Origin of the sequence: Agromyces sp. NDB4Y10, from assembly GCF_001620055.1 — a bacterium.
Lineage (GTDB): Bacteria > Actinomycetota > Actinomycetes > Actinomycetales > Microbacteriaceae > Agromyces > Agromyces indicus.
In genome coordinates this window covers 1-82387 of sequence record NZ_LQGY01000032.1, presented here as the reverse complement: position 1 = coordinate 82387, position 82387 = coordinate 1, and the positions used below count along the sequence as shown (strand labels likewise).

Here is an 82387-nt window from a genome sequence, read left to right as displayed (position 1 = left end):
TCGGCCGGGCCGCGCGGGAGGACGTCGCGGGACGCGCGGCCGACCTCGCCTTGGCCGCGCGCGCCTCGGCGGCGGCCGCAGCCTCGTGGGAGGTGCCCGGGGTCCGCGCCTGCCGGCTCCGCGCCGCGGTCACCGCCGGGTCGGGTTCAGCGGGCGGCGAGCAGATCGCGCAGAGGCCCTCGTCGAAACCGTGGATGCATTCCTCGCCCAAGTGGTGCCTTTCGTCGCTCGGCCCGCGGGGACGGCGAGCCGCCCGACTACAGTACGCGGTCCGGCCGGGTGCCCGGCACCGGAGGAGGATTCAGGCGCGCGCCCACGGCGCGGTATCGCCGTCCGGAGCCGTGCCAGGACCCACCGCGGGCGCCCCGAGCGCGTGCGCGGCGGCCATGAGCTCGTGCAGCGCCGCCTGGACCGCGAGCGGTCCCGGCACGTCCCGCAGCACCACGGGGACGTCGTGTCCGGTCTCGAGCCGGACGTCGCCGCTGCCGAACATCCGCTGCAGCCATCCGCGGCGCACCTGCACGTCGTACCCGCGACGGTGCCATAGCTCGCGCCGCACGCGCACGAAGAGGCCCCGCCGGACGATCACGCGACGCGTGGTGATCGTGGTCCGGGCGGCGAGCCACGACAGGTACGGGATGACGCACCCCAGGAGGACGACGAGGGCGGCGACGACCACGGCGACGAGTCGCGGCCATCCGTCGTCGAGGACGGGCACGAGGTACCCGACCCCGCCGGCGACCGCGACGAGCAGCAGCGCGGGCAGCACGAGCACGCGCGCGTGTCGCCGCAACCGGGCCACGATCCGCTCCCCCGGCGGCAGGCCGGGCGTCCCGCTCGCCTCCCCCATGGCCCCCATTAATACCTCAGGTGCGTGACGTCTCCGGCTGCGACCGCCCGGATCTCGCCGTCCTGGCGGTCCCGCACCATGAGCCGCCCGTCGGGCGCCACGGCCTCGGCGACGCCCAGCAGCTCGCCACCGCCGGGGAGCTCGACCCGCACGTCCCGGCCGAGCGTGCCGCACACCGCGACCAGCCGTTCGGCGGCGCCGCTCGCCACGGCGTCGCCGCCCGCGGCGACGAAGCGGTCGACGAGGTCGAGCAGGCGGGTCAGGTAGTCGGCGAGCACCGCGTCGGGGTCGGGACGACGCCCGGTGACGAGCAGCAGCGACGTCGACGTGAGCGTGGGCAGGTCGTGCTCGTCGAGGGCGACGTTGAGTCCGGCGCCGACGACCACGGTGCCCTCGGCCACGAGCTCCGAGAGGATGCCGCACACCTTGTACCCGGAGACGAGCACGTCGTTCGGCCACTTCAGCTCGACCTCGACGCCGCCGGTGCCGTCGTCCTCGCCGCCGCGGTCGACGGATGCCGCCGCCACCGCCGCGCGCACCGTCTCCGTCATCGCGACGCCGGCCAGCAGCGGGATCCAGCCGTACGCATCGGCGGGCAGGTCGGCGCCGGGCCGGAGCAGCACGGAGATCGCGAGCGTCTTGCCCGTGGGCGCGAGCCAGGTGCGGCCGAGCCGGCCGCGGCCCTGCGTCTGGTCGTCGGTGACGATGGCGGCGCCGTGCGGCCAGGCCGCGGCATCCGCCCCGGTGGCCGCCTCGCGGGCCACGTCGTTGGTCGACCCGGTGGTGTCGAGCCACTCGAACCGCGGGACCGCCGCCCGCGAACGCACCCACTCCATGCGCGCCTCCAGATCCGTCGCCATTAGGCTAGTGTCCGGGCGACGCCGGTGGCATCATCACCACGCACCACCGGGTTTTTGTGGGAAACCGTCAACGATCCCGCCCGGAGGCAGGCCGGTAGAGTGAAGCCTCGTGACCGAAGCGACGAACGACGGCCCCGACCTCTCCACCACCGCGGGCAAGCTCGCCGACCTCAAGCAGCGGTACCACGAGGCCGTCACGGCGTCGGGCGAGGCGGCGATCGAGAAGCAGCACGCCAAGGGCAAGATGACCGCCCGCGAGCGCATCGCCGAGCTGCTCGACCCCGGCTCCTTCGTGGAGTTCGACGAGTTCGTGCGGCACCGCACGTACGCGTTCGGCATGGAGGCCAAGCGCCCCTACGGCGACGCGGTGGTCACCGGCGTCGGCACGATCCACGGCCGGCAGGTCGCGGTGTACTCGCAGGACTTCACGATCTTCGGCGGCTCGCTCGGCGAGGTCGCGGGCGAGAAGATCATCAAGGTCATGGAGCACGCGCTGAAGACCGGCGTGCCCATCATCGGCATCCTCGACTCGGGCGGCGCCCGCATCCAGGAGGGCGTCGTCGCCCTCGGCAAGTACGGCGAGATCTTCCGCCGGAACACCGCCGCATCGGGCGTCATCCCGCAGATCTCGATCGTCTGCGGCCCGGCCGCGGGCGGCGCGGTCTACTCCCCCGCCCTCACCGACTTCGTCATCATGGTCGACAAGACCAGCCAGATGTTCGTGACCGGCCCCGACGTGATCAAGACCGTCACGGGCGAGGACGTCGGCATGGAGGAGCTCGGCGGCGCGCTCACCCACAACACGGTGTCGGGCGTCGCGCACTACCTGGCGAGCGACGAGTCCGACGCGCTCGACTACGCGCGCACCCTCGTGTCGTTCCTGCCGGACAACAACATGTCGGAGGCGCCCGTCTACGACAGCGAGGCGGAGCTCGAGATCACCGACGAGGACCGCCGGCTGAACACCATCATCCCGGACTCGCCGAACCAGCCGTACGACATGCACTCGGTCATCGAGGGCATCGTCGACCACGGCGACTTCCTCGAGGTGCAGCCGCTGTTCGCCCCGAACATCGTCATCGGCTTCGCCCGCATCGAGGGGCGATCGGTGGGCATCATCGCCAACCAGCCCAGCCAGATGGCGGGCACGCTGAACATCGCGGCGGGCGAGAAGGCGTCGCGGTTCGTCCGGTTCTGCGACGCGTTCTCCATCCCGATCATCACGCTCGTCGACGTGCCCGGCTACCTGCCGGGCACCGACCAGGAGTGGACGGGCGTCATCCGCCGCGGCGCGAAGCTGCTCTACGCCTACGCCGAGGCGACCGTCCCGCTCGTCACGGTCATCACCCGCAAGGCGTACGGCGGTGCGTACATCGTGATGGGCTCCAAGCAGCTCGGCGCCGACATCAACCTCGCCTGGCCCACGGCCGAGATCGCCGTGATGGGCGGCCAGGGGGCCGTGAACATCCTCTACCGCGGTGAGATCAAGCGGGCCGAGGAGGCCGGCGAGGACGTCGCCGCCGTGCGCACGCGGCTCGCCAACGAGTACACCTACAACGTCGCGTCGCCGTTCCTCGCCGCCGAGCGCGGCGAGCTCGACGGCGTCATCGAGCCGGCCGCCACGCGCGTCTCGGTGACGAAGGCGCTGCGTGCGCTGCGCACCAAGCGCGCGAGCCTGCCGCCCAAGAAGCACGGCAACATCCCGCTGTAAGGAGCCGCCATGACCACAGCACCCGGCGAGCCCGACGGCGCCCAGTCCATCGACCTCCGATTCCTGACGCGCGACGTGTCGGCTGAGGAGGCCGCCGCCGTGACCGCGGTCCTCGTCGCGGCCGTCGACGAGGAGCAGGCCAGCCCGCCCCCGCCGGCGCGCAGCGACTGGGCGCACCCGCGCAACGCCCTGCGTCCGCCGATCGAGGTCGGCCCGGGACGCTGGACCTCGTCCCTGCGCTGAGCTCGGCTGTCCCCCGAATTCGCCGCCCGCCGGAGCGGCGTGCGGCTCGCGTCGCCCGACTGCGTCGGCGGTCGGGCTCCGAGGGGGACGCGATTGTCCCCCGAAATGCTGACTACCGCCTCCGATCCCGCGGCGTAGCATTGATGCACGCACTCCCTCTACGGAGTCGTACCGCCGACGGCTGGGTACCGCCGGCGCTTTCTGGGGGCGAGTCAGGGCGATATTCGGGTTGTCGCCGTGACTCGGGCTTGCTGGGGGGTCGGTAGGGGCCGACCCCCCGCTTCCATGTCCGGGGCTCGCCGACGTCCCACCTCGGCCTCCTGCGGCAGCGGATGCCGCGGCACCTCACTCCGCGCGAGGGATCTCCAGCCACAGCTCGACCTCGGCGTCGTCGGACTCGAGCACCTCGCCCTCTCCTCCGCCGCGCAGGCCGACCACGGTGACGGCCACGGGTGATCCCGCGGCAGCGGTGCGCGCGATCACGCGGTCGGCCCCGGAGCCGGAGATCGCCTCGGCGAGCCGCGAGAGCACGCGGTCGCGCGCATCCTCGTCGAGGTCGTCGATGCCGCCCTCATCGAGCAGCGTGACGGTCGCGCCGCGATCGCGGGCCTCCTTCACCGATCGCCGCACGCCGTCGGTGAGCAGCATCCGCCCGCGGATCTCGTCGCGGATCGCCGCCTCGAGGGTGCGGCACTCGCGTCGCTCCGCCTCGGTCAGCTCGTGGTCGCCGTCGGCGATGCGACGCAGCATGGGCGCCGCGATCCGCTGCGTCTGCGCCAGCCGCATGCGCCCCTCGAAGAGGTGCGCATCCTGTGCGGCCTGCCACGCGGCGGCCTCGCGCTCAGCCTGGACGTAGCGGCGCGTCGAGCGCGCCGCGCCCGCGAGCGCGGACGAGAGCATGTGCGCGATCGCGACCCAGACGATCGAGCCGACGACGCCGAGCTGTCCGAGGGCGAGGGGCCCGGCCCAGATGACGGTCTGGACGGCGAGCGCGATGACGCCGAGCCATGCCGCGACGAGCTGTCGCCGGGCCGCCGTGATGGTCATCAGCGTGCCGACCGCCGCGACGTACCAGGTGGCGTAGCCGTTGTCGTCGGACGCGTCGAGCTGGCTGGTGACGAGCAGCGGCAGCACGATGCTCACCCCGAGGTTCAGGGCCGCCAGCCAGTCGGGCATCCGCGCGCGGCGCGCCGGCCACAGGCTGAGGGCGGTCGCGGTCGCGTAGAGGACGAGCGCGGCGACGGCGGGCCACGGCGAGGCGGGCTTGTCCAGCGAGTAGATGCCGAGGACGACGTGATACGCGCTGAACAGCGCGCCGAGCACGAGCAGCAGCCACCTCGGGACGGAGATCACGACCCGCTCCCCTCGACGCCGGCCGGCCAGGCGAGCGTGACGACGGTGCCCCGGCCGGGCGTGGATTCGACCGTGGCCGATCCGCCCGCGTTCGCCATCCGCTCCTCGATCGACACCCGGAGGCCGATCCGGCTCATCGGCACCGCGTCGGCGTCGAAGCCGCGGCCGTCGTCGACCACGCGGATGACGCAGCCGTTCGCCCCGGCGCCGCGGATCTCGACCGACCGCTCCGTGCCGCGCCCCGGCTCGTCGGCGTGCTGCACGCTGTTGACCATCGCCTGCACGGCGGCGGAGGAGAGCGCGTCGACCGCGTCGACGGGGAGCTCGACGCCCGCGAGGCCCGTCGGTCGCACGTCGATGGGTGCGGAGAATCCGGCGACGGCGCTGCGCAGTCGCCGGACGAGCACATCGAGGCCGATCCGATCCTCGTTGCCGGGCACCTCGGCCGCCGCCTCGTCGAGCCGGCGCACCGCGTCACCGGCCATCCTCGCTGCGAGCGCCCGCTCGGCCGGCGTCCGGGCGGCGGCGGCCGACAGCAGCGTCGTGAGCACGCTGTCGTGCACGAGGGCGTCCACCTTCACCCGCTCGATCTCGTTCGCGTGCTGCCGTGCCACGAGGTCGTACCGCTGCAGCGCCGCATCCTGCGCGGCATCCACCGCCTCGGCGGCCTGCCGGAGCATCGTGATGATCACGAGCGCGACGATGCCGAGGATCATCGCGTACATCGCGTCGAGCACCGCGAGGAACGGCTGCGCCCCACCGCCCGCGGGCGTCGCTCGGATCACGCCGTAGACGACGGGGATGACGACCGTGTATGCCGCTGCGGGCATCGGCGGCACGGCGATCACGGCGGCCGTGGTCGCGACGGTGACGAGGTAGTACAGCCACGGGGTCTGCCCGGCGATGGCCTCCGGCGCAACGACGAGGTACGGCCACGCCATGAGGACGATGGCGAACAGCGCGGCGAACGTGGCCGCCGCCGCCCGGACCGCGACCCGGGCGAACGTCGCCACGGCGAGCGCGGCGAGCGACCCGTAGAGCACCGCCATGACGGCGGTGCCCGCACCTTCCGCGAGCGCCGCCGACTGCTCGATCGCCGTCGGCACGGTCTGGCCTCCGAAGACGAGGCCGAAGACGCCCAGCGCGCGTCCGGACACGGTCTCGACCTGCGCCCGGCTGACGGCAGCGCGACGCGGGACCAGCCGCGCGGCGCGCCATTCAGCGGCGGCCATCCCCGCCTTCCTGGTCGAGGCCGGGCAGGATGCCGTCCTCCACGGCTCGGCGGAGGAGGTCGACCTTCGTCGGCGCGGGACGGCCCACCTCGACGTACTTGGCGCGGATCCGGTCGAGGTACTCCCGCGCGGTGGAGTGGGCGATGCCGAGGCGCTCGGCCACGAGCTTCAACGGGAGGCCCGAGGCGTAGAGGTGCAGCACGTCGCGCTCGCGGCGTCCGAGCTGCGCCTTCGCGAACTCCTGGTCGGCCTCGATGGCGCTGGCCCACTCGACGTTGTTCAGGGCGTCGCCGCGGGCGACCGTTGCGATCGCGGAGATCACGGCGGACGTCGGCGACGACTTCGGGATGACTCCGGCCGCCCCGGCGGCGAGCGCCTCCCGCACCGCGGCGACGCGGTCGGCGATGCTGTGCACGAGCACCTTGCTGCCCGAGCCCAGCACGGCGCGCACGTTGTCGGTCACGCTCGAGCCGTCGCCGAGCGAGAGGTCGAGCAGCACCACGCGAGGCGGATCCGTCGCCGGGTCGCGGAAGCCGGCGAGCAGCGACGCCACGTCGGCCGTCTCCGCGACGACGTCGTAGCCGGCGTCGCGGCATGCGGCACGCAGTCCGAGCCGCACGGCCTCGTGGTCATCGACGATCGCGACCGTCGTGCGCGACGGCATCGTTGCGGGTTCCGCGGTCACTGGGCCCCCCTCACTCGGCTCCACGGTCGATTCACACCCTAGCGGCCAAGCGCGCGACCGCCTCGACGTGGTGGGTGTTGGGGAACAGGTCGAACGCGCGGATCGCCTCCAGCTCGTACCCCCGCTCGCGGAGGAGCCCCACGTCGCGCGCCAGCGCGACCGGGTCGCAGGCCACGTACACGAGCTGGGCCGGGGCCAGCCGCACGAGGTGGTCGACGACGTCGCGGCCGGCTCCGGACCGGGGCGGGTCGAGCACGACGGTCGCGTCGCGCAGGGCCGGTCGCGCGGCATCCGTCGTCTCGGCGAGTTCGGCGAGGTACCGGTCGACGCGTGCGGTGACGGCCCGCGCGCCGACCCAGTCGGCGAGGTTCTCGCCCGCGTGGAGCGTCGCCCGCTCGTCGGCCTCGACGGTCGTGATGCGGGTCGCCGAGCCGAAGCGGTCGCCGACGGCGGCGGCGAGGAGGCCGACCCCGCCGTAGAGGTCCTGGTTCTCGGCGGCCGGGTCGAAGCGATCGGGATCCACGAGGTCCTGCACGGCACGGGTGAGCGTCGCGGCGGCGCCCCGGTGCACCTGCCAGAACCCGTCGCGGTCGACCGCGAAGCGACGGCTGCCGACGACCTCGGAGACCACGGGGTGCTCCTCCGGCCGGGCGCGCGCTCCCGTCCGCCCGCGGTCGCGCGCGTCGTGCTCGCGGACCACGAACTCCGCCGCACCGGTCGACGGCGCGACCAGGTCGACCCAGCGAGCACCGGGGAGGGACCGGTCGAGCGGGGCGAGGTCGGCGAGTTCCGCGACGGCGAGCGGCAGGGTCGTCACGGGGACCACGGTGTGGCTCCGGGCCGCGTACGGGCCCATCGTGCCGTCGGCGGCGACGTGCAGGCGCACGCGCGTGCGCCATCCGGTGCCCGCCTCGGCGTCGACGCCCGGCGCGAGGGCGGCGTCCACCGGGTCGACCTCGACGTCCGCCTCGACCCCGCCGAAGCGGGCGAGCGCATCGCGCAGCACCTCGGCCTTGAGCTCGCGCTGGCGCGGCATGCGGATGTGGCCGAACTCGGCACCGCCGGCGCGAGCCTCGGGCGCCCGGTCGACCGAGGCCTCGGGCCAGACGTGGTCCCGTCGGTCGGGCGAGGCGCGGAGGACCTCCACCGTCTCGGCCCGCCAGAAGCGATCGCGGCCGGCATCGATCACCTGCGCCCGGACGAGCTCGCCCGGGATCGCGTCGGCGACGAACACGACCCGGCCCTCGTGGCGGGCCACCGCGACCCCGCCGTGCGCGATGCGCTCGACCTCGAGGTCGAGCACCGGTCCGGGCTCGCTCGGGCGCCGGCGCGCGGCATCCGCGGTCGTGCGGGAGGGACGTCGACGACGTGGAGCTGCCATCATCCGAGCATCCCACACGCCGTCGCGGCCGAGATGGCCCGCGGACCGGCCCTGCGGGCAGGATGGGGACCATGCGCCTCTACCTCGCCTCGACCTCCCCCGCGCGACTCCAGCTGCTCCGCCAGGCCGGCATCGAGCCGGTCCTGCTGGCGCCCGGCGTCGACGAGGAGGCGGCCGTCGCCGAGCACGAGGCGACGCACGGGCCGCTCGCACCGGAGGAGCTCGTGCACCTCCTCGCCCGCCGCAAGGCGGAGGCCATCGTCGGCCGCACCGTCGACGGCGAGGCGATCGACGGGATCATCCTCGGCGGCGACTCGGCGTTCCTCGTCGACGGCGAGCTGTTCGGCAAGCCCCACCGCCCCGAGGTGGCCCGCGAGCGATGGGCGCGGCAGAACGGGCGGGCCGGCGTCCTGTGGTCCGGGCACTGGGTCATCGACCACCGCGGCGGCGCCGTCCGCGCGGCGGTCGGGCGTGCCGCGTCGGCCGTGGTGGAGTTCGCCCGCCTCGACGACGCCGAGATCGACGCGTACATCGCCACCGGCGAACCCCTCTCGGTCGCGGGCGCGTTCACCGTCGACAGCCTGGGCGGGCCGTTCATCCGCTCGGTGACCGGCGACCCGTCGACCGTCGTGGGGCTGTCCCTCTCGACGCTCCGCGAGCTGGTCCGCGAACTCGGCGCGACGTGGACCGACCTGTGGGACCTCCGCTGATCTCGCGGGATTGTCTGCCACCGAAACACTCTCCGGTCTTTTTTGTGGACCGCACCCAAAGTCCGGCGTGCGTCCGCCAATAGGCTTGGGAGTCATGCGCCGCATCAGCAAGGTCCTCATCGCCAACCGTGGAGAGATCGCCGTCCGCGTCATCCGGGCCGCCCGCGACGCCGGGATCGGCTCGGTCGCCGTCTACGCCGACCAGGACCGCGACGCCCGTCACGTGAAGCTCGCCGACGAGGCGTACGCCCTCGACGGCACCACGAGCGCCGAGACCTACCTGGTGATCGACAAGCTGCTCTCGGTCGCGCGCCGCTCGGGCGCCGACGCGGTGCACCCGGGCTACGGCTTCCTCGCCGAGAACCCCGACTTCGCCCGCGCGGTCATCGACGCCGGCCTGATCTGGATCGGCCCCTCGCCCGAGGCCATCGAGCGCCTCGGCGACAAGGTCTCGGCACGGCACGTCGCCGAGAAGGTCGGCGCGCCGCTCGCGCCCGGCACGCTCAACCCCGTGGCGAATGCCGCCGAGGTGCTCGAGTTCGTCGACCAGCACGGTCTGCCCGTCGCCATCAAGGCGGCGTTCGGCGGCGGCGGCCGCGGCCTCAAGGTCGCCCGCACCCGCGAAGAGGTCGCCGAGCTGTTCGACTCGGCGACCCGTGAGGCCGTCGCCGCGTTCGGCCGCGGCGAGTGCTTCGTCGAGAAGTACCTCGACAAGCCCCGCCACGTCGAGACCCAGTGCCTCGCCGACGAGCACGGCAACGTCGTCGTGGTCTCGACGCGCGACTGCTCGCTGCAGCGCCGCCACCAGAAGCTCGTCGAGGAGGCGCCCGCGCCGTTCCTCACCGAGGAGCAGAACCGCCTGCTGTACGAGGCGTCGAAAGCCATCCTCAAGGAGGTCGGCTACGTCGGCGCCGGCACGTGCGAGTTCCTCATCGGCCAGGACGGCACGGTCTCCTTCCTCGAGGTGAACACGCGCCTGCAGGTCGAGCACCCGGTCTCCGAGGAGGTCACGGGCCTCGACCTCGTGCGCGAGCAGTTCCGCCTCGCCGAGGGCGGCGTGCTCGACTACCCCGACCCCGAGACGACGGGCCACTCGATCGAGTTCCGCATCAACGGCGAGGACCCGGGCCGCAACTTCCTCCCCGCGCCCGGCCCCATCCACCAGCTCCGCTTCCCGGGCGGCCCCGGCGTGCGCGTCGACTCGGGCGTCACGAGCGGTGACGAGATCTCCGGCGCGTTCGACTCGCTGCTCGCGAAGCTCATCGTGACCGGCTCCTCGCGCAAGGACGCGCTCGAGCGCGCCCGCCGCGCCCTCGACGAGTTCGAGGTCGCCGGCCTGCCGACCGTGCTGCCGTTCCACCGCGACATCGTGAACCACGAGGCGTTCGCGCCCGCCGGCGACGAGCCGTTCCGCGTGTACACGCGCTGGATCGAGACCGAGTACGACAACACGATCGAGCCGTGGACCGGCGAGCTCGAGGAGACGAAGGGCCCGGCCGCGCGCACGAGCGTCGTCGTCGAGGTCGACGGCCGCCGCGTCGAGGTGTCGCTGCCGAAGCGTCTCGCGGGTGCGCCCGCGTCGGGCGGCGCGACCGCCGGGCCGGCGCCGCGTCGGCGGGCGCTGCACCACTCGGTCGACACGTCGACCGGTGACGCGGTCAAGGCGCCCATGCAGGCCACCGTGGTCAAGGTGGCCGTCGCCGAGGGCGACAAGGTCGTCAAGGGCGACCTGGTGCTCGTGCTCGAGGCGATGAAGATGGAGCAGCCGATCGTCGCCCACAAGGACGGCATCATCGGTCTCGTCAACGCCGAGCCGGGTGTCACCGTCTCGAGCGGTCACCTCCTCCTCGCCATCACCGACGCCTGACCTGCGTTCCCGCGCATTCCGCGTCTCTGCGTGTCTGCGTCTCTGCGTCTCTGCGTCTCTGCGTCTTCTGCGTTTCTCAGGTGTTATCCGGCGGGTCGCGTCGCTGAGCGGCGTGTCGTCCTGAGAAACGCACGGTTCGGCGTCGCGCGTCCTGAGAACGGTTCGTCGTGGTGAGTCGGCGAGCGGATGCCACGGAGCGGGGGCGCCGGCGCGTCGGCTCGTCAGGTCGGGTCGGGTCGGGTCCGGTCGGCTCGTCGAGACGGTCAGTCGAGCGCGCAGAGCGCGTGGACCACCCGGAGCGCCGCCGCCCTCGGATCGGCGATGACGTCCGCCGCGGCGAGGCGAAGCGTCGGGATGCCGCGTCGGAGCAGTTCCTCGTCCCGCCGCCGATCGCGGACGAAGGCGGCACGATCGGAGTGGAACTCGTAGCCGTCCGTCTCGACGGCGAGCCGGCCCGCCACCAGGAAGTCGATGAACCCGACCCCGTCGAACGGTACCTCCTGGATGAAGGGGACGCCGAGTGCGCGGAGTTCCATCGCCAGCAGGGTCTCGACGCCGGACCCGTCGAGGCCGCCGAGCACGAGGCGCGGCATCCGCTGCGGCAGGCTCGCGTCGGCCAAGCGCTGCGCGAGGTCGAGGGTCAGCAGTCCGCGTTGCACGGCCGATTCGAAGGCCGCGGCGACGTCGGCGTGCGGACGACAGCGCGAGAGAGCCGCCAGCGCGCGGTCGAGGGGCACCCTCCAGGGCGACTCGTCGCCCCGCGCACCGAACGGGACGTCGGTCCAGTGCAGGGCGACCTCGGTGCGGGCGCGGTCGGGCGTCAGCGGCTCGTCGGTCCGCACGAGCGCCCGGTTCGTGCGGAGCCGCGCGGCGTTGGCCGGAAGGACGACGTGCGCCACCGGAGTGGCTCTCGTCCAGATGCCGTAGCTCGCGAGTGCGCTCACGCAGCCGAGCCGTCCGCCCAAGCGGACGGCGCTGACGGCATCGCGCGGCGCCTCGGGCACGGCGTAGTGCGCGCGGCGCACGCGGATCAGCTCCCCGCCCTCACAGCTCGCGAGATGTCGATCCCCTGGACGCCCGCGTCGAGGATCTCCGCACGGGTCGCGATCCCACCGCGCTGGACGACGGCGACGACGGGTGATGGGCGCACGCCGTCGAGTCTTCCGCGGCATCCGTCGCTGCCCGGCTGTCAGGCCCGATGACCACGATGGGCTCGCCGCATGCCGACGTGTGGAGGACCGGACGCACGCATCGCGGCCCCGGCGGCCGCGGCATCCGCTTCGTCACCCGTCGCCGGTCATCCATCGCACGCGCTTCCCAGGACGCCCGGCCCGATCGGAGCCCTTCTCAGGATGACACGCCGTGTTCGAGCACGACCCGCCGGATAACTCCTGAAAACCGGAGGCCCCACGCGGACGACGCGACGGAAACGGAGGCCCCACGCGGACGACGCACCCGAAAGGGAGGCCCGCGCGCACGACGCGCCCGAACGCGCGCCCGCGGTCAGCGGACGACGTGCATGGCGCGCGCGGCGTCGGTGAGCGACCCGGTGAGCGACGGGTACACGGGGAACGCCTCGGCGAACTGGTCGACCGTGAGCCGGTGCTCGACGGCGAGCGCGAGCGGGAAGATCAACTCGGACGCCTTCGGCGCGACGATGACGCCGCCGATGATCGCTCCCGACCCGGCCGACGCGAACAGCTTCACGAAGCCGTCGCGGATGCCCATCATCTTCGCGCGGGGGTTCGACGACAGCGGCAGCTTGTAGACCGTGCCGGGCACCACGCCCTCCTCGATCTCCTTCTCGGTCCAGCCGACCGTGGCGATCTCGGGCTGCGTGAAGATGTTCGAGGTGATGTTGCGGTTCTCCGGCGGGTTCACGATGTCGCCCATGGCGTGGAACACCGCCGTGCGGCCCTGCATCGACGCGACCGACGCGAGCGGGAGGAAGGTGGTGCAGTCGCCGGCGGCGTAGATGTTCGGCATCGACGTGCGCGCGACCCGGTTCACGCGGATGTGTCCGGACTCGGCGAGCTGCACGCCGGCCTCCTCGAGGCCGAGGTCGGCGGTGTTCGGCACCGAGCCGACCGCCATGAGGCAGTGCGAGCCGCGCACCTCGCGGCCGTCCGACAGGGTGGCGAGCACCCCGTCGCCGTCGACCACGACCGACTCGGCGCGCGACTTCGACAGCACCTTCATGCCGTTGCGCTTGAAGACCTTCTCGATGACGGATGCCGCGTCCGCATCCTCGCCCGGCAGCACGTGCTCGCGGCTCGAGATCAGCGTCACCTTCGCGCCGAGCGCGCGGTAGGCCGACGCGAACTCGGCACCGGTCACGCCGGAGCCGACGACGATGAGGTGCTCTGGCACCTGCGAGAGGTGGTACAGCTGCGTCCAGGTGAGGATCCGCTCCCCGTCGGGCACCGCCGACGGCAGCACGCGCGGCGTCGCCCCGGTGGAGATGACGAGCGTGTCGGCCTCGATGCGGTCGAAGTCGGTGCCGCCCTTCGCGGTGGCGACGATGATCGCGTTGGCCCCGTCGAGTCGCCCCTCGCCCTGCACGAGGTTGACGCCCGCCTCGAGCAGGTTGGAGCGCATGTCCTCGGACTGCTGGGCCGCGAGGCCGAGCAGGCGCTTGTTGACCGCCTGGAGGTTGATCGCGACGTCCGGCTTCACGGCCTTGTCGTTGGCGCCCTTCGCGAAGAACTGCACGCCCAGGTCGGCGGCCTCCTTGACGGCGTTCGACGCCTCGGCGGTCGCGATGAGCGACTTGGACGGCACGACGTCGGTCAGGACGGCCGATCCGCCGACGCCGGCGCGTTCGACGAGCGTGACCTCGGCACCGAGCTGCGCCGCGGCGAGTGCCGCCTCGTACCCGCCGGGTCCGCCCCCGAGGACGGCGATCCGTTGCGTGCGCTCGAAGGTGGTGTGCATGGCGTCCATCCTCCCACGGGCCGCGGGCGCTCTCTTGCGGGCGGGCGCCGACGCACGCGGGCGCGCGGGCGCGCGAACGCGGGCGGGCGAGCGGATGCCGCGCGCAGGCGAGCATCGGTGCGCGCACGCCGCGCCGCGGCATCCGTCGCTTGCGTACCATGAGGGGATGCAGCAGCAGAACCCGCTCGACGACCCCGCCGCCGACCCGTTCGCCGTCGCACGCGACGCGGCCGCCCGCATCGCGGAGCTCACCGGCGTGGAGCGCCACGACCTCGCGCTCACCCTCGGCTCCGGCTGGGGTGCCGCGGCCGAGCTCATCGGCGAGACCACCCACACGATCCCCGCCCACGAGGTGCCCGGCTTCTCGAAGCCGGCGCTCGAGGGCCACGTCGGCACGCTGCGCTCGGTGGCGCTGCCGAACGGCCGTCGTGCGCTCGTCATCGGCGCGCGCACGCACTACTACGAGGGCCACGGCGTTCGACGCGTCGTCCACTCGGTCCGCACTGCGGCGGCCGCGGGCGCGACCACCATGATCCTCACGAACGGCGCGGGCGGCATCCGCGAGACGTGGTCGGCGGGCACGCCCGTACTGATCAGCGACCACATCAACCTCACGGCCGACTCGCCGCTCGAGGGTGCGACGTTCATCGACCTCACCGACCTGTATTCGGCGCGTCTGCGGGCGCTCGCGCACGAGGTCGACCCGACGCTCGACGAGGGCGTGTACGTGCAGTTCCGCGGTCCCCACTACGAGACGCCGGCCGAGGTGCGGATGGCGAAGGCCATCGGCGGCGACATCGTCGGCATGTCGACGGCGCTCGAGGCGATCGCCGCCCGCCAGGCGGGCATGGAGGTGCTCGGCATGTCGCTGATCACGAACCTCGCGGCGGGCATCCAGACCACGCCGCTGAGCCACGACGAGGTGATCGAGGCCGGCCGGGCCGCGGAGTCGCGCATCTCCGACCTGCTGGCCAAGATCGTCGCGGCGATCTAGCCGCACTCCCGCTCCCTCCCGCTTCCCGACCCCGGCGCCCGGCGCGGCGCACGCATTCGAGAGAGAAGGCCACGGATGCCGCAGCTCACCGACGACGACCGCATCGCCCTCGCCGAGGCGTGGATCGCCCAAGACCCCGACCCCGAGACCCGCGACGAGCTCGCGTCGATCGTGGCGGGCGTCCGGGCGGGCGACGCCGCGGCATCCGCCGACCTCGCCGACCGGTTCGACGCGCGGCTCGCCTTCGGCACCGCGGGGCTGCGCGGCGAGATCGCCGCGGGCCCCAACCGCATGAACCGCGTGCTCGTCTCGCAGGGCGCGGCGGGACTCGCCGCGTACCTGCTCGAGCGGGCGACGGAGGCCGGGTCCACCTCGGTGGTCGTCGGATACGACGGGCGGCGCAACTCCGAGGTGTTCGCGCGCGACGTCGCCGAGGTGATGGCGGGGGCGGGCGTGCGCGCCATCCTGCTGCCGCGGATGCTGCCGACGCCCGTGCTGGCGTTCGCCGTCCGCCACCTCGACGCCTCCGCCGGGGTGATGGTCACCGCTTCGCACAACCCGCCGAACGACAACGGCATGAAGGTCTACCTCGGCGGCGCCGACCAGGGCACCCAGATCGTCGCGCCGGCCGACGCCGAGATCGCCGCGCACATCCTGCGCGTCGCCGATTCGGTGCGTGTGCCCGACCTGCCGCGCGGCTCGTTCGAGACGGCGCCCGAGTCGGTCGTCGACGCCTACGTGACCGCGACGGCGGCCGTCGCGGCGACGCCGGCCGCGCAGCCGCGAGTGGTCTACACGGCGATGCACGGCGTCGGCTGGGAGACGCTGCGCCGAGTCCTCGACACGGCCGGCTTCGATGCGCCGACCCTGGTCGAGGCGCAGACCGAGCCCGACGGCCGGTTCCCGACCGTGGTCTTCCCGAACCCCGAGGAGCCGGGGGCGATGGACCTGTCGTTCGAGGCGGCGCGCGCGTCCGGCGCCGATCTCATCGTCGCGAACGACCCCGACGCCGACCGCCTGGCGATCGCGATCCCCGACGCGTCCGAGGCGAGCGGATGGCGCCGGCTCACCGGCAACGAGGTCGGGCTGCTCCTCGGCTGGCAGGTGGCCGAGCAGGTCGCGGCGGCCGGGCGCGACGGCACGCTCGCCTGCTCGATCGTCTCCTCCCCCGGCCTCGAGGCGGTCGCGCGCGCCCACGGGCTGGACTTCCGGGCCACGCTGACGGGCTTCAAGTGGATCTCGCGCGCGCCCGGGCTCGCCTTCGGCTTCGAGGAGGCCCTCGGCTACCTCGTCAACCCGGACACCGTGCGCGACAAGGACGGCATCTCGGCGGCGGTCGCGTTCCTCTCGCTGGCCGCCCGCCTCGCCGCCGAGGGGCGAACGGTCGCCGACCACCTCGACGACTTCACGGCGCGCTTCGGGTGCTTCGCCTCGGCGCAGGTCTCGATCCGCGTCACCGACCTGAGCCGCATCGCCGAGGTCATGGCGCGCCTCCGGGCCGCACCGCCCTCGGAGGTCGGCGGCATCCGCGTCGCCGCCGTCGAGGACCTCGCGCTCGGCCTCGACGGGCTTCCGCCGTCCGACGTGCTGCGGATCCGCCTCGAGGGCGGCGCCCGGGTCATGGTGCGTCCGAGCGGGACCGAGCCGAAGCTCAAGGTCTACATCGACGCGGCCGCCACCGAGGGGTCCGTCGCCGAGCGGCGAGCCGCGGCATCCGAGGCGGTGGCCAGGGTCGAGGCGGGCATGCGGGAACTCGTCGCCTGAGCGACCGGCGGGCTCGACCGGCGGTCGGTCCGGCGTGCTCAGTCCGGCGGGCTCAGCCCAGCGACGCGTCGAGTTTGCGGCCGATCTCGTCGACGTCGAAGTAGTTCTCGACCTCGATGATCTCGGCCCAGGTGCGGCCGAGCGCCTCGCGCACGCGGCCGGCCAGTTCCGTCGACGTGAGGACGACCTGCGCATCCGCGGCCGCTGCCGCGATCCCCGCGAGGTCGCTCGCATCGACGTCGGCGGTCAGGCCGAGCCGATCGAGCGCACGCTCGGCGTTCGCCTTCAGGATCGCCGAGGTGCCCACCCCGAGCCCGCACACCGCGACGATCCTCATGCCGAGGCCTCCCCCGCCGGGGCCGGCCGGCCGGGGGCACGGTCGGCTCCGTCGAAGACCTCGCGCACCTCGTCGATGGTCGACGCGGCAGCGAGGCGCTCGATGGCGCTGCGCTCGTTGAAGACGTTCGCGAGACCCGCCACGCTGGCGACGTGCTCGTCGGCACCGGTGACCGCGAGCCCCACGACCACGCGCACCGGGTCGTTGTGCGGGTGTCCGAACGGCACGGGCTCCGCGAGCGTGACCACCGCCAGGCCGTTCCGCACCACGTCGGGACCGGGCCGCGCATGGGCGAGCGCGAGACCGGGCGCGATGACGATGTAGGCGCCGAACTCCTCCAGCACGCCGACCATGCGCTCGGTGTAGCCCTCGCGCGTGGCCCCCGACCGCGCCAGCGCCCGCCCGACCGCGCGCACCGCGGCACGCCACTCGATCGACTCGTCGTGGAGGACGATCGCGGAGTCGGGAAGCGGCGGAAGGGTCATCGGGCTCCGTTCGTGGTGGTGCGGGATGTGGCGATGCCGGATCAGGCCTCGTCGAAGCCGTCCTGGATCTGCTCGGCCAAGTCCTCCCGCTCGTCGAGCGGGAGGAACGCCGCCGCGGCGGCGTTGAGCTGGAAGATCTCGAAGTCGTCGACGTCGTATCCGAAGGCGTCGGAGAGCAGGGCCAGCTCGCGGGTGAGCGACGTTCCCGACTGGAGCCGGTTGTCGGTGTTCACGGTGACCCGGAAGCCGAGCTGGTAGAGCAGGTCGAACGGGTGGTCGACGAGTTCGTCGCCCCACGCGGCGATCGCGCCCGTCTGCAGGTTCGACGACGGGCTCGTCTCGAGGGCGACCTCGCGGTCGCGCACCCACTGGGCGACCGGACCGAGCGAGACGTAGGTGTTCTCGTCGTCCTGTCGCTCGATCGTCAGGTCTTCGGCCAGGCGCACGCCGTGGCCAAGTCGCAGGGCGCGTCCGTCGAAGAGGGCGCTGCGGATCGACTCGAGTCCGTCGGCCTCGCCGGCGTGCACCGTGACCGGCATGAACCGGGTGGCGAGGAAGTCGAACGCCGTGCGGTGCCGGCTCGGCGGGAATCCGGCCTCGGCGCCGGCGATGTCGAAGCCGACCACGCCGCGGTCGCGGTGGCGCACCGCGAGCTCGGCGATCTCGAGGCCCCGGTCGGCATGCCGCATGGCCGTCACGAGCTGGCCGACCCGGATCCGGTGCCCCTGTCGACGCACGTCCTCCACGCCCTCGTCGAGGCCGGCCTGCACCGCCTCGACCGTCTCGTCGAGCGTGAGCCCGCGAGCGAGGTGCTGCTCGGGCGCCCAGCGGATCTCGCCGTAGATCACCCCGTCGGCCGCGAGGTCGTGCACGAACTCGCGCGCGACCCGGGTAAGCCCGGTGCTCGTCTGCATGACGGCCGTCGTGAGGTCGAAGGTCTTCAGGTACTCGACGAGCGAGCCCGAGTTCGACTGGTCCGAGAACCAGGTCGCGAGCTCGTCCGAATCGGCGGCGGGCAGCTCGAGCCCGATCTCGTCGGCGAGTTCGATCAGCGTCTGCGGCCGGAGCCCGCCGTCGAGGTGATCGTGCAGCGAGATCTTGGGCAGCGAGCGGATGTCGGTGCCGTCCCCCTCGAGTCGGTAGTCGGTCGCATGCGTATCCACCCCATCACGATACCGGCGGAAGCCGTCGGCGACGTGAGGGATTTCTCCCGCGGTCAGCGCCCGATGCGATCGGCGATGAGCGGACCGCCGTCGTGCACCTCGTCGCCGGCGTCGCCGATCGCCCAGGCGCCCCCGACGGCCTCGAGGGCGCGCGCGAAGCGCGCCGGCTCATCGGCATGGAGGGTGAAGAGCGGCTGCCCCTGGCGCACCGCGTCGCCGGGCTTCGCGTGCAGGTCGATGCCCGCGGCGTGCTGGACCGGGTCCTCCTTGCGGGCGCGACCGGCGCCGAGGCGCCAGGCGGCGATGCCGAACGGCAGGGCCTCCTGGCGGACGAGGACGCCGTCGCGGTCGGCGGTGACGACGTGCTGCTCCTTCGCGACCGGCAGGTCGGCGTCCGGGTCTCCGCCCTGCGCCCGGATGGCGGCACGCCACGTGTCCATCGCGCGACCGTCGTCGAGCGCGGCCTCCACGTCCTCGTCGGGTCGTCCGGCGAGGGCGAGCATCTCTCGGGCGAGGGCCACGGTGAGTTCGCGGATGTCGGCGGGTCCGCCGCCGGCGAGCACCTCGACGGATTCGCGCACCTCGTTGGCGTTGCCGATCGTGAGGCCGAGCGGGACGTTCATGTTGGTCAGCAGCGCGCTCGTGGCTACGCCGGCGTCCTCGCCGAGTTCGACCATGGTGCGCGCGAGCTCACGGGAGCGCTCGATGTCCTGGAGGAACGCTCCGGAACCGAACTTCACGTCGAGCACGAGCGCCCCGGTGCCCTCGGCGATCTTCTTCGACATGATCGACGACGCGATGAGCGGGATCGCCTCGACGGTGCCGGTGATGTCGCGGAGGGCGTACAGCTTCTTGTCGGCGGGCGCGAGTCCGGCTCCCGCCGCGCAGATGACGCCGCCGACGTCGCGGAGCTGGGCGAACATCTCGTCGTTGCTCAGCTCGGCGCGCCATCCGGGGATGGATTCGAGCTTGTCGAGCGTGCCGCCGGTGTGGCCGAGGCCGCGGCCCGAGAGCTGGGGCACCGCGACGCCGAACGCGGCGACCAGGGGCATGAGCGGCAGGGTGATCTTGTCGCCGACTCCGCCCGTCGAATGCTTGTCGGTGGTCGGCTTGCCGAGCCCGGAGAAGTCCATGCGCTCCCCCGAGGCGATCATCGCCATCGTGAGGTCGCGGATCTCGCGACGAGTCATGCCGTTGAGGAAGATCGCCATCGTCATCGCCGACATCTGCTCGTCGGCGACGTACCCGCGGGTGTAGGCGTCGACGAGCCAGCCGATCTGGTCGGTCGACAGCTCGCCGCGGTCGCGCTTGGTGCGGATCAGGTCGACGGCGTCGAACGCCTCGACTGCGGTCATGCGGTCTCTCCTCGGAACTCGGCGAGCTGGCGCGGACCGAACGCGTCGGGCAGCACCTGGTCGATGGTCTTGACGCCCGAGACGGTCTCGAGCAGCATGCCCTCGGCGGAGTGCTCGTACAGCAGCTGGCGGCAGCGCCCGCACGGCATGAGGACGTTCCCGTGCCCGTCGACGCAGGTGAAGGCGGTCAGCTTGCCGCCACCCGACATCACGAGCGCGGACACGAGGGAGCACTCGGCGCAGAGCGTCACGCCGTAGGAGGCGTTCTCCACGTTGCATCCGCTCACCACACGGCCGTCGTCAGCGATCGCCGCGGCGCCGACGGGGAACTGGGAGTAGGGGACGTACGCCTTCGCCATCGCCTCACGGGCGATCTCACGGAGGTGGTCCCAGTCGATCGCGTGCTGGGCGGTCATGGTGCTCCCGTCGTCAGGACTTGATGTAGGGCTTGCCGGCGGCGGCCGGGCCGCGCACCTTGCCGACGAATCCGGCCACGGCCAGGATCGTGACGACGTACGGCAGCATGAGCATGAACTCGCTCGGCACGGGAGAGCCCATGACCGAGAGCGTGTTCTGCAAGTTCGACGCGAACCCGAACAGCAGCGCCGCGAGGGTCGCCTTGATCGGGTCCCACTGGCCGAAGATGACGGCCGCGAGGGCGATGAAGCCGGCACCCGCCGTCATCTCCTTGCCGAAGGCGCCGACCGCGCCGAGCGTGAAGAAGGCGCCGCCGAGGCCCGCGATGGCACCGGCGAGCGAGACGTTCCAGAATCGGGTGCGCGCGACGTTGATGCCGACCGTGTCGGCCGCCGTCGGGTGTTCGCCGACCGAACGGAGCCGGAGGCCCCACTTGGTGTGGAAGAGCCCGAAGTACACCAGCGCGACGATCAGGTACATGAGGTAGACGATGATCGTCTGCCGGAAGAACATCGGCCCGATCAGCGGGATCTCGCTGAGCAGCGGGATCGGCAGGCGCTCCAGGCGCGGCGGCGAGTTCAGCAGGCTCGCGTTCGGCGCGAGCACCTGCGAGAACAGGAAGCTCGTGAGGCCGATGACCAGCACGTTCAGCACGACGCCGACGATGACCTGGTCGACGAAGTACTTGATCGAGAACGCGGCGAGCACGAAGGCGACGAGCACGCCGGCGACCGCGGCAGCGGTGAGCCCCGCCACTTGGCCGATGATCGGCCCGAGGATCCCCTGGCCGATCACCGAGGCGATCACCGCCGAGGTGAACGCGCCGGCGAGCAGCTGTCCTTCGATGGCGATGTTGATGACGCCCACACGCTCGGAGATCACACCGCACAGGGCGCCGAAGATGAGCGGGACCGACAGGCTGAGCGCCCCGGCGAGCAGGCCCGGCATCGGGATGACGGGGGTCCGGGCACCGGCGGCGGCCCAGGTGAGGAAGGCCATGAGGGCGATCACGGCGAAGACGACGAGCAGCCAGAGCGGCACGCGCCGTTTCGCGCGGACCAGCGCGGCGGACGCCACGGTGACGGCGGCGAGCAACGCGACGCCGATCCAGGTGGCCACGATGCCGTTCAGGACCAGTTCAGGAAGCTGGATGAGGTCACTGCCGGTCGAGAGCCGGAAGGTGGCGTCGCCGGCGTGCGGTGACGCGATGAACAGGATGGCGAGGAGGACGGTGACGACCGCGAACGCGATCGGGGCCTTCCAGCTGACGACGACGGTCGTGTCGAGTCCGGGCGAGGACGTCGTGGCGTGGTGCTGCGTGGGAGCGGTCACTTCGCCGCCACCTCCTCCTTGCGGGGCGTCCGCGTTCGCTTGGACTTGGGCTTGGCGCCCGGCTGGGGCAGGCGGAAGATCGCCCGGACCAGCGGGGGCGCGGCGATGAACAGCACGATGAGCGACTGCACCACGAGGACGATGTCGATCGGCACGCCCTCGGCGGCCTGCATCGAGAAGCCACCGGCCTTGAACGCGCCGAACAGCAGGCCGGCGGCGAGGATGCCGAACGGCGTCGATCGGCCGAGCAGCGCCACGGTGATCGCGTCGAAGCCGATGCCCGCGTCGATGCCCGAGGAGAAGCCGGTGGTGACGGTGCCGAGCACCTGGTGGACGCCGGCGAGGCCGACGAGCGCACCCGAGATCAGCATCGCGTAGACGTACATCGACTTGACGTTGATGCCGGCGACGCGCGCCGCGTTCGGATTGAGGCCCACCGCGCGGAACTTGAACCCGAGGCTCGACCGGTCGAGGATCCACCACACGAGGAAGACGGCGCCGATCGAGAGCAGGAAGCCGAAGTGGAGGTTCAGCTGGGGCCCCGGGAGCAGGTCGGGGAAGATCGCCGTGTCCTTCATCGGCGGCGTCTTGGGGTTGTTCGACCCGGGTGCCTGCAGGAGCCCGGGCGTGCGCAGCATCCACGACACGAGGTAGAGGGCGACGTAGTTCAGCATGATGGTCACGATGACCTCGTGCGCGCCCGTGCGCGCCTTCAGCAGTCCCGCGATCCCGGCCCACAGCGCTCCGGCCAGGAGGCCGACGATGACCGCGACGATCATGTGGAGGCCCCACGGGAGGTCGAACGAGAACGCGACCCAACCGGCGCCGGCGGCGGCGAGGAGCATCTGCCCGCGTCCGCCGATGTTGAACATGCCGACGCGGAACGCGAGGCCCACGCCGAGTCCGGCCGCGATGAGGGGCGCCGAGAACTTGAGCGTCTCGGTGAGCGGTCGGATGCCCGAGATGAAGTCGTCCCGACGGAAGTTGTAGATCGAGCCCTGGAAGAAGGCCGCGTACGCGCCGCCGACCGCATCCCAGATCGCGACGAACGTATCGCCGGGTCGGGCGAAGAAGTAGGCGGATGCCGCTTGGACGCGCTCGTCGGTGAACGCGATCATGATCGCGCCGACGATGAGGGCGAGGAGCACGGCGAGCACCGAGATGATCGCGTTGCCGGTCGTCACGCGACGGAAGGCCTCGTGCCAGCGCGACGGCGGCTCGACCTCGGGCTCGCGCTCGCGGACCGGCTCGTCCGGCGGCACCGCCGTGCCCGTCTGCAGTGCCACGTCGGGGTCGTTGGCGTTGCTCATGCGACGGCTCCTTCGGGGGTGGGGGCGGACGCGGAGGGGGGTGCCTCGCCGGCCATCATGAGGCCGAGTACGTCGCGGGGGGTGTCGCCGGGGACGATGCCGACGACGCGACCGCGGTACATGACCATGATCCGGTCGGCGAGGGCGGTGACCTCGTCGAGCTCGGTCGAGACGACGACCACCGGCACGCCCTCGTCGCGCGTCTCGATGATGCGCTTGTGGATGAACTCGATCGACCCGACGTCGACGCCGCGGGTCGGCTGCGCGGCGACCAGCAGGCGCAGGTCGCGGCTCAGCTCGCGGGCGAGGACGACCTTCTGCTGGTTGCCGCCGGACAGGCGGCCCGCCAAGGTGTCGATCCCGGGCGTGCGGATGTCGAACTCCCGGACCTTGTCCCTCGCGAACTCGGCCAGGAGCCCGCGCTGCACGTTGAAGGCCTTGACGAAGGGCGCGCCCTCGGCCCGGTCGAGTATGAGGTTCTCGGCGACGGAGAACTCGCCCACGAGGCCGTCCTCCTTGCGGTCCTCGGGGACGAAGCCGACGCCGGCGTCGAGGATGCGGCGCACCGAGTTCTTCGTGATGTCCTCGCCGTCGAGCCGGACGGTGCCCTGCACGCGGGGCTGCAGTCCGACGAGCGCCTCGGTGAGCTCGGTCTGGCCGTTGCCTTGGACGCCCGCGACCGCGAGCACCTCGCCGCGACGCACGCTGAAGCTCACGTCGTTGACGACGAGCTGGCCGATCGGGTCGACGACGCTCAGGTGCTCGACCGTGAGCGCCTCGTCGCCGAGCTTCGGTTCCTCCTTGTGGACGGTGAGCTCGACCGCGCGCCCGACCATGAGGGAGGCGAGCTCGGCGTTGGAGGCGGTCGGGGCCGCCTCGCCGACGACCTTGCCGAGTCGGATGACCGTGATGCGGTCGGCGACCTCGCGGACCTCGCGGAGCTTGTGCGTGATGAAGACGATGGACGCGCCGGACTCCTTGAGCTGGCGCATGATGCCCATGAGCTCGTCGGTCTCCTGCGGGGTGAGCACGGCGGTGGGCTCGTCGAAGACCAGCACGCGCGCGTCGCGGGATAGCGCCTTGATGATCTCGACGCGCTGCTGGACGCCGACGGGGAGGTCGTCGACCAGCGCGTCCGGGTCGACGTCGAAGCCGAATCGCTCGCTGATCTCGCGCACCTTCGCGCGAGCCGCAGGCAGGTCGAGGCGGCCGAGTCCCTTCGTCTGCTCGTGCCCGAGCATGACGTTCTCGGCGACCGTGAACACCGGGATCAGCATGAAGTGCTGGTGCACCATGCCGATGCCGGCCCGCATCGCATCACCGGGCCCATCGAAGTGCTGCACTCGGCCGTCGAGCGCGATCTCGCCCTCATCGGCCTGGTAGAGGCCGTACAGGACGTTCATCAGCGTCGACTTACCTGCGCCGTTCTCTCCGAGGAGGCAGTGGATCTCCCCCGCCTCGACGGTGAGGTCGATGTGGTCGTTCGCCACCAGGGAACCGAACTTCTTCGTGATTCCTCGGAGTTCGAGTTTCATGCCACCGATCCTAAGTTCTCCGACCGCCGATCGCCGCGGTCGTGCGCCGAAGTGCGCCGATGCGCGGCCGGGGCCGCTCAGATGTTGCGGATGTCGCGCACCCGCTGGAAACGACGGAGGGAGGCCGGCTGCGCCGACCCCCCTCCGTGCGTGTGCCTACTCCTGCGAAGCGAGGTAGGACTCGACGACGATGTCGCCGTCGATGATCTGCTGCTGCAGGTCCTCGATCTCCGTCTTCAGCTCGTCGGAGACGGCGTCCTCGAAGTCGTGGAACGGCGCGAGGCCGACGCCCTCGTTCTCGAGCGTGCCGATGAACGGCTCAGCCGAGAACTCGCCGTTACCGGCGGCGACGAGCGCCTCGTAGGTGCCCACGTCGATGCCCTTGCGGATCGAGGTGAGGAGGAGGTCGCCGACCGACGGGTCGGTCTCGAACACGTCCGCGTCGACGCCGATCAGGGCGATGTCACGGCCGGCGTCGCGGATCGCGGCCGCGGCGCTCTGGTAGATCGGGCCGCCGACGGGAAGGAGCACGTCGACGTTCTGGTCGATGAGGCCCTGCGCGACCTGGCGAGCGGTGTCGTTCGCCTCGAAGCCGCCGGTGAAGGAGCCGTCCTGGGCGGCGCGGTCCCAGCCGATGACCTGGACGTCGGTGCCCTTCTGCTCGTTGTGGTACTCGACGCCCTGGGCGAAGCCGTCCATGAAGATCGAGACGGTCGGGATGTTGATGCCGCCGAAGGTGCCGACGGCGCCGGTCTCGGACATGCCCGCCGAGAGGTACCCGGCGAGGAACGCCGCCTGGGCGGTGTCGAAGATGATCGGCTTGATGTTCTCGGCGTCGGTGGTGCCGTCGAAGTCCTGGTCGACGGTGTCGTCGATCGAGACGTACTCGACGTCGGGGTTCGCGGTCGCCGACTCGAGGGCGGCCGGCGCGAGCAGGAAGCCGACGGTGACGATGGTGTTGCAGCCCTGGTCGACGAGGTTCTGGAGGTTCGACGGGTAGTCGGTCTCCGCGGCCGACTCGACCTCGATGTACTCCGTGCCGAGCTCGTCGGCCGCACGCTGCATGCCCTCGAGACCGAGCTGGTTGAACGACTTGTCGTCGAATCCGCCCGCGTCGGAGACCATGCAGGGCAGGTAGTCGAGCGCCTCGCCGCCGCCGGCCTCGTCCGACTCCTCGGGCGCCGAAGCGCAGCCGGCGAGCAGCGCGACCGCACCGAGCGTCGCCAGACCGCCGAACGCGGCCTTCTTGAACGTGAACGTCACTGTGTCCTCCAAAAGACGCACCCCGAACGGGTCTCGGGGACCGTGAGGTCACGTTACCCAAAGTTGCGCCGCACGGAACCGGTCCCGCTCGGCCATCGGGCAATGGTTATGAAGCCGCGACATTCTGCTCATATGAGCAGGTGGAACTCACCCCCGAGCGGGGGGCGCGCCATCCGTTCAGGGGGTGGAGGGCGACTCGATGACGAGCTCCCCGGCGATGATCGCCTGGCGGATGCCCTCGAGCTCGCCCTGCAGCTCGGGCGGGACGAGCGGCTCGAGGTCGTGGTACGGCGCGAGGTCGACCCCGCCGTTCTCGAGCGTGCCGACGTAGGGCTCGTTGTCGAAGGTCTCCGCTCGCACTTCGCCGACGATCTCGACCATCGCCTGCTGGGTGTTCTTCAGCACGCTCGTGAGCAGCACGGGCCGGAACTCGGCCGGGAGGGTCTCGTACCCGTCGCTGTCGACCCAGATGATCGAGACGCCGTCTCGCTCGACCGCCGCCGCCGCGGCGCCCTCGCCGACCTGCCCGGCCACGGGCAGGATCACGTCCGCTCCCTGGTCGATGAAGCCCTCGGTGAGCACCTTGCCCTTGTTGATGTCCTCGAAGTCGCCGGTGAACGAACCCTCCTGGCTGTCCTTGTTCCAGCCGAGCGCCCGCACGTCGGTGCCGTGCACCTCGTTGTACCGCGCCACCCCGTCGACGAAGCCGTCCATGAACAGGGTCACGGGCGGCTGGTTGCCGCCGCCGAACGTGGCCACCACACCGGTCTTCGTCACGCCGGCCGCGAGGTACCCGGCGAGGAAGGACGCCTGCGCGGTGTCGAAGACGACGGGCTTGACGTTGTCGGCCTCGACCGACTCGTCGACGATCGCGAAGGCGAGGTCGGGGTTGCGACCCGCCTGGTCGAGCGTCGCGTCGGCGAGCTCGTACCCCACGGTGACGATGAGCCCGCAGCCCGAGTCGACGGCCTGCTGCACGTTCGGGGCGAGGTCCGTCTCGCTCGTGGACACGAGCGCCTCGGCCTCGACGCCGTACTCCGACTCGGCCTGCTGCAGGCCCTCCCAGCTCGACTGGTTGAACGACCGGTCCTCGAGCCCGCCCGAGTTGGTCACCATCCGCACGCAGCCGTCGGCGGCCGTGCCGTCGTCGCCGGCTTCCGGCGCGGGCGCGCAGCCCGCGAGGGCGACGGATGCCGCCACCAGGGCGACTCCGAACCGGACTGACCTGCGCATCCGCATCCGCCGACCGCCTTCCCGCGCCTAGAGCACGTCGTTCGAGCCGCCGAGCCGGAGGGCGTCGACGACCGCCTTCACCCGCTGCGCGTGCTCGCTCGTGGTGACGAGGAGTGCGTCGGGCGTGTCTACGACGACGATATCGCGCACGCCGATGAGGCTGATCACGCGGTCGGCGCGGCTCACGACGATGCCGCTCGACGCGTCGGCGAGGACCCGCGCGTTCTCTCCGAGGATGGCGAGCTCCCCCGAGCGCCCGGCGGTGTTGAGCTTGGCGAGCGAGGCGAAGTCGCCCACGTCGTCCCACTGGAAGTGACCGCGGATGACCGCCATGCGGCCGGCCGCCGCCGCCGGCTCGGCCACCGAGTAGTCGATCGCGATCTTCTCCAGCGTCGGCCAGATGCGGTCGACCGCCGGGCCGCGCGTCGCCGGATCGTCCCACGCGGCGGCGAGTTCGACGAGGCCGGCGTGGAGCTCGGGCTTGGTGCGCGCGATCTCGGCGAGGAGCAGGTCGGCGCGCGCGATGAACATGCCGGCGTTCCAGAGGTGCCGACCGCCGTCGAGGTAGCGCTTCGCGGTCTCGAGGTCGGGCTTCTCGACGAAGCTCGACACCGCCGAGACGTGCTCGTGCTCGCCCAGCTCGAGCGGATCGCCGCACTCGATGTAGCCGAAGCCCACGGCGGGCTCGGTCGGCGTGATGCCGATCGTCGCGATGTAACCGGCGTCGGCGACGGCGACGGCCGCGGTCACCGCCTCGCGGAAGAGCGTCGAACCCGAGATCACGTGGTCGGCGGCGAAGGAGCCGATGATGACGCCCGGTTCGCGGCGTTCGAGGATGGCGGCCGCCAGGCCGATCGCGGCGGTCGAGTCGCGCGGCTCGCTCTCGAGCACGATGTTCTCGTCGGCGAGCTCCGGCAGCTGCGCCTCCACGGCCGCGCGGTGGGCGCGCCCGGTGACGACCATGATGCGCTGCTCGCCCGAGATCGGGGCCAGCCGCTCCCACGTGTCGCGCAGCAGGGTCTGGCCGGATCCGGTCAGGTCGTGCAGGAACTTGGGGGCGTCGGCGCGCGAGAGCGGCCAGAGCCGTGAGCCGACCCCGCCCGCGGGGATGACGCTGTAGAAGCGGTCGAGGGGTGCCTGTCGCATCCGCTCAGGATAGCGGCGGGCCGACGGGTGGACACGGCGGCGACCGGAGCACGCCCGAGTCGGGATTAGACTCGAACCCGGGCCATCGGTCCCGTCGCGCCCACAGTCGGGCGACGCACACCGCCAGGAGGGTTGTCCATGTCAACAACGACGACACGGACCCCGACCGCACCCGAGAAGCCGGCGACCGAGAAGCCGGGCGGCACGCTCTACCGCGGCCGCGAGGGTATGTGGTCGTGGGTGCTGCACCGGATCACGGGAGTCGCGATCTTCTTCTTCCTCCTCGTGCACATCCTCGACACCTCGCTGGTCCGCGTGAGCCCCGAGGCGTACAACGCGGTGATCGCCGCCTACCAGACGCCCATCATGGGCCTCGGCGAGGTCGCGCTCGTGGGAGCCATCGTCTTCCACGCGTACAACGGCATCCGCGTCATCCTCGTCGACTTCTGGTCGTGGGCCACGCGCAACCAGAAGGTCCTCTTCTACGTCGTCATCGGCCTGTGGGTGCTGACCATGCTCGCGTTCACCCCGCGCCACCTCATCAACGTCTTCAGCCACTAGGAGCGCCGAGATGACCGTCATCGAATCCCCGCGCACCCCCGCACGGCCGGCGCCTCGCCGCGGCGTCAACGTCGAGAAGTGGGGCTGGATCTACATGCGCGCCTCCGGCGTGATCCTCCTCGTGCTCATCTTCGGCCACCTCTTCGCCAACCTCATGGTCGGCGAGGGCGTGAAGGCGATCGACTTCGGCTTCGTCGCCGGCAAGTGGGCCTCGCCGTTCTGGCAGTGGTGGGACGTCCTCATGCTGTGGCTGGCCCTGATCCACGGCGCCAACGGCATGCGCACGCTGATCAACGACTACACGAACCCGGGCACCGTGCAGAAGGTGCTGAAGCTCGCGCTCGTGGCATCCGTCGCCGTGCTGCTCGTGCTCGGCACGCTGGTCGTGTTCACCTTCGACCCGTGCCCCGCCGGATCGCCCGCCGACCTGCTCCCCTCGTTCTGCCCCGCCGCATAGGAGTCACGTGAACCCCCAGAACGCCAGCGCCGAGTCGACGATCGTCGACGGCGTGCACCACCACCAGTTCGACATCGTCATCGTGGGCGCCGGCGGCGCCGGCATGCGCGCCGCGATCGAGGCCGGCCCCGGCGCGCGCACCGCCGTCATCTCGAAGCTCTACCCGACCCGCTCGCACACGGGCGCGGCGCAGGGCGGCATGGCGGCCGCCCTCGCGAACGTCGAGGAGGACAGCTGGGAGTGGCACACGTTCGACACCGTCAAGGGCGGTGACTACCTCGTCGACCAGGATGCGGCCGAGATCCTCGCGCGCGAGGCGATCGACGCGGTCATCGACCTCGAGAACATGGGCCTGCCGTTCAACCGCACGCCCGACGGCAAGATCGACCAGCGGCGGTTCGGCGGCCACACGCGCGACCACGGCAAGGCGCCGGTCCGCCGCGCGTGCTACGCGGCCGACCGCACGGGCCACATGATCCTGCAGACGCTGTTCCAGAACTGCGTCAAGCTCGGCATCGAGTTCTACAACGAGTTCTACGCGCTCGACCTGGTCATGACCGAGGTCGACGGCGTCCCCCAGCCGTCGGGCGTCGTCGCCTACGAGCTGGCGACCGGCGAGCTGCACGTCTTCCAGGCCAAGGCCGTGATCTTCGCGACCGGCGGCTTCGGCAAGATCTACAAGACGACGTCGAACGCCCACACGCTCACGGGCGACGGCGTCGGCATCATCTGGCGCAAGGGCCTGCCGCTGGAGGACATGGAGTTCTTCCAGTTCCACCCGACCGGGCTCGCCGGACTCGGCATCCTCCTCACCGAGGGCGCGCGCGGCGAGGGCGCGATCCTCCGCAACGCGTCCGGCGAGCGGTTCATGGAGCGCTACGCCCCGACCATCAAGGACCTCGCGCCGCGCGACATCGTCGCCCGATGCATGGTGCAGGAGGTCGCGGAGGGCCGCGGCGCCGGTCCGAACAAGGACTACGTGCTGCTCGACTGCACGCACCTCGGCGCCGAGGTCCTCGAGACCAAGCTGCCCGACATCACCGAGTTCGCCCGCACCTACCTCGGCGTCGATCCGGTCTACGAGCCCGTGCCCGTGATGCCGACCGCGCACTACGCCATGGGCGGCATCCCGACCAACGTCAACGCCGAGGTGCTCCGCGACAACACCACCGTCGTGCCGGGCCTCTACGCGGCCGGCGAGTGCGCCTGCGTCTCCGTGCACGGTTCCAACCGCCTCGGCACGAACTCGCTGCTCGACATCAACGTCTTCGGCAAGCGCGCCGGTCGCAACGCGGTCGAGTACGTCAACTCCGGCGTCGACTTCACGCCGCTCCCGCCCGACCCGGCCGGCGACGTGCGCCGCATGCTCGAGATGCTCCGCGACTCGAACGGCACCGAGCGCATCGCCGCCATCCGCAAGGAGCTCCAGGACGAGATGGACAAGGGCGCGCAGGTGTTCCGCACCGCGGAGTCCCTCGCGCACGTGGCATCCGTCATCGCCGGCCTGCGCGAGCGCTACCGCAACATCGCCGTGCAAGACAAGGGGAAGCGGTTCAACACCGACCTGCTCGAGGCCGTCGAGCTCGGCTTCCTGCTCGACCTCGCCGAGGTCGTCGTCGAGTCCGCCGCGAACCGCGAGGAGAGCCGCGGCGGCCACATGCGCGACGACTTCCCCGACCGCGACGACGAGCGGTTCATGCAGCACACGATGGCCTACCTGTCGGGCGACCCCCACTCGTCGATCGCCTCCGACCACATCCGGCTCGACTGGAAGCCGGTGACGATCACCCGATACCAGCCCATGGAGAGGAAGTACTGACGTGACGACCGCCACGCTCGAGAACACGTCGGCCGGGTCGGCGGATGCCGCGATCCAGTCCTTCACCGTCACGTTCCTGATCCGCCGCTACGACCCCGAGGTCGACTCGGAGCCGCGCTGGCAGGACTTCGACGTCGAGATGTACGCGACCGACCGGGTGCTCGACGCGCTCCACAAGATCAAGTGGGAGCAGGATGGCTCGCTCACCTTCCGCCGGTCGTGCGCGCACGGCATCTGCGGCTCGGACGCCATGCGCATCAACGGCCGCAACCGCCTCGCCTGCAAGACGCTGATCAAGGACCTCGACATCTCGAAGCCGATCTACGTCGAGGCGATCAAGGGCCTGCCGCTCGAGAAGGACCTCGTCGTCGACATGGAGCCGTTCTTCGCGAGCTACCGCGAGGTGCAGCCGTTCCTGCAGGCGCGCACCACCCCGGAGCCGGGCAAGGAGCGCATCCAGGACGTCGCCTCGCGCGCGCGGTTCGACGACACCACCAAGTGCATCCTCTGCGCCGCCTGCACCTCGTCGTGCCCGGTGTTCTGGACCGACGGGCAGTACTTCGGCCCCGCGGCGATCGTGAACGCGCACCGCTTCATCTTCGACTCGCGCGACGACGAGGCGAAGGTTCGCCTCGACATCCTGAACGACAAGGAGGGCGTGTGGCGCTGCCGCACGACCTTCAACTGCACCGACGCGTGCCCCCGCGGCATCGAGGTCACCAAGGCCATCGCCGAGGTCAAGCAGGCGATCATGCGCGGCAAGCCCTAGCGGGCAGCACCGACGGCACGGGCCCGGCGTCAGCGGACGCCGGGCCCGTCGTCGTGTCCGGGGCCGCGCACTGGCTAGGGTGATCGCGTGGGACGACGCGGAGCGGGGCGACCCGACGGCGACGCGAGCGGCGCCGCGGTGGCGCCCCGCGCGGAGCCGGTGAACGGGCGCGAGCTCAGGCTGCGCCTCGACGAGCCGATCGCGCGCGTGACGGAGCTCACCCGGCGCACGATGCAGATCTTCCCCGTGCGCGTCTGGCGGCACTTCCTGCAGCGCAACGGGTTCCTGCTGTCGGCGGGCATGAGCTACCAGGCGCTGTTCGCGACGTTCGCCGCGATCTACGTGGCGTTCGCGATCGCCGGGCTCTGGCTCGTGTCGAGCCCGGGCACGCTGGACGCCCTCATCACGCTGATCAACACCTACGCGCCCGGACTCATCGGCCCGAAGGGCCTCATCACGACGGACGACCTCGTCGACGTGACCGAGGCGAGCACGAGCCTCTTCGGCCTGACGGGCGCCGTGGCCCTCGCGGGCCTGATCTGGACGGCGATCAGCTGGATCACCTATACGAGGCTCGCGGTGCGGAGCACCTTCGGCCTGCCGCGCGACGACCGACCGTACGTCCTGCTCAAGGCGCGCGACTTCCTCGCAGCGCTCGGCTTCGGCATCGCCCTCGTCGTGGCTGCCCTGCTCTCGATCGTCGCCACGACCCTCCTCGACGCGTTCCTCGACCTTCTGGGCCTCTCGGCCGAAGCGGCCTCGCCGGTGATGTCGGGCGGCCTGCGGTTCGGGTCGCTCGTCGTGGTGTTCGTCATCGACACCGTGGCCCTCGCCGTCCTGTTCCGGTTCCTCTCGGGAGCGGCCGTGCCGTGGCGGCGCATGTGGATCGGCTCGCTCCTCGGCTCGGCGGCGCTCAGCGTCCTCCACGTGCTGGGCGGCTTCCTCGTGACGGCGACGACGAACAACCCACTGCTGGCGACGTTCACGGTGTTCATCGGCCTGCTGCTGTGGTTCCGCATCGCGAGCATCGTGATCCTCGTCGCCGCCGCCTGGATCGCGATCGAGACGGCCGACGCGAACGACACGCTGCGTCCGGTGACGCCGGACCAGCGGGCGGCCGAGGCGCTGCTCGCGGAGCGCCGGGCCGACGCGGCCGAGCGTCGACGCGAGGTCCGCACGATCCGCGACGCCATGGAGGAGGCCGGATGGTTCGGGTGGCTGCGCGGCCGACGGCGGCTGACGCGCGCGGAGGCCGACCTGGCCGACGCGGAGCTCGCGGTCGCCGACGCGGAACGGGCACTCGATCAGGCAGCGGCCGAGGCGGCGGCCGCGCGGCGGCGGCGCGGGCGACGCCGGAACCGGGACGTCGGGGGGCTCGCCTAGGATCGAAGGCATGCCCCCCGCCTCGATGCTCCGTGTCGCCACCGCCAACGTGAACGGGGTCCGCGCGGCGTTCCGCCGCGGCATGGGCGACTGGCTGGCCACGCGCGATGTTGACCTCCTCGCCCTGCAGGAGGTCCGCGCGTCGACCGACGACCTCGCCGCCCTGCTCGGCGACGAGTGGAGCATCCTGCACGATCCGGCCACCGCGAAGGGCCGCGCGGGCGTGGCGATCGCGAGTCGCGCCGACGCGCACATCCACCGGGTGGAGCTCGGCGAGACCGACCACGACACCGCCGGCCGCTGGCTCGAGGCCGACTACGAGGTCGGCGGGCGCATCGTCACGGTCGTGAGCTGCTACGTCCCCTCGGGTGAGGCCGACTCGCCCAAGCAGGTCGACAAGTACCGCTTCCTCGATGCGATGAGCGAGCGGATGACGCAGCTCGCCGAGCACGAGCTCGCGGTCGTCGTGGGCGACCTCAACGTCGGTCACCGCACGCTCGACATCAAGAACTGGAAGGGCAACGTGAAGCGGGCCGGCTTCCTGCCCGAGGAGCGCGCGTACTTCGACCGGTTCATGGGCTCGGAGGACGACGAGCGCTACAACGCCGGCGCGGGCCTCGGCTGGGTCGACGTGGGCCGGCGGGTCGCCGGCGAGGTGCCCGGCCCGTACACGTGGTGGTCGTGGCGCGGCAAGGCGTTCGACAACGACAGCGGCTGGCGGATCGACTACCAGCTCGCGACGCCCGCGCTGGCCGACCTGGTGCAGGCGTACTCGGTCGACCGCGCCGACGCCTACGACCAGCGATGGTCCGACCACGCCCCCGTCGTCGTCGACTACGCCATTCCGACCCCTGAGGACTCCTGAATCCATGAACTCCGCACGTCCCGTCGTCTTCTCCGGCATGCAGCCGTCCGGCGACTCGCTCCACCTCGGCAACTACCTCGGCGCGCTCGTGAACTGGGTCGCCCTGCAGGACGACCACGACCCGATCTACTGCGTGGTCGACCTGCACGCGATCACGGTGCCGCAGGAGCCCGACGCGCTGCGCGAGGCGACCCGCCGCACGGCCGCGCAGTACCTCGCGGCCGGCGTCGACCTCGAGCGCTCCACGCTCTTCGTGCAGTCGCACGTGCCGGCGCACACCGAACTCGCGTGGGTGCTGGGCACCCTCACGGGCTTCGGCGAGGCGAGCCGCATGACCCAGTTCAAGGACAAGTCGACGCGGTACGGCGCCGAGGCGACGACCGTCGGCCTGTTCACCTATCCGGTGCTCATGGCCGCCGACATCCTGCTGTACGGCACGCACCTGGTGCCCGTCGGCGACGACCAGCGTCAGCACCTCGAGCTCACGCGCGACCTCGCGGGCCGCTTCAACTCGCGGTTCGGCGACACGTTCGTCGTCCCCGAGGCGATGATCCCGAAGGAGTCGGCTCGCATCTACGACCTCCAGGAGCCCACGGCCAAGATGTCCAAGTCGGCGTCGAGCCCGAACGGGCTGATCAACCTGATGGACGACCCGAAGGTCATCGCCAAGCGCATCAGGAGCGCGGTCACCGACACCGAGCGCGAGATCCGCTACGACCCGAAGGCGAAGCCCGGCATCGCGAACCTGCTCGACATCTACGCGACGGTCACCGGGCGCACGATCCCCGAGCTGGAGGCGGAGTACGACGGTCGCGGCTACGGCGACCTCAAGAAGGACCTCGCCGAGGTCGTCGTCGAGCGCGTCGCGCCGATCCGGGAGCGCACGCTCGATCTGATGCAGGACCCGGCCGAGCTCGACCGGCTGCTCGCGATCGGGGCCGACAAGGCGTCCGAGCGGGCCGAGCAGACGCTCGCCCGGGTGTACGACCGCGTGGGCTTCCTCCGCCGGCGGTGAGCAACGCCGACTCCGCGTCGAGTGCGGTCGGAACAGCCGGGGGCGGGCCGGTCGTCCTGTTCGACCTCGACGACACGCTCATGGCGCATCGCGAGGCGGTCGCCGCCGGCATCGCGCTGCACATGCGGGAGCGGGCCTACGCTGGCGACCTCGCGGCGGCGCAGGCGCTGTGGCACGAGCTCGAGGAGCGGCACTACCATGCGTACCTCGCCGGAGACCTGACGTTCGAGCAGCAGCGTCGGGCGCGGGCCACCGACTTCGCGCTGGCCCACGGCGAGCAGATCGACGATGAGGCGGCGGGCGCCTGGTTCGGCTCGTACTTCGAGCGGTACCGCGAGGCATGGGCCCTCCACGACGACGTGCACCCCGCGCTCGACGTGCTCGAGGCGGTGCTGCCCGGCGTGCGGTTCGGCATCATCACGAACGGCGAGTTCGAGTTCCAGCTCGCCAAGCTCGTGCGGCTCGGACTCGAGGTGGGTCACCCGGGGCGCATCGCCCACCTCGTGGCATCCGGTGCCGAGGGCGTCGCGAAGCCCGACCGACGCATCTTCGCAGCGGCGGTCGCGCGGTTCGCGGCCGACGGGCCCGTGTCTCGCGCCGCCTACGTGGGCGACCGGCTGCGCACCGATGCGATCGGCGCGGCGGAGGCCGGGCTGGTCGGCGTCTGGCTCAACCGGCCCGGCCTGCGCCCCGCCGGCGACGAGGCCGCGGATGCCGCTGCGGCGGGCGTGCACGAGATCCGCACGCTCGCCGAGCTGCCCGCGCTCCTCGCCGCGCGGCTCGGCGCCGACTAGCGGACGTCGTCGTCGACCCAGTCGAGGGTCTTCGTGACGGCCTTCTTCCAGTTGCGGACCAGGCGGCCCTGCTCGTCGGCGTCCATCGACGGCGTCCAGCGGCGGTCCTCCTGCCAGTTCTTGGCGAGGTCGTCGAGGTCCGACCAGAACCCGACCGCGAGCCCGGCGGCGTACGCGGCACCGAGCGCCGTGGTCTCCGCGACGACCGGTCGCACGACCGGCACGCCCAGGATGTCGGCCTGGAACTGGAGCAGCGTGTCGTTCGCCGTCGCGCCGCCGTCGACGCGGAGTTCGGTGAGGTCGATGCCGGCGTCGGCGTTCACGGCCTCCACCACGTCGCGCGTCTGGAAGGCGATGGCCTCGAGCGCGGCGCGGGCGATGTGGCCCTTGTTCACGTAGCGCGTGAGGCCCACGAGGGCACCGCGCGCGTCCGGACGCCAGTACGGCGCGAACAGGCCCGAGAAGGCGGGCACGAAGTACGCCCCGCCGTTGTCCTCCACGGACTTGGCGAGCTCCTCGACCTCGGCGGCCGACGAGATGAGACCGAGGTTGTCGCGCAGCCACTGCACGAGCGATCCGGTGACGGCGATCGACCCCTCGAGTGCGTAGTGCACGGGCTGGTCGCCGAGCTTGTATCCGACCGTCGTCAGCAGCCCGTTCTTCGAGTGGACGATCTCCTCGCCCGTGTTGAAGATGAGGAAGTTGCCGGTGCCGTAGGTGTTCTTGGCCTCGCCCGCGGCGAACGCGGCCTGGCCGAACGTCGCGGCCTGCTGGTCGCCGAGGATGCCGGCGATGGGCGTCTCGCGCAGCAGGCTCGACTCCTCGACCGTGCCGTACACCTCGGAGGAGGAGCGGATCTCCGGCATCATCGAGCGCGGCACGCCGAAGATGCCGAGGATCTCGTCGTCCCACTGCAGGGTCTCGAGGTCCATGAACATCGTGCGGCTCGCGTTGGTGACATCCGTCGCGTGCACGCCGCCGTCGACCCCGCCGGTGAGGTTCCACAGCACCCACGTGTCGGTCGTGCCGAACAGCAGGTCGCCGGCCTCGGCCTTCTCGCGCGCGCCCTCGACGTTCTCGAGGATCCACACGATCTTCGTGCCCGAGAAGTACGTCGCGAGCGGCAGGCCGACCTTGGCCTTGAAGCGCTCGACGCCGCCGTCCGCCGCGAGGCGGTCGACGATGGGCTGGGTGCGCGTGTCCTGCCAGACGATCGCGTTGTAGACGGGCTCGCCGGTGGTGCGATCCCAGACGACGGCGGTCTCGCGCTGGTTGGTGATGCCCACCGCGGCGATGTCGTGGCGGGTCAGGTCGGCCTTGCCGAGCGCCTGCCCGATGACCTCGCGGGTGTTCCGCCAGATCTCCATCGGGTCGTGCTCGACCCAGCCGGCCTTGGGGAAGATCTGCTCGTGCTCGAGCTGGCCGGTCGAGACGATCGAACCGGACTTGTCGAAGATGATCGCGCGCGACGAGGTCGTGCCCTGGTCGATCGCGAGGATGTGGTCAGCCATCTGAGGACTCCATCGTGTTCAGGGGGGTTGGGTGAGGGGGTGAGCGGATGCCGCGGGGTCAGCCGAGCAGCGGGAGCAGCGGGATCGCGGCGAGACCGGCGAGGACGCCGCCGATGATGGGGCCCACGACGGGCACCCACGAGTAGGCCCAGTCCGAGCCGCCCTTGCCCTTGATGGGCAGCACCGCGTGGGCGATGCGCGGGCCGAGGTCGCGAGCCGGGTTGATCGCGTACCCGGTCGGGCCACCGAGCGAGGCGCCGATGCCGACGACGAGCAGCGCGACGGGCAGGGCGCCGAGGGCCGCGAGGCCCGAGGCGTCGCCGTTGCGGCCGAAGCCGATCACGACGAACACGAGGACGAACGTGCCGATGATCTCGGTCACGAGGTTCCAGCCGTACGAGCGGATCGCCGGACCGGTCGAGAACACGCCGAGCTTGGTGGCGGGCTCCGGCTCGTCGTCGAAGTGCTGCTTGTAGGCCAGCCAGGCGCCGGTCGCGCCGAGGAAGGCGCCGATGAGCTGCGCGCCGATGTAGGTGACGACCGAGAGCACGTCCACGGGGACGCCCTGTCCGAACTCGCTGGCACCGTTCGCGACGAGGCCGAGCGTCACCGCCGGGTTGAGGTGCGCACCCGAGGCGTAGGCGACGACGACACCCGCGAAGACCGCGAGTCCCCAGCCGAAGTTGACCATGAGGAAGCCGCCGGCGAAGCCCTTCGTCTTCGCCAGGGCGACGTTGGCGACCACGCCGCAGCCGAGGAGCAGCAGCATGGCCGTGCCGATGAGTTCCGAGAGGAACACGACACCGAGATTGTCCACGTTGACCTTCTTTCGTTCATCCGGACCACCGCCGTCGGTGGCCGGTTCCGGGGGCGGGGCCGCTCGGCCCCGATGAAACGTACCCGCCGGAGCCGCCCGGAACGGGCGGTCCGACGTGCACGTCTGTGCAAGTTCGAGACCTGCGCCTCCGGCGCGCTACTCGACCAGCGACGGCTCGGCGAGGTGCACGCCGTGCCGTTCGGCGAGCACGCGCCGCGTGGCCTCGACCTCGGCCCGGTGCGTCCCCTCGTCCCAGCCGAGCTCCCGGCCGACGACGTCGGCCAGTTCGTCGAGGAGCGCCGGCGTCAGGGCGCCGGTGAAGGCGAGGCTCGTCCGGCGGAACACCACGTCGGCCAGGTGCACGACGCGCTCATGGCGCGTGATCCAGGCGATCTCCTCGCGGCTGTACCCGTCGTGTCCGACGAGCGGCGTCTCGGGACCGTCCTCGACCGCGGCGATGAGCGCGGCGGCGCGCGTGCCGTAGCGCTCGAGCAGCTGCTCGGCGCGCTCCCGTCCGACGCCGTCGCCGTGCCCGGCGATCCAGACCAGCCGCGCGTCATCCGTCGTGGGGTACCCGGCACCGCCGCCGATCGGGAGGCCCCGGGTGGACCGCACCCGGGTGCGGCCGATGAGCCCGAGCACCTCGTCCGCGAGGTGCTCGGCGAGCGCGCGGAAGGTGGTCCACTTGCCGCCGACGAGGCTCAGCAGGGTCGTGCCCGGTCGCTCCGCGACATCCGCTCGCTCGATGCGGTAGTCGCGGCTGACGAAGCCGGGGTTCGTGTCGTCGTGGCGCGGCAACGGACGGACGCCCGAGAAGCGGTAGACGATCTGCGACCGGTCGACGCGGATGCCTGGGAAAACGTGCGCGACGAGGTCGAAGAAGTAGTCGACCTCCTCCTCGGTGCAGACCGCGGGTTCGCGCATGTCGTGCTCGAGGTCGGTCGTGCCGACCATGACGCGGCCCTTCAGCGGGTAGATCAGGACGATGCGGCCGTCCTCGTGCTCGAAGAAGATCTCGCGACCGCCCGTGGCCTCGAGCAGCTCGGGGTGGTCGAGCACGATGTGCGACCCCTTGGTGCCGCCCATGAAGCGGGTCTCGCGGCCGAGCTGCGCGTTCGTGAGGTCGGTCCAGGGACCGGACGTGTTGACCACCACGTCGGCGGCGAGGTCGAACTCGTCGCCCGTGACGCCGTCGCGCACGCGCACTCCGGCCGGGCCGAAGCCGACGGCCTCGAGGTGATTCGCCGCACGTGCGTGCGGACCGGCGGCGAGGCCGTCGTGCAGCACGTCGAGGGCAAGCCGCTCCGGGTCGTGCATGCTGGCGTCGTAATAGGTCGCGGTGTACTTCAACGCGGGGTTCAGGGCGGGCAGCTCCGCGAGCGACCGCTTCCGGCCGAGGAACCGGTGACGCGGCACGCTGCCGCCGTCGCGCGAGAACGCGTCGTAGATCGTGAGGCCGGCCTTGATGAGGGCCGCCCCGCGCTCGGTGGGCGCGCCCTGCCGGTGGGTGAGGAACCGCAGGGGCGCCGAGAGGATGCCGGAGAAGGTCGAGAAGATCGGCACGGTCGTGCGAAGCGGCTTCACGTAGTGCGGGGCGATCCGGAGCAGGCCGTTGCGCTCCTGCACCGACTCCTGCACGAGCCGGAACTCGCCGTTCTCGAGGTAGCGGATGCCGCCGTGGATCATGTGGCTCGAGGCGGCCGATGCGCCCGAGACGAAGTCGTCGCGCTCGACGAGCACGACGTCGACGCCCTGCAGTGCGAGGTCGCGGAACGTGGCGATGCCGTTGATGCCGCCGCCGATGATGACGACCTCGGCGGTCGGTCGGGCGCGGAGCTCGGCGATCTCGGCGCGCGGGCGGCGGGCGGGCGTGGAGCGGGGCGTCGTCGGCGACGTGGTGGGCGACATCGCTGTCCTTTCGAGCTGGTCACGCCGGGTTGCGGTGGGTGCCCGGCTGTGGATGAATACATCGTGTGCACACGCGCACATGCTTGCAACCGGAATGAACAAACGTGCAAGGGAGTCCGGGATGACGGTGACGGATGCCACGGGGCCCGCGCTCGACGGCGCGCTGCCCGACGGCAAGACCCGCGACGCGCTGCGCGCCGCCCACCTCTACTACTTGCAGGACCTCACGATGGACGCCATCGCGAAGGAGCTGCACACCTCGAGATCCTCGGTGTCGCGCCTGCTCAGCCACGCCCGCGCGACGGGACTCGTCGAGATCTCCATCCACTCGCCCCTCGACCTGCCGAGCCGGCTGGAGCAGGAGATCCTCGAGCGCCATGAGGTGTCCGCGCACGTCGTGCCCGTGCCCGACCATGCGAGCGACGTCGACCGCCTCGAGCGCGTGGCCCTCACTGCTGCACGGATTCTCAACCGGTTCATCGACTCGAACCAGACCATCGGCATCGCCTGGGGCTCGACGATGAGCGCCATGAGCCGGCACCTCGCGCCGAAGGCGACCCACAACTCGGAGGTCGTCCAGCTCAACGGCGCGGGCAACCTCCGCACCACCGGCATCCTCTACGCCTCCGAACTGCTGCGCCGGTTCGGCGACGCGTTCGGCGCGCGGGTCCAGCAGTTCCCGGTGCCGGCGTTCTTCGACGACCCGGCGACCAAGGAGGCGTTCTGGCGAGAGCGCAGCACCCGGCGCCTGCTCGACCTGCAGGCCGCGATGGACGTCGCGATCTTCGGCGTCGGCTCCCCCTTCGCCGAGGTGCCGAGCCACGTCTACCAGGGCGGCTACCTCGAGCGCACCGACTACGAGGCGCTCAGCCGCGACGGCGTGGTCGGCGATGTCGCCACCGTCTTCTACCGGGCCGACGGCTCGACCGACGGCATCGCGCTCAACGCGCGCGCGACCGGGCCCGACTTCGCGGTGCTGCGCCGAGCGCCGCGCCGCATCTGCGTGGTGGCGGGTGCCGCCAAGCTGCCGAGCCTGAGGGGCGCGTTGGCCGCCGGACTGGTGACCGACCTCATCGTCGACGAGGGCACCGCGCGCGGGCTCATCGAGACCCCACCGACGACATCCGGCGACGCGACGCAATCGTGATCCACGAGCGGGATTCCGACCGGTAGCGTGAGGCTCGCGGCCCCGGACGGCCGCACACGAGAGGACCCCATGCACCCGTCCGACGCCACCCCCGCCCGAGGGCGTCGCTCCGCCGGCATCCGAGCCGCCGCGGCCGTCGCCGCGGTCATCGCGGTCGCCCTCGCCGGGCACCAGGTGGGCTCGTCCCTCGCCCACGCCCAGGTCTGGCCGCAGTGGTCGGCCGCCGACGGGCGGTACGACGAGGCCACCGTCGACCACGGCGCCGCCGTCGACCACGGCGAGGCCGTGCTGGCCCGCGCGGAGCGCCTCCTCGAGGTGGCGGCCGGCGACCTCGTGAGCGAGGAGCACCGGACGGCGCTCCAGACCGCGGTCGCCGAGGCGGCCGAGGTCGTCGCCGACCGTCCGGCGGGGGCGGCCACGATCGCCTCGCTCACGGCGCCGTCCGAACTCGCGCCCGCGTGGGACCGGTACGGCGACCTGTGGGAACTCGTCGAGCTCATCCCCGAGCGCGTCGCGGCGTCCGAGCGCATCGAGGCATCGACCGAGCGCGTCGCGGGCGCCGTCCGAACGGTGTCGGATGCCGCGGACGCGTTGATGACGGGCGCCGAGGAGGCGGCGGCGTCCGTCCTCGCCGCGAGCCCCTCGGCCACCTACCGCACGCGCGCCGCCCTGCAGGCCGCCCTCGACGACGCGTCGGGCGGCTCGGGCACGACCGTGCGGCTCACCGACCTCGCCACGAGCGTCGCCGCCGTCCGCTCCTCGCACCAGGCCGAGGAGGAGCGGCGCCGGTCGTTCCCGGTGCGCGCCGAGATCGAGGCCTTCGCGCGGTCGATCTCGTTCGGGGTCGAGATCGACTTCGCCTGGGACTACGTCGTCGGCGGCTACTCGAGCGACGGCTGGTACTCGGGCACCGCCGAGTTCTTCGACGACGGCGACGGCTGGGGCCTCGTCTCGCTCAGCGAGAGCATCGAGGACGCCTGGTCGTGGGACGAGAACGCCAAGGCGGTGGTCGTGCACGAGGTCGGCCACACACAGGTGCTGCGCGAGGCCTGCCATGCGATCTTCGCGGGGCCCGAGTTCTCCGGCGACCACGAGGCGTGGGCCACGGCCTGGGCGATCGGCATGGGCTACGACGTGCCCGGATCGGGCATCGAGGCGTACGGACGGCCGAGCGACGCGCAGATCGCCGCGGCGGCGGCCTGCCGCTGACCGTCGCGTGCGGGGCGTGCGAGCCCGGGAATACCGGGCGCCCTCCGGCGTTGACCTAGAATCGAATCGAAACGTGCTCCGGGGTCGGTGCAAGTCCGAACCGGCGGTGATAGTCCGCGAGCCGGGAGCGCGTGGCCGTCCGGCCGCGCGCGAACGGTTGAACCGGTGGAACTCCGGTACCGACGGTGAAAGTCCGGATGGGAGGCGGCACGGGTCGGCGACGCAGCGCGTCGCCGGCGTTTCCCGCGTCGTCGGGACCCCCGGAGCCTGGAAGGCAGGCACCCGATGTCCACGGCCACGCGAGCGGCGACGGATGCCGCGGCGATGCGCCGGGCGCTCGAACTCGCCGAGCGCGGCCCGGCCCGAGGGGTGAACCCCCGCGTCGGCTGCGTCATCCTCTCCCCCGACGGCCGTCCCCTCGCCGAGGGGTGGCACCGCGGCGCCGGAACCCCGCACGCGGAGGTCGACGCGCTCGAACGGCTCGGCCCGGACGGCGCCCGCGGGACGACCGCGGTCGTGACGCTCGAACCCTGCAACCACACCGGCCGCACCGGCCCGTGCGCCCAGGCGCTCATCGCGGCGGGCGTCGCGCGCGTCGTCTACGCCGTCGACGACCCCGGCGACCACTCGGCGGGCGGCGCCCGCACGCTCCGCGACGCGGGCATCGAGACCGAGGCCGGCCTGCTCGCCGACGAGGTCGAGGCGTTCCTCGACGACTGGCTCTTCGCCGCCCGGCACCGCCGACCGCGCATCACCGTGAAGTGGGCGTCGAGCCTCGACGGCCGCGTGGCCGCGCCCGACGGATCGAGCCGCTGGATCACCGGTCCGGAGGCCCGGGCCGACGTCCACCGGCGCCGCACCGCCGCCGACGCCATCGCGGTCGGCACGGGCACCGTCCTCGCCGACGACCCGTCGCTCACCGCCCGCGACGCCGACGGCTCGCTGCTCGACGCCCAGCCCGTCCCGGTCGTCTTCGGTCGACGCGAGATCCCCGCCGGGGCGGCCCTCGAGCGGCATCCGCACGACCTGCTGCGGTTCACGGGCGACGACCTCGTCGCCGACCTCGCGGAGCTCCAGCGGCGCGGCATCCGTTCGCTCTTCATCGAGGGCGGACCCACGCTCGCGAGCGCGTTCCTCGCGGCCGGACTCGCCGACGAACTGCTCGTGTACCTCGCCCCCGCGGTGATCGGCGGCCCCAGGACCGCCGTCGCCGACGTCGGCGTGACCACCATCGCCGACACCCTCCGCTACGACTTCGCCGACCTCGTGCGCCTGGGCGACGACCTGCTCGTCGTCGCCCGGCCGCGCACGGCGGCGCACCCCGACCCATCCACCCGAGAGAAGGCCTGAGCATGTTCACCGGAATCATCGAGGAGCTCGGCAGCGTCGCGCGCGTCGAACCGCACGCCGACGTCGTGCGACTCACGGTCCGCGGCCCCAAGGTCGTCGAGGGCGTCCGCCACGGCGACTCCATCGCGGTGTCGGGCGTGTGCCTCACCGTGGTCGACGCCGACGCGGAGTCGTTCACCGCCGACGTCATGGCCCAGACGCTCCGCATGTCGACGCTCGACGACGTCGCCGAGGGGCGACCGGTGAACCTCGAGCGGGCCGCGCTCGTCGGCGACCGGCTCGGCGGCCACATCGTGCAGGGGCACGTCGACGGCACCGCCGAGGTGCTCGAGGTGCGCCCGGGCGACGAGTGGCGCGTCATCCGCTTCTCGCTGCCCGCCGCGCTCGCCGCACTCGTCGTCGACAAGGGATCCATCGCGGTCGACGGCGTCTCGCTGACCGTCAGCGCGCTCGGCGACGAGCCCGACGGCTCCTGGTTCGAGGTGTCCCTCATCCCCGAGACGCTCGCGGCGACCACGCTCGGCCGACTCGAGGCGGGCGACCGGGTGAACCTCGAGACCGACGTGCTCGCACGCCACGTGCAGCGGATGCTGCGGCTCGATGCGCACCGGGCGTTGCCGTCCTCGCTCGCCGAGCCGTCGATCGGAGGCGTCCGATGAGCCTCGCGACGATGCCCGAGGTCCTCGAGGCCCTGCGCGCCGGCAAGCCCGTGATCGTGGCCGACGACGAGGGCCGCGAGAACGAGGGCGACGCGATCATGGCCGCGGAGTTCGCGACGCAGGAGTGGATCGCCTGGATGGTGCGCCACACGAGCGGCTACCTGTGCGCGCCCATGCCGAACGCGTTCGCCGACCGCCTCGGCCTGCCGCTGATGGTCGAGCGCAACGAGGACGTGCGCGGCACCGCCTACACGGTCTCCGTCGACGCGGCCGACCGCATCTCCACGGGCATCTCGGCGTCCGACCGGGCGCACACGCTGCGGATCCTCGCCGACCCGGACGCCACGCCCGAACGGCTCATCCGTCCGGGGCACATCCTGCCGCTCCGCGCGGTCGACGGCGGGGTCCGCGAGCGCGCGGGCCACACCGAGGCCGCCGTGGACCTCATGCGCCTCGCCGGCCTGTCCCCCGTGGGCGTGATCGGCGAGCTCGTCGACGACGACGGCGAGATGATGCGCCTGCCGCGGCTGATCGCGTTCGCCGAGCAGGAGGGTCTGCCCGTCACGACGGTGGAGGCGCTCATCGCCTGGCTCCGCGAGCACCACGAGGGGCAGGACCTCGCCGCCGGCGAGGCGCCCGAGCCGATCGCGGAGTCGCCGCGCGTGCAGTTCGAGGTCGAGACGAACCTGCCGACCGTGCACGGCACCTTCCGGGTCCGCGCCTACCGCGACCGCAGCACGGGAGCGGACCACCTGGCGATCATCGCGGGCGATCCCACCGCCGACCCTGCGGGCGCCATCGCCCGCGTGCACTCGGAGTGCCTGACGGGCGAGGCGATCGGCTCGCTCAAGTGCGAGTGCGGCCCGCAGCTGGACACGGCCCTCGCCACGATCGCCGAGCACGGCGGCGTCGTCGTCTACCTGCGCGGTCACGAGGGCCGCGGCATCGGGCTCATCAACAAGCTCCGCGCCTACCGGCTGCAGGAGGGCGGACTCGACACCCTGGACGCCAACCTCGCCCTCGGGCTCCCGATCGACGCGCGCGACTTCAGCGCCGCGAGCGCGATCCTCGACGACCTCGGGGTCGAGCAGGTGCGCCTGCTCACGAACAACCCGGAGAAGGTCCGCCAGCTCGAGGCCCACGGCATCCGCGTCGCCGACCGTCTGCCGCTCGTCGTGGGCGTCGGAGCGGTCAACGCGGGCTACCTCGAGACCAAGCGCACCCGCATGGGACACTCGATCGACGACGGCCAGCTCACCGAGGCGGCCGCGGACGCACTGCTGAGAGGACACGCATCATGAGCGGAGCCGGATCCCCCGAACTCGACGTCGACGGCCGCGGCCTGAGGGTCGTCGTCGTGGCGGGCAGCTGGCACGACGAGATCACCGACGGGCTCATCGCGGGCGCGACGGGCACCCTCGAGCGCGCCGGCGCCGAGTTCGAGCTCGTCCGGGTCCCCGGCAGCTTCGAGCTGCCCGTCGTGTCGAAGGCGGCCCTCGAGGCGGGCGCCGACGCGGTCGTGGCGCTCGGCGTGATCATCCGGGGCGGCACGCCGCACTTCGAGTACGTGTCGTCGGCCGCGACCGACGGGCTCACGCGCGTCGCCCTCGACACGGGCAAGCCCGTCGGCTTCGGCGTGCTGACGCTCGACGACGAGCAGCAGGGCCTCGACCGCGCCGGCCTGCCCGGGTCCAAGGAGGACAAGGGCCGCGAGGCCGCGGAGGCCGCGATCGTGACCGCGAAGGCGCTGCAGGCGCTGCGCGCCTGATCAGCCGGCGGCGACGAGCGGCGCCGGCCGGTCAGGTCGTCACGCGAGCAGCTTCGCCTTCGCCGCCGCGAACTCGGCGTCGTCCAGGATCCCCTGCTGCTTCAGCGCGGCGAGCTTCTGCAGCTCGGCCACCACGTCGACGCCGCCCTGCGCCGGCGCCGCCGCCGCGGGCGCAGCCGCCGGCGGAGGCGGTGGCGCGTACTGCGGCGCGGCCGCCGCCTGCTGGGCCTGGTACTGCTCGGCCTCCCACTGCTGCTGCGCCGCCGCCTGCTGCTCGGCCTGCTGGTTCGCGTAGCGCTGCTGCTGCCGACGGGCGACGTTGCCGCTCACCGCGGTCGCGGTGCCTGCGACCACGGCCGTCCGCGCGGCCATGCCGATCAGTCCTGGTCGGCCTCCCCTGCCGAGTGGCATGACGGTCCTCCCCTATTCCACGTTCGCCGCTGCGGCGAACACCTCGTTGACGACGGTCGCGGGGATGCGCTCCACCTGGAGCACCTCGCCGCCGGATGCGGCGAAGGCGGACGCGAGCCGCTTCGCCCACAGCAGTTCGATCGCCATGACGGCACCCGCCGTGCCGGGCGGGATCGCCTCGGCGAGTTCGTCGATGTCCTCGTCGCCGATCACGCCGGAGGCCTCGAGCTCGACGATCGTGAACCCGAAGTCGTCGCGGAACTCCTCGTACTCGCGGACGGTGACCGTGCCGTCGTCGCCGCGCGCGACGATGAGCAGGTCGAGCAACCGGATCTCGTCGCCCAGCATCAGCTCGCCGAGCGCCGACAGCGTCGCGTCGTCCGGCCGATCCCCCTCGAAGCTCACGACGTAGATGTCGACCGGCCCGTAGTCCAATTCGGCCATGGTTCCCCCTGCCCCCGGATGTCGCGCGTGCGCGCGATCACGATTCAATCCCGGGTGGAGCGCTGCCGATGTGCCGAAGGTCCCACCCGAACCGAGGCGAGCCATCCGCTCGCCCGGTTCCAGGCCCACCAGGCGGCGATGCCCACGGCGAACGACGCGACGATCGCGAGCGGCGGCGACACCTCCTCGATCGGCGGGTACACCTGCCAGTGGGTCAGGTAGACGAACATCGAGGCGGATGCCGCGGTGCCGAGGCCCGCGGCGAGGCGGACCGGGACCGGCAGGCTCGTGACCCAGACGAGCAGGCCGAGACCCACGAGCACGACGGCCTCCCGGATCGGATCCCCGAAGAAGCCGGGCACGGTCACGAGCGCGATGACGCTCGCGGCCACCCGGCGTCGCGTGGTCGTCGCTCGCGCGATGAACCAGCCGAGCGCGATGAGCCAGGCGACCCCGGGCAGCGCGTAGTGCACCGGCGACGGCGTGGTGAGACCGCCGGATGCCGCGTACCGGAGCGCGAGCGCGGCCGTGAGGACGACCGCGGCGAAGGCGACCGGGCGCCGGCGCTCGAGCGCGTCCAGCCGCGGCACGGCCATGATCGCCGCGACGGCGAGGATGGCCCAGACGAGCGCCTCGAGGAACCAGAGGTGCCACTGGTCGCTCCACCCGCCGTCGGCTCCGGCGAGCCAGTTCGACAGGAGCACCGTCGCCGGGTCGTACGTGCCGGCGATGAGCGCGACCCCGCCGAGCCAGAGCACGGCGGGCACGGCGATCGATCGGGCGCTCCGGAGGAGGCCGCCGACGCGCCGCATCCGGGCCGCCCGGGTGCCGGCCGCGCCCGCTTCGCCGCCGAGCCGCCCGGGCGTGAGCCGGAAGCGGGCGAGGTTGAAGCCGGCGACGGCGAGCAGCAGGTGGGCGCCGCCCTGGAGCTGGATGACGTCGGCGTGCGTCGCGACGATGAGCACGATCGCGACGGCGCGCAGGACCACGGAGGTCTCGACGTGGGCGATGCGGCGGCGTGCCGGCCCCGGACGGTCGACGCGGCCTGGACTCCGTCGTGCCGGTCGCGTCGCCGCGCGCCCCGCAGCGGTCGGCGCCCCGGCGTCGACCGCCGAGGCGGACGGCGAGGGGGTGCTTGCGGCGTCGGCCCCGATGCCGGCGGGCGCCGGGGCGCCGGCGAGTTCGGCGATGCTCCGACTCGGCCAGTCCGTCGGCAGCGCCCCGAGGCGCGACTCGAGTCGCAGGGCGAGCTCGACGTAGTTGAGCGAGTCGCCGTCGAGGCTGGTGAAGCTGTCGTCCGGCGTGGCGTCGGGCCGGCCGAGCAGCTCGGCGTAGAGGTCGCGCAGCTCCTCGGCGGTGGTCGCGCCGGCGGGCACGGCGGCGGCATCCGCGGCATCCGTCGCTCGCAGCAGGCTTGCATGCGCCCGGAGCGCGGCGTGGTCCGGCTTGCCGTTCGGCGTGCGCGGGAATTCGGCGATGGCGTGCACGTCGAAGCCGTGCGCGGGCAGGCCGGTGATCCGCGCGGCCGCGTCGCGGGCCCGCGCCACCGATCGCTCCTCGCGGACGAACACGGCGAGGTGCTCGTCGACGCCCACCACGCGCGCCTCGACGCCGGCCTCGGCGAGGCGTCGCTCGATGAGGTCGAGGTCCAGCCGCAGTCCGAACGCCTTCACGAACCTGCTGAGGCGGCCGGTGATCTCGTAGAGCCCGTCGTCGCGGCGGCGCGCGAGGTCGCCCGTCCGCAGCTCGTCGACCTCGGCTCCGCGCCCGAGGTCGGCGGCCGTCTCGGCGTAGCCCATCATCACGTTCGGCCCGGTGTAGACGAGTTCGCCCTCGCCGGGTGCGCCGCCGACGCGCTCGTCGATGCGGAACGAGCCGCCCGGGACGGGCACGCCGATCGCGCCGGCCGCGGTCTCGGCCAGCTCGGCCGGCAGGTACGCCATGCGCGCCGTCGCCTCGGTCTGGCCGTACATCACGACGAGCTCGAACCCGCGCTCCCGCCCGAGCCGCGCGAGCCCGCGCACGCGCTCGGGGTCCATGCGCCCGCCGGCCTGGGTGACGTACCGGAGCGACGGGTGCGGTCGCTGCGCGAAGTCGGTCGCCTCGAGCAGTTCGTAGGTGTACGGCACCCCTGCGATCGAGGTGGCCTCGTGCGCGTCGAACTCGGCCCAGAACGTCGGTTCGACGACCGAGCGGTCGGTGAGCAGCAGGCTTCCGCCGGCGACGAGGTGGCTGTTCACGACCGAGAGTCCGTAGCAGTAGTGCAGCGGCAGGGTCGTCGCCGCACGGTCCTCCGGCGTCAGCTGCAGGTAGTCGGCGATCGCGCGGGCGTTGGCGAGCACGTTGCCCTGCGAGAGGCGCACGAGCTTCGGCGAGCCGGTCGATCCCGACGTGCTCGCGAGCAGCGCGAGGTCGCGGTGGAACACGTGCCGGCTCTCGTCGCGGAGCCGGTCGAGCTCGACCTCGTCGTCCGCGCCGACCCGCACGACGACATCGGGTGCGTACCGCGCGACGAGGTCCTCGAGCGCCGATCCGCCCGCGGCGTCCGGTTGCGTGAAGAGCAGCGGGTGTCCGCCCGCGAGCGCGGCGAGGTACGTCACGACGGTCTCGACGGTGTTCGAGCCGGAGAGGAAGACGAGGCGTCGGCCGGTGCCGAGTTCCGCCCGGCGGGCGGCGACGCGATCGGCGAGCTCGGCGTAGTCGACGGATGCCGCGGGCGTGACGAGTGCGGGTGCGCCGGGGTCGCCGCCGAGCAGGTCGAGCGCGTGGGGCTCGGTCCGGGTCAGGGTCGTGCGCACGTGTGGCCGTTCGTGGGAGGGGTGCCGGGACTGCTCCGGCGAGATCAGGTAAGGCTTACCTTACGTGACATCCGTCGTGCGTCGAAATCGCCGACGTCGCCGTTCGTCGCACGCCACGATCCGCTCGTCGCGCCCGGCTCGCCGACGCCGCGGCCCCCGCGTAGGGTGAGCAGGTTGCCACAAGCAGCGGTTCCACCCCACCCGGCGGGTCGCGCCCCATCCCGGCGCCCCGCCCCGGCCCACGTACGCACCGGAGTCCCGCCCTGCCATGACCGCAACCTCCTCGACCGACCCGAACCCGACCGCCCCGGCCACGCCCGTCGCGCCCGCGAACTCGCGCGGCCGCGTCATCCTCGCGAGCCTCGTCGGCACCACCATCGAGTTCTACGACTTCTACGCGTACGCCACCGCGGCCGTGCTCGTGTTCCCGATCCTGTTCTTCCCGACCGGCGACGACACCACGGCGCTGCTGGCGTCGTTCGCCGTCTTCGGCGCCGCGATGGTCGCCCGACCGGTCGGCGCCATCGTCTTCGGCCACTTCGGCGACAAGCACGGGCGCAAGGCCACGCTCGTGGCGTCCCTGCTCACCATGGGCATCGCGACGTTCCTCATCGGCCTGCTGCCGACCTACGACCAGATCGGCTGGTGGGCGGCCCTGCTGCTGCTCATCATGCGCCTGGCGCAGGGCTTCGCGCTCGGCGGCGAGTGGTCGGGCGCGGCCCTCGTCGCGACCGAGAACGCCCCGAAGGGCAAGCGCGCCTGGTACGGCACCTTCCCGCAGCTCGGGGCGCCGCTCGGCTTCATCATCGCCAACGGGGTGTTCCTCGCCATCAACCTCCTCGCGCCCTCGCGCGAGTGGTTCTTCGAGTGGGGATGGCGCGTGCCGTTCCTCTTCTCGGCCGTCATGGTCGTCGTCGGCCTCTGGGTCCGCCTGAAGCTCGTCGAGTCCAGCGCGTTCACGAAGGCCGCCCAGAAGGGCACGATCCGCAAGCTCCCGCTCGGCGCCGCGTTCCGCCACAACTGGCGCGAGCTCATCCTCGGCACGTTCATCATGCTGGCCACCTACGTGCTCTTCTACCTGATGACGAACTTCACGCTCTCGTACGGCACGAAGGCGGCCGACCTCGAGACCGCGTCGGCCGCCGCCGAAGCCGCGGCCGCGGCATCCGGCGCCGAATTCGACGCGAACGCGTTCGCCGCGCAGTTCTACCCCGGCCTCGGGTTCGCGTATGCGGACTTCGTGACCATGCAGATCATCGGCGTCGTGTTCTTCGGCATCTTCACGCTCCTCTCGGGCCCGATCGCGGACGCGATCGGCCGCCGCCGCCTGCTCATCTGGGTCACCGTGGCGATCATCGTGTTCGGGCTCACGTTCAACCTGTTCCTCATGCCGCAGCTCGACCCGAAGTTCACGGGCGCGCTCGCGCAGGCGTTCCTCGTCTTCGGCTTCGTCCTGATGGGGGCGACGTTCGGCCCGATGGGCGCCCTGCTGCCCGAGCTGTTCCCGACCAACGTGCGCTACACGGGTTCGGCGGTCGCGTACAACGTGTCGTCGATCCTCGGCGCCGCGGTCGCGCCGCTCATCGCCGTGGCGCTCTGGGCGGCGGCCGACGGCCAGCCGTGGCCGGTCGGGATCTACCTGTCGACGATGGGCGTGCTCACCCTCGTCGCCCTGCTGCTCTCGAAGGAGACCAAGGACGTCGACTACGACGACGCGGGCATCGGCGCCGACCGGGCCACCGGCCGCATCGCCGAGGGCGAGACCGAGGTCGCGTCGCTGTAGCAACCCCTTCAGGCGGTTCCGGACCCGGCGTACCATGTCGCGCGACAGGGGTCGCCGGGTCCGCAGCCGGCGATGTCGACGCCCGGCCCCCGGAACGGCGAGGTGCGCGGATGAACATGACGATGGACATGATGAAGGGCGCCATGTCGGGATCCGACATGCCCATGAAGGACATGGACATGTCGATGATGCAGGAGGCCATGGAGGCGCTCTCCGCGTGCATGCAGGCGTGCGTCATGTGCGCCGACGCGGACGCGGGCGAGGGCATGGGCCGGTGCGCCGCCATGTGCTCCAACTGCGCCGACGTGTGCGACACCATGATGCGGATGATGCTCCGCACGACCGGCTACGACATGCAGGTCATGATGTCGATGATGGAGACCTGCGTCATGATGTGCCGTGCCTGCTCGGAGGAGTGCGCGAGGCACGCCGAGATGAGCGAGCACTGCCGCATGTGCGCGATGGCCTGCGACCAGGCGGTGTCGGCCATGGAGAAGATGATGGGCTCGATGCGGGAGATGATGCCCGCGAGCTGATCATTCGGTGCGCCGGGTCGGCCCGTGGCCGCCAGTGCTCAGATCGCGGCGACGCTGAACCGGTCCTCGCCGCGCGCGAGCACGTCGTAGACCTCGTGGAAGGCGACCGGGTCGCCCGGCGCGAGCTGTCGGTGGAGCCCGTCGTGGTGCCAGACGCGACGGGCCCCGCCGTCGAGGTCCACGAGTTCGACCACGCCGTCGGCGTGCACGGCGGTGACGACCGCGTCGAGCCACCGGCTCGCGGCGATGCGCGAGAGCCGCTCCTGCATGGGGTGCAGTTCGTGACCGGGTCGGAGGCTCGAGCAGGCCTCGCCGTCGACGCAGCCGCGCATGCCCATTGCGAGGCCCGGCTGGGACTCGGCGGCGGCGTGCGGCTTCGGGGTCGACATGGCGTGCTCCTCGCGGATCGGTGACGTGCAGGCGACGATACGCGCGGCCCGAGCGGATGTCGCGGTGAGCCGTCACACGCGGAAACACACGCCGACCGGCGGTTCGGTCAGTCGAGGAACAGCGCCCGCAGGCGCTTCGTGGTGAAGACCAGCCCGACGGCGATCATCGCCGCGTAGTAGGCCACGTGCACCAGCAGTTCGGGCCCCACGACGCCGGTGGTGAGCCCGCGCACCAGTTCGACCCCGTGCCAGAGCGGAAGCGCCTGGATCAGCCACTGGACCGGTTCGGGGTACACGGTGAGCGGGTAGAACGTCGCCGAGAACAGGAACATCGGCAGCATGACGAAGTTGATCCAGTCCATCTGCTGGAACGTCGTCAGGTAGCTCGTGATCGCCATGCCGATGCTGGCGAAGCCGAACGCGATGAGCAGCACGGCCGGGATCGCGAGCACGGCCCACCACGACAGGTTGAGTCCGAGCACCTGCATGACCAGCATGAAGCCGCCCGCGTAGAGCGCTCCCCGCAGGAGCGCGAGCGCGATCTCGCCCAGCGCCACGTCGAGCGGACCCAGGGAGGTCGCGAGCATGCCCTCGTACAGCTTGGCGAAGCGGATCTTGAAGAAGACGTTCCACGTGGAGTCGTAGATCGCGCCGTTCATCGCCGCGACCGCGAGCAGCGCGGGAGCGATGAAGGCCGCGTAGGGCACCTCGCGGCCGTCGACGGCCACGGTGCCCACGAGGGCGCCGAGGCCGATGCCGAGCGAGAGCAGGTAGAAGATCGGCTCGAACAGCCCGCTCAGCATGACCAGCCAGTTGGTCGATCGCGTCGCGCGCCAGCCGCGGTACATCACGGCGCGCGAGTTGCCGGCGTAGAGCGCGCCGACGCCGCGGCGACCGGTCCCGCGGTGCTCGAGCGCGTGGTCGACGAGGGTCATGCGGCCAGCCTCCGTACGGCGATGCGGCGCGCCCAGGCCCAGCCGACGACCGTCATGGCGATCAGGACCACCACGTGGAGCACGGTGAGCCACACCGGCTCGGCGTACCCGAAGGTGACGACCCGAGTGAGCTCGGTGCCGTGCCAGAGCGGCGAGATCCAGCCGATCCACTGCAGGAACCACGGCAGCTGCGACAAGGGGAAGAACGTGCCCGAGAAGAGGGTGAGGGGCAGGACGACCAGGCGCTGCACCATCGCGAGCTGGCCGGAGTCCTCGCGGATGGTCGACGCGTATGCCATCAGGAGCGTGCCGAAGGCCATGCCCGTGAGGGTCGCGATCGGCACCGCGAGCCAGCCGGCCGCCGACGGCACCGCGCCGAACAGGAGCATGAAGCCGAAGTAGATCGCGACCGTCGCGGCGAGGCGCACGACGACCGAGATGACGAGGCCGTCGACGATCTGCCCCGGACTGATCGGCCCGGAGTGCATGCCGGTGAAGGTCGGGTTCCACTTGTAACCGAGCAGCACCGGATACGAGAACTCGATCACCGCCGTGGTGAGGGCCGCGCTGCACAGCAGCGCCGGCGCGACGAAGACGAGGTAGCCGACCCCGCCGGCCTCGAGCGAGAGGTTGCGGTCGACGAGCGTCGCGAGTCCGACGCCCATCGCGTACAGGTAGATGAACGGCTCGCCGAAGCCGGTCACGAGGATGGTCTGCGCGTACGACCACATCACCCGGAACCGGTGCTCGGCGACGTACCACGCACCGAAGCGGCGCGGGCGGATGCCGCCCTCGAAGGCCCGACGTGCGTCATCCGTCGTCGCGTCATCGGTCGCCGACCGGTCGCGGTACGGCGCTTCGCTCTCACTCCCGCTCATTCGATGAGGCTCCGCCCGGTGAGGCGCAGGAAGACGTCCTCGAGGCTCGAGCGCCGCACCAGGCTCGTGATCGGGTGCAGTCCCGCGGCGGAGATCCGCTCGAGTTCGGCCTCGCCGTCGGCCGTGTAGACGAGGATGCGGTCGGGCAGCACCTCGATGCGGTCGCCGGACCCCTCGAGGGCGCGCGCGACCTCCTCGTTGCGGTCGGACCCGAACCGCAGCTCGAGCACCTCGCGCGACGAGTACTCGCGGATGAGCTGGGCGGGCGAGCCCTCGGCCATGATGCGGCCGTGGTCGACCACGACGAGGCGGTCGCAGAGCTGCTCCGCCTCGTCCATGTAGTGGGTGGTGAGCACGAGCGTCTTGCCCTGCTCCTTCAGCCGGAACAGTCGGTCCCACAGGATGTGCCGGGCCTGCGGGTCGAGCCCGGTGGTCGGCTCGTCGAGCAGGATGATGCGCGGGTCGTTGATGAGCCCGCGCGCGATGGTGAGCCGGCGCTTCATGCCGCCGGAGAGCGCGTCGACCTTCGCCTGCCCGCGGTCGGACAGCTGGGCGAACTCGAGCAGCTCGTCGGCGCGCTCGGCGACCACGCGACGCGGCAGGCCGAAGTAGCGGCCGTACACGAGCAGGTTCTCGCGCACCCGCAGCTCGGTGTCGAGGTTGTCGGCCTGCGGCACGACCCCGAGCTGCGAGCGGATGTCGGGACCGTGCCGGTCGGGATCGAGCCCGAGGATCGACAGGCCGCCCGCGGTCCGCGTGGACACCGCGCCGATCATGCGCATGGTCGTCGACTTGCCGGCGCCGTTCGGGCCGAGCAGCCCGAACGACTCGCCGGGCGCCACCTCGAAGGAGAGCCCGTCGACGGCGGCGAACTCCCCGTACTTCTTGACGAGGTCCCTGGCGACGATCACGGGCTGCGGCACGGTTCACCACCCTAGACCCGGCGGCCGACATAGCATGAGGCGCATGCAGACCGCCCCCTCCGCCGGCATCCGCATCGCCGATCGGGTGCGCGCCGCCGTCGCCGCCGGACGCCCCGTGCTCGCCCTCGAGTCGACGATCCTCACGCACGGCCTCCCCCGCCCCCGGAACCTCGAGGTCGGACTGGAGACCGAGGCGCTCGTCCGCGAGGCGGGCGTCGAGCCCGCCACCATCGGCGTGGTCGACGGCGTGCCGACGGTCGGGCTCGAGACCTCGGAGATCGAGCTGCTGTGCGCGTCGGAGTCCGTCGTGAAGGCGAGCACCCGCGACCTGCCCGTCGCCCGCGCGCGCCGGCTCGACGCGGGGACCACCGTCGCGGCCACGGCCTGGCTCGCGCACCGCGCCGGCATCCGCGTGTTCTCGACCGGAGGCCTCGGCGGCGTGCACCGCGGCGCGAACACGACCTTCGACGAATCGGCCGACCTGCCCGCGCTGTCCGCGACGCCCATCACGGTCGTGAGCGCGGGCGTCAAGTCCATCCTCGACATCCCGGCGACGCTCGAGCGGCTCGAGACCCTCGGCATCACCGTCGTCGGCTACCGCACCGACCGGTACCCGGGGTTCTACGTCGCCGACTCCGGCTTCCCGGTGCCGGCGCGGGTCGAATCGGCGACGGATGCCGCGGACGTCGCCCGGGCGCGCGACGAGCTCGGGCTCGACGCGGCCGTCCTGGTCGCCAATCCGATCGCCGAGTCGGACCAGCTCGATCCGGCGGAGCACGAGCGCGTCCTCGCCGAGGCGCTGTCGGCAGCGGATGCCGCGGGCGTCACCGGCCACGACACGACCCCGTTCCTGCTCGACTTAGTGCAGCGCGCGACCGGCGGACGGAGCCTCGAGGTGAACCTCGCCGTCTACCGCGGCAACGCCCGGCTCGGCGCGGAGATCGCGCGTGACCTCGCCGGCTGAGTCTGCGGCGCCGGGCGTCCTCGTGGTCGTCGGCGACCTGCTCGAGGACATCGTCGTGTGGGCGACGGAGCCGATCCGCGCCGCGACCGATTCGGCGGCGCAGGTGTTCCGTGCTCGCGGCGGGAGCGCGGCGAACGTCGCCTCGCACGCGGCGTCCCGCACGCCGACGCGATTCATCGGCCGGGTCGGCGACGACGCCGCGGGACGCACGCTCGAGACCGCCCTCGCCGCGTCGGGCGCCGAGGTGCGGGTCCAGCGCGACGGGCGCACCGGCGCGGTCGTGCTCGTCGTCGCCCCCGACGGCGAGCGCACGATGTTCCCGGATCGCGCGGCGGCGGCCGAGCTGCACGGGGTCGACACCGGCTGGCTCGACGGGGCGGCGTGGCTGCACGCGCCGAGCTACGGCCTCGAGCACGAACCCATGCGGTCCGAGGTGCGCCGGCTCATCGGCCTGGCCCGCGGTCGCGGCGCCCGGGTCTCGCTCGACGCGTCGTCGACCGGCCTGCTCGACGGGCTCGGCGTGGAACGGGTGCTGGGCTGGTACGCCGAGCTGCGACCCGACGTGCTGCTCGCGAACGAGACCGAGGCCGAGCTGCTCGGCGTCGCGGGCGGCGGCCCGGTGGCGGCATCCGTCGCCCGTCGGCTCGTCGTGAAGCACGGACCCCGCCCGACCGAGGTGTTCGACGACGGCGTGCTCGTCGCGCGCGTGCCCGTGGCGCCCGTCGACGGGGTCCGCGACCTGACCGGGGCGGGCGACGCGTTCGCGGCGGGGTACCTCGCGGCCGCGATCGGCGGGGCGGATGCGACGGCGGCCTGCCTCGCGGGGCATGCCGCCGCGGCATCCGTCATCACGTCGCCCGGCGCGGGCTCGCCCGCCTGACGCCGACGTCCCTCAGCGACGCTCGACGACGAGGTTGAGCACTTCGCCGGGGTGCAGCGTGCTCACGCCGCCCGGCGGACTGCGGTCGGGGTTGAGGTAGAGGAGGTCGCCGGCCGTGATCCCGAACCTCGCCGCGACCTCGTCGATGAGGTCGTCACGAGCGACCGTGTAGGCGACCGGTGCGCCGTCCTCGACCGTCGCGTCACCCCGGGCACCGCCCGTGGCACCGGCGTCGGATGCGACGAGTCCGGTCCGCAGCGGCGCGAACGACCACTCGATCGGCCCGCGCGCGACGATGTCGGCGAAGCACTCGGTCTCCGCCGTCGCCTCCGCGGGACCGCGGACCAGGACCGCCTCGTCGAGGAAGGACGGATCGCCCTCGCCGAGGTCGGCGACACCCCATCGCGCCGGTTCGCCCTCGACCGGGGTCCCGAGTCCGTACCGCAGGCCCTCGTCGAAGCACGTCGCGTCGTCGGCGAGGGGGCGGGGCGCGAGCATGAGCTCGGTCCTCGCGAGATCGAGTCCCGGGGCGGGCAGGGAACGGATCTCGAGGAGGTCGTCGCCGGATCGCGACACCTCGACCGACACGGCGACCGAGCCGTCGGCGCCGACCAGCGTCGCCCGGCCGATGACGCCGTTCGGGAGCTCCGCGGGCTCGACGACCGACGCCGACGCGGTCGCCCCGGCCCGCTCGGGAGACGCGGGCGCGGGCGCGGCCGTCGCCCCGGGCTCCACGGCGGCGCACCCGCCGAGGGTCAGGGCGAGCGCCGCGGCGGCGACGACGGGCAACGGGAATCGGGTCACGACAAGGCCCCTTCGGTCGGTGCGACCGCGGCGACGTCGCCCGGGCGGTCTGCGCCGAGCGTATCGCCGAGCGCCCCGGCGATGGCGCAGCCGTCCACAGGCTGACGGGATCCGCGTCCGGTTCCCAGCCGCCCGACGTATGCTGCAAGGCGGCCCGCGGCCGGGTGGACGGATGCCCCGGTCGTGCGCCAGGCGACAGGAAGACGAGATGAGCGAGATCGAGATGCGCCCCGGCACCCGAGCCGAGGCACGCGCCGCCGAACGGGCCACCGCACGCTCGGCGCGAACCGGCGGGATCCCCCTCCCCGTCCGGCGCACCGCCGAGTCGACGACCGACGACGAGTCGGGGTCGACGTCGGCGACATCGAAGCCGTCCGGCGGTCGAGCCGGCGCAGGTGCCCGGCGCAGCCTGTTCGCCCGCCGCGGCGAGACCCCGCCCGGGCCGCGTGCCACCTTCCGGCAGCTGCTGCCGTTCATCTTCGAGCACCGGCCGGTGCTGATCGTCGTCGCGGTGCTGTCGATCGTCGGCGCGGTCGCGAGCCTCGCCCAGCCGCTGCTCGTCGGCCGGGTCATCACCATCGTCGAGGCCGGCGACGCGCTCGACGGGCTCGTGTGGGCGCTCATCGGCCTCGTCGTCCTGAGCGCGGTCATCACGGGGTACCAGCACTACCTGCTGCAGCGCACCGGCGAGGGCGTCGTGCTGTCGAGCCGGAAGCGGCTCATCGCCAAGATCCTCCACCTGCCCATCGCCGAGTTCGACACGCGCCGCACCGGCGACCTGGTCTCCCGCGTCGGCAGCGACACGACGATGCTCCGGGCCGTGCTCACGCAGGGACTCGTCGAGGCCGTCGGCGGCGCCGTCACGTTCGTCGGCGCGATCATCGCCATGCTCATCATCGACCCCGTGCTGCTCGGGCTCACCGTGCTCGTCATCGCGGTCGCGGTCACCACAGTCACCCTGCTCTCGGCACGCGTCCGCGAAGCCTCTCGCGCCGCACAGGAGAAGGTCGGCGACGTGGCGGCGTCGGTCGAACGCGCGATCACGTCGGTGCGCACCATCCGCGCTGCCGGGGCCACCGAGCGCGAGGTCGCCGACGTCGGCGTCCAGGCCGAGGGTGCGTGGCGCATGGGCGTCCAGGTCGCCCGCATCTCAGCCCTCATCGTGCCGATCGCCGGCATCGCCATGCAGGTGTCGTTCCTCGTCGTGCTCGGCGTCGGCGGGTTCCGCGTGGCCTCCGGCGCGATCACGATCGCCGACCTCGTCGCGTTCATCCTGTTCCTGTTCATGATGATCCTCCCGCTCGGCCAGGCCTTCGGGGCGATCACCTCGGTGAACCAGGCGCTCGGCGCGCTCGGTCGGATTCAGGAGATCCTCGACCTGCCCGACGAGGACGCGCACGACCGCCGCATCGCCCCGCGCGCCGTCATGGTCGGGCCCGCGAACGAGGGCCTGCAGCCGGATGCCGCGGCGATCGAGTTCGACGACGTGCACTTCGCCTATGCCGTCACCACCCCGAACGACCCCGCCGACCCGGCGAACGAGTCGCCCGACGAGCACCTGCCGGAGCCCGACGTGACCGACCGGCAGCCGGTGCTGCGCGGCGTGTCCTTCCGGGTGCCGCGCGGGCAGCGCATCGCCCTCGTCGGCCCGTCCGGCGCCGGGAAGTCGACCATCCTCGCGCTCATCGAGCGGTTCTACGACCCGAGCGTCGGCACCGTCCGCATGGGCGGGCTCGACCTGAAGTCGATCGAGCGACCCGAGCTGCGCGCCCAGATCGGCTACGTGGAGCAGGACGCGCCGGTGCTCGCCGGCACCATCCGCGACAACCTCCTGCTCGGGAGCCCCGATGCGACCGACGAGGAGTGCGTGCACGTGCTCCGGGCGGTCAACCTGGGCGGCGTGCTCGAGCGCGACCCCGCCGGGCTCGACGCCGAGGTCGGCGAGAACGGGATCATGCTCTCCGGCGGCGAGCGCCAGCGGCTCGCGATCGCGCGGGCCCTGCTCGCGGCACCGCCGATCCTGCTGCTCGACGAGTCGACCTCGTCGCTCGACGGGGTCAACGAGCGCATGATGCGCGAGGCGATCGACGCCGTGTCGGCCGGCCGCACGCTCATCGTGATCGCGCACCGGCTGTCGACGGTCGTGGACTCCGACCGCATCATCGTGCTCGACGAGGGTCGCGTCATCGGCGAGGGCACCCACGACGAGCTCGTCCGGGCGGTACCGCTGTACCGCGAGCTGGCCGAGCACCAGCTGCTCGTGTGACCGTCGGCCGCGGCGCACCCCCAGGCGCGGCTCAGGGCTGGCCCCCACCCGGTTCCGGGGCGTACGCGGATGCCGCGGGCGACCGCGGTTCGTAGCGTGTCCTCCATTCGAGTCACCCGGCGCGCCCGCGCCGCATCGACGGAGGACCACCATGACCATGCTCGACGCCCCCCGCAGCGCGGACCGCGCGCTGCCCGCACGCGACCTCGCCGCCGTGCTCACCGCACCGCCCACCGACGCCGTACCCGAGACCGGCCCGGACTTCGACGCGCTCCGCGCCCGCCTGCAGGCGTGGCTGCGCGAGTGGGACACCCAGCGCCTGCCCGCCTTCGAGCAGGCGCGCACCGTGACGCCCGCCGGTGAACGCCACAGCTCGCTGCGGTCCGCGCCGACCCGCACGGACGGCGCGGTGCGCATCACCGCGAGCCTCTACGACGCGCCCAACCGGCAGGGCGAACCGCTCGCGTGGTCCCGCAACTGGGCGAGCGCCGTGGTGCTGCCGACCGCGCCGGCGGACGGTCGCGTCTTCTACCGCTTCCGCGTCGGCAGCCGCCTCGTGCTCGACGGTCGGGCCGAGACGGCGCTGGCCTCGACGAGCGTGCACGTCGGGGTGGTGCCGGATGCGGCATCCGCGAGCCCGTTCGACGCGCCCGGCTTCGCCACGCCCGTGGTCCGCCCGCTCGTCGGCGTCGAGGCGCGCGAGGACGTCGACGCCCGTGCCGAGCACGACGTCGAGGGGTCGATCGCGGTGCGCGCCGGCCAGTCGCCCGTGCTCGGCATCGTGTTCGGCGCCGACGTCGTGTTCCGCGACGGCTGGATGCGCGTGCACGAGGGTTCGGGCCTGTGGGTCGGCACCGCGGGCGGCGGCCCGACCGGGTCGGTCGAGATCCGGTTCGCGCCGGACGCGCTCCTCGACCTGTTCGGCGAAGCCGGCATCTGACCGGACTGCAGCGGCCCGTGCCCCGCCTACGCTGGGGACATGGGCCGCTTCGCCGTCGTCCTGCCGCTCGAGCCGCTCGCCGCCGGCGACGCGTTCCCGGTGTCGGCGTGGCCGCTGCACGTCACCGTCGTCGAGCCGTTCGAGACGCACCGCGACGCCGGCTGGGTGGTCGCGCTGCTCGGTCCCGTGCTGCACGGCCGACGCGAGATCGAGGCGGCCGCGGTCGATCGGGCGATGTTCGGCACGCGGCGGACCGTCCCCGTGACCCTGCTCCGCGACGACGGGCCGCTCGGGGCGATGCGCGTCCGGCTGCTGGCCGCCCTGCGCGAGGCCGACGTGGATGTCGCGCGGGCGCGCGCGGACTACCGGCCGCATGTCACCGACACCTCGCACGGTTCCGTTCCACCGGGAAGCTCGGTGCCGCTGCGCCAGGCGGCGCTCGTCGACCTGCGGCCGCCCGAGGGCCGCGCGATGCGCACGGTGGTCGCGGTGTGGCCGCTCGACTCGGGCGCTCGACCTCGCGCCTAGACCCGGCTCGCGGTCGCCGTCGCCGGCGGCGGCCCGGCTCGGTCCTCGCCGTCGTCCGCCTCGACGGCGCCGGCGCGCGCCTTCTGCCACGGCCAGCGGCCCGAGATCTCGACCTCGAGCGACCAGCTGAGGAAGGTCCTGATCACGACGATGAGGGCGAGCACGCTCACCGACTCGATGGTCGGCGTCACCGCGACCGTGCGGATGATGTCGGCGGCGACGAGGAGCTCCAGGCCGACCAGGATGCCGCGCCCGAGCACGCGACGGAACCTCGCGTAGACGGGGCCCATCCGCCGGACGCGGCGGATCGCGGCATCCGCCAGCGCGTAGAGGACGCCGACCACGATCGCGGCGACGCCGAGCACGTCGATGACCTCGCCGACCGTGGTGATGACCGTGCCGAACTCCATGCGCCCCTCCGCGGCTCACGGTAGCGCCGGGGCATGACGAGACGACGGATGCCGCGGGCGTGGCGCGCCTTCCCGTGCACGCCGCGCCCGCGGCATCCGTCGCCGTCGGCCGTCAGGCCGAGGTGGTCTGCTGCTGCAGGTGGTACCGCAGGCTCGACAGCTCGGCGCGGAGCGCCGCCGGCACGCGGTCGCCGAACTGCTCGAAGTACTCCTCGGTCAGGTCGCACTCGGCGAGCCAGGTCGTGGGGTCGACCTCGAAGAGCTCGTCGAGGGTCTCCTGGGGCAGGTCGAGGCCGTCGAGGTCGAGCGACCCGTCGGCCGGCAGGAGGCCGATCGGCGTCTCACGCGCCTCGGCCGTGCCCTCGATGCGACCGACGATCCACTCGAGCACCCGCGAGTTCTCGCCGAACCCGGGCCAGAGGAACTTGCCGTCATGGCCCTTGCGGAACCAGTTGACCTGGAAGATCTTCGGCGCGTTCGCGTCGAGGATGCGGCCCATCTTGACCCAGTGGCCCCAGTAGTCGGCCATGTTGTAGCCGCAGAACGGGAGCATCGCGAACGGGTCGCGGCGGAGCTCGCCGACCGTGCCCTCGGCCGCGGCCGTCTGCTCGGACGAGATGGTCGCGCCCATGAAGACGCCGTGCTTCCAGCTGCGCGCCTCGGCGACGAGCGGTACATTGGTCGCCCGGCGGCCGCCGAAGAGGATCGCGTCGACCGGCACGCCGTCGTGGGCGTCCCAGTCGTCGGAGATCTGCGGGCACTGCGCGGCGGCGACCGTGAAGCGCGAGTTCGGGTGCGCGGCGGGACGGCCGGACGCGGGCGTCCAGGGCTTGCCCTCCCAGTCGATGAGCTCGGCCGGCGCCTCGTCGGTGAGCCCCTCCCACCAGACGTCGCCGTCGGGCCGGAGCGCGACGTTCGTGAAGATCGTGTTGCCCCAGAGCGTCTGCACGGCCGTCGGGTTGGTCGACTCGCCCGTCCCGGGCGCGACGCCGAAGAAGCCGGCCTCGGGGTTGATCGCGTAGAGGCGGCCGTCCTCGCCGGGCCGCATCCAGGCGATGTCATCGCCGATGGTCTCGACCTTCCAGCCGGGGATCGTGGGCTGCAGCATCGCCAGGTTGGTCTTGCCGCAGGCCGACGGGAACGCGGCCGCCACGTGGTACGCCTTGCCCTCGGGCGAGGTGATCTTGATGAGCAGCATGTGCTCGGCGAGCCATCCCTCGTCGCGCGCCATGACGCTCGCGATGCGCAGCGCGAAGGCCTTCTTGGCGAGCAGCGCGTTGCCGCCGTAGCCCGAGCCGTACGACCAGATCTCACGCGAGTCGGGGAACTGGACGATGTACTTCGTCTCGTTGCAGGGCCACTCGACGTCCTCGCGGCGGTGACCGACGCCGTCGACGAGCGGGTAGCCGACCGAGTGGATGGTGCGCACCCACGGCTCGCCCGCCTCGATGAGGCGGTACACCTGCTCGCCCATGCGCGTCATGATGCCCATCGACAGCACGACGTACGGCGAGTCGGTGATCTCCACGCCGAGCTGGCTGATGTCGCCGCCGAGCGGGCCCATCGAGAACGGGACGACGTACATCGTGCGGCCCTTCATCGAGCCGTCGAAGACCTCGGTGAGCTCCTCGCGCATCGCGTGCGGATCGCGCCAGTTGTTGGTCGGGCCCGCGTCCTCCTCGTAGGTGGAGCAGATGAACGTGCGGTCCTCCACGCGCGCGACATCCGACGGGTCGGTGCGGGCCAGGTAGCTGTTGGGCCGCCACTCGGGGTTGAGCTTGATGAGCTTGCCCTCCGCGACGAGCTGCCGGGTGAGCTCGTCGGCCTCGCGCTTGGATCCGTCGCACCAGACGATCTCGTCGGGCTTGGTCAGGGCGGCGATCTCGGCGACCCAGGCCTTGAGTGCCGGGTCCGTCGTGCCCCGCTGGTGCGCGTGCTCGCCGGCGGCGGTGCCGGGGCCGTTGACGGTGAAGTCGGAGATGGTCATCGTCGTCCCTTCGTGGAGGATCGGGAAGCACCGGGATCGGTGATGTGCTTCAAGTCTGCGAGCAGAAGCGGCATCCGTTCGACGAAATCGGATGTTAAGAATCGCGGATCTTTCGATATTCTCAAGGCATGAAGCTCGGCAGCCCGGACCTGGCCACGCTCGGCCACCGCATCCGCCACTACCGCGGTGAACGCGGCCTCACCCTCGACCAGCTCGGCGCCGCGGTGGGGCTGGCGGGCAGCCAGCTCTCGCTCATCGAGAACGGCAAGCGCGAACCGAAGCTCTCCACGCTCGACGCGCTCGCGTCGACGCTCGGCGTCGACCTGGCCGACCTGCTCTCGCGCGAGGCGCCGAGCCGCCGGGCGGCGCTCGAACTCGAACTCGCGCGCGTCCAGGCCAGCCCGCTGTACGCGGCGCTCGGGCTTCCGCACGTGAAGCCGACGCGCGGCATGACCGACGAGTCCCTCGAGGCCATCGTCGGGCTGCACCACGAGCTCGAGCGCCGCGCGACCGAGGCGATCGCGACGCCGGAGGAGGCGCGTCGCGCCAACACCGACCTGCGCGAGCGCATGCGCGAACGCGCGAACTACCTGCCCCAGATCGAGGACCTCGCCGAGGAACGGGTGCGCGCGTCCGGGCACCGGTCGGGCGCCCTCACCCACCGCGAGGTGAGCGTCATGGCCGAGCAACTCGGATTCCAGCTCATCTACGTCAACGACCTGCCGGACTCGACGCGCTCGATCACCGACCTGGAGAACGGCCGCATCTACCTGCCGCCGGCCTCCATCCCGGGTGGGCACGGCCTGCGGTCGATGGCGCTGCAGGCGATGGCGCACCGGCTGCTCGGCCACACGCCCCCGGCGAGCTACGACGAGTTCCTGTGGCAGCGGCTCGAGATCAACTACTTCGCGGCGGCGTGCCTCATGCCGCAGGAGGCCTCGGTCGCGTTCCTGCAGCAGGCGAAGAAGGAGAAGCGACTCGCGATCGAGGACTTCCGCGACGCGTTCGGCGTCACGCACGAGGCCGCGGCCCTGCGCTTCACGAACCTCGCGACCAGTCACCTCGACATGACGGTCCACTTCCTCAGGGTCGCAGGCGACGGCGCCCTCCTCAAGGGGTACGAGAACGACGGCCTGCCGCTGCCGACGGATGTCACCGGTTCGATCGAGGGCCAGTGGGTGTGCAAGCACTGGAGCGCGCGGCGCGCGTTCGAGCACACCAACCGGACGACGGAGAATTACCAGTACACCGACACGCCCGCCGGCACCTTCTGGGACGCGACGCAGACGGGGCACACGGATGCCACGGAGTTCTCCATCACGGTGGGCGTGCCGTTCAACCAGGCGAAGTGGTTCCGCGGCCGCGAGACCACGGTGCGCGCGACGTCGACGTGCCCCGACGAGTCGTGCTGCCGGCGCGCGCCCGACGGCCTGGCGGAGCGGTGGGCGGGCCGGGCGTGGCCGAGTGCGCGACTGCACGCGCACGTCCTCTCCCCGCTCCCGTCGGGCACGTTCCCCGGCGTGGACGACGCCGAGGTCTACGCCTTCCTCGAGGCGCACGCCACCGAGTAGCTGCGCTTCTCAGGAGTCCCCGCGGCGCGTCGCTGCACGGGACGGCGTGTCCTCCTGAGAAGCGGCCCGCTTCGGCGAGCACTCCTGAAAACGGGAGCGGGGCGGGGGTGGAGAGGGTGACATCCGTTGATGGGTGTCTTGCGATAGTGTGCGTCGCACAGTACAGTGCATGGCATGAGTACGGATGACACGACAGCCGGGCACCTGCAGGAGCTGCGCCGCGGCACGGTCGTGCTCGGCTGCCTCGTGCGGCTGCGCGAGCCCGACTACGGATACGCCCTGCTCGAGTCGCTCAACGAGCTCGGCATCACGGTCGACGCCAACACGCTCTACCCGCTGCTGCGACGACTCGAGAAGCAGGGCCTCCTCACGAGCGAGTGGAACACCGACGAGGCCCGACCTCGCAAGTTCTACCGCACGAGCCCCGCGGGCGAGCAGCTCGCGGGCGTCCTCACCGCCGACTGGAAGAACATCGACCGGGCCCTGACCCGGCTGACCTCGGGAGACGACCGATGACCACCCCGACCGCCACGCTCACCGACCGCTACGTCGCGGCGGCCGCGCGTCACCTGCCGGAGACCCAGCGCGACGAGTTCGCCCGCGAGCTGCGCGAGCGCATCGCCGACGAGATCGACGCGAGGCTCGCGGCCTCCGCGGACGGTGCCCCGACGACCGCCGCCGACGCCGAGGACGCCGTGCTGCGGGAGCTCGGCGACCCGGCCGCCCTCGCGGCGGCCTACATCGACCGGCCGCTGCAGCTCATCGGTCCGCGCTACTTCCTCGCGTGGAAGCGGCTGCTGACCCTGCTATACGCGATCGTCGTGCCGATCACGGCCGCGGCGGTGCTGCTCGCGCAACTGCTCTCCGGCGCCGGACCGGGCGAGGTCGCCGCCGAGGTCGTGGGCGTCGTGCTCGCGCTCGTCGTGCACCTCGCGTTCTGGGTCACCCTCGTGTTCGCGATCCTCGAGCGCACCCCCGGCACGAAGGCGGTCGAGCGGTGGACCCCCGACCAGCTGCCCGAGATCCGCGACGAGGGTCGCGCGGGGCGCCTCGGCGACCTCATCGCGTCGCTCGTGTTCCTCGGCCTGTTCGCCGTGGTGATCGTCTGGCAGCAGGTCCGGCCGCCGTCCTTCGGGGGCCCCGGCCAGGAGATCCCGGTGCTCGACCCCGAGCTGTGGTCGCTCTGGCTGCCGTACTTCCTGGTGCTCATCGTCCTCGAGATGCTATTCGCCGTGGCGATCTACCTCTGGGGCTGGAACTGGCCGCTCGCGATCGCGAACCTCGTCCTGAACGTCGCGTTCACGGTGCCCGCGCTCTGGCTGCTCGCCACGGAGCAGCTGTTCAATCCGGCGTTCCTCGACGTGATCGGCTGGCCGTGGGACGGGGCCGGCGCCGTCACCACGACCGTTCTGGTCGTCGTGTTCGTGGGCATCGCCGTGTGGGACGTCATCGACGGGGTCGTCAAGACGGTGCGCGGGCGCGGCGGTTCGGCGCTCACCCTCGGCCGCATCTGATCGGGCGTCGAACGAGCGGATGCCGCGGGGCGCTCCCCCGCGGCATCCGCTCGTGTCGTCTCGGGCCGGGCCTACTTCGGCTGCATGCGGATCGCGCCGTCGAGTCGGATCACCTCGCCGTTCAGCATCGGGTTCGCCACGATCGATCGCACCAGGGCCGCGTACTCGGCGGGGTGGCCCAGGCGCGACGGGTGCGGCACCTGCTGCTCGAGCGAGGTGCGCACGTCGTCGGGCATGCCGGCCATCATGGGCGTCTCGAAGATTCCGGGGGCGATCGTGACGACGCGGATCAGCAGCTTCGACAGGTCGCGGGCGACGGGCAGCGTCATGCCGGCCACGCCGGCCTTCGACGCCGAGTAGGCGGCCTGGCCGATCTGGCCGTCGAAGGCGGCGACCGAGGCGGTGTTGACGATCACGCCGCGCTCAGCGGTCTGCGGACCGCCCGGAACGCCGGCCGTCACGGGCTCGGTCTCGGCCATCGCGGCCGCCGCGAGCCGCAGCACGTTGAAGGTGCCGATGAGGTTCACGCGGATCGTGCGCTCGAACGCGTCGAGCGGCGCCGGCCCGTCGCGGCCGACCGTGCGGTTCGCGGTGACGATCCCCGCGCAGTTCACGGCGACGCGCAGGGGCGCGAGGGCGGATGCCGCGGCGACCGCCTCGGCGACCTGCGCCTCGTCGGCCACGTCGGCGGCTACGAACCGCGCCCGCTCGCCGAGCGCCGCGGCGGCCTCGTCGCCGCGCGGGCCGGGCAGGTCGACGATCACGACGTGCGCGCCGCCGTCGATGAGGGCCTCGGCCGTCGCGCGGCCGAGGCCGGACGCGCCGCCGGTGACGATCGCGGATGCTCCGCTGAGTTCCATGTCTCTCCTTCTGTGGGTGTCGTCCGGTGTTCCCCGAGGGGACGCGGCACGCCGCGAGCCGAATCGGCCGGGCGGCGCGTCGCGACCCTTCGGGAGGGGTTGCGGGTCAGACGCGTTCGATGACGGTGGCGTTCGCCATGCCGCCGCCCTCGCACATGGTCTGCAGTCCGTACCGCCCGCCGGTCGCCTCGAGCTGGTTCACGAGCGTCGTCAGCAGGCGCGTGCCGCTCGATCCGAGCGCGTGGCCCAGCGCGATGGCGCCGCCGCGCGGGTTGAGCTTCGCGGCATCCGCCCCCGTGTCGGCGAGCCACGCGAGCGGCACCGACGCGAACGCCTCGTTGACCTCGTACGCGTCGATGTCGTCGTGGGTGAGGCCGGCGCGGTCGAGCACCTTCGCCGTCGCCGGGATGACGCCGGTGAGCATGTACAGCGGGTCGCTGCCGACCACCGAGAACGCGCGGAACCGGGCGCGCGGCGCGAGCCCGAGCCGTTCGGCGGCCTCGGCGCTCATGATGAGCGCGGCCGACGCGCCGTCGGTGAGCGGTGACGAGTTGCCGGGCGTGATGCGCCAGTCGAGCTCGGGGAAGCGCTCGGCGAGCCGATCGGTGCGGAACGCCGGATTGAGGCCGGCGAGCGAGTCGACCGTGGTCGCGGGGCGGACCGTCTCGTCGACGAGCGCGTCGACGCCCGGCACGGGCACGACCTCGGTCGCGAACGCGCCGGACTCCCCCGCCGCCGCGGCGAGCGCGTGCGAACGCGCCGCGAATTCGTCGAGCTGCTCGCGCGAGAACCCCCACTTCTCGGCGATGAGCTCGGCGGACACGCCCTGGTTGACGAGTCCCTCGGGATACCGCTCCCGCACCCGCGAGCCGTACGGGTCGGCGCCCGCCGCGCTCGAGCCGAGCGGGACCCGGCTCATCGACTCGACGCCGCATGCGACGACGATGTCGGCCTGCCCGGCCATGATCGCCTGCGCCGCGAAGGTCGCGGCCTGCTGGCTCGACCCGCACTGCCGGTCGATCGTCGTGCCGGGCACGGTCTCGGGGAAGCCGGCGGCGAGCACCGCGTTGCGGACGATGTTGTACGACTGCTCGCCCACCTGGCTGACGCACCCGCCGATGACGTCGTCGACGAGCCCCGGATCGAGGTCGTTGCGGTCGACGAGCGCGTTCAGCACGCCCGCGAGCAGGTCGACGGGGTGGAGTCCGCTGAGCTGCCCTCCGGGCTTGCCGCGCCCGACCGGGGTTCGGATGACGTCGACGATGACGGCTTCTCGGGTCATGCCATCAGCCTAGGCGCGTGCGCCGGGCCGCGGCATCCGCTCAGCCGACCTCGGCGACCTCGGGCACGGATGCCGCGACGACCTGCTCGACGCGCACCGGCTGGCGCTCGGGCAGGACCATCGGGTGGGTGCCCGCCATGGCCTCGATGACGCGCACCACCTGGCAGGAGTAGCCGTACTCGTTGTCGTACCAGACGTAGAGCACGACGTCGGTGCCGTCGGCGATCGTCGCGAGTCCGTCGACGATGCCGGCGCGGTGGCTGCCAACGAAGTCGGTCGAGACGACCTCGGCCGACTCGATGTAGTCGACCTGCTGGCGCAGCGGCGACGTGAGCGAGACCTGCCGGAGGTAGGCGTTCAGCGCCGCCTTGTCGGTGGGGCGCTCGAGCTGGAGGTTCAGGATCGCGAGCGACACGTCGGGCGTGGGCACGCGGATCGCGGACCCGGTGAGCTTGCCCTCGAGGGCGGGCAGCGCCTTCGAGACCGCCTTCGCCGCGCCGGTCTCGGTGATGACCATGTTGAGCACCGCCGAGCGCCCGCGGCGGTCGCCCTTGTGGAAGTTGTCGATCAGGTTCTGGTCGTTCGTGAACGAGTGCACCGTCTCGACGTGACCGCGGACGATGCCGTACGCGTCGTCGATGGCGGCGAGCACGGGCGTGATGGCGTTCGTCGTGCACGACGCGGCCGAGAGGATGCGGTCGTCGTCGGCGATGGCGTCGTGGTTGATGCCGTGCACGATGTTCTTGATCGCGCCCTTGCCCGGCGCGGTGAGGAGCACCCGGGCGACGCCCTTCGACTCCAGGTGGCGGCTGAGGCCGGCCTCGTCGCGCCAGCGGCCGGTGTTGTCGACGACGATCGCGTCCGAGATGCCGTAGGCGGTGTAGTCGATGGTGCCCGGGTCGTCGGAGTAGATCACCTGGATGAGCGTGCCGTTCGCGAGGATCGTGTTCGCCTCCTCGTCGACGGTGATGGTGCCCTGGAAGGGACCGTGCACCGAGTCGCGGCGCAGCAGGCTCGCGCGCTTCTGCAGGTCGTTCTCGGCGCCCTTGCGCACGACGATCGCGCGCAGGCGCAGGTTCTGGCCGCCGCCGGCGTGGGCGATGAGGATGCGGGCGAGGAGCCGCCCGATGCGGCCGAAGCCGTACAGCACGACGTCGGTGCCGGATGCCGCGGGCTCGCCGGCGTCGACGAGCACCGGGGCGAGCTCGCCGCGGAGGAAGTCGATCAGGTCGGTGCCGGGCTCGGCGGCGTGGAAGCGCGACACGAGGCGCGCGACGTCGATGGAGGCGGGACCGGGGGCGATCTCGGTGAGCGCCTCGAGCACGCGGGTGGTGTCGTCGAGGTCGAGCTCGACGTCGCCGGCCTGGCGCGCGAAGCGGTGCGCCTTGAGCAGCTCGACCGCGGAGCGGTTGATGAGGCGGCGGCCGTGGATCGAGGTCACGACGCCGTGGCGACGGTAGAGGCTGCCGATCAGCGGGATCATCCGCTCGGCCTGCTCCTCTCGGGAGATCCATTCCTCACGGCGGGCGTCGAACTCGTGGCTCACGGCGTGTCCTCTCGGCCGCGAGCGTGGGCGTCGTCGGCCATCGTGCGGCCGAGCGCGGTGGTGGCAGCGTCGACCACGGGGTTTCCGAAGGGGATGCCTCGATGATAGCGGCGGCGCGCATTCCGCCCGGTGTACATGGCGGCGGGTGCGGGGGCGAGCGGATGCCGCCGCGGCGACGTCAGGCCACGAGGTCGTCGACGAGCGCGATGTCGTAGACGGCTACGCGCTGCGGCACCCCGTCGAAGGCCGCGGCGCGCGCGTCGGACGACAGGTACTCCTGCTCGCGGGCGACGAACGCCTCGGCGTCGCCCGGGGCGCTCACGGCCCACACGAACTGGTTCGCCTCGCGGATGCCGTAGGCGAACTCGATCGTGAACCCCGCCTCGGACCGCACGCGCGGCATCCATTCCGTCCACCACGCCACGAAGGCGTCGTACTCCCCATCGACGAGCGTGTACCTGCGCAGCTGAACCGTCTTCACCCGGCCAGTCTGCCGTGATCGACTCTCGCGGCAGAACGTATACGATTTCAGATACCTCATGTAGCATCACGGTGACGCCCGACGACGAAGTGGAGCCCCATGCTGGACCCATCCCGCATCGCCGAGATCGCCGACGAACTGGCCGCCGCCGACCGCGACCGCACGATCGTCCCGCTGCTCACCGCCCGGAACCCAGACATGACGGTCGAGGACGCGTACGTCGTCCAGCGCCTCTGGGCCGACCGGCAGATCGAGGGCGGCCGGCGCCTGGTCGGTCGCAAGATCGGCCTCACCTCGAAGGTGATGCAGGTCGCGACGGGCATCACCGAGCCCGACTACGGCGTGATCCTCGACGACATGGTCCACGAGTCGGGCGCCGTGATCGAACACGCGCGCTTCTCCAACGTGCGCATCGAGGTCGAGCTCGCCTTCGTGCTGTCCAAGCCGCTGCGCGGACCGGGCACCACGATCTTCGACGTGCTCGACGCGACCGCCTACGTCGTGCCGGCGCTCGAGATCCTCAACTCCCACATCGAGCTGCAGGGCCGCACCATCGTGGACACGATCTCCGACAACGCGGCGATGGGCGCCATGGTCGTCGGCGGCACGCCCGTGAAGGTCGACGCGGTCGACCTTCGCTGGGTGCCGGCGCTGCTGTACCGCAACGAGACCATCGAGGAGTCCGGCGTCGCGGGTGCGGTGCTCGGCCACCCCGCCATGGGCGTGGCCTGGCTCGCGAACAAGCTCGCGCAGCACGGGCAGTCGCTCGAGGCCGGCGAGATCATCCTCGCGGGCTCGTTCACGCGGCCCATGTGGGTCGAGCGCGGCGACACGGTCCACGCCGAGTACGGACCCCTGGGGGCGATCACGTGCCGATTCGAATGAACCTCCCCGACACCTTCGCGGCCCGTCTCGCCGCCGCCGACCGCCCGCTCATCGGCCTGTGGGCCTGCTCGGGCAGCCCGGTCATGGCCGAGATCGTCGCCGGCAGCGGCGTCGACTGGGTGCTGATCGACGGGGAACACTCCCCCAACGGCCTGGAGTCGATCCTCGCTCAGCTCTACGCGGTCTCCGCGTACCCGGTCGCCCCGGTGGTGCGCGTACCGATCGGCGACACCGTGATCATCAAGCAGGTGCTCGACCTCGGCGCGCAGAACCTCCTGGTGCCGATGGTGGACTCGGCGGACCAGGCGGCGGAGCTCGTGCGCGCCATCCGCTACCCGGCCGAGGGCGTGCGCGGCGTCGGTGCGTCGCTCGCGCGCTCGTCGCGGTGGAATCGAGTGCCGGCGTACCTGCGGGACGCCTCGGCGACGATCAGCCTCACGGTGCAGGTCGAGTCGGCGGCGGCCGTCGCCGCGGTCGACGACATCGTGGCCGTCGACGGCGTCGATGCGATCTTCGTCGGGCCCGCCGACCTCGCCGCGTCCATGGGGCGCCTCGGCGAGCCGTCGCACCCGGAGGTCGTCGAGGCCGTGCTCGCGTCGCTGCGCGCGGCACGGCGTGCGGGCAAGCCCGCGGGGGTCAACGCGTTCGTGCCCGAGGAGGCCGAGCGCTACCTCGAGGCCGGCGCGGCGTTCGTCGCCGTCGGCGCGGACGTCTCGATCGTCGCGCGCGCCTCGGAAGCGCTGGCCGACCGATTCTCGGGCGGATCGGCAGGCGAGACGGGCAGCGCCGGTTCGGCGGCGGGTGGCGCCCCGCGCGCCTCCTACTGACCCGCGTTGCCCCGCCCGACTGGATCGTATACGATTTCAGATACGAAAGAGACGAGGATGTCCATGACGACCGATGCCATTCCCACGCCGGGCAAGATCATCGCCGTGCACCTCAACTACCCCTCCCGCGCCGCGCAGCGCGGTCGCACACCGGCGATGCCGAGCTACTTCCTGAAGCCGTCGAGTTCGCTCGCCGCGACCGGCGACACGCTCGAGCGGCCCGCGGGCACCGAGCTCCTCGCGTTCGAGGGCGAGATCGCGCTCGTCATCGGCGTGCCCGCGCGACGCGTCTCCCCCGCCGACGGCTGGCGGCACGTGGCATCCGTCACGGCCGCGAACGACTTCGGCGTCTACGACCTGCGGGCCGCCGACAAGGGCTCGAACGTCCGTTCCAAGGGCGGCGACGGCTTCACGCCGATCGGTCCCGCGCTGATCCCGGCCGCCGACGTGGCGCCCGACGCGCTCCGCGTCCGCACGTGGGTGAACGGCGAGCTCGTCCAGGAGGACACGAGCGACACGCTCCTCTTCCCCTTCGGTCAGCTCGTGGCCGACCTGTCCCAGCTCATGACGCTCGAGACCGGCGACGTGATCCTCACCGGCACGCCCGCGGGGTCGTCGGTCGTCGTGCCGGGCGACGTCGTCGAGGTCGAGGTCGATGCACCGGATGCCGCGGGCGCCCCGAGCACGGGCCGACTCGTCACGCGCATCACCGAGGGCAGCCAGCCGTTCGGCGACTTCGGCACGAAGCCGGCGGTCGACGACCTGCAGCGCATCGAGGCGTGGGGCTCCGAGGCCGAGCACGCCGCCGCGGTCGCCGCCGGACGGGCGACGCCGCTCGACGCCTCGGGCCAGCAAGCCGCGAATGCGGGTGCCCCGGCCTTCGAGCTCACCGACGAGCTCCGCGCCCAGCTGTCCTCCGCGGCGGTCGCGACCCTCTCGGTCGCGCTCCGCAAGCGCGGCTACCACGACGTGTTCATCGAGGGCGTCTTCGCGAACCACCCCGGCGACCGCATCGTGGGCCGAGCCCGCACGCTCCGCTTCATCCCCGCCCGCCCCGACCTGTTCGCCGAGCACGGCGGCGGCTACAACGCCCAGAAGCGCGCGTTCGACACGGTCGGCGCCGGCGAGGTGCTCGTGGTCGACGCCCGCGGCGAGCGCGGCACCGGCACGGTCGGCGACGTGCTCGCCCTGCGTGCCAAGGTGCGCGGCGCCGCCGGCATCGTGACCGACGGCGGGGTCCGCGACTTCGATGCGGTCGCCGAGATCGGCATCCCCGTCTTCTCGCAGGGCCCGCACCCGAGCGTGCTGGGCCGCCGCCACGTGCCGTGGGAGACCGACGTGACCATCGCGTGCGGCGGCGCCGCGGTGCAGCCGGGCGACGTGATCGTCGGCGACGGCGACGGCGTCATCGTGATCCCGCCGCACCTCGCCGCCGAGGTCGCGGCCGAGGCCGCCGAGCAGGATGCCGCGGACGCCTGGGTCGCGGAGCGCGTCGCCGAGGGCGAGCCCGTCGACGGGCTGTTCCCGATGAATGCCGAGTGGCGTGCGCGCTACGAGGCCGCCCGTCGCGGGCCGCAGGGCACAACGGAGGAACGATGAGCGCCGAGAGCAAGTCGCAGCAGGCGTACCGGTTCGTGCGCGAGCGCATCGACGACGGGCGCTACGTCCCCGGCTATCGCCTGGTGCTCGGGCAGATCGCGCGCGAGCTCGACGTCTCGGTGGTGCCCGTGCGCGAGGCGATCCGACTGCTCGAGGCCGAGGGGCTCGTCACGTACGAGCGCAACGTCGGCGCCCAGGTGGCGCTCGTGAAGGAGACCGAGTACCTGCACACCATGCAGACCCTCGCGCTCGTCGAGGGGTACGCGACCGCGCTCGCGTCGGGTTCGATCACTCCCGACCAGCTGCGGCGAGCGCGTGAGGTCAACGAGCGGATGCGGCGCACGCTCGACGACTTCGACCCGCACCGCTTCACCGAGCTCAACCTCGAGTTCCACTCGATCCTGTTCGAGAGCTGCCCGAACCCGCACGTGCTCGACCTCGTGCGTCGCGGCTGGAACCGCATGAAGGTGCTGCGCGACTCGTCGTTCAGCTTCGTGCCCGGCCGCGCCCGCGAGTCGGTCGCCGAGCACGCTCGCATCATCGAGCTCATCGAGCAGGGCGCCGACGAACTCGAGATCGAGCTCGCCGCCCGCCGTCATCGCACGGCGACGCTCGACGCGGTGCTCGCGTACCAGTCCGAGCACAAGACCCCGGCGACGGATGCCGCATCCGCGCCGACCACGACCGAACCCGCTCCCGAGCCCGGCGATGCCGCCGCGGCATCCGCTTCGAACCTGGAGGCAACCGCATGACCCAGCACATCCCCGAGGGGCTGCCCGACCGCATCCGCCACTACATCGACGGGGAGTTCGTCGACTCGATCGGCGGCGAGACGTTCGACGTGCTCGATCCGGTGTCGAACCGGACCTACGTGCAGGCCGCGGCCGGCCAGCAGGCCGACATCGACCGCGCCGTCGAGGCGGCGTCCCGCGCGTTCCGCGAGGGCCCGTGGCCGCGCATGCTGCCCCGCGAGCGCTCGCGCGTGCTGCACCGCATCGCCGACCTCGTGGAGTCGCGCGACGCCCGGCTCGCCGAACTCGAGACGTTCGACACCGGCCTGCCCATCACGCAGGCGCTCGGCCAGGCGCGTCGCGCGGCCGAGAACTTCCGGTTCTTCGCCGACCTGATCGTCGCGCAGGCCGACGACACCTACAAGGTGCCCGGCCGCCAGGTCAACTACGTCAACCGCAAGCCGATCGGCGTCGCCGGCCTCATCACGCCGTGGAACACGCCCTTCATGCTCGAGTCGTGGAAGCTGGCTCCGGCCATCGCGACCGGCAACACGGTCGTGCTGAAGCCGGCCGAGTTCACGCCGCTGTCGGCGAGCCTGTGGGCCGAGATCTTCGAGGAGGCGGGACTGCCGAAGGGCGTGTTCAACCTCGTCAACGGGCTCGGCGAGGAGGCGGGCGACGCGCTCGTGAAGCACCCCGCCGTGCCGCTCATCTCGTTCACGGGCGAGAGCCGCACCGGGCAGATCATCTTCGGCAACGCCGCGCCGTACCTCAAGGGCCTGTCGATGGAGCTCGGCGGCAAGAGCCCGGCGGTCGTCTTCGCCGACGCCGACCTCGATGCGGCGGTCGATGCGACGATCTTCGGCGTGTTCTCGCTGAACGGCGAGCGCTGCACGGCCGGCAGTCGGATCCTCGTCGAGCGGGCGATCTACGACGAGTTCGTCGAGAAGTACGCGGCGCAGGCGAAGCGCGTCGTCGTGGGCGACCCGCACGACCCGAAGACCGAGGTCGGCGCGCTCGTCCACCCCGAGCACTACGACAAGGTCATGAGCTACGTCGAGATCGGCAAGTCGGAGGGCCGGCTCGTCGCCGGCGGCGGCCGCCCCGAGGGACTCGAGGAGGGCAACTACGTCGCCCCGACCGTCTTCGCCGACGTCCCGAAGGACGCGCGCATCTTCCAGGAGGAGATCTTCGGACCGGTCGTGGCGATCACGCCCTTCGACTCCGCGGAGGAGGCGCTCGAGCTCGCCAACGGGGTCAAGTACGGCCTCGCCGCCTACATCTGGACCAACGACCTCAAGCGAGCGCACAACTTCGCCCAGGCCGTCGAGGCGGGCATGGTGTGGCTGAACTCGAACAACGTGCGCGACCTGCGCACCCCGTTCGGCGGCGTGAAGGCCTCGGGCCTCGGCCACGAGGGCGGGTACCGCTCGATCGACTTCTACACCGACCAGCAGGCCGTGCACATCACCCTCGGGGCCGTGCACAACCCGACGTTCGGCAAGCAGGAGCACCACGACGAGACCGACCTCGACGACCCGGACCCGCGCTGACGCGGCATCCGTCCACCACCGTTGATTCGCAAGCAAGGACGCTGACATGACCAACCGCGACGACAAGACGCTGACCTCCTCGGGCTTCTACGTGAGCCAGGAGGCCCCGATCCACACCGACGACCCGATTCCGACCCCGTCGGCGCCGGCGCCGGACATCCTGCGCTGCGCGTACATGGAGCTCGTGGTCACCGACCTCGAGGCCAGCCGCCGGTTCTACGTCGACGTGCTCGACCTCGTCGTCACCGAGGAGACCGAGGACACGGTCTACCTCCGCTCGCTCGAGGAGTTCATCCACCACAACCTGGTGCTCCGCAAGGGACCGGTCGCCGCGGTCGCCGCGTTCTCGTACCGCGTGCGCACGCCAGAGGACCTCGACCGGGCCGTCGCGTTCTACACGGAACTCGGCTGCCGGGTGGAGCGCCGGCCGGAGGGGTTCACCAAGGGGATCGGCGACTCCGTGCGCGTCGAGGACCCGCTCGGGTTCCCGTACGAGTTCTTCCACGACGTCGAGCACGTCGAGCGCCTCGCCTGGCGCTACGACCTCTACACCCCGGGTGCGCTCGTGCGCCTGGACCACTTCAACCAGGTCACGCCCGACGTGCCCCGCGCCGTGGCGTTCATGCAGGACCTCGGCTTCCGCGTGACCGAGGACATCCAGGACGAGGAGGGCACGGTGTATGCGGCGTGGATGCGGCGCAAGCCGACCGTGCACGACACCGCCATGACCGGTGGCGACGGCCCGCGCATGCACCACGTCGCGTTCTCCACGCACGAGAAGCACAACATCCTCGCGATCTGCGACAAGCTCGGCGCCCTGCGGATGTCGGACCGGATCGAGCGCGGTCCCGGACGCCACGGCGTCTCGAACGCGTTCTACCTCTACCTCCGCGACCCCGACGGCCACCGCGTGGAGATCTACACGCAGGACTACTACACGGGCGACCCCGACAACCCCGTCGTCACGTGGGACGTGCACGACAACCAGCGGCGCGACTGGTGGGGCAACCCGGTCGTGCCGAGCTGGTACACCGAGGCCTCGCTCGTGCTCGACCTCGACGGCAACCCGAAGGAGGTCGTCGCGCGGACCGATGCCAGCGAGATGGCGGTGACGATCGGCGCCGACGGCTTCTCGTACACGCGCCAGGACGACGCGTCGATGCCCGAGTGGAAGCAGGGCGAGTACAAGCTCGGCAACCAGCTGTGACGCCCGGAAGGGCGCAGGCACGCTGATTTCCGAAGCGTACCGTATTCCGACGCACCCCGAAATGGCTAGACGATCTAACTACATGTGTGGTCTCGTTGTTCTGTGATCGCGGACAAGGGAACGACCGCACTGCGGGCGATCACGCATGGGGGGATGACCCCGGGGGGCCGCGGCCCCCCGGGTCTCCACAGCGCCGTCGGCTACAGTGAGCAGCAATGGACAGCACGGACGGCGTGATCGGCATCGCCGGAGGCCGCGAACTCATCGACTTCGAGCAGTTGCTCGAGCGCATGGTCGCCCGCTTCCCGCTCCTGTCGCGAGCCGAGATCCACGCGGCGGCGATCATCGAGCACGATGCGATCACGGGCGGCGCCCTCTACGCCGTCCCCGCCGAACTCGAAGAGGGACTCATCGAGGCCCTCGAGTCGAGTTCCGGTGCCGCCGAGGAACCCACGACTGCAGCCTGAGGTCCGGCTCTCCGCCGACCTGCCGACGCGACCGGGCGCGACGCGATCACCTCGCGACCGCCCGCTCCCCCCAGAGCGCCGCGACCACGCGGCGTCATCGCCGACAGAAAGGCTCGACCATGAACATCCTGCTCATCATCATCGCGATCATCGCGGTCATCCTGCTGTTCACCGGCGGATTCGTGCAGTCCCTGAACTTCCTGCTCTGGGTCGGCATCGTGCTGCTCGTGCTGGCGGTCATCGTCTGGCTCGTGCGGATGCTCACCGGGAACCGGAGCGTCTGAGCGCTCCATCAGTCATGCCTGCGGGCCGTCGCGATGTCGCGGCGGCCCGCACGCCTGTCTAGGCGACCGGTTGCTCGTGCGCGTCGACATCCGCCAGTTCGACGGCCTCGATCATGCCGGAGAGGAACCGGGCGACGGCGACCAGTTCCTGCGGCTCGAGCGCATCGGCGACGTCGATCATGGCCCGGTGCATGCGCCCCAGGGTCTTGCGCACCTCGGCGTCGCTGTCGGTCGTGCTGACGACGACGAGCGAGCGGCGGTCGGTCGGATGCGGCCGCCGCGCGAGGTGGCCGCTGCGCTCGAGCCGATCGATGAGGACGGTGGTCGAGGCGGTGGAGATCCCGAGCTGCTTGGCGAGCATGCCCGGGGTGAGCACGCTGCCCTCGCGCTCGGCGCGGAACACGTAGCGTAACGCGAGCAGGTCGGTCTCACCCATGCCCATCGAATCGCGCGTGCGTCGCCGCATCTCCTGGTCGGCTGCCCGATAGCGCCGCAGCAGGTTGAGCACGTCGACGCTGCCGATGCGCGTGGCGTCGGGTTCGTACCAGTAGCCGCTCGAATCGAAGCCGGTGGAAGAACTGGACACCCTGACACCATAGTTCGATAGGGCGTCAGGAGAGGAACGCAACGGCCGCGTCCTTGAACGCGCGAGCCGTGAGCGTCGACACGTGATCGCGTCCGGGGACGGTCACGAGGTCGCTCCCCCAGTCGAGCGCGAGCTGCTGCACGCCCACCGGCACCGGGTCGTTCTCGCCCGCCACGAACAGCACCGGGATACCGCCGGGGATGGCGAGCGGCGCACCGGCCACGCCCTCGGTGCACGCGAGCAGCGCCTCCCGGTCGGCGCCCGCCCGGAGCGCGGGGCCGAGTACCTGCGCGATGACGGGATTGCGCGGCGGCACGCCGTCGAGCACGTAGGCGCGCACCTCGTCGAGGTCCCATGTCGCGAACAGCTCGGACGGTCCCGCGCCGCCGACGACGACCCTCCGCACCCGGTCCGGCGCGAGTTCGCACAGCGCCGACACCACGCGATTGCCCATCGAGTACGCCACGACGTCGACGAGGCCGACCCCGGCGGAGTCGAGCACCGCGACGAGGTCGGCACCCAGCCGGTCGGGTGCGTACGAGTCCGCGTCGGCCGGCTTGTCGCTCTCGCCGTGACCTCGCAGGTCGGTCGTGATCACGGCGCGGCCGGCATCGCGGAGCGCGGCCACCCAGCCGGTGCCCTCCCACGTGACGACGGAATCGGAGGCAAACCCGTGCACGAGCAGCACCGGCGGCGGCGCGGCATCCGCTCGCACGTCGCCGTGCACGCGGTAGGCGACGAGCACCCCATCGGGTGCCTCGGCGTGCAGCACGGGCATCGACCCGCTCGTGCGGTCCAGGTTCACGCGCCCGCCGCCTCGTGGGTTCCGGATGCCGCGGCCGAGTCGACGATCGCCGCACCGGCGTGGCCGAGCTCGGCGAGCGCCGCATCCGACGTCTCGGCCGCGACGCCCGCGACGAGGTCGCGGATCACGCGGACGTGCTGGCCGTGCTCGAGCGCGTCGAGGGCCGACGCGCGCACGCAGTAGTCGGTCGCGATGCCCACGACGTCGACGTCGGTGACGCCGTGGCGGGTGAGCACCTCGGTGATCGACGCGCCCGCGTCATCCGTGCCCTCGAAGATCGAGTACGCGGGCACGCCCTGGCCCTTGCGGATGTGCACGTCGACCTGCGACGCGTCGAGGGCCGGGTGGTACTCGGCCCCGGGGGTGCCCGCCATGCAGTGCTGCGGCCACGTCGTGACGAAGTCGGGTGCGGCATCCGTGGCGAAGTGCCCGCCGTTGTCGTTGTCGGGGTCGTGCCAGTCGCGCGACGCCACGACCACGGCGTAGTCGTCGCGATGCTCGGCGAGGTACTCGGTGATGCCCGCGGCCACCGCGGCACCCCCCTCGACGCCGAGCGCGCCGCCCTCGGTGAAGTCGTTCTGCACGTCGATGATGAACAGGGCCCGACTCATGACCGGCTCCTTCGCTCCTCGGGTCTCGCGACGATTCGCCGCTGGTTCCATTCTGTCGGTTCGGCGGATGCCGCGCCCGGGCCGTCCGTCACACGGATGCCGCGCCCGGCGGGCGTTCGTCCCGCCGGTGGTGCGTCCGGTCGGTCAGTCGTCCGCGAGCTCGTCGCCGCAGCGGTAGAAGCCGGTCGCCAGGGTGTCGATGGCCTGCTTCGCCGCGGCGGTCACGTCGCCGAGCGCGTAGACGGCGAAGGTGAGGGTCGTGCCGTCCTGCGCCCGGATGATGCCCGACAGCGTGTACCCGGTGGTGATCCAGCCCGTCTTGGCCAGCACGGCACCGTGCGCGACCGCGTTGTCGCCCGCGAACCGGTCGGCGTACGACAGCGATCCCTTCTGGCCGGCGACGGGCAGGCCGTCGAGGATGACGCCGAGGTTCCCCTCGCGTGCGTCGACCTTCGTGAAGAGCCGCGTGAGGTAGGCGGGCGGCACGGCGTTGTCGGGCGAGAGCCCCGACCCGTCGATGACGCGGATGCCGCCGCGCGCGATGCCGTACCCGGTGAGCGCCTGACGGACCGCGGGGTCGATCGCGGCGAAGTCCGTGCCCGTGCCGAGCTCGATCGCGACGAGGCGCGCGAGCATCTCGGCGACCGTGTTGTCGGAGACGACGAGGGACTTGTCGATGAGCTGCGCGACCGTCGGCGACCAGACGCGGCCGAGCTCGGCCGCCCCGGCCGGCGCGGTGCCCCGCTCGATCGCGCCCACGCCGCCCAGCGCGGCGGCGAACGCCTCGCCGGCTCGCGCCACGGGGTCGGTGCCGCGCGAGGAGATGTTCGCGTAGGGATCGGCGCGGTCGCCGTCCACCATCAGTGCGGTGATATGCGGCATGAACCCGAGTTCGCGCTCGGCGGGATCCCAGCTCGCGTGCCACGTCTCGCCGCTGAACAGCGAGCTGTCGAGCACGAGCTTCGTGAGGGGCGGATTCGACGGATCGGCCTCCCACGCGGCTCGGACCTGCCGGGCGAGGTCGTCGAGGTGCGCGGCACCCGGGTAGACGGTCTCGTTGCCGCTGGGCGTCCGCGAGAGCGTGACATCGCCGCCGCCGACGAGGACCACCGATCCGGGCTCCGCCCCGCGGACCACGCGCGTCGCGAACCGGTCGTCGGGCGAGAATACTGCGAGCGCGGCGGCGGCCGTGACGACCTTCATGACGCTCGCCGTCCGCGACGCGGTGAGGCCGCCGCGGTCGTAGAGCACCTCGCCGGTGGCGGCGTTCATGACCTGCGCCTGCAGGTTCGCGAGCCTGGGGTCGGCGGCGAGGCCGGCCACGGAACAGGTCCGCACCCGTTCCGGCGGCGCACTGGTCGGGGGTGCGGCCACGGGCGTCGGGGTCGGCGTGGGCGTCGGGCGCTCGGTCGGGGTGGGCGACGGCACCGCGGCGCTGGGCTCGCCGTCGAGCGCGGCACCGAGCGCGACCGCGCCCCCGCCCGCGAGCACCGCGGCGACGATCGCGGCG

Annotated in this window: 78 protein-coding genes and 1 riboswitch; of the genes, 38 read left to right on the top strand and 40 right to left on the bottom strand. The window is 72.1% G+C overall.

All coding sequences use genetic code 11. The features are described from left to right. Positions 1 to 301: 301 nt before the first annotated feature. Complete coding sequence (locus AVP42_RS08540) at positions 302 to 850, bottom strand: PH domain-containing protein (protein ID WP_197466992.1); 549 nt, start codon at positions 848 to 850, stop codon at positions 302 to 304. Between the two features lie 8 nt (positions 851 to 858). Beyond that, positions 859 to 1710, bottom strand: coding sequence for a biotin--[acetyl-CoA-carboxylase] ligase (locus AVP42_RS08535; protein WP_231878587.1), 852 nt, complete (start codon positions 1708 to 1710; stop codon positions 859 to 861). A gap of 109 nt (positions 1711 to 1819) precedes the next feature. Between AVP42_RS08535 and AVP42_RS08530 the strand changes: the two genes are divergently transcribed. Together AVP42_RS08530 and AVP42_RS08525 are read left to right on the top strand one after the other, a co-directional pair. Then, positions 1820 to 3421 carry an acyl-CoA carboxylase subunit beta gene (locus AVP42_RS08530; RefSeq protein WP_067948043.1) on the top strand — a complete coding sequence of 534 codons (1602 nt, stop codon included), beginning with the start codon at positions 1820 to 1822 and terminating at the stop codon, positions 3419 to 3421. A gap of 9 nt (positions 3422 to 3430) precedes the next feature. Further along, positions 3431 to 3664: an acyl-CoA carboxylase epsilon subunit gene (locus AVP42_RS08525; protein WP_067948041.1), complete on the top strand. Its 234-nt coding sequence runs from the start codon at positions 3431 to 3433 to the stop codon at positions 3662 to 3664. A gap of 345 nt (positions 3665 to 4009) precedes the next feature. On the opposite strand, the gene AVP42_RS08520 is transcribed toward AVP42_RS08525, so the two are convergent. From AVP42_RS08520 to AVP42_RS08505, 4 genes are read right to left on the bottom strand one after another with little or no spacing between them, the layout of a single operon-like run. Beyond that, positions 4010 to 5017, bottom strand: a complete 1008-nt coding sequence (locus AVP42_RS08520) for a hypothetical protein (RefSeq protein ID WP_067948039.1) — start codon at positions 5015 to 5017, stop codon at positions 4010 to 4012. Next, positions 5014 to 6249 (bottom strand): sensor histidine kinase, encoded by a 1236-nt coding sequence (locus AVP42_RS08515; protein WP_067948037.1) that lies wholly within the window; start codon positions 6247 to 6249, stop codon positions 5014 to 5016. Before AVP42_RS08515 ends, AVP42_RS08520 begins: the two co-directional genes overlap by 4 nt. After that, a complete protein-coding gene (locus tag AVP42_RS08510; protein WP_067948035.1) occupies positions 6236 to 6913 on the bottom strand; it encodes a response regulator transcription factor in 678 nt (225 codons plus the stop codon). The genes AVP42_RS08515 and AVP42_RS08510 overlap by 14 nt, the downstream gene beginning before the upstream one ends. A 52-nt stretch (positions 6914 to 6965) precedes the next feature. Then, positions 6966 to 8315, bottom strand: a complete 1350-nt coding sequence (locus AVP42_RS08505) for a class I SAM-dependent RNA methyltransferase (protein ID WP_157356768.1) — start codon at positions 8313 to 8315, stop codon at positions 6966 to 6968. A gap of 71 nt (positions 8316 to 8386) precedes the next feature. On the opposite strand from AVP42_RS08505, the gene AVP42_RS08500 reads away from it, so the two are divergent. Further along, on the top strand, positions 8387 to 9025 hold the full coding sequence (locus tag AVP42_RS08500; RefSeq protein ID WP_082847111.1) for a nucleoside triphosphate pyrophosphatase: 639 nt from the start codon (positions 8387 to 8389) through the stop codon (positions 9023 to 9025). Between the two features lie 94 nt (positions 9026 to 9119). Further along, positions 9120 to 10892 carry a biotin carboxylase N-terminal domain-containing protein gene (locus AVP42_RS08495; RefSeq protein WP_067948029.1) on the top strand — a complete coding sequence of 591 codons (1773 nt, stop codon included), beginning with the start codon at positions 9120 to 9122 and terminating at the stop codon, positions 10890 to 10892. A gap of 263 nt (positions 10893 to 11155) precedes the next feature. On the opposite strand, the gene AVP42_RS08490 is transcribed toward AVP42_RS08495, so the two are convergent. Continuing rightward, positions 11156 to 11917 (bottom strand): hypothetical protein, encoded by a 762-nt coding sequence (locus tag AVP42_RS08490; RefSeq protein ID WP_067948027.1) that lies wholly within the window; start codon positions 11915 to 11917, stop codon positions 11156 to 11158. Positions 11918 to 12395: 478 nt separating this feature from the next. Next, on the bottom strand, positions 12396 to 13826 hold the full coding sequence (locus AVP42_RS08485; protein WP_067948024.1) for an NAD(P)H-quinone dehydrogenase: 1431 nt from the start codon (positions 13824 to 13826) through the stop codon (positions 12396 to 12398). A 166-nt stretch (positions 13827 to 13992) separates the two neighbouring features. On the opposite strand from AVP42_RS08485, the gene AVP42_RS08480 reads away from it, so the two are divergent. Continuing rightward, a complete protein-coding gene (locus AVP42_RS08480; RefSeq protein ID WP_067948022.1) occupies positions 13993 to 14820 on the top strand; it encodes a purine-nucleoside phosphorylase in 828 nt (275 codons plus the stop codon). Positions 14821 to 14895: 75 nt separating this feature from the next. Further along, a complete protein-coding gene (locus tag AVP42_RS08475) occupies positions 14896 to 16584 on the top strand; it encodes a phospho-sugar mutase (RefSeq protein ID WP_067948020.1) in 1689 nt (562 codons plus the stop codon). A gap of 52 nt (positions 16585 to 16636) precedes the next feature. On the opposite strand, the gene AVP42_RS08470 is transcribed toward AVP42_RS08475, so the two are convergent. The 11 genes from AVP42_RS08470 to AVP42_RS08420 all read right to left on the bottom strand — a co-directional run bounded on the left by AVP42_RS08470 (position 16637) and on the right by AVP42_RS08420 (position 28160). Next, the gene (locus AVP42_RS08470; RefSeq protein ID WP_067948018.1) at positions 16637 to 16921 is read right to left on the bottom strand and encodes a PTS sugar transporter subunit IIB; all 285 of its coding nucleotides are present in this window, start codon (positions 16919 to 16921) and stop codon (positions 16637 to 16639) included. Continuing rightward, positions 16918 to 17406 carry a PTS sugar transporter subunit IIA gene (locus AVP42_RS08465; protein WP_067948016.1) on the bottom strand — a complete coding sequence of 163 codons (489 nt, stop codon included), beginning with the start codon at positions 17404 to 17406 and terminating at the stop codon, positions 16918 to 16920. Before AVP42_RS08465 ends, AVP42_RS08470 begins: the two co-directional genes overlap by 4 nt. 41 nt (positions 17407 to 17447) lie before the next feature. Next, positions 17448 to 18569: an adenosine deaminase gene (locus tag AVP42_RS08460; RefSeq protein WP_067948014.1), complete on the bottom strand. Its 1122-nt coding sequence runs from the start codon at positions 18567 to 18569 to the stop codon at positions 17448 to 17450. A 53-nt stretch (positions 18570 to 18622) separates the two neighbouring features. Continuing rightward, positions 18623 to 19924, bottom strand: a complete 1302-nt coding sequence (locus tag AVP42_RS08455; protein WP_067948012.1) for a thymidine phosphorylase — start codon at positions 19922 to 19924, stop codon at positions 18623 to 18625. Next, positions 19921 to 20340 (bottom strand): cytidine deaminase, encoded by a 420-nt coding sequence (locus AVP42_RS08450; protein WP_067948010.1) that lies wholly within the window; start codon positions 20338 to 20340, stop codon positions 19921 to 19923. The genes AVP42_RS08455 and AVP42_RS08450 overlap by 4 nt, the downstream gene beginning before the upstream one ends. 13 nt (positions 20341 to 20353) lie before the next feature. Further along, positions 20354 to 21673, bottom strand: a complete 1320-nt coding sequence (locus tag AVP42_RS08445; protein ID WP_067948008.1) for an ABC transporter permease — start codon at positions 21671 to 21673, stop codon at positions 20354 to 20356. Beyond that, positions 21670 to 22983, bottom strand: coding sequence for an ABC transporter permease (locus tag AVP42_RS08440; RefSeq protein ID WP_082847110.1), 1314 nt, complete (start codon positions 22981 to 22983; stop codon positions 21670 to 21672). The genes AVP42_RS08445 and AVP42_RS08440 overlap by 4 nt, the downstream gene beginning before the upstream one ends. Continuing rightward, positions 22980 to 24518 carry an ABC transporter ATP-binding protein gene (locus AVP42_RS08435; RefSeq protein WP_067948006.1) on the bottom strand — a complete coding sequence of 513 codons (1539 nt, stop codon included), beginning with the start codon at positions 24516 to 24518 and terminating at the stop codon, positions 22980 to 22982. Before AVP42_RS08435 ends, AVP42_RS08440 begins: the two co-directional genes overlap by 4 nt. Before the next feature lie 156 nt (positions 24519 to 24674). Further along, positions 24675 to 25781, bottom strand: coding sequence for a BMP family protein (locus tag AVP42_RS08430; RefSeq protein WP_197466991.1), 1107 nt, complete (start codon positions 25779 to 25781; stop codon positions 24675 to 24677). A 177-nt stretch (positions 25782 to 25958) separates the two neighbouring features. Beyond that, the gene (locus AVP42_RS08425) at positions 25959 to 27014 is read right to left on the bottom strand and encodes a BMP family protein (protein ID WP_082847108.1); all 1056 of its coding nucleotides are present in this window, start codon (positions 27012 to 27014) and stop codon (positions 25959 to 25961) included. 27 nt (positions 27015 to 27041) lie between these two features. After that, complete coding sequence (locus AVP42_RS08420; RefSeq protein ID WP_067948000.1) at positions 27042 to 28160, bottom strand: mannose-1-phosphate guanylyltransferase; 1119 nt, start codon at positions 28158 to 28160, stop codon at positions 27042 to 27044. Positions 28161 to 28298: 138 nt separating this feature from the next. Between AVP42_RS08420 and sdhC the strand changes: the two genes are divergently transcribed. The 8 genes from sdhC to AVP42_RS08380 all read left to right on the top strand — a co-directional run bounded on the left by sdhC (position 28299) and on the right by AVP42_RS08380 (position 35823). Further along, positions 28299 to 28721: a succinate dehydrogenase, cytochrome b556 subunit gene (gene sdhC / locus AVP42_RS08415; protein WP_082847107.1), complete on the top strand. Its 423-nt coding sequence runs from the start codon at positions 28299 to 28301 to the stop codon at positions 28719 to 28721. Positions 28722 to 28731: 10 nt separating this feature from the next. Next, on the top strand, positions 28732 to 29178 hold the full coding sequence (locus AVP42_RS08410; protein ID WP_067947996.1) for a succinate dehydrogenase hydrophobic membrane anchor subunit: 447 nt from the start codon (positions 28732 to 28734) through the stop codon (positions 29176 to 29178). Between the two features lie 7 nt (positions 29179 to 29185). Further along, on the top strand, positions 29186 to 30997 hold the full coding sequence (gene sdhA, locus AVP42_RS08405; protein ID WP_067947994.1) for a succinate dehydrogenase flavoprotein subunit: 1812 nt from the start codon (positions 29186 to 29188) through the stop codon (positions 30995 to 30997). Position 30998: 1 nt separating this feature from the next. After that, positions 30999 to 31766 (top strand): succinate dehydrogenase iron-sulfur subunit, encoded by a 768-nt coding sequence (locus AVP42_RS08400; protein WP_067947992.1) that lies wholly within the window; start codon positions 30999 to 31001, stop codon positions 31764 to 31766. 87 nt (positions 31767 to 31853) lie between these two features. After that, on the top strand, positions 31854 to 33149 hold the full coding sequence (locus AVP42_RS08395; RefSeq protein WP_231878586.1) for a YihY/virulence factor BrkB family protein: 1296 nt from the start codon (positions 31854 to 31856) through the stop codon (positions 33147 to 33149). Positions 33150 to 33159: 10 nt separating this feature from the next. Next, complete coding sequence (locus tag AVP42_RS08390; RefSeq protein WP_067947990.1) at positions 33160 to 34014, top strand: exodeoxyribonuclease III; 855 nt, start codon at positions 33160 to 33162, stop codon at positions 34012 to 34014. Between the two features lie 4 nt (positions 34015 to 34018). Next, positions 34019 to 35029 (top strand): tryptophan--tRNA ligase, encoded by a 1011-nt coding sequence (gene trpS / locus AVP42_RS08385; protein ID WP_067947987.1) that lies wholly within the window; start codon positions 34019 to 34021, stop codon positions 35027 to 35029. Beyond that, on the top strand, positions 35026 to 35823 hold the full coding sequence (locus tag AVP42_RS08380; protein ID WP_231878585.1) for an HAD family hydrolase: 798 nt from the start codon (positions 35026 to 35028) through the stop codon (positions 35821 to 35823). The genes trpS and AVP42_RS08380 overlap by 4 nt, the downstream gene beginning before the upstream one ends. Here AVP42_RS08380 and glpK read toward each other — a convergent pair. The 3 genes from glpK to AVP42_RS08365 form a co-directional block, all read right to left on the bottom strand. Then, positions 35820 to 37334, bottom strand: a complete 1515-nt coding sequence (glpK, locus tag AVP42_RS08375) for a glycerol kinase GlpK (RefSeq protein WP_067947985.1) — start codon at positions 37332 to 37334, stop codon at positions 35820 to 35822. The genes AVP42_RS08380 and glpK overlap by 4 nt on opposite strands. A gap of 58 nt (positions 37335 to 37392) precedes the next feature. Next, entirely contained in the window at positions 37393 to 38103 is a 711-nt protein-coding gene (locus tag AVP42_RS08370) for an MIP/aquaporin family protein (protein WP_067948053.1), read from the bottom strand. Positions 38104 to 38307: 204 nt separating this feature from the next. After that, the gene (locus AVP42_RS08365) at positions 38308 to 40059 is read right to left on the bottom strand and encodes a glycerol-3-phosphate dehydrogenase/oxidase (RefSeq protein WP_067947983.1); all 1752 of its coding nucleotides are present in this window, start codon (positions 40057 to 40059) and stop codon (positions 38308 to 38310) included. Between the two features lie 121 nt (positions 40060 to 40180). On the opposite strand from AVP42_RS08365, the gene AVP42_RS08360 reads away from it, so the two are divergent. The 6 genes from AVP42_RS08360 (at position 40181) to ribH (ending at position 46192) form a co-directional block, all read left to right on the top strand. Then, a complete protein-coding gene (locus tag AVP42_RS08360) occupies positions 40181 to 41206 on the top strand; it encodes a sugar-binding transcriptional regulator (RefSeq protein ID WP_067947982.1) in 1026 nt (341 codons plus the stop codon). 69 nt (positions 41207 to 41275) lie between these two features. After that, complete coding sequence (locus tag AVP42_RS08355; protein ID WP_067947980.1) at positions 41276 to 42415, top strand: hypothetical protein; 1140 nt, start codon at positions 41276 to 41278, stop codon at positions 42413 to 42415. A 69-nt stretch (positions 42416 to 42484) separates the two neighbouring features. Next, a riboswitch (FMN riboswitch) is annotated at positions 42485 to 42630 on the top strand. Between the two features lie 70 nt (positions 42631 to 42700). Further along, positions 42701 to 43765 (top strand): bifunctional diaminohydroxyphosphoribosylaminopyrimidine deaminase/5-amino-6-(5-phosphoribosylamino)uracil reductase RibD, encoded by a 1065-nt coding sequence (ribD, locus tag AVP42_RS08350; protein ID WP_067947978.1) that lies wholly within the window; start codon positions 42701 to 42703, stop codon positions 43763 to 43765. Between the two features lie 2 nt (positions 43766 to 43767). After that, on the top strand, positions 43768 to 44424 hold the full coding sequence (locus AVP42_RS08345; protein ID WP_067947976.1) for a riboflavin synthase: 657 nt from the start codon (positions 43768 to 43770) through the stop codon (positions 44422 to 44424). Then, positions 44421 to 45725 (top strand): bifunctional 3,4-dihydroxy-2-butanone-4-phosphate synthase/GTP cyclohydrolase II, encoded by a 1305-nt coding sequence (locus AVP42_RS08340; RefSeq protein ID WP_067947974.1) that lies wholly within the window; start codon positions 44421 to 44423, stop codon positions 45723 to 45725. The genes AVP42_RS08345 and AVP42_RS08340 overlap by 4 nt, the downstream gene beginning before the upstream one ends. After that, a complete protein-coding gene (ribH, locus tag AVP42_RS08335) occupies positions 45722 to 46192 on the top strand; it encodes a 6,7-dimethyl-8-ribityllumazine synthase (protein WP_067947972.1) in 471 nt (156 codons plus the stop codon). Before AVP42_RS08340 ends, ribH begins: the two co-directional genes overlap by 4 nt. A gap of 39 nt (positions 46193 to 46231) precedes the next feature. Here ribH and AVP42_RS08330 read toward each other — a convergent pair whose 3' ends face one another. Genes AVP42_RS08330 through AVP42_RS08320 form a run of 3 tightly spaced genes read right to left on the bottom strand, consistent with a single transcriptional unit; the run spans position 46232 to position 49845 of the window. After that, positions 46232 to 46564 carry an SHOCT domain-containing protein gene (locus AVP42_RS08330; protein ID WP_231878584.1) on the bottom strand — a complete coding sequence of 111 codons (333 nt, stop codon included), beginning with the start codon at positions 46562 to 46564 and terminating at the stop codon, positions 46232 to 46234. Positions 46565 to 46615: 51 nt separating this feature from the next. Then, complete coding sequence (locus AVP42_RS08325) at positions 46616 to 47047, bottom strand: DUF6325 family protein (protein WP_157356767.1); 432 nt, start codon at positions 47045 to 47047, stop codon at positions 46616 to 46618. Positions 47048 to 47091: 44 nt separating this feature from the next. Then, the gene (locus AVP42_RS08320; protein ID WP_082847105.1) at positions 47092 to 49845 is read right to left on the bottom strand and encodes an AMP-binding protein; all 2754 of its coding nucleotides are present in this window, start codon (positions 49843 to 49845) and stop codon (positions 47092 to 47094) included. Between the two features lie 268 nt (positions 49846 to 50113). Between AVP42_RS08320 and AVP42_RS08315 the strand changes: the two genes are divergently transcribed. Together AVP42_RS08315 and AVP42_RS08310 are read left to right on the top strand one after the other, a co-directional pair. Continuing rightward, entirely contained in the window at positions 50114 to 51628 is a 1515-nt protein-coding gene (locus tag AVP42_RS08315) for an MFS transporter (RefSeq protein WP_067947966.1), read from the top strand. A gap of 110 nt (positions 51629 to 51738) precedes the next feature. Further along, positions 51739 to 52164: a hypothetical protein gene (locus AVP42_RS08310; protein WP_231878583.1), complete on the top strand. Its 426-nt coding sequence runs from the start codon at positions 51739 to 51741 to the stop codon at positions 52162 to 52164. A gap of 38 nt (positions 52165 to 52202) precedes the next feature. On the opposite strand, the gene AVP42_RS08305 is transcribed toward AVP42_RS08310, so the two are convergent. The 4 genes from AVP42_RS08305 to AVP42_RS08290 all read right to left on the bottom strand — a co-directional run bounded on the left by AVP42_RS08305 (position 52203) and on the right by AVP42_RS08290 (position 55289). Next, positions 52203 to 52553, bottom strand: coding sequence for a hypothetical protein (locus AVP42_RS08305; RefSeq protein ID WP_067947962.1), 351 nt, complete (start codon positions 52551 to 52553; stop codon positions 52203 to 52205). Positions 52554 to 52660: 107 nt separating this feature from the next. Continuing rightward, the gene (locus tag AVP42_RS08300; RefSeq protein ID WP_067947960.1) at positions 52661 to 53488 is read right to left on the bottom strand and encodes an ABC transporter permease; all 828 of its coding nucleotides are present in this window, start codon (positions 53486 to 53488) and stop codon (positions 52661 to 52663) included. After that, positions 53485 to 54366 (bottom strand): ABC transporter permease, encoded by an 882-nt coding sequence (locus AVP42_RS08295; protein WP_082847104.1) that lies wholly within the window; start codon positions 54364 to 54366, stop codon positions 53485 to 53487. Before AVP42_RS08295 ends, AVP42_RS08300 begins: the two co-directional genes overlap by 4 nt. Then, on the bottom strand, positions 54363 to 55289 hold the full coding sequence (locus AVP42_RS08290; protein WP_067947958.1) for an ABC transporter ATP-binding protein: 927 nt from the start codon (positions 55287 to 55289) through the stop codon (positions 54363 to 54365). The genes AVP42_RS08295 and AVP42_RS08290 overlap by 4 nt, the downstream gene beginning before the upstream one ends. A gap of 43 nt (positions 55290 to 55332) precedes the next feature. On the opposite strand from AVP42_RS08290, the gene AVP42_RS08285 reads away from it, so the two are divergent. Then, positions 55333 to 56253: a pseudouridine-5'-phosphate glycosidase gene (locus tag AVP42_RS08285; RefSeq protein WP_067947956.1), complete on the top strand. Its 921-nt coding sequence runs from the start codon at positions 55333 to 55335 to the stop codon at positions 56251 to 56253. Beyond that, positions 56237 to 57133, top strand: coding sequence for a carbohydrate kinase family protein (locus AVP42_RS08280; RefSeq protein WP_067947954.1), 897 nt, complete (start codon positions 56237 to 56239; stop codon positions 57131 to 57133). The genes AVP42_RS08285 and AVP42_RS08280 overlap by 17 nt, the downstream gene beginning before the upstream one ends. A gap of 12 nt (positions 57134 to 57145) precedes the next feature. On the opposite strand, the gene AVP42_RS08275 is transcribed toward AVP42_RS08280, so the two are convergent. Continuing rightward, positions 57146 to 57937, bottom strand: coding sequence for a LysM domain-containing protein (locus AVP42_RS08275; protein WP_157356766.1), 792 nt, complete (start codon positions 57935 to 57937; stop codon positions 57146 to 57148). A 208-nt stretch (positions 57938 to 58145) separates the two neighbouring features. Between AVP42_RS08275 and AVP42_RS08270 the strand changes: the two genes are divergently transcribed. The 3 genes from AVP42_RS08270 to AVP42_RS08260 all read left to right on the top strand — a co-directional run bounded on the left by AVP42_RS08270 (position 58146) and on the right by AVP42_RS08260 (position 61671). Next, positions 58146 to 60203 (top strand): ABC transporter ATP-binding protein, encoded by a 2058-nt coding sequence (locus tag AVP42_RS08270; RefSeq protein WP_231878582.1) that lies wholly within the window; start codon positions 58146 to 58148, stop codon positions 60201 to 60203. A gap of 151 nt (positions 60204 to 60354) precedes the next feature. Next, complete coding sequence (locus AVP42_RS08265) at positions 60355 to 61143, top strand: hypothetical protein (protein WP_067947949.1); 789 nt, start codon at positions 60355 to 60357, stop codon at positions 61141 to 61143. 39 nt (positions 61144 to 61182) lie between these two features. After that, entirely contained in the window at positions 61183 to 61671 is a 489-nt protein-coding gene (locus AVP42_RS08260) for a 2'-5' RNA ligase family protein (protein ID WP_067947946.1), read from the top strand. Here the strand turns inward: AVP42_RS08260 and AVP42_RS08255 are convergent. After that, positions 61668 to 62081, bottom strand: a complete 414-nt coding sequence (locus AVP42_RS08255; protein ID WP_067947944.1) for a DUF1622 domain-containing protein — start codon at positions 62079 to 62081, stop codon at positions 61668 to 61670. The genes AVP42_RS08260 and AVP42_RS08255 overlap by 4 nt on opposite strands. A 112-nt stretch (positions 62082 to 62193) precedes the next feature. Next, positions 62194 to 64068: a phosphoenolpyruvate carboxykinase (GTP) gene (locus AVP42_RS08250; RefSeq protein ID WP_082847102.1), complete on the bottom strand. Its 1875-nt coding sequence runs from the start codon at positions 64066 to 64068 to the stop codon at positions 62194 to 62196. Between the two features lie 128 nt (positions 64069 to 64196). Here AVP42_RS08250 and AVP42_RS08245 point away from each other — a divergent pair, with 128 nt between their 5' ends. From AVP42_RS08245 to AVP42_RS08235, 3 genes are all read left to right on the top strand, one after another. Further along, a complete protein-coding gene (locus AVP42_RS08245) occupies positions 64197 to 65639 on the top strand; it encodes a helix-turn-helix domain-containing protein (protein ID WP_067947942.1) in 1443 nt (480 codons plus the stop codon). A 174-nt stretch (positions 65640 to 65813) separates the two neighbouring features. Beyond that, a complete protein-coding gene (locus AVP42_RS08240; protein WP_067947940.1) occupies positions 65814 to 66155 on the top strand; it encodes a PadR family transcriptional regulator in 342 nt (113 codons plus the stop codon). After that, entirely contained in the window at positions 66152 to 67153 is a 1002-nt protein-coding gene (locus AVP42_RS08235) for a hypothetical protein (protein WP_067947938.1), read from the top strand. Before AVP42_RS08240 ends, AVP42_RS08235 begins: the two co-directional genes overlap by 4 nt. A 71-nt stretch (positions 67154 to 67224) precedes the next feature. Here the strand turns inward: AVP42_RS08235 and AVP42_RS08230 are convergent, their stop codons facing one another. The 4 genes from AVP42_RS08230 to AVP42_RS08215 form a co-directional block, all read right to left on the bottom strand. Next, on the bottom strand, positions 67225 to 68013 hold the full coding sequence (locus AVP42_RS08230; RefSeq protein ID WP_067947936.1) for an SDR family NAD(P)-dependent oxidoreductase: 789 nt from the start codon (positions 68011 to 68013) through the stop codon (positions 67225 to 67227). Between the two features lie 106 nt (positions 68014 to 68119). Further along, positions 68120 to 69295, bottom strand: coding sequence for a thiolase family protein (locus AVP42_RS08225; protein ID WP_067947934.1), 1176 nt, complete (start codon positions 69293 to 69295; stop codon positions 68120 to 68122). A 40-nt stretch (positions 69296 to 69335) separates the two neighbouring features. Beyond that, positions 69336 to 70841 carry a glyceraldehyde-3-phosphate dehydrogenase gene (locus tag AVP42_RS08220; protein WP_067947932.1) on the bottom strand — a complete coding sequence of 502 codons (1506 nt, stop codon included), beginning with the start codon at positions 70839 to 70841 and terminating at the stop codon, positions 69336 to 69338. A 178-nt stretch (positions 70842 to 71019) separates the two neighbouring features. Further along, positions 71020 to 71322 carry a hypothetical protein gene (locus AVP42_RS08215; RefSeq protein WP_067947931.1) on the bottom strand — a complete coding sequence of 101 codons (303 nt, stop codon included), beginning with the start codon at positions 71320 to 71322 and terminating at the stop codon, positions 71020 to 71022. A 99-nt stretch (positions 71323 to 71421) separates the two neighbouring features. Between AVP42_RS08215 and hpaH the strand changes: the two genes are divergently transcribed. The 8 genes from hpaH to AVP42_RS16675 all read left to right on the top strand — a co-directional run bounded on the left by hpaH (position 71422) and on the right by AVP42_RS16675 (position 78875). After that, positions 71422 to 72207 carry a 2-oxo-hept-4-ene-1,7-dioate hydratase gene (gene hpaH / locus AVP42_RS08210; RefSeq protein WP_067947929.1) on the top strand — a complete coding sequence of 262 codons (786 nt, stop codon included), beginning with the start codon at positions 71422 to 71424 and terminating at the stop codon, positions 72205 to 72207. Further along, positions 72204 to 73034: an aldolase/citrate lyase family protein gene (locus AVP42_RS08205; protein WP_369798136.1), complete on the top strand. Its 831-nt coding sequence runs from the start codon at positions 72204 to 72206 to the stop codon at positions 73032 to 73034. The genes hpaH and AVP42_RS08205 overlap by 4 nt, the downstream gene beginning before the upstream one ends. 57 nt (positions 73035 to 73091) lie before the next feature. Further along, entirely contained in the window at positions 73092 to 74633 is a 1542-nt protein-coding gene (locus AVP42_RS08200) for a fumarylacetoacetate hydrolase family protein (protein WP_082847101.1), read from the top strand. Further along, complete coding sequence (locus AVP42_RS08195; RefSeq protein ID WP_067947924.1) at positions 74630 to 75385, top strand: GntR family transcriptional regulator; 756 nt, start codon at positions 74630 to 74632, stop codon at positions 75383 to 75385. The genes AVP42_RS08200 and AVP42_RS08195 overlap by 4 nt, the downstream gene beginning before the upstream one ends. After that, the gene (hpaE, locus tag AVP42_RS08190) at positions 75382 to 76917 is read left to right on the top strand and encodes a 5-carboxymethyl-2-hydroxymuconate semialdehyde dehydrogenase (protein WP_067947922.1); all 1536 of its coding nucleotides are present in this window, start codon (positions 75382 to 75384) and stop codon (positions 76915 to 76917) included. The genes AVP42_RS08195 and hpaE overlap by 4 nt, the downstream gene beginning before the upstream one ends. Before the next feature lie 46 nt (positions 76918 to 76963). Continuing rightward, a complete protein-coding gene (hpaD, locus tag AVP42_RS08185; RefSeq protein WP_067947920.1) occupies positions 76964 to 78124 on the top strand; it encodes a 3,4-dihydroxyphenylacetate 2,3-dioxygenase in 1161 nt (386 codons plus the stop codon). Between the two features lie 215 nt (positions 78125 to 78339). Beyond that, on the top strand, positions 78340 to 78591 hold the full coding sequence (locus AVP42_RS08180; RefSeq protein WP_067947918.1) for a hypothetical protein: 252 nt from the start codon (positions 78340 to 78342) through the stop codon (positions 78589 to 78591). Between the two features lie 119 nt (positions 78592 to 78710). Next, positions 78711 to 78875, top strand: a complete 165-nt coding sequence (locus tag AVP42_RS16675; protein ID WP_197466990.1) for a hypothetical protein — start codon at positions 78711 to 78713, stop codon at positions 78873 to 78875. 58 nt (positions 78876 to 78933) lie between these two features. Here AVP42_RS16675 and AVP42_RS08175 read toward each other — a convergent pair whose 3' ends face one another. From AVP42_RS08175 to AVP42_RS08160, 4 genes are all read right to left on the bottom strand, one after another. Next, positions 78934 to 79461 (bottom strand): MarR family winged helix-turn-helix transcriptional regulator, encoded by a 528-nt coding sequence (locus AVP42_RS08175; RefSeq protein ID WP_067947916.1) that lies wholly within the window; start codon positions 79459 to 79461, stop codon positions 78934 to 78936. Positions 79462 to 79486: 25 nt separating this feature from the next. Next, on the bottom strand, positions 79487 to 80266 hold the full coding sequence (locus AVP42_RS08170; RefSeq protein ID WP_067947914.1) for an alpha/beta fold hydrolase: 780 nt from the start codon (positions 80264 to 80266) through the stop codon (positions 79487 to 79489). Next, positions 80263 to 80877 carry an isochorismatase family protein gene (locus AVP42_RS08165; protein ID WP_067947912.1) on the bottom strand — a complete coding sequence of 205 codons (615 nt, stop codon included), beginning with the start codon at positions 80875 to 80877 and terminating at the stop codon, positions 80263 to 80265. The genes AVP42_RS08170 and AVP42_RS08165 overlap by 4 nt, the downstream gene beginning before the upstream one ends. A 144-nt stretch (positions 80878 to 81021) precedes the next feature. Then, a partial coding sequence (locus AVP42_RS08160) for a D-alanyl-D-alanine carboxypeptidase/D-alanyl-D-alanine-endopeptidase (protein ID WP_231878581.1) occupies positions 81022 to 82387 on the bottom strand: 1366 nt, incomplete at its 5' end.

Excerpts from the sequence above, each read along its gene's own strand:
- AVP42_RS08540 (WP_197466992.1), bottom strand. The coding sequence starts at position 850 with ATGGGGGAGGCGAGCGGGACGCCCGGCCTGCCGCCGGGGGAGCGGATC.
- AVP42_RS08535 (WP_231878587.1), bottom strand. The coding sequence starts at position 1,710 with ATGGCGACGGATCTGGAGGCGCGCATGGAGTGGGTGCGTTCGCGGGCG.
- AVP42_RS08525 (WP_067948041.1), top strand. The coding sequence starts at position 3,431 with ATGACCACAGCACCCGGCGAGCCCGACGGCGCCCAGTCCATCGACCTC.
- AVP42_RS08515 (WP_067948037.1), bottom strand. The coding sequence starts at position 6,249 with ATGGCCGCCGCTGAATGGCGCGCCGCGCGGCTGGTCCCGCGTCGCGCT.
- AVP42_RS08510 (WP_067948035.1), bottom strand. The coding sequence starts at position 6,913 with ATGCCGTCGCGCACGACGGTCGCGATCGTCGATGACCACGAGGCCGTG.
- AVP42_RS08505 (WP_157356768.1), bottom strand. The coding sequence starts at position 8,315 with ATGGCAGCTCCACGTCGTCGACGTCCCTCCCGCACGACCGCGGATGCC.
- AVP42_RS08500 (WP_082847111.1), top strand. The coding sequence starts at position 8,387 with ATGCGCCTCTACCTCGCCTCGACCTCCCCCGCGCGACTCCAGCTGCTC.
- AVP42_RS08495 (WP_067948029.1), top strand. The coding sequence starts at position 9,120 with ATGCGCCGCATCAGCAAGGTCCTCATCGCCAACCGTGGAGAGATCGCC.
- AVP42_RS08485 (WP_067948024.1), bottom strand. The coding sequence starts at position 13,826 with ATGCACACCACCTTCGAGCGCACGCAACGGATCGCCGTCCTCGGGGGC.
- AVP42_RS08480 (WP_067948022.1), top strand. The coding sequence starts at position 13,993 with ATGCAGCAGCAGAACCCGCTCGACGACCCCGCCGCCGACCCGTTCGCC.
- AVP42_RS08475 (WP_067948020.1), top strand. The coding sequence starts at position 14,896 with ATGCCGCAGCTCACCGACGACGACCGCATCGCCCTCGCCGAGGCGTGG.
- AVP42_RS08470 (WP_067948018.1), bottom strand. The coding sequence starts at position 16,921 with ATGAGGATCGTCGCGGTGTGCGGGCTCGGGGTGGGCACCTCGGCGATC.
- AVP42_RS08465 (WP_067948016.1), bottom strand. The coding sequence starts at position 17,406 with ATGACCCTTCCGCCGCTTCCCGACTCCGCGATCGTCCTCCACGACGAG.
- AVP42_RS08455 (WP_067948012.1), bottom strand. The coding sequence starts at position 19,924 with ATGACCGCAGTCGAGGCGTTCGACGCCGTCGACCTGATCCGCACCAAG.
- AVP42_RS08450 (WP_067948010.1), bottom strand. The coding sequence starts at position 20,340 with ATGACCGCCCAGCACGCGATCGACTGGGACCACCTCCGTGAGATCGCC.
- AVP42_RS08440 (WP_082847110.1), bottom strand. The coding sequence starts at position 22,983 with ATGAGCAACGCCAACGACCCCGACGTGGCACTGCAGACGGGCACGGCG.
- AVP42_RS08435 (WP_067948006.1), bottom strand. The coding sequence starts at position 24,518 with ATGAAACTCGAACTCCGAGGAATCACGAAGAAGTTCGGTTCCCTGGTG.
- AVP42_RS08425 (WP_082847108.1), bottom strand. The coding sequence starts at position 27,014 with ATGCGCAGGTCAGTCCGGTTCGGAGTCGCCCTGGTGGCGGCATCCGTC.
- AVP42_RS08420 (WP_067948000.1), bottom strand. The coding sequence starts at position 28,160 with ATGCGACAGGCACCCCTCGACCGCTTCTACAGCGTCATCCCCGCGGGC.
- sdhC (WP_082847107.1), top strand. The coding sequence starts at position 28,299 with ATGTCAACAACGACGACACGGACCCCGACCGCACCCGAGAAGCCGGCG.
- AVP42_RS08410 (WP_067947996.1), top strand. The coding sequence starts at position 28,732 with ATGACCGTCATCGAATCCCCGCGCACCCCCGCACGGCCGGCGCCTCGC.
- AVP42_RS08390 (WP_067947990.1), top strand. The coding sequence starts at position 33,160 with ATGCCCCCCGCCTCGATGCTCCGTGTCGCCACCGCCAACGTGAACGGG.
- trpS (WP_067947987.1), top strand. The coding sequence starts at position 34,019 with ATGAACTCCGCACGTCCCGTCGTCTTCTCCGGCATGCAGCCGTCCGGC.
- glpK (WP_067947985.1), bottom strand. The coding sequence starts at position 37,334 with ATGGCTGACCACATCCTCGCGATCGACCAGGGCACGACCTCGTCGCGC.
- AVP42_RS08370 (WP_067948053.1), bottom strand. The coding sequence starts at position 38,103 with ATGCTGCTGCTCCTCGGCTGCGGCGTGGTCGCCAACGTCGCCCTGGCG.
- AVP42_RS08365 (WP_067947983.1), bottom strand. The coding sequence starts at position 40,059 with ATGTCGCCCACCACGTCGCCGACGACGCCCCGCTCCACGCCCGCCCGC.
- AVP42_RS08360 (WP_067947982.1), top strand. The coding sequence starts at position 40,181 with ATGACGGTGACGGATGCCACGGGGCCCGCGCTCGACGGCGCGCTGCCC.
- AVP42_RS08355 (WP_067947980.1), top strand. The coding sequence starts at position 41,276 with ATGCACCCGTCCGACGCCACCCCCGCCCGAGGGCGTCGCTCCGCCGGC.
- ribD (WP_067947978.1), top strand. The coding sequence starts at position 42,701 with ATGTCCACGGCCACGCGAGCGGCGACGGATGCCGCGGCGATGCGCCGG.
- AVP42_RS08345 (WP_067947976.1), top strand. The coding sequence starts at position 43,768 with ATGTTCACCGGAATCATCGAGGAGCTCGGCAGCGTCGCGCGCGTCGAA.
- AVP42_RS08340 (WP_067947974.1), top strand. The coding sequence starts at position 44,421 with ATGAGCCTCGCGACGATGCCCGAGGTCCTCGAGGCCCTGCGCGCCGGC.
- ribH (WP_067947972.1), top strand. The coding sequence starts at position 45,722 with ATGAGCGGAGCCGGATCCCCCGAACTCGACGTCGACGGCCGCGGCCTG.
- AVP42_RS08330 (WP_231878584.1), bottom strand. The coding sequence starts at position 46,564 with ATGGCCGCGCGGACGGCCGTGGTCGCAGGCACCGCGACCGCGGTGAGC.
- AVP42_RS08325 (WP_157356767.1), bottom strand. The coding sequence starts at position 47,047 with ATGGCCGAATTGGACTACGGGCCGGTCGACATCTACGTCGTGAGCTTC.
- AVP42_RS08315 (WP_067947966.1), top strand. The coding sequence starts at position 50,114 with ATGACCGCAACCTCCTCGACCGACCCGAACCCGACCGCCCCGGCCACG.
- AVP42_RS08310 (WP_231878583.1), top strand. The coding sequence starts at position 51,739 with ATGAACATGACGATGGACATGATGAAGGGCGCCATGTCGGGATCCGAC.
- AVP42_RS08305 (WP_067947962.1), bottom strand. The coding sequence starts at position 52,553 with ATGTCGACCCCGAAGCCGCACGCCGCCGCCGAGTCCCAGCCGGGCCTC.
- AVP42_RS08300 (WP_067947960.1), bottom strand. The coding sequence starts at position 53,488 with ATGACCCTCGTCGACCACGCGCTCGAGCACCGCGGGACCGGTCGCCGC.
- AVP42_RS08295 (WP_082847104.1), bottom strand. The coding sequence starts at position 54,366 with ATGAGCGGGAGTGAGAGCGAAGCGCCGTACCGCGACCGGTCGGCGACC.
- AVP42_RS08285 (WP_067947956.1), top strand. The coding sequence starts at position 55,333 with ATGCAGACCGCCCCCTCCGCCGGCATCCGCATCGCCGATCGGGTGCGC.
- AVP42_RS08270 (WP_231878582.1), top strand. The coding sequence starts at position 58,146 with ATGAGCGAGATCGAGATGCGCCCCGGCACCCGAGCCGAGGCACGCGCC.
- AVP42_RS08265 (WP_067947949.1), top strand. The coding sequence starts at position 60,355 with ATGACCATGCTCGACGCCCCCCGCAGCGCGGACCGCGCGCTGCCCGCA.
- AVP42_RS08260 (WP_067947946.1), top strand. The coding sequence starts at position 61,183 with ATGGGCCGCTTCGCCGTCGTCCTGCCGCTCGAGCCGCTCGCCGCCGGC.
- AVP42_RS08255 (WP_067947944.1), bottom strand. The coding sequence starts at position 62,081 with ATGGAGTTCGGCACGGTCATCACCACGGTCGGCGAGGTCATCGACGTG.
- AVP42_RS08250 (WP_082847102.1), bottom strand. The coding sequence starts at position 64,068 with ATGACCATCTCCGACTTCACCGTCAACGGCCCCGGCACCGCCGCCGGC.
- AVP42_RS08245 (WP_067947942.1), top strand. The coding sequence starts at position 64,197 with ATGAAGCTCGGCAGCCCGGACCTGGCCACGCTCGGCCACCGCATCCGC.
- AVP42_RS08240 (WP_067947940.1), top strand. The coding sequence starts at position 65,814 with ATGAGTACGGATGACACGACAGCCGGGCACCTGCAGGAGCTGCGCCGC.
- AVP42_RS08235 (WP_067947938.1), top strand. The coding sequence starts at position 66,152 with ATGACCACCCCGACCGCCACGCTCACCGACCGCTACGTCGCGGCGGCC.
- AVP42_RS08230 (WP_067947936.1), bottom strand. The coding sequence starts at position 68,013 with ATGGAACTCAGCGGAGCATCCGCGATCGTCACCGGCGGCGCGTCCGGC.
- AVP42_RS08225 (WP_067947934.1), bottom strand. The coding sequence starts at position 69,295 with ATGACCCGAGAAGCCGTCATCGTCGACGTCATCCGAACCCCGGTCGGG.
- hpaH (WP_067947929.1), top strand. The coding sequence starts at position 71,422 with ATGCTGGACCCATCCCGCATCGCCGAGATCGCCGACGAACTGGCCGCC.
- AVP42_RS08205 (WP_369798136.1), top strand. The coding sequence starts at position 72,204 with ATGAACCTCCCCGACACCTTCGCGGCCCGTCTCGCCGCCGCCGACCGC.
- AVP42_RS08200 (WP_082847101.1), top strand. The coding sequence starts at position 73,092 with ATGTCCATGACGACCGATGCCATTCCCACGCCGGGCAAGATCATCGCC.
- AVP42_RS08195 (WP_067947924.1), top strand. The coding sequence starts at position 74,630 with ATGAGCGCCGAGAGCAAGTCGCAGCAGGCGTACCGGTTCGTGCGCGAG.
- hpaE (WP_067947922.1), top strand. The coding sequence starts at position 75,382 with ATGACCCAGCACATCCCCGAGGGGCTGCCCGACCGCATCCGCCACTAC.
- hpaD (WP_067947920.1), top strand. The coding sequence starts at position 76,964 with ATGACCAACCGCGACGACAAGACGCTGACCTCCTCGGGCTTCTACGTG.
- AVP42_RS08180 (WP_067947918.1), top strand. The coding sequence starts at position 78,340 with ATGGACAGCACGGACGGCGTGATCGGCATCGCCGGAGGCCGCGAACTC.
- AVP42_RS16675 (WP_197466990.1), top strand. The coding sequence starts at position 78,711 with ATGAACATCCTGCTCATCATCATCGCGATCATCGCGGTCATCCTGCTG.
- AVP42_RS08165 (WP_067947912.1), bottom strand. The coding sequence starts at position 80,877 with ATGAGTCGGGCCCTGTTCATCATCGACGTGCAGAACGACTTCACCGAG.